Origin of the sequence: Aggregatibacter segnis (genome assembly GCF_003130075.1) — a bacterium.
Classification (GTDB): Bacteria; Pseudomonadota; Gammaproteobacteria; order Enterobacterales; family Pasteurellaceae; genus Aggregatibacter; species Aggregatibacter segnis_A.
Genome location: NZ_NRCW01000001.1, coordinates 115,344 through 230,686 on the forward strand (window position 1 = coordinate 115,344; position 115,343 = coordinate 230,686).

A 115,343-nucleotide genomic window follows, 5' to 3' on the forward strand; every position below is an offset into this window, starting at 1 on the left:
TTTACTCCTTTTATGTTAAAAATCTTTTATATTCTAACTAAAATAAGGCATAAATCGAGCATTTTTAGAATGTTATTGACTATCAACGACATTTGAATTTTTTATCTTTTTTCTTTAATCGAAATGAGATTTATTTATAATAGAAATCATTGCTATTTTATTTAGGAGAAATCAGATGGCTAAAGAAGAAGTCGGTCATAATTTTTTGGCACGTTTAGGTAAAACCCGTTTGCGCCCGGGCGGGCGTAAAGCCACCGATTGGTTGATTGCAAGCGGTGATTTTAATAAAGATAAAAAAGTACTGGAAGTGGCCTGTAATATGTGTACCACCGCCATTGGATTGGCGAAGCAATATGGTTGCCGGATTGAAGGTGTTGATTTAGATGAAAACGCCTTGGAAAAAGCCAAGGCCAATATTGCAGCGAATAACTTGCAGGACAAAATTCATGTGCAACGCGCCAATGCCATGAAATTGCCTTTTGAAGATAATACCTTTGATATTGTGATTAATGAGGCCATGCTTACCATGCTGCCTGTTGAGGCCAAAATGAAAGCCGTTGCTGAATATTTTCGCGTATTGAAACCGGGTGGCTTTTTGCTGACTCATGATGTGATGTTAGTGGGGGATGATCATAAAACCATTTTGGAAAATATGCGTAATGCCATCAATGTGACGGTAACACCATTAACCAAAGACGGTTGGAAACAGGTGTTTTTAGACAGTGGTTTTCGTAATATTGAAACCTTTTCCGGTGAGATGACACTGTTGTCGCCAAAAGGCATGATTTATGACGAAGGTGTGTTAGGCACACTAAAAATCATTAAAAATGCTCTAAAAGCAGAAAATCGTGAGCAGTTTAAGCGAATGTTTAGCACCTTTAATGACCCAGAACGTAAATTACATTTTATTGCGGTTTGTAGTCAGAAATAACCGATTTTCTTATGATTAGCCTCCCAAACTGGAGGCTAATTTTTTTACAACAATTCGATTTTGCCCGAATCGATCTTAAAAGTGCGGTGCTTTTTCGGTTGCATTTCGTTGAGCTGATTTTGTGTAATGGCGGTGACAAAAACTTGTGAGCCACTGTTTTGTAGGCGCTCGGCGAGAAGACTGCGTTTAGTTTGATCCAACTCGGAGGCAAAGTCATCAATAAGGAAAATACAATGGCGTTGTTTTTGTTGCATCAAATGTTCACCTTGAGCCAAACGCAAGGCGCACATTAATAATTTCAGCTGACCACGCGATAAAATATCTTCCACCGGTAATCCATTGGCTTTAAAACGAAAATCGGCTTTTTGCGGACCGGAAACCGTATAGCCTAATGCACGATCTCGCTCGAAACTACGCTCTAGCAATTCTGCGTAGTTTTGTTCTTTTTCCCAGCCTTGATGAAAACTCACGCCAATGTCGAGTTCAGGCAGAAATAAACGGCAGGTTTGTTCAATTTCCGGTTGCAAGGCTTGTGCATATTCAGATCTTAGCTGGCTTACCTGCTCAGCAAGTTTGACTAATTCCACATCCCAAATTTTCATTTGTTGATAACTGGAAACTTGCTGTAAGGCGGCATTTCGTTGTTTGAGTAAACGGCTTAAACTCGCCCACAGATTATAAAAACTTACGTGATGATGAAATAAGCCCCAATCCAGAAAGGCGCGGCGATAGCTTGGGCCACCGTTGAGCAAATTTAAACCTTCCGGCGTGATGATTTGCATAGGGAGCAGGTGTGCGAGGTCGGAAATTTTATTGCCGTCTTCGCCATTGATTTTCACGAGCGTGTTGCCTTGGCGTAGTTTTTGTAGGCCTACAGACCATTGGTGTTGCTGTTCTTGAATTTGTCCGAAGAGGGTAAAGTGCGGTTGATCGTAGGAAATAATCCGATTACTGACCGCACTTTTAAAAGAGCGCCCGTGACCTAAATAGAAAATGGCTTCCAATAAGCTGGTTTTGCCACTGCCGTTGTTGCCAACCAAAAAGTTAAAGCCGTGATCTAATTCCAGATCCACGGCTTGTAAATTACGAAAATTTTCAACGGTTAAACGTGAAATCGCCATACATTATAAGCGCATAGGCATAATCACATATTCTGCGCTGGCGTCTTCACAATCTTCAATTAAGCAGCTGGAAGAAGCATCGGTTAAGCGCATACGCACTTGATTGCATTTCAACGCATTCAGCACGTCAAGAATATAGCTGACGTTAAAGCCCACTTCCATTTCTTCGCCACTGTAAGAGACATCGATAATTTCTTCTGCCACCTCTTGTTCCGGGTTGGTTGCGGTGATTTTTAGTTGGTTTTCACTGAGTTGTAAACGTACGCTACGGAAACGTTCGTTAGATAAAATTGCAGCGCGTACAAAGGCTTGTTTTAAGGTTTCCCAACTGGCTTCAACGATGCGGGTTGCATTGCGTGGCAACACACGACGATAATCAGGGAAACGACCATCAATAAGTTTTGATGTAAATGTGATGTTATTTAATTGAATACGTAGGTTATTTGTGCCGATTTGCAAACGCGCCGGTTGCTCGCTTGGCTCCAACAAACGTGCCAGTTCTAATACACCTTTACGCGGTAAAATCACTGAATGAGTCTGTAAATCTTGTTCTAATGGAATAGTACAAACCGCTAAACGGTGGCCATCGGTTGCAACGGTGCGCAATAAATTACCTTCCGTTTCAAATTTCATACCATTTAAGAAATAGCGCGCGTCTTGATTTGCCATGGAAAATTGAGTGGCTTCAATTAAACGGCGTAGTGTCGCTTGCTCAAGGGTGAAATCTACTTCTGATTGCCAATCTGTGAGGTTCGGATAATCTTCCGCCGGCAAGGTGGATAAATTAAATTTACTGCGATCGGAGCGTACAATGGCGCGATCTTCTTCAAATGTGACGGTAATTTCCGCATTTTCCGGCAAACTACGGCAAATATCTAAGAATTTCTTTGCCGGAATTGTGAATTTGCCGTCTTGTTCCGCATGAAGCAATGGCGTTTGGGTTGAAAGTTCGACTTCTAAATCCGTACCGGTAATGCTTAATTGATTATTCTCAATTTGCAATAAGACGTTATTTAACACCGGAATATTCGGACGGCTATTTAATACGCCACACACTTGTTGCAACGGTTTTAATAAATTTTCTCGGGAAATAATAAATTGCATCTGGTGACTCCTATACGGATAAAGTTCGGATTAAGTTAGCCCAATCTTCTTGAATATTCGGATCGGTGTCGCGGAAACTTGCAATTGTGCGACAGGCGTGTAAAACAGTGGTGTGATCGCGGTCACCGAAGGATTTGCCAATTTCCGGTAGGCTGCGGTTGGTTAATTCTTTTGCCAGCGCCATTGCCACTTGGCGTGGGCGAGCCACTGAGCGAGAGCGATTTTTGGATTTTAAATCGGATACTTTAATGCGGTAATATTCAGCAACTACTTTCTGAATATTGTCTACGGTTACCAGTTTATCTTGTAACGCCAACATGTCTTTTAAGGTTTCACGCACAAAATCAATGGTGATCGGTTCGCCCTTAAATTCCTGCATGGCTTTCACTCGGTTTAAGGCGCCTTCTAGTTCACGTACATTGGTGCGTAATTTTTGCCCGATAAAAAACGCTACATCGTGGGGTAAATCCACGTTATTTTCTTCCGCTTTTTTCATTAAAATAGCGACACGGGTTTCAAGATCTGGCGGTTCAATGGCTGTCGTGAGCCCCCAACCAAAGCGCGATTTTAGACGTTCTTCAATTTTTTCAATTTCACGTGGATAGCGGTCGGAAGTGAGAATAATTTGGCGTCCACGTTCAAATAAGGTATTGAAAATATGGAAAAATTCTTCTTGGGTTTTTTCTTTGTCGCTGAAAAATTGAATATCATCCACTAACAAGGCATCTAAAGAGCGGTAGAATTTTTTAAACTCTTCCATTTTGTTATCGCGAATATAAGTCACAACCTGTTGAACGAAGCGCTCAGAATGAATATACACCACGCGCGCCTCCGGATTGTTGGCAATAATACCGTTGCCGATAGCATGCAATAAATGGGTTTTACCTAAGCCTGTACCGCCATATAAAAAGAGCGGATTAGCGGTTTGTTCGCCGGGATTATCTGCGACCTTTTGCGCCACTGCGCGCGCCAGTTGGTTGGATTTCCCCTCAACAAAATTTTCGAAAACTAATTTGGTATTTAGGTTGGAATGGTAAGGTGTTTTATTCGGGCTTTTTTCTTCCGAAAAACCGACCGCACTTTGTTTTTTCGTAGGTTTCTCTACTTTTGGTGCGGTGGGTTTAATACCTTCAATAACCGATACGCTAAGGTTGGGATTCGCACTGGTTTGGCGAGCAATATCAGTAATTAAAGGAAGATAGTTATCAATTACCCATTTTTGCACAAAAGCATTTGATGCATAAAGTAAGATACCGCTTGTGCTAACTTCAGCTTGCAACGGATAGAGCCAGATTTTGAAATCGTCCGTAGGAATTTTATCTTGTAGTTGCAACAGGCAATTTTGCCACAGAGAATTCGGCTGGTGTTCCACGTTAATATATCCCTTGTTAATTGGTTTATGGTTTTCCTTCGATTACCTTGCCAACCTTTTATCTTATTGTTTTATATAGGTATTACTTATTGGGTGGCCGAATTTTCGGCAATAAAGTGCGGTTGGAAAGGTGATTATTTTACAATAACAGAGGAAAAAGATCTGCTATCTGGCTCTAAAAAAAGCAAAAAAGGTTGCTTGCCATTTTTAGCCAAAACCGTATAATCGCCTCGCTTTTAAATGCTGTGAGTGATGGAAAAATGAACGAGTTAACGTGTTTTTTCCCTAATCTCATTTGACGAACGCTGAATTTATGATTACAATTCCGTTCCTTATTTTTTGATAATCTTTGTTTATTTAAACGTTTCCCAGCGTTTAAAGTAGAAACAGTTACTGAAACTATTTGACTTAGGTACATTATAATGAAACGCACATTTCAACCTTCTGTATTAAAACGTAGCCGTACTCACGGTTTCCGTGCTCGTATGGCAACTAAAAATGGCCGTCAAGTTTTAGCTCGTCGTCGTGCTAAAGGTCGTAAAAGTTTATCTGCCTAATCGCATATTAATGTGGTTAAGCTAAACTTTCCTAGGGAGTTACGTTTGTTAACTCCCGAACATTTTAAATACGTCTTCCAACAGCCGTCCCGCGCCAGTTCACCTGAAATCACTGTTCTTGCCCGTAAAAATCACCTTGAGCATCCTCGCTTAGGTTTAACTGTGGCCAAAAAACACCTCAAACGAGCCCATGATCGTAATCGTATTAAACGGTTATGTCGTGAATCTTTTCGTTTAGCACAGCATAGCTTACCGAATTATGATTTTGTTGTTGTAGCAAAACAGGGAATCGGCCGTTTAGACAACCGCACTTTATGGCAAACCCTGGATAAATTATGGCAAAGACACATTCGTTTGGCGCAAAAGTCCTTATCGGATTAATTCGTTTTTATCAGATTGTTATCAGCCCATTAATTGGTCCCCGTTGTCGTTTCACACCAACTTGTTCTTGCTACGGGATTGATGCGGTAAAAACGCATGGGGTGGTAAAAGGTGGTTGGCTTACGCTTAAACGTATATTAAAATGTCATCCTTTAAACGCGGGTGGATACGATCCCGTTCCACCCAAGATCAATAATAACAAAACAGAGAATAAATAATGGATTCAAGACGCGGCCTGTTGGTCATTGCACTACTTTTTATGTCTTTTATTGTTTATCAGCAATGGCAACTTGATTATCACACGCCAAAACCTGTGGCAACTGAGCAAACCGTGACATCCACTTCGGATGTGCCGGCTTCTTCTACTGGGAGCAATACAGTCATCGCAACGGATACCCAAGTAAAAGGTAAAGTGATTACATTAGAAAATGATGTATTCCGTTTGAAAATTAATACCTTAGGTGGGGATGTTATTAGTTCTGAATTGTTGAAATATGATGCTGAACTAGATTCCAACATGCCATTTGTATTGTTACAAAATACACCGGAACACGTTTATATCGCTCAAAGCGGTTTAATCGGTAAAGATGGTATTGATACGAAAGCAGGTCGTGCTGATTATCAAGTTGAGGGTGAAAACTTCAAATTAGCCGATGGTCAAAATGAATTAATTGTTCCTTTGGTTTATCAAAAAGAGGGCGTGACTTATCGTAAAATTTTTGTATTGAAACGCGGTGAATATGACATTGCGGTCAATTATGAAATTAATAACCAAAGTGATAAAACGATTGAAGTTGAGCCTTATGGTCAGTTAAGACATACTTTAGTTGATAGCTCCGGTAATGTGGCGATGCCAACTTATACCGGTGGTGCTTATTCTTCTTCTGAAACTAATTATAAAAAATACAGTTTCAGTGACATGGAAAATGCCAATTTATCAGTGAATACCAAAGCCGGTTGGGTTGCGGTGTTACAACATTATTTCGTTTCTGCTTGGATTCCTAACCAAGATGCCGATAATCAACTTTATACTTTGACAGATAAAGCCAACAACATCGGCTCAATTGGGTATCGCGGTCCGGTTGTTGCGATTCAACCGAATACAACCGAGAAATTAACCAGCAAATTATGGACCGGTCCAAAATTACAAAATGAAATGGGACAAGTTGCAGATCATTTAGATCTCACTGTGGACTACGGTTGGGCGTGGTTTATTGCAAAACCATTATTCTGGTTGCTGACATTCATTCAACAATTAGTTCACAACTGGGGTGTGGCGATCATCTGTGTTACCTTAGTGGTTAAAGCGATTTTATATCCGCTCACAAAAGCACAATATACCTCAATGGCTAAAATGCGTATGTTGCAACCAAAATTGCAAGAAATGCGTGAACGTTTCGGTGAAGATCGTCAGCGTATGAGCCAAGAAATGATGAAACTATATAAAGACGAGAAAGTAAATCCATTAGGTGGTTGTTTACCGCTCTTGTTACAAATGCCGATTTTCATTGCCTTGTACTGGACGTTTATGGAAGCCGTTGAATTACGTCACGCACCGTTCTTTGGTTGGATTCAAGACTTGTCTGCGCAAGATCCGTATTACATCCTACCGATCTTAATGGGCGCCTCCATGTTCTTGTTGCAAAAAATGTCTCCGACACCGGTTGCCGATCCGATGCAGCAAAAAATCATGAACTTCATGCCGTTAATCTTCATGGTGTTCTTCCTTTGGTTCCCGGCAGGTTTGGTGCTTTACTGGTTGGTATCTAACTTGATCACGATTATCCAACAACAACTGATTTATCGTGGTTTAGAGAAAAAAGGGTTACATACCCGTCATAAAAAATAGTGAAATCTAGAGAATTAAAAGGCACGCATTGTGCCTTTTATTTTAGTTAAAAAATGCACGAAAAAATGACCGCACTTTTGCGTCATAAAGTGCGGTTACAAAACGCAACGCTTTTTGACTGTTGGTTCTGTCAACGACCCAATTAGGGGAAACAAGCGACCTTGTGAAGAAAAAATTAAACGTTTTGAGAGCAGACTTATGAAAGAAACAATCGTAGCTCAAGCCACTGCGCCAGGGCGTGGCGGTATTGGCATTTTACGTGTATCAGGTCCGAAGGCCACTGATGTGGCACAAGCGGTATTAGGAAAATGCCCCAAACCACGTATGGCAGATTATTTGCCCTTTAAAGATGCTGATGGCACCGTGTTAGATCAAGGGATTGCATTGTATTTTAAAGGGCCAAATTCCTTTACCGGCGAAGACGTGCTTGAACTTCAGGGGCACGGCGGACAGGTCGTATTAGATTTATTGCTAAAGCGTATTTTACTTATTGATGGCATTCGACTCGCACGTCCGGGCGAGTTTTCTGAGCAGGCATTTTTGAACGATAAATTGGATTTAGCCCAAGCGGAAGCGATTGCCGATTTAATTGATGCCAGCTCCGAACAGGCTGCACGTTCAGCCCTAAAATCGTTGCAAGGCGAGTTTTCCAATAAAGTGAATCAGCTTGTGGATTCTGTCATTTATTTGCGTACTTATGTCGAGGCGGCGATTGATTTTCCGGATGAAGAAATCGATTTTCTTGCCGATGGCAAAATTGAAGGACATTTGAATGGCATTATTGCGCAGTTGGAGCAGGTGCGTGCCGAAGCTAAACAAGGTTCTATTTTGCGTGAAGGGATGAAAGTGGTCATTGCAGGCCGTCCGAATGCAGGTAAGTCCAGTTTGTTGAATGCCCTTGCCGGACGTGAAGCAGCCATTGTCACAGACATTGCTGGGACTACGCGGGATGTGTTGCGCGAGCATATCCACTTAGATGGCATGCCATTACATATTATTGATACCGCAGGCTTACGTGATGCGACAGATGAGGTGGAGCGCATTGGTATTTCTCGTGCGTGGAATGAAATTGAACAGGCGGATCGTATTTTATTGATGTTAGACAGCAGTGATAGCGAGCAAGATTTAGCTAAAGTGCGGTCGGAATTTCTGGCAAAATTACCGAACAATATTCCGGTTACCATTATTCGCAACAAAGCGGATTTAACCGGTGAAACGGAACGCTTATATGAGCAAGACGGTTATACGGTCGTCAATTTGTCCGCCAAAACTCAGCAAGGCGTGGATTTATTGCGTGAGCATTTAAAACAAGCGATGGGGTATCAAACAGGTATCGAAGGGGGCTTCTTAGCTCGCCGTCGCCACTTGGAAGCCTTAGAACAGGCAGCACAACATTTACAGACGGGACACATTCAATTAACCCAATTCCATGCCGGTGAATTGTTGGCGGAAGAGTTGCGTATGGTGCAAGATGCTTTAAGTGAAATTACCGGCCAGTTTACCTCTGATGATTTGCTCACGAATATTTTTAGTTCGTTTTGTATCGGGAAATAGAGACAAAGTGCGGTCGGTTTTGACTGCATTTTTCAGGTATAAAAATACCGATGGTTTTCCATCGGTATTTTTGTTTATGTTGACTAGAGTAAGAGCGCAGAGCCCCATTTGATAATATCGAAGAAGAATTTATTTTGGTTAGTTGCCACGCCATCAGCTGATTTTGTGGTGCCATCAGGATTTTTCTGAACTTCGATCATGCCATTTTTATATTGACCTTTTACCACTTCTAAATCATCGGCTGCATTTTTTCTTAACAGCTCACATTGTGCTTTATCCATCTCTTCCACTTTATCCTGTCTAAATTTCTTATATTGATAAGTAGCGTAATTCATGGATTTTTCATCGTCTTGAATAATTTTTACATACTTCTCGCCAATGACGTTTTCTAATGGGTAGAAGAAAATATATTGTGAATGAATGTAAGCATCTTCTTTTGGAAAGTGCTGTTGCAAAATGCGGGTTAAATTTGGATAGATACATTGTTCCGCTTGTTTGCTGGCAAATACCCAACGTTGTGCATTATCGTCGGATAACAAATAATCTGCGCCGGCATATTCGCCGGGAATTGGATCCTGCTTGGTGCCAAATAATGAGCAACCGGTTAGGAATAAAATGACACCCGAAAAAATAAATTTCTTTAACATGGTTAAACCTTTATAGCTTGATACATTACAAAAAAACGCTGCGTATTCTAGCAATAAGCGTGTCATTTAGAAATGATTTGTTTAGTGGATACTAAAAAGTGCGGTGGATTTTCAGCATAAATTATGTTGGATGATCCACCCCACTTTTATAAGAGGAAAAACTATCGGCAAATCACCTGTTCAATCATACGACCTTTTTCAGCAGCGTTAGCGTTAGGCAATTTATCGCCATTTTGTTTGATGGAGTCGGTGTATTTTTCCACAAAGGCATTGTCTTCACTGATGACACCCGCAGAGTATTCATCAATACTAAACGTACCTTTTGCAAACATCCCGTTGAGTTGATACGTGAGGTAATTATCAACAGAGGAGGTGTTTTTCTCTAGATCATAATAATTGCTAGACATGTTAAAATGCACGCCTTGTTGTGTTTTCAAATCCTGACAAATACCGTTCTTCGTTGTAAAAACAGCATGGCTTAAACGTCCTTGACCAAATTCATAATATTCAAATTTTTTAGCATTGGCTAATTTCTTCAGATCGTGTTCGTTACTTGGATTCATTGATTTTCCATTGTGTAAATACATCACCGGAATCAGCCTGTTGCCACTGAATTCTTGTTGATAAATTTCACCAAGAATTTTACTTCCTCGCCGTGCTTTTAAGACGGGCTTTTTCATATCGCTATCGGATGCGCCGGCAATTTTCTCAAAAGAAATCGATTTGATTTGACTGTCTAAATCAACGTAGTGACGTTCATGTACATCGGTAGAAATATCTTCAAACGCATTCCAGCCATCGCTATTTTTTCCTGGGGTATTGGCGTGAGCGCAAGCGATTAATGTCATAATCGAGCAGGCGAGCGTACTGAATTTTAAGATTTTCATTTTTCTCCTAAAATTTGATTATTGATAATCAAAAAAACCGCACTCTTTTAAAAGTGCGGTCATTTTTACAGGTGTTTTTTTATTCGTTAAACGAATCTTTCAAACGTTCATCAGCGCGACGGGCTTCGCCTTTGTGTTGTAATTTATTAAGCTGTTTCTCAAGTTTTTCTTCAACGTCGTTGATAGCTTTATACATATCTTCTGCCTCAGCGCTGGCAATGAGGTTGCCAAATGGGGTGCCGATAGAGGCATCAACGGAAAAGCCTTTAGGCGTTTTGTTTAAAATAAAGTGAGGATTGATCAGTTGGGTATGCCATTTATTCAGTTTGACAAGTCGTTCTTCAACGTGAGCACGGATTGCAGGGGTGATATCCATTTGTTTACTGGTAATATTTAATGTCATAGCATTTACCTCTTATGTGAATGGGGTCTGAGACCCAGTTGAAATCCTTAGTTACAACATAGTAACCTTGCTTTTAATTTTCAAGCGCTTTTTAGGTTGTTTAAAAAGAAAAGTTTAAAAATATGATCCAGGTCTGAAAATTGGGAAAAGATGCTTTTTTTGCGGAGATAAGTTGCTATGATGGGCAAGTTAAAGAAAGCGGATATTATATTTAATATCCGCTTTCTTTTTTATTATTGGGTCATTTCGTCTTGGTCAAACTGATTGGCATTGAGGCGTGAAAAATAGTCTTTCGTTTCTTCAATAACCACTTTGCGCAAGCCGATTAAGGCAACTAAGTTTGGAATCGCCATTAAGCCGTTGACGATATCCGCTAAAATCCAAATGAGATTTAAATGAATAAATGCGCCACAGCCGACTAATGCGATAAATGCGATACGGTAGAGTTTAATACCTCGGATGCCCACCAAATAAACAAAGCAACGTTCACCGTAATAGCACCAGCCAAGAATGGTCGTAAAGGCGAAAAACAGGAGTCCAATGGTGACAATCGTTGCACCAATAGAAGAGCCTAAACCTTGAGAGAATGCATAGTTGGTCACGACAGCACCTTCCATGCCTGGTGTTTGCCACGCGCCGGTTAGGACTAAAACAATACCCGTCATAGTACAGACGATAATCGTATCTAAGAATGTACCTGTCATGGAAATCAGACCTTGGCGTACCGGCTCTTTAGTTTGTGCGGCAGCCGCAGCAATCGGAGCACTCCCTAAACCGGATTCATTGGAGAAAATCCCGCGAGCTACACCGGATTGGATGGCTTTCATCACGGTAAAACCTAATGCACCGCCCAATGCGGCTTCCGGATTGAATGCACTGTGAATGATTAACTGAAGTGCGGTCGGAATTTTGTCTAAATTTAACAGAATGATAATGATGGATGTCGCAACATAAAAGACTGCCATAAATGGCACGATGTAGGATGACACCAACGCGATACGTTTTACTCCACCAAGAATAATTAAGCCTACTAACAGGGTGATGATAGCCGCGGTGATACTGACGGGAATGCTAAAAGTATCTTGCATCGCATGGGTGATGGCGTTGACTTGCGGGAACGTGCCGATACCAAAGAATGCGACGAGTACGCCAAATAGGGCAAAGAGTTTTGCTAACCACCCCAAACCAAGGCCGCGTTCGATGTAATACATCGGACCGCCCGCCATAAAACCGTTTTTGTCGCGTACACGATATTTAACGGCTAACAAACATTCTGCGTATTTGGTCGCCATGCCAAGTAATGCGACTAACCACATCCAGAAGATGGCACCAGGGCCGCCCGCTTGTACTGCTGTTGCAACGCCCACAATGTTTCCTGTGCCGATGGTGGCGGCAAGCGCGGTACACAGGGCGGCAAAAGAAGAAACATCCCCTTTTTGTTGTAAACCCGAATCGCGTTTAAACAAATAGCGCAAGGCGCGAGGCAATTGAACGATTTGAATAAAGCCTAAGCGAAGGGTTAAATATAATCCGGTACCGGATAATAAAATGAGTAGAGGCGGACCCCATATAAAGGAGTCTATTGCAGATAAAATATTTTCGAATGTCATTGATGGTTCCTCGTAAATAACCTGATTACAAGGAGGCGGAAAGAATTTTACGGATAGATAAAATAGGAAATAACTCAATAAATTGAGTATGTTATATTCACCGAAATCTTCTGCCCCTGTCCTTTTGCCTGAGCGTTTGAAAAGCGGTGAATATTCCGCTTCTTTGCGCCTTCGGCGTCCATGAGTACTTTCAAGTCAAACTTGAAAAGTACCTTGGATCTCTCCAAGGGTTCGTCCAGTAACAGTCCCTGCCATCGCGCCTGAAAGATTTTACCTCGTCGGCGTGGGGTCAATTCCCCGCTCTCCAGCTACCTTCGTCCGAACAATTTATGCTTGCACATAAAGTGCGATAAATTCTAGCAATATAATTTTAAGATCTCAATCATGCCGTTGGCTGCATTGCCATTTTTTTGCAATATAACTGCAGGTGGGCACCAATTTGAGCTGATTTTCTCGAATAAACGTGATTAAGGCTTGATATAACTTGTCGGCTACACCTTGCCCACGTAATGTTTCCGACACATAAGTGTGATTGGCATTGATGGTGTGGTCGTCAATGAAAAAATAAGTGAGTTTGGCAACAGGTTGTTGTTTTTCGTCTAACACAAAAAAGCTACCTTGCTCGGCATTTTGCTCGTGCTGAATTTTCATGAGTGGTTTACCCAGTCATTGTCTTCATTTAATAGGCCGTTAGCCGCAAAATCGGCGGTTTCGCATGGAATCGCCTTTTCTTCTGCCGCCCATTCTCCTAAATCAATAAGCTGGCAGCGCTTGCTACAAAAAGGGCGGTAAGGGCTTTGTTCCGACCATTCAACCTGTTTATGGCAAATAGGGCAAGGAACAGTAAAGATATCATTGCTCATCGAATTTCTCCGCGAGTTGTAAATAAAGGTGGTGCAAGTCTAGCACTTTTTGTTTGAGTTGAGGCAGACTGGCAATAAGGTCTTCGTTATTATTAATGACATCATCGGCATATTTTAAACGTTCTTGGCGGCTCACCTGAGATTGCATAATGCGTTTAATCTGCTCAACTTGATTGTTATCCCGTTGGCAGGCACGTTCTACTTGGGTGTGCTCTAACACATCAACGACTAAGATTCGCTGACAAAGTGCGGTCAAATTATTCTCAATTAATAATGGCACCATGAAAATGCAATAAGGCGCCTGTTGTGCGGCGAGTTGTCGCAACATTTCATGACGGATGGCGGGGTGCAATAATTGATTCAGCCACTGTTTCTGCGTTTCATTGGCAAAGATCTTTTCTCGCAGGGCGGCACGATTGAGCGCGCCGTCTTCAAGTAAAATCTCCGGTCCGAAATGGGTCGCAATTTCTGCCAATAATGGTGAATTTTTTTCTACCACTTGGCGAGCAACGAGATCGGCATCAACGATCGGTACGCCAAGCTCTGCAAATAATTCGGCAATGGTACTTTTGCCGCTACCGATCCCACCTGTGAGCCCAACCACATATGTCATGTTATGTCCTTTGTATAATCAACAGTGGCGCGATCATACGTTCATGTGTTCAATTAAGCAATAAACAGACGAGCCCGGAAAGAGAGAGAAATGGACCGAATGGTACTACGTTGAGTGTACGATTTCGATATTTGGCGTAGATCGCGTAGGTTAAGCCGAAAAGGCAGGCGAGGAATAAAAAGACGGGGAGTTGCTGTGCCGGCAGAAAAGCCCCTAACCCGAGAGCCAGCCAGTAGTCGCCTCGTCCTAACGCTTCTTGTCGGTAGTACCCTTTGGCAGCATGATAGATAGCATAAAAAACGCCTCCAAAGAGGACCGCACTTTGTAGGCTTTGTTCAAGGGATAATGCTCCGATTTGCCAATATGCTGCTCCTAAGCCGAGGGCAAGTAAGGCTTGGCACAATGTGGGCGAGATCAGGCGATAGTGCCAATCCACCAAAGAAATTGCGCTCAAAATGGTGATATAAAGCGCAAGGCAAAGTCCCTTTGATGGCTCGTCATTGGTGGCATAGCAAAGTAAAAAGAACAGTGCGAACAGCATGCCGTAAATCAGTGCGGAAGCTTGTTTTTGGAGTGGCTTGAGAACGGATTTTCCCGGCATAAAGTGCGGTGGATTTTCCGGGTAAATTTCAATGTATGCGATGTAAACCTCATGACTTAATTTGCGGGCAAAGTGCACTACATAATTATGTACCAACCCGCCACAGACAACACCAGCAAGCAGAAAGAATAGCCACATCATTGTACTAGCGAACCCATGTTGAAAATCGGTAGGTACATGCCGAGCATAATTAAACCGATAAGTCCGCCGATAATCACCATTAATAAAGGCTCCAGCATTTGTGACAGGAGATCAATTTGATGATCTAGCTGTTGTTGATGATCGTTGGCGATAAATTGCAGCATCTTGGGCAATTCTCCACTTTGTTCTCCTACTTGTAGCATTTGTTGGGCTGCAGGGGGAAAAATTTGTCCGCTCACGCTGGCGGAAAACGGATAGCCTTGTTGAATCCAATGGAGTGCTGATTGTACTTCCGTCATTAATATTAAATCGCCTTGTAATTGAGGTTTGGTTTGCCAACTTTGTTGTTTCGGCAGGAAAGATTGAAGTGCCTGATTTAGTGGAATACCAGCCTGTAACATCAAAAATAAACTGCGGCTGAAGCTCACCAAACGGGAAAGCCGAACGATATGATTAAGTAGCGGAATGTTGTTGAACAAACGTGTTTTTTGTCGATGAAGCCAGGGCGAATGTTTCAGCTGAAAGCGAATGAGTATGACGATGAGTACAACAACGATGAGTAGAGCCAACCAATAATTTTGTAACCCTTGGGAGAGCGTAAGCAGAAGTTGTGTAAAGGTGGGGAGTTGTGCGCTGTTGTTGTCATACATCGCCGCAAATTGTGGCACGATGAATAACAATAGCAGGACGGTCAATGTTAATGAAATACCCAGTACCAACACAGGGTAAAGCAAGATCTTTTGCATTTTACGCTGAAACGCCAGTGCTTGTTGTTTATGTTGGGCTATTTCATGACAAACCGCAGCAAGTTTGCCGGTCATTTCACCTACTTGAATAAGTTGGCGTTCTTGATAGGTGAGGTATAACCCTTGCTGTTCTAAGGCTTGAGAAAAGGCTAAACCCCTTTCAATGTCTCGTAATAAGAGACGGAGCCATTGATTCAGTGCGATATTGGTGCAGTTTTGCAACAGAATTTGCAGACTATGTTTTAAGGGGACCGCGGCTTGTAATAATGTCGCGAGCTGTGAAAGTAAGGCACAGATCTCGGCATTTTTCGGTTTATTGCTCAGTTGCCAGTTTTGTTGCAATGTAATGCTTTGCAAACCTCGCGCCATTAACTGCTGCCGTGCCTTTGCTTCGCTTTCTGCTACGATGAGTCCTTTTTGTTTTTGTTGTAACCGATTGATGGCTCGCCAGCGAAACAGTTTTAATTTAGTCATATGTTTGTCCTAAAACCCGTTGAATTTCAGCCAAATCAGTTATGCCGTTTTTGATTTTTTCTAAGGCGCTTTGGCGTAAATCATCGAAATCCATTTCATAGCCTTGCGGATGGTGTAGTTGAGGTTGTAGGAATTGATATACCCCGACACGCCCTTTGTAACCTTGATGACAGTCGCAAAAATGGTTGGGATTTCCACCGCACTTTTGGCAACGTTTACGCACCAATCGTTGCGCGATGACAAGTAACAAGCTGCTGTCGATTTCATGGCGCTGAATACCCAACTGTTGCAAGCGGGAAATGGCGGAAGGAGCATCATTGGTGTGTAAGGTAGAAAGGACTAAGTGTCCTGTTTGTGCGGCGCGTAGTGCCATGGCGGCACTTTCTTCATCACGAATTTCACCTAGCATAATGATGTCGGGATCTTGGCGTAAGAAGGTACGAAGGAGACGGCTGAAATCCAAGCCAATAGGATTATTTACTTGAGTTTGAATAATACCTGGCAACTGAATTTCAATGGGATCCTCTGCCGTCATAATGTGTTTTTCCGGTGTATTTAAATACTGTAATGCTGTATACAAAGAAATACTTTTACCGCTACCGGTCGGGCCGGTTACTAAAATCAACCCTTGGGGTTGGCTTAATGCATGACGGAAAAGTTGTTGCTGTGATTCAGTCATGCCCAATTCACTGAATTCCAACTGAACGGGCCGATTTTGCTGTAAACGCAACACGGCTTTTTCGCCAAATTGGGTCGCAAGGGTTGAGAGACGAAAATCTAAAATATCGGAAAAGGTGGTTTTAAACTGAAAGCGGCCGTCTTGCGGTAAACGTGTCTCGCTAATATCCAATTTCGCCAATAATTTCAGACGGGAAATTAAGCGGTTTGCCAAAGAACGCGAGATTTGTTCTTGTACTTGCAATACGCCATCAATACGAAAACGCACTTGCAATCCCTCGGTTTGCGGTTCCAAATGAATATCGGATGCTTTTTTCTGTGTAGCGTTTTCAAAAATCTGATTGAGTTGTTGAATGATCGGCTCATCAATTTGCTGGGTATCAGGCTGTTCTTGTAGTTCAGTTGAATAAAAGAGCGGTTGATTTTCCTCGACTTTTTCAGGTTTTGTTAAGTCCTGTAGTGCGCTTTTGAGTACATGGCTAGGCAATAACACAGGCTCAATGTGCTTTCCACTGAGAAAGGAAAAGGTTTCACAAGCGGCAAGATTGGTTAATGAATCCAATCCTAGCCACAGAGTTTGGGCGTCTTCTTTTAACGGTAATGCTAAATAACGTAAGAGGACGGTTTGTTGCTGCTGATTTTTAAGCCAGAGCTCAGGCGTAATACTAAATTCATCGCCCTGTTGATTGACGACCGAATAATGCCGTTCCATCGGATGTTGCATCTCCTTTACCGCCCTATTGGATTAGCACTTAAGAGCAAAAGCCAGCAGGGAAAATCTCTGCATTATTACCGCAGGAAGCCGTCCAGCTTACCCCCGTGGCAGCGGTGCCGGAGGCACTGAGGGTGTAGCTAATATTTTCGAGACTGCTTTTTCCGGTTACAGTGATAGCGCCACTTTTCACTTTGGTGGATTTTACGTATTTTTGTTTTGTGGCATCGGTAACGTCTGCTTGAATGCCGTTTTGTCCTCCGCTGCAGTTATCGGTTTTGCCGGTGTTGTAAATACATAGTTCCACTTCGGCACGAAGCGGCGCAGAAGCCTGTAACAACTCGGAAATAGCCGCTTTTTTGGTGTAATTTTGATAAGATGGCACCGCGACAGTGGCGAGAATCGCGACGATCGCAATCACAATCATTAATTCGATTAATGTAAAACCTTTTTTAACGGATTTCAGAGAGATAAAAACGGATTGAATTTTCATAAAAAATACCTTGTTCAATGAAAAATAATAAGGTTGATTTGAAGCGGAGGTATTTTGACTTAGTGGAAAAATAGCGTGAAATGACACCGCACTTTTCTGGGATCTTGATCGCAAAATAAAAATCTTATGATGGAAAAACAGTTACACATTAAAGACGGATGGTTGGTCAATGAAAGACGGGTATTGTCTCCACATTTTGATCAACGTCCTGAGCCACAGGATATTTCCTTGTTGATTATTCATTATATCAGTTTGCCACCGGAGAGATTTGGTGGCGGTTATATTGATGCTTTTTTTCAAGGAAAATTAGACCCGCAGGCACATCCTTATTTTAAAGAAATTAGCGCATTGCGAGTGTCTGCACATTGTTTGATTGAACGCACAGGACGGATTACCCAATATGTCAATTTCACTGATCGTGCTTGGCATGCAGGTTTATCTTGTTTCGAGGGACGGGAAAAATGTAATGATTTTGCCATTGGTATTGAATTGGAAGGCAGTAATGAACAGCCGTTTACTGATGCACAATATTCGGCATTACAAGCACTTACACAGGAAATTATGCGGACATATCCGCATATTACCAAAGAGCGTATTGTGGGCCATTGCGATGTGTCACCGGGGCGGAAAATCGACCCGGGACAATATTTTGATTGGCAGCGGTATTTACAGAACATTTAAATTGAACAATAAATAGACAGCATAAGGCGGCATTTTTCATTAACAGGAAAATGCCGTTTCTTTTTTATTATTGCATTGAAAAATAAGGATAAATTTTCTTTTGATTATTTGTTAAATTGAAATTTTTCAGGTTATTTCTAGTTATTCCGTGGTTGAAACACAATTTTATCCACAGAAATACTGAATAACTCACAAGAGGATGAAAAACCGTAAAGCACGAGATAGAAAAAAGAAAACATGCGCATTTGTTCGGCATAACTTGTTGAAAAAATCGCAAAAAACGGATGAGGTATAAATCGGTGAAAATTTATGAGAAAAATTTAAACAAGTGCGCGAGAAACAGGGAAAGAATTGGGGAGGTAGAAAAAGAAATGACAGATTATTTCCTGTTTTTAGCTCACTATTCACAGGGTTATCCACATTATCAAAAAATCCGCTCAAGGATAACATAAAAATTCGACGTATTTTGGGACCGCACTTTATAACTTTTTAATCTACAGCATAACCTTTATTTCTTTTTCAATATCCAGAATTCTACGTAATATTGATGACCAATTCGTCACCCGTTTTATTTATAGGAGTTTTATATGTCACAATTTCCCATTCATACCATCGAAACCGCACCGGAAGCCGCAAAAGAAGCGTTAAAAGCTGTGCAAAATGTCAACGGATTTATTCCAAATTTAATCGGTGTTCTTGCGAATGCACCGACAGCGCTAGAAACCTACCGTACGGTGGGCGGAATTAATGGACGAAATAGTTTAACCGCCGCAGAACGAGAAGTGGTTCAAATTACGGCAGCGGTGGTCAATGGTTGCGGTTTCTGTGTGGCTGGACATACTAAAATTGCCCTAAAGCTATTGAAACTTGAAGAGCCACTGGTTAACCAAATTCGTTCGATAGCACGTATCGAACAAGATGCTAAATTGGATGCTCTTGCCCGTTTTACGCTGACGGTCATCTTGCAAAAAGCAAAACTGACCCAAGCGCAACAACAAGCCTTTTATAATGCAGGTTACACAAAGGAAAATGCTATTGATGTGGTGTTGGGGGTAAGCCTGGCAACGTTATGTAACTACGTAAATAATCTTGCGGACACACCGATTAACCCGGAACTTCAGCCTTTCGCTTAATTTCCTTTTTATATGTATTTAGGCAGCCTTGTGGGCTGCCTTTTTTGTACATCACTTTTGTTATAACTGATGGTTTTTAAATATAGTCACTAATTCTTTTCTTTTTAAAATTCCCTTTGTTAGATTTTAAGTATTAGCAACGTATTAATAAACAAGGAGAAAAATATGCAACAGCGTGATCTTTATCCCCATGAAATCTTGCAAGATGTCATCGACAAAAGTTATGCAAAATCACTTGGCAGCGTAAAGACCTTGGCTATTCTTAGCTTTTTAGGGGGCGGTTATGTGAGTTTCGGTTATATGGCATATTTAAAAGTCGTCAGTGGCATACCGGCGGAATGGGCGGGCTTGGCAACCTTATTGGGGGCCGCTGTCTTTCCTATTTGCTTAATTTGTATTCTTATCGGAGGCGGCGAATTGGCCACAGGGAATATGATGATGATGGCTTTGGGGCGATTGAGCAAACAGGTAAGCTTTAAGAAATTATTACGTAACTGGATAATTGTGAGTTTAGGTAACCTTGCCGGCGCATTATTTATGGCGTTTTTTCTTGGACATTATGTGGGGTTAGCTGAAGGTGCGGCAGCGAGTAAAACCATTGCTATTGCAGAAGCGAAAGTGAATATGGATTTCTTGCGTGCTTTTGTTTCAGCGATTGCGTGTAACTGGATGGTGTGTATGGGGATTTGGTTTTATTTTGGTGCAAAGCAAACATCTGGACGTATTCTTGCCATGTGGTTCCCCGTGATGATTTTTGTGTTGATTGGGCTACAGCATTTTGTGGCAAATATGTTTATTATTCCGGCAGGGATTTTTGCCGGAGCAAATGTGACGTGGGGAGAGTTTTTCTTCAATATGGTTCCCGTCTTCTTGGGTAATGTGACAGGTGGGGCGGCATTTGTTGGGGCCTCTTATCTTTACGCCTATCGTCATTTGCTCAACGAGGATTATCAGATTTAGCGTTTCAAAGTGCGGTGGCGTTTTTCTGCGTTTTGAATGAAAAAGAGGGAATCATGTCGATTCCCTATTTGGCTCTTGAATGTGATTGAGTGAAATTTATTTAATTAACTCAACCGGCACTTTTACCACGAGTTTTTTGATTTTGGCGGATTGACCATTCACGTTACAACAAGGTTTATGCGGTTCATAAGGATAGAACACGGCAAACATATTTGGCACTAATGTAATCGTGCTTTTGTTGTCGATTTCTTGGGTAAGTTGGTAGTCATCATCTTCGTGGTAAGCTTCGTATTTATTTAAGTCAGGGTAGGTTGCGCCGACTTCAATATTTTCTGCTCCGCGGATAAGTACTTGAACGTCCAAATATTTATGGTGCAATTCTGCTTTTTTGCTCGCAGCTTCAGCCAGTTCAGGTTCCATCACGTTCATATAAATTTGGTCAGTGATGTCATGACGACCAACCTCTAATTTTTCTAAGTCTAAACCTTTTAAATACTCACAGGTTTCGGCAATGACTTTCGGTAAGCCGATTTTAAAATCGGCGCGGGTTAAATCTCCAATTAACATGGTTCCTCCTTTTTTGTTTTAAAAACTGGAGTGATTTTATCATTAACCTTATTTTTCAGGTAGTCATAAATCGTAATTGCGTAAAAAAGTTACCCATCAAGGCAAAAGCCCTGTATAATGCCCGCGTTTTATTTTCTGAATTAGCGTGCGGCTAACAAAAGTGATTTTCCGCGTGGTAGTCAAGAAAAGTGCGGTCGGTTTTAAGATTATTTTTGCTAGTCGCAAATTGGAAAATAAAACATTGTGAATATTTATTTAAGAAGGAAAACATTGTGGATCCAATTGTTAAGCAGTTTAAATACGGTCAACATACCGTAACTTTAGAAACCGGCGCTATTGCACGTCAAGCAACCTCAGCCGTCATGGCAAGCATGGACGATACAACCGTATTCGTTGCCGTAGTTGCCAAAAAAGATGTGAAAGAAGGGCAGGATTTCTTCCCATTAACCGTTAACTATCAAGAGCGTACTTATGCCGCCGGTCGTATTCCGGGCGGTTTCTTCAAACGCGAGGGTCGTCCATCTGAAGGTGAAACCTTAATTGCCCGTTTAATCGACCGTCCGATTCGTCCGTTATTCCCAGAAGGTTTCTTTAATGAAATCCAAGTGGTTGCGACGGTTGTTTCTGTAAACCCACAAATCAGCCCGGATTTAGTGGCAATGATCGGTGCGTCTGCTGCGTTGTCTTTATCCGGTGTGCCATTTAATGGCCCAATCGGTGCGGCGCGTGTTGGTTTCATCAACGATCAATTCGTATTAAACCCAACCATTAACGAACAAAAACAAAGCCGTTTGGATTTAGTGGTTGCAGGTACTGACAAAGCCGTATTAATGGTGGAATCCGAAGCGGATATTTTAACCGAAGAACAAATGTTGGCGGCGGTGGTTTATGGCCATCAGCAACAACAAGTGGTGATTGAAGCCATTAAAGAATTGGTTGCAGAAGCCGGTAAACCACGTTGGGATTGGGTTGCACCTGAACCAAACACTGATTTAATCAATAAAGTGAAAGCGTTAGCTGAAGCACGTTTAGGCGATGCGTATCGTATCACTGAAAAACAAGCGCGTTATGAGCAAATCGATGCGATTAAAGCTGACGTTGTTGCACAAATTACTGCTGAAGATGAAGAAGTCAGCGAAGGGAAAATTATTGATATTTTCACCGCACTTGAAAGCCAAATCGTGCGTGGACGTATTATCGCAGGTGAACCGCGTATTGATGGTCGTACCGTTGATACTGTGCGCGCATTAGATATTTGCACTGGTGTATTACCGCGTACCCATGGTTCTGCAATCTTTACCCGTGGTGAAACTCAAGCGTTGGCTGTTGCTACTTTAGGGACTGAACGCGATGCGCAAATCATTGATGAATTAACTGGTGAGCGTCAAGATCACTTCTTGTTCCACTATAACTTCCCTCCGTATTCTGTGGGTGAAACCGGTATGATCGGTTCACCAAAACGTCGTGAAATCGGTCACGGTCGTTTGGCGAAACGCGGTGTGGCAGCAGTGATGCCAACCTTAGCAGAATTCCCGTATGTGGTACGTGTGGTATCTGAAATCACCGAATCCAACGGTTCTTCTTCTATGGCTTCCGTGTGTGGTGCTTCTCTTGCGTTAATGGATGCCGGTGTGCCGATTAAAGCGGCGGTTGCAGGTATCGCAATGGGCTTAGTGAAAGAAGATGATAAATTTGTCGTGCTTTCCGATATTCTTGGTGATGAAGACCACTTAGGTGATATGGACTTTAAAGTGGCTGGTACCCGTCAAGGTGTGACCGCGCTTCAAATGGACATCAAAATCGAAGGTATCACCGCTGAAATCATGCAAATTGCATTAAACCAAGCGAAAAGTGCACGTATGCATATTCTTGGTGTCATGGAGCAAGCCATTCCGGCGCCGCGTGCAGATATTTCTGATTTCGCACCGCGTATCTACACCATGAAAATTGATCCGAAGAAAATCAAAGATGTGATCGGGAAAGGCGGTGCGGTAATTCGTGCATTGACCGAAGAAACCGGTACTTCCATTGATATTGATGATGACGGTACAGTAAAAATCGCTGCGGTTGATAAGAATGCCGTACAAGATGTGATGGCACGTATCGAAGACATCACGGCTGAAGTAGAAGCGGGTGCCATTTACAAAGGTAAAGTGACTCGTTTAGCCGATTTCGGTGCATTCGTTTCTATCGTAGGTAATAAAGAAGGCTTAGTTCACATTTCTCAAATTGCTGAAGAACGTGTGGAAAAAGTCAGTGATTATCTACAAGTAGGACAAGAAGTGATGGTTAAAGTGGTAGAAATCGATCGTCAAGGTCGTATCCGTTTAACCATGAAAGAACTTGCGCCTAAACAAGACGCTGTTCAAGAATCCTTTGATGACGTTATTGAACAGGAATAATTAAATTTAGGATTAATGTTACGGGACGGAATGCCCCGTAACATTTCTTTTTCAATAAGCAATTCCTCTGCTTTAAGGCTTACAAAGAAATGACACAACGCAACGGGTTGTTTAATTTCGCGGTGTTTTTACCCATTTTATTTTTTACTTTTTTATTGTCGGGCTGTGTTGGCTTGAACAATAGTTTTGTGTCTAAAAATAAAGTGGTGCTAGCCGATCAAAATCCAAGCCAGCATTTTGAACAGGAAGTAATGATTGTTCGGATTAGTCAGGTGTTGCTCGTTGGAAAAATGAGTAATGAAGAACGTGCTTCTCTCCATTTTGAACGGGGAGTGCTTTACGATAGTTTGGGGCTTTGGGCTTTAGCGCGTTATGACTTTACTCAAGCTCTTGCATTGCAACCTAAAATGGCGGCAGTGTATAACTATCTAGGGCTTTATTTATTACTTGATGAAGACTATGACGGCGCATTAGAGGCCTTTAATACGGTTTTCAGCCTCGATCCTGACTATGAATATACCTTCCTTAATCGAGCATTAGACTTCTATTATGTAGGACGGTATAACCTCGCCGAGCAGGATTTCTTGGCATTTTATCAACGCAATAAATCAGATCCTTACCGTGTTTTATGGCTCTATTTGAATGAATTAAAATTTAAACCGGCCGAGGCACAAAAAAATCTGGCTCAACGTGCTGTTGGGCTTTCTCAGGATTATTGGGGTACCTACATTGTCCAATATTATTTGGGCAAATTGTCAGTTCAGGATCTACAGGCTAAAGCGCAGCAGTTTGCAACAAAAACCGCTACGCAATACGCAGAAGTTCTGACTGAAACCTACTTTTATCTAGCAAAACAAAAACTCAATATGGGACAGATTGATGAGGCAGAAACCTTATTCAAACTGGCTGTTGCAAATCAGGTGTATAACTTTGTGGAGTATCGTTTTGCGGTGTTTGAGCTATCGAAATTAGGACAACAGACTCAAGCAGAATAACGGTGAGCATAGCTCAACCGGCGATGCGTTGTAAGACGCAAAACGACACATTGTGATTAACCTGAAAGCGTCTATTGAGCTTTCTTTTTATACATTCGAGTATTTTTAATGACTGAAACTAAAATGACTTTCAAGGATTTAGGCTTGCCTGAATTCATCCTTAATGCTGTTTCCGATCTTGGTTTTGAAACACCTTCTCCAATTCAACAAATTTGCATACCGCACTTATTAGAAGGCCGTGATGTACTGGGCATGGCACAAACCGGTAGTGGGAAAACAGCAGCTTTCTCTTTGCCAATTTTGGCGCAAATCGATCCAACTGAAAAACACCCGCAATTATTAGTGATGGCACCGACCCGTGAATTAGCTATTCAAGTTGCAGATGCATGTGAGCAATTCGTGAAATATGCCAAAGGTATTAATATTGTGACTTTATATGGTGGCCAACGTTATGACATCCAATTACGTGCGTTAAAACAAGGGGCGCAAGTTGTGGTGGGGACACCGGGACGTATTTTGGACCACCTACGTCGTGGCACCTTAAGCCTTGCTGAACTTAAAGCGATCGTGTTAGACGAAGCGGATGAAATGTTGCGCATGGGCTTTATTGATGATGTGGAAACCGTGATGGCCGAATTACCTGAACATCATCAAACCGCACTTTTCTCTGCCACCATGCCGGAGCCGATTCGCCGAATCACCAAACGCTTTATGAAAGATCCGCAAGAAGTCAAAATTAAAGCGACCCAACAAAGTGCGCCGGATATTGCGCAAAGTTGTTGGTATGTTCATGGCTTCCGTAAAAATGATGCCTTGTTACGTTTCTTGGAAGTGGAAAATTTTGATGCGGCGATTATTTTCACCCGTACCAAAACCGGCACGTTAGACGTAACGGAATTATTAGAAAAACACGGTTTCCGTGCGGCGGCATTAAATGGAGATATGACACAGCAATTACGTGAACAAACCTTAGATCGTTTGCGTAGTGGCAGCTTAGATATCGTTGTGGCGACAGACGTCGCGGCACGTGGTATTGATATTGAGCGTATCAGTCTTGTGGTGAATTATGATATTCCACTTGATGCTGAATCTTATGTACACCGTATCGGTCGTACCGGCCGTGCAGGACGTTCCGGTCGTGCGTTATTGTTCGTTGAACCGCGCGAACGTCGTTTGTTGCGTAATGTTGAACACCTTATCAAGAAAAATATTGAAGAGGTGGAATTGCCGAATCATGAAGTTTTACAAGCCTGCCGTCGTAAGAAATTCAAAGATAAAATTACCACGCAGTTGGAACATCATGATTTAGAGCTTTATCGTGAATTGTTGGAAGATATGTTTACTGCCGATCAATCTCAAGAAGATATTGCTGCCGCTATGATGATGTTGTTGCAAGGTAAACAAAAACTGATTCTTCCACCGGATCCGGTGGTGGATAAAAAAGCACGTCGTGATCGTAATGAGCGTGGTGAGCGTCGTGAGAATCCTCGTTCAGCAGAACGCCGTGGTGAACGTAAAGGCTATGGCAATCCACAACCAATGGATTTATATCGTATTGAAGTGGGCCGCGGAGATGGCGTGGAAGTTCGCCATATTGTTGGTGCTATTGCGAATGAAGGCGATATTAATAGTCGCTATATCGGTCACATCAAGTTGTATGATGATTATTCCACCATTGAATTGCCACAAGGTATGCCGAAAGAATTGTTACAACAATTTGCGAAAACGCGTGTGTTGAATAAACAAATGCGTATGTCCTTTATCGGCGAAGCCAAAGGCGAGCGTAGCGGTGATAATTTTGGCGGAAAACGCCGTGGCAGTCGTTTTGAAGACAAAGGTTTCAAAGGCGATCGTAAATTTAAAGAAAAATCTCACCGCACTTTTAAAGAGAAACGTGAGTTTAGAAAATAAAAAGGAAGACCGCACGTAAAGTGCGGTCGTTTTTTGAGATAAATTGACGGCTTATCATGTGATAGGCCGTTTTTCTTATTCTTCTAAAATGACTTTGCCGATATAGCCAAGGTTGCGATGTTGTTGTGCATAGTCAATGCCATAGCCCACCACGAATTCATCAGGGATGGTGAAGCCAACCCAGTCTACTGGTACATTCACTTCACGACGAGATGGTTTGTCCAACAAAGTACAAATTGTCAACGAGGCGGGATCGCGTAAATTGAGAACTTCACGCACTTTTTCTAGGGTGTAGCCTGTGTCAATAATATCTTCTACGATCAGCACGTCTCTATCGCGAATGTCGCTTTCAATATCTTTTGTAATGCGAACATCGTGGTTAGTTGTCATGCCGCTACCGTAGCTTGATGTGGTCATAAATTCGATTTCCACTGGCAAATGCAATTCGCGTACTAAATCCGCCATAAACATAAAGGAACCACGCAACAAGCCTATTACCACAAGGCGATTAACTTTCTTTTGTTGATAGAATGCGGTGATTTCTTTGCCGAGTTCAGCAATACGGGAACGAACTTCTTGTTCGGAAATAAGAATATCGACGTGGTGTTTTTTCATTTCAAGGTTACCTTTGGCAGATGATGAGGGCGCTATTCTAACAAAAAAAAGACTGAAGTTTAAACTTCAGTCTTTTTAAGTACCCTAACGAATTTACTTTCTACTCTACCTGTTTGGCGTGCTATGCAGACTTCCAATAACAACCATTCATCTTCATTGCAATACTTAACAGATGCGGCTTATGTTAGCAGAGTTTTTATTGTTGTCAATAAGAATTATTCTCATTTATTTTAATTACCGGAAATTTTCATTTTTTCTAATAAAACGGAACCTATCTGAATATTGGAGCGATGTTCAATATCATCAGCCACGGCAACAATATTACGTAACATGTCCGGTAATTGTCCTGCGATAGTAATTTCTGCAACCGGATATTGAATTTCACCGTTTTCTACCCAAAAACCGGCTGCACCTCGTGAATAATCACCGGTAACTAGATTCACGCCTTGTCCCATCACTTCTGTTACGAGTAAACCGCGATTCATTTGGCGTAAAAGTGCGGTCAGTTTTCCGGATGAATTTGGTTTGACCAGCCAATTGTGAATACCGCCGGCGTGTCCTGTGCTTTGCATGCCGAGCTTGCGTCCACTGTAACTGGTGAGCAAATAGGTTTGTAAAATCCCGTTGCGAATAATCTCCATGTCCTGCGTTCTAACCCCTTCACTATCAAATGGGGTTGACGCTAATTGACGGAGCAAGTGAGGTCTTTCAGTGATCTCAAACCAATCAGGCAATACTTGTTTTCCTAAGTGATCCAATAAAAAGCTGGCTTTGCGGTATAAACTCCCTCCACTGATGGCGGCGGCTAAATGGCTGATTAAGCCGGTTGCGACATCGTTTAAGAAAATGACGGGTGTCTCTTGTGTGTCAAGTTTTTGCGGTTGTAAGCGTGCAATGGCTTTTTGCGCTGCATTTTCACCGACCCAATTTGGTTGGGCTAATTGATTAATATCACGAGCCACCGTGTATTCATAATCCCGTTCTAACTGGTCTTGATGTTCGGCAATGACCGAGCAAGAAAGCGAATAGCGGCTGGATAAATAGCTTTGTAATATGCCGTGGCTGTTGCCATAAACGCGCACACCGGTATGGGCGTTGAAAGAAGCACCTTCACTGTTGACGATGCGTTCATCGTGTTCTAAGGCTGCTTTTTCGGTATCCAAAGCAAGTTGCACCGCTTTATCAACGTCAATTTCAGCAGCGTGATACAAATCCAAATCCGGCGCATCAAATGCCATCAATTCTTTATCGGCTAATCCTGCACAATCATCCGGTGAAGTGTATTTGGCAATAGCAAGAGCCGCTTCTACGGTATTTTTGATGGCTTCCGGTGTTAAATCGGAGGTGGAAGCATTGCCTTTTTGCTGTCCTACATAGACGGAAATACCTAGTGCGCCATCGTTGTTAAATTCAACGTTTTCAATTTCCTGTAAACGGGTGGAGACGGAGAGTCCGCCGGATTTAGTTACCCCCACTTCGGCCGTTGCGCCTGCTTTTTGTGCAATTTCAATGGCAAGGCTAACAGCATCGCGCAGTTGTTGTTCTTGTTGACGCAAAAGTGCGGTGGTATTTTCAGATGTTTTTTGTGGCATTGTGCTTTTCTCAATAATGAAATTTCGCCAATTTTAGCGTATTTTTCTTTTTAAGGCGAACCACGGATTCTGTGCTAAAATGCACCGCACTTTTAAGTAGAACGATGGAAAAGAAGATGGCAAAACGTAAAAAAGAAGATTTTGACTGGCAGGACGAAGAGCAAGAAGAAATTATTTGGGTCAGCAAAAGTGAAATTAAACGGGATGCGGAAGCATTAAAAAAACTGGGTGAAAAACTGGTTGAGCTGACAAAGGCAAAATTAGATAAAATTCCTTTGGAAGATGCTTTATTGGAAGCGGTAAATTTAGCGCAACGTCTGCAAAAAGAAGCACGTCGCCGCCAACTGCAATATATCGGTAAATTATTGCGCGGGATGGATGTGGAACCGATTCAGGCTGCGTTGGAGAAATTGGAGAACAAACATCAGCAACAGCAAGCGATGTTGCACAAATTGGAATTATTGCGTGATGAATTGGTGGCAAAAGGCGACGATGCGTTAACGGATTTTCTAACGGATTATCCGCAGGCAGACCGACAACATCTGCGAAATTTGATTCGTACCGCGAGTAAAGAAAAAGAACAAAATAAACCGGCAAAAGCTTACCGTGAAATTTTCCAGTATTTGAAGGAAATTGTGTTGGAAGATTAACCTGATGTGAAATAATTCAGCCCCTTAATAAGCGATTTATTAAGGGGCTGTTTTTTATGGACGAATTAATTTAGCCAGAAGAAGTAACCGAAGGTCGCGATAACAAAGATACACACGATATTCAAAAGAATACCGGCTTTTACCATTTCACTTTGTTTCACTTCACCTGTACCGAACACAATGGCATTCGGCGGTGTTGCCACCGGCAACATGAAGGCACAGGAAGCACCTAAACCGATGATTAAGGCTAAACCGATTTCCGGCATACCAAGAGATTGTGCGATAGAAATGAAAATCGGCACTAACAACGCCGCACTGGCGGTATTGGAGGTGAATTCCGTTAAGAAAATAATGAACGCAGCAACCAATAAACCGATGAGATAGAAGTGACCACCTTCAATCAGGAATACGATACCGTCAGCCAAGATTTTGCTTGCACCGGAATTTTTTAATACCGCACTTAAGGTTAAGCCGCCGCCGAAGAGCATTAATACGCCCCAATCGGTGTTATCTTGAATTTGTTTCCAGTTTGTTACACCGGCAACACAAAGGATAACGGCGGCAGATAAAGCAATAACGCTATCGAAACTGGCAATTTTACCTTCTAATCCTAATGCGCCTGCAAGAATCGGGTTGATTTGGCTACTGAAAACCCAGCTCAATGCAATAAAGACGAAGATGGCTAAGGTGATCCAACGTTGTTTATTCATTGGAATGGCTTCAAATTGTTGGTCAAAACGAATATTGAGTTTTGGTTTGAAGACAATATAAAGTGTGCCGATCATGATTGGCATTAAGATAATCATGATAGGCAAGCCATACCACAACCAATCAGCGAAGGTGAGGTGTAATTGCGTTGCAACGATGTTGTTTGGCGGGCTTCCCACTAAGGTTCCCATACCGCCGATACTGGCGCTATACGCAATCCCTAAGAGTACAAACACATAGGTGTTATGTTCTGAATTTCGATCTAAACGGCTGAGCACGCCCATGGCAAGGGGTAACATCATGGCTGCGGTCGCTGTGTTACTTACCCACATGGACAAAAATGCAGTAACGGAGAATAAATACATGATCGCGACAAATAAATTGCCTTTCGCCAAAGCCATAATTTTGTTGGCGATCATTTTATCTAACTGTTGAATATGAAGCGCTGTCGCTAAAGCAAAGCCCCCGAAGAATAAGAAAATATTCGGATCAGCAAAGGTGGCCAGCGCAGTACTTGTTTTCACTAATCCCAAGAAAATGGCGAGAAGTGGAACAATTAATGCAGTGATGGTGACGTGTAAGGCTTCTGTTAACCATAAAATGGCCACTAAAGCTAATAATGCCAACCCACTATTGGCGTTTTTATCAAAAGGTAGTGTATTGAGTAAGACAAAAAATAGAACGACGGCAAAGATAAAGATAATTGCACTCCTATAATTCTTACTTTGATTTTGAGTTGTGTCTTTCATAATTTTAATTCCTGTCAATAAAATCAAAGATCAACATATTGCCAAAATAGGCAATATGCTAAGGAAACTAACACTTTGTTAACAAAAAGCAATTAGTTTTTTATGGATTTGTGACATCGCGCAAAAAAAGTGCGGTGAAAATTTTCTATATTTTCATCGCACTTTTAGAATAATAATGACGCAGCTAGGATTAGTCTTGCTCGAAATCTGCGAGGTCTAAGGCTTCTTGTGACAGAATAATGCCGGTGAGATCTGCATAAACAAAGTCTTCCGGGAAGAAGGTTACGCCACCAAAGTTGACCGGAACATCGGTTTCGCCGTGGTTGTTTTCATCTGCGCCTACCGGAATTGGGGCTAAAGCATGGATGCCGATATCGATATTTTCCAGCTGCTGGATTTGACGAACTGCACCATACACGATGATGCCTTCCCAATGGTTGTCTGCCGCTAATTGTGCGAGTTCCGCATCAATTAATGCACGACGTACTGCACCGCCGCCATCAACGACTAATACGCGTCCTTCACCGTTTTCTTCTAAAATTTCAGCTATTAATCCGTTATTTTCAAAGCATTTTACGGTGGTGACTTTGCCATAAAAAGAACTCAGCCCGCCGAAACTTGAGAAAACAGGTTCGACAACATCGACTTGATCGAGATAAATATCGCAAAGTTCAGAAGTATCAATGTACATAAAAGACCCTATTTTTTAAGATGAATACTGCGAGCTAGTATAGTCCGTTTCAGCCTAGAAGCAAGCCAAAACTAAATAGCCCATTGATAAGTAATGCAATCAGCGACATTTGCGCCAGCATCGGGCGCAAGGCTACCGGCTCTTTATGAGAGAAAACAAAATAAGCATGTTTGAACAAGAGCGGATAAGTGAGCAAAAAGACGAAACTCAACGGATTACGCAAATTCATGAGGGCAAACAAGAGATAAAACAACGCTGCTATGGAAAGCAGCAAGCAATGATAAACCCGCCCATTATGTGGCCCTACGCGCACGGCAAGGGTGTTTTTACCTGCTTTGCGATCTTGTTCAATATCACGCAAGTTATTGATATTTAAAACCGCTGTCGCAAGTAATCCGCTGGCAACGGCAGGAAGTAAAATAACGGCAGAGAAATCATGTACTTGAAGATAATAGGTGCCGCCGATGCCCAATAGCCCAAAGAAAATTAACACGGAAATATCGCCTAAGCCCAAATAGCCGTAAGGCTTGCTGCCCACGGTGTAGGTGATAGCTGCCACAATGGCCAATACGCCGAGCATGGAAAACGCAATTAAATCACTGACATTTTGGTAAGCAATACCGATTAAGAGAGCACCACAAAGGAAACTCAAGGCGATCATCACATAAAGCCCTTTTTTCAGTTGTGCTGCAGAAATGGCGCCTTGCTGAATACCGCGTAATGGCCCGATACGTTCTGCCGTGTCGGAGCCTTTTTGATGATCACCGTAATCATTGGCGAAGTTGGAGAGAATTTGCAGAAATAACGTGGTGAGTAAACATAACACCGTGATTCCCCAATGGAAACTGCCCGCCCAATAGGCAAGCGCGGAACCGGTTAAAATGGTTGCCAAGGCTAACGGCAGGGTTTTTGGACGCGCTGTTTCAATCCACATTTTTATTGTATTTTTTGTCATAATGTCTACTCGAATAACGAAGAATAAGGCGATTTTTTACCGCACTTTTAGCTAAAATAGGCGCCATTTTACAAGGTTATTTTGCAGATTTTAACTGTTTTAAGGAAAATATGTCCGATTCTCTCACATTGCAGCCCGTGGCTGTGATTCACACGCCTTACAAAGAAAAATTTTCCGTCCCGCGTCAACCTAATTTAGTGCAGGACGGCACAGGCATTGTCGAATTGTTGCCGCCCTATAACCAAGCGGAAACCGTCCGCGGTTTAGAACAATTCAGCCACCTTTGGCTGATTTTTCAATTTGATCAAATCCCGCAAGGCAAATGGCATCCTACCGTGCGCCCGCCACGTTTAGGCGGCAATCAACGGGTTGGCGTGTTTGCCTCGCGTTCTACGCATCGCCCAAATCCTCTTGGTTTATCCAAAGTGGAATTGCGCCACGTAGAATGTAAAAACGGCAAGGTGTTGTTACATCTCGGTGCCGTAGATTTAGTGGACGGCACACCGATTCTCGACATCAAACCTTATCTTGCCTACGCGGACAGTGAACCTAACGCAATTTCAGGTTTCGCTCAAAGCGAGCCCAAACCGTTGCTACGCGTGGAATTTACCGAGGAGGCGGAAAGTGCGGTCAAAAAACACAGCAAAAACCGACCGCACTTACAACGTTTTATTACCGAGGTGATCCAACAAGATCCCCGTCCTGCCTACCAACAAGGCAAAGCCACCGACCGCCTTTACGGCATTTCGTTGTATGACTTGAATGTGAAATGGCGGATTAAAGCGGAGCGTGTGGATGTGGCGGAAATCGTGCAAATTGAAACCTTAGTAAATCATCAGAAAGATTAATCTGCGGACTTTTTGAAGTGTATTTCTGATGAGAAAATATTTTAAATTCTCACCGCACTTTTCACGCTTTCTTATTCACTCAACCCTGCCAAAATCGAGCATTCCGGGCAGTCGTTGCCTTGGCAGCTGTCGTGCCAACGTTGGAGTTCAGATACCATTTTTTGTAGTGCATGAATTTGTGCATTGAGGGTTTCGATATGTTGTGCCGTAAGTTGTTTTACTTCACGGCTGTTGCGATTCGGGTTGTCTTGTAATTGAAGTAATTGGGCGATTTGTTGCAGGGAAAAGCCCACGTCTCGTGAGTGGCGGATAAAACGCAAACGGGCGAGATCGCTTTCTTCATAGTAGCGATAGCCTGAAAGGGTGCGTGCGTTGGTGTTGAGTAAACCGAGTTTTTCGTAATCACGGATTTGTTTAGCAGATAAGCCGGTGAGTTTGGCTGCTTGACTGATATTCATAAAAAGTGTTTGACCTTAACCTAATGTTAAGGTTTATAGTAATCTCACCGACAAAAATCGGCAAGGTTTAACTTAATGATTAAAGGAGCAAATGATGCAAAACGTAACATTAAAAATTGATGGCATGACCTGTGGTGGTTGTGTGAAAAGCGTGACTCGCGTATTGAGTGAATTAGATGGTGTCGCACAAGCTGACGTCAGTTTGGAAAAAGCGCAAGCGGTTGTGAGTTTTGATGAAAATAAAGTGCAACCGGCAGCCTTGGTGGAAGCCGTGGAAGATGCCGGGTTTGATGCGGCAGTAGCGTAATTTTTCTACTTGTTAAGGTGGCATGAAAACACAGCTTTGTTTGATAGCGTAAAAATAAGTTGAAAACCCACCGCACTTTTCTGTGAAAGGAAATAAAAAGAGGATGTGATGCAAAAAGTCTCCATTCAAATTGGCGGTATGACGTGCCAGTCGTGCGCCAGTCGGATTGAAAAGGTATTGAATAAAAAGGATTTTGTGCAGCAGGCGGGCGTGAATTTCGCCAGTGAAGAAGCGCAGATTACTTTTGATGAAAAGCAAACTTCTGTTGAACAGCTGATCCAAATTATTCAAAAGACCGGTTTTACGGCACAGCTCAAGCAAGAACAGGCAGAGTTGCCGCAAGAGCAAAACATCTCGTGGCGGTTGATTTTATTGTGGCTAATTAACGTGCCGTTTTTAATCGGTATGCTCGGCATGATGCTGGGGCGGCATGATTGGATGTTGCCACCGATGTGGCAAATGGTGTTAGCCACGATTGTGCAATTCGGTTTGGCGATTCCCTTTTATAAAAGTGCTTGGGGCAGTATTAAAGGTGGCTTAGCAAATATGGATGTATTGGTCAGCCTTGGCACGCTCACCATTTATGCTTATTCCATTTTTATGCTGTTTTATCTGCCACATATGAGCCACGATCATGGCTCGGCAAATATTTATTTTGAGGCGTCCGTCATGGTGTTGGGCTTTGTGAGTTTGGGAAAATTCTTAGAAGATCGCACCAAAAAGCACAGCCTAAATAGCCTTGGTTTATTGTTACAGCTGACGCCAAAACAAGTACGCGTGCAACGTAACGGCGAATGGCAAACCGTGCCGTTAAATCAAATTCAAGTGGGCGAACTGTTACGTGCCAACCAAGGTGAGCGGATTGCAGCGGATGGCATGGTGGAAGAGGGCACAGGCTGGTGTGATGAGAGCCATTTAACCGGCGAATCCGTGCCGGAAATGAAGACAACGACCAGTCATGTGTTGGCGGGGGCGATGGTGACGGATGGCAGTTTGGTTTATCGCTCGCAACAGCTTGGTAGCCAAACGTTGCTCGGCGATATGATGAATGCCCTTTCTGAGGCGCAAGGCAGCAAAGCGCCCATCGCCCGTTTTGCCGACAAAGTGGCGGCAGTGTTTGTGCCAACGGTAATAGGCATTGCCTTGCTGACGTTTTTACTCACTTGGTGGCTTCAACAAGATGTGGTCACGGCTTTAATCCACGGCGTTGCTGTGTTAGTGATTGCCTGCCCTTGTGCGTTGGGTTTGGCGACGCCGGCGGCGATCATGGTGGGCATGGGCAAAGCAGTGAAACAGGGCATTTGGTTCAAAGATGCTGCCGCTATGGAAGAATCCGCCCATGTGAACGCGGTGGTGTTGGATAAAACCGGCACGCTCACAGAAGGCAAGCCGCAAGTGGTCGCTTTTTGGCAGGCGCAAAGTGCGGTCTATTCTGAAGATGAAATTTATGCGTTGGCGGCCGCCATTGAACAGAGCGCGACGCATCCGCTGGCAAAAGCCCTTGTGCAAGCCGCGATGGCAAAAAATGTGGCGTTGCCTGCGGTGCAACATATTCAGGCCGATGTGGGGCAGGGGATTCAAGGCGAGATTGAACATATCGGCACGGTGAAAGTGGGGAAACCTGCCTATTGCGGTTTGACCTTACCGACCAACCTTGATCCGGTGTGGCAGATCGCCAGTATTGTGGCAGTTGCCGTAAACAATGAGCCCGTTGCCGCGTTTGCCTTAGCAGACGCCTTAAAACCGGACAGTCAAAAGGCGATCCAGCGTTTGCAGGCACATAATATCAATGTGTATATCATGAGTGGCGATAATCCTAACGTAGTGCAATACATTGCTGACCAGCTTGGGATTCAACATGCGCAGGGCAATATGTCGCCACGCGATAAAGCAAGTGCGGTCAAACTTCTCCAAGAAAATGGTAACGTGGTCGCCATGGTGGGGGATGGGGTGAATGACGCGCCAGCATTGGCTGCGGCGAATGTGAGCTTTGCCATGCACGATGGCGCGGATGTGGCGCAACACAGTGCGTCGGCAACCCTGATGCAGCATTCTGTCAATCAGTTGGTGGATGCCTTACTGATTTCCCGTGCGACGCTAAAAAACATTAAACAAAATTTATTTTTTGCGTTTATTTATAACGTGTTGGGCATTCCGTTAGCTGCATTGGGGTTGCTCAGCCCGGTAGTTGCCGGCGCGGCGATGGCGATGAGTTCGATTTCTGTGTTAAGCAATGCGTTACGCTTGAAAAAGGCGAAAATCACATAGGCAAGTCATATTCAACTTGAGGAACTTCGGGCATAATAAGCGACATTTTGTGATGCAATAAGAAGAATAACATGTTGAATAAAATCGATTTATGGCTGATGAATCATCAGCCTAATCCGCAGTTGAAAGGAATCAAACGTTTTTGGGTCGAGTTCTGGTTTTTCGGTTTGAAAGAAGCCCGAGCCTGTCTATTTGCCGGTGTGTTTTTTATTGCCATGTTCCTCATGCCGAAAAATGGTATTGCCGGCATTCCCCGCTACGATTTATTGTTAATTTTTCCTTTAGCGGTGCAATATCTGATGTTTTATTTCAAGCTGGAAACATTAGATGAAATCAAATCCATCACCCTGTTTCACCTCGTGGGTTTTGCTTTGGAATTGTTCAAAACCTCCTCTTCCATTCAATCTTGGGCGTATCCTGATTTTGCTTACACGAAAATCTTCGGCGTGCCTTTGTTCACAGGATTTATGTATGCCGCGGTAGGCAGTTATATCATTCAGGCGTGGCGTTTGTTTAGTTTGCAAATTCGCAGTCATCCGCCCTATGTTTTATCGACACTAACCGCGGTTCTCATTTATCTAAATTTTTTTACCCATCATTACATTGGTGATTATCGGTGGTATTTGGCTGCGTTCGCATTGGGGCTTTACGCCCGCACTGCAGTATATTTCACGCCTTATGATAAACCTCGCCGCATGCCCTTGTTACTGTCTTTTATGTTGATTGGTTTCTTTATTTGGTTAGCGGAGAATCTCGGCACGCTGATTGGCATTTGGCGCTATCCAAATCAAATCGGTGCCTGGTCTTTGGTGCACGTGAGCAAGTGGAGCGCTTGGGCGTTATTGGTCGTCATGACATTTACCATCGTGGCAAATCTCAAACATATTAAGCAAACGATTCGGGTGTCGCGGGATTAGGAAAGAAAAAAGTGCGGTCAAAAAATACAATGAATTTTGACCGCACTTTTTTATTCGTTGGAATAAATCAATTCCGGAGATTGGTTGTCGTTGATGACGCTTTCGTTGACCACCACTTTTTCTAATCCTTCTAAAGAAGGCAAGTCGTACATGGTGTCGAGCAAGACGCCTTCGATGATGGAGCGTAAGCCGCGGGCGCCGGTTTTGCGGGCAAGGGCTTTTTTCGCCATGGCGATTAAGGCTTCTTTAGTGAATTCTAGTTTCACGTTTTCTAAGCCAAATAGCGCTTGATATTGTTTACATAAGGCATTTTTCGGTTCGGTCAGAATACGCACAAGGGCTTCTTCGTCTAATTCGCTTAACGGTGCAACTACCGGTAAACGTCCGATAAATTCTGGGATTAAGCCGTATTTCATTAAATCGTCCGGCTCCACCTGTTTGAACAAGTCTGTCAACGTGGCTTTGTCTTTTTCGCTCTTGATTTCAGCGCCGAAACCAATCGCAGTGGCCACGCTGGTGCGTTTTTCAATGACTTTATCTAAGCCGGCAAAAGCACCGCCGCAAATAAACAGAATTTTCGATGTATCGATGCGCAACATTTCTTGTTGTGGGTGCTTGCGTCCGCCTTGTGGTGGAATGGAAGCAACCGTGCCTTCAATCAGTTTTAACAAGGCTTGTTGTACCCCTTCGCCGGAAACGTCACGGGTGATGGATGGATTCTCCGATTTGCGGGTGATTTTGTCGATTTCGTCGATATAGATAATGCCTTGTTCCGCACGTTCGATGTCGTAATCGCAGTTTTGCAGTAATTTTTGTAACACGTTTTCCACGTCTTCGCCCACGTAACCGGCTTCTGTCAAGGTGGTGGCATCTGCCATGGCGAAAGGCACGTTTAACATACGTGCCATGGTTTCCGCTAAGAGGGTTTTACCGCTACCGGTCGGGCCGATAAGTAAAATATTACTTTTACCCAATTCCACATCATTGGTTTGATGTTTGGTGCGTAGGCGTTTGTAGTGGTTATACACCGCCACTGCCAACACTTTTTTCGCGTAATCTTGGCCGATAACATAATCGTCTAAATGGGCGCGGATTTTGTGCGGTGTGGGTAATTCCTGCTCTTTTATTTCTTCTGCGTCTTCGCTTTCGGCTTCTTCGCCATGCTCTTCGTTGAGCAACATATCGTGACACAATTCGATACATTCATTACAAATGTAACCGGAGGTGCCGGCGATAAGTTTATTGACTTCGTCTTGTTCTTTGCCACAGAAAGAACAATGTAATTCTTTATCTTTTGCCATGTTTATCTCTTAACGTTTGGTAAACACTTCATCGATCAAGCCGTAGTTTTTGGCTTCTTCGGCAGACATAAAGTTGTCGCGGTCAGTGTCTTTTTCGATGGTTTCAATGGGTTGTCCGGTGTGGAATGCTAGTCGTTCGTTTAACGTGCCCTTAATTTTTAAAATCTCTTGGGCATGAATTTGAATATCCGATGCTTGTCCGCGGAAACCGCCTAACGGTTGGTGGATCATCACGCGAGCATGTGGCAAGGCACCACGTTTGCCCGGTGCGCCGCCGGCTAATAAAAAGGCACCCATGGAACAGGCTTGTCCAACGCACAAGGTGCGCACATTGGGCTTGATGAATTGCATGGTATCGTAAATTGCCATGCCGGCAGTGACGGAACCGCCCGGTGAGTTGATATATAAATTGATGTCTTTATCGGGGTCTTCTGATTCTAGGAAAAGCAATTGTGCCACAATAAGATTGGCCATGTTGTCTTCCACTTCACCGCTTAGGAAAATCACGCGATCTTTCAGTAAGCGGGAATAAATGTCATAGGCGCGTTCGCCGCGGGAAGTTTGGTCAACGACCATAGGAATTACACTCATATGTTCCTCAATTTAGTCAGGATAGGGTGAAAAGTGCGGTCAGAAAAAACGGAGTTTTTTGATATTGGACGAACCAACAGCGCCGCAAGAACAAAATTCTTTCATAAAAAACGGCGGTTATTCTACCTGAAAAATTGGGTTTGCTGAATGGCTATTCCGGCAAAAATAAAAATGCGATCATTCATCTGTAAAAATGACCGCACTTTTAGTCGTTGGAACCTGTTATTACGGTTCTTGTTTTGCCGGATCCTCTTTTAACGACTGATAGTCCACCAAGGCTCGCCAGTTAAAGACTTTGATCGGCTGCGGTTTCGGATTGAAAAAATCTTCCTGGCTTAAATGACTTTCTTTAATGCCTAACCATTGGGCAAAGCCGTGAATAAAATTAAAAGCACTTTGCGGGTTTTTAACAAGGGTTCTTTTGGTGTCGTCACTGGAAAAACGAACAAAAGGCACCGCATAACTTTGTTTATATTCCTTATTATTTAGCATAGACAGATTTTTGCCTGCGCCTAAATGCGCCAAGCCATGATCCGAGAAATAAATGACGGAATAGCTTTGGCCTTGGTCTTTGAGAATTTGATTCACCTCAGACAATAAACTGTCCGTTTGTTTTAACGTATCTAAATAACACGACATTTCTCGGCTAATTAAATGGAATTTGGGTTCTTCGCCATTTAAATGGGCGCAAAAGGTCGGATGCGAGCCAATTAAATGTAAAACGATTAATTTGGTTTGATCTTTATCTTTCGCCAAAAGTTGTTTCAACGGCGCTAATAACGCCGTATCGGCAATATTGTCCGAATCATACCCGCCTTTTTTGGTAAAGAACGATTCATCTGCTTGAATGCCGATACGCGATGCCATGGTGTCCCATTCGCCGACTTTGCCTTGGTTGGACAACCAGTAAGTTTTGTAATGGGCAAGTTTGGCAAGCGAGATAATGTTATCGGTGTAAACCGTTTCTTCATTGTTATTAATGGAACGATACAGCGTGCGTTGCAACGACGGTTGCGTATTTGGGCCGGCAGCCACATATAAATTGAAAATCAAGCCGTTCACTTGTTCCAAAAATGGCGTGGTTTTTTGTGGGTAGCCGTATAAGGATGTGTAATCCCGTCGCATACTTTCGCCGATTACTAAGACATAGTTTTGATATTTTGGCTCCACGGAAAGGATTTGCCATTCCGGTGTTTTGGTTAAGGCATCATTTAATAATGCCCGTTGCGTTAAATAGGTGTTATTCACTTTGATGGCGTTAGACATAAAGCTGACCGGATAAAAGTTTGAGGCTTTAAAAAATTCGGAGAGCTTGAATTCTTTTTCGGGATTCGTATTTTCCACTTCTTTTGCAATGGGCGTATAAAGTGAAAAGGCAACAAGACCAAGGTAAACGGCAGCATAGATTTTCTTCGGAGATTTATTTGAGGTTTTATGTCTTTGAACCAATAAGATAACGATAAATAAAAGAAGATAGAAAAAAGTAAAAATATAAATAGAAAGCGGAATCGCTTTAAAAAAACCGATGGTTTCACTGAAATTGGTTTCATAAACCGAGGCAATTACCCCAATCGACACCGGGCCATATAATAAGCCGGAAGGAAGATAGCCGAGAGAGAGGGCGAAAATAAAAAGAAAGCCAATCAAAAATAAGATCTTGCTGTGTTTCCGTAAGGTGAAAAGCAGCGAACCTAATGCAAAAATACTCACCAGATTAGTCAGATAATTGTCCAAAATCCCCAAGGCAATGTGGGAAAGAAAGGAAAATATCAATAATAACAACGCAAAAGTGATGTCATTATTGATGAAATGGTGTTTTTTGAATTGACTCATTTTAGGTACCACGGGTGTTTTTCATGTACTTTTCTAAGGGCGGAAATTTTAGATCCTTTATTCCCCAAAATGAAGTATTTTCGTTTCAATACATTAAGTTATAACCATTCCTTATGGGGGATGCGATTTTTTTATTTGCATTTAAGGGGATTAATTTTAATAATGTGGCGATTTTTGAAAAGGTATTGATGCAGTAAGGCTCGAGAGAATTGGGCGTTACGCAAATAAAGGAAATTTTATGAATATTCAGCAGGTTATAAAAGAAAATTGCTTGGAACTGTTGTTCCAGCAAGGATCATTTGGTCTTGAAAAAGAAAGCCAACGTGTGCACGCAGATGGGGCAGTTGTGGTGACTGAACACCCAAAATGCTTCGGTAATCGTTCTTATCACCCTTATATCCAAACGGATTTTGCGGAAAGTCAGCTTGAATTAATCACCCCTCCCAATAAAAAAATTGAAGATACATTGCGTTGGTTATCCGCCATTCACGAAGTGGTGTTGCGCTCTTTGCCGGAAGATGAATATGTTTTTCCATTGAGCATGCCGGCCGAGTTACCACCGGAAGAGCACATTAAAGTCGCCCAACTGGACAATCCGGTCGATGTGGCGTACCGCGAGCATTTGGTGAAATCTTACGGTAAAAGCAAGCAAATGGTGAGTGGTATTCACTACAACTTCCAGCTTGAGCCGGCGTTCATTCAACAGCTGTTTGCACGACAAAATGACTACCAAAGTGCGGTGGATTTTCAGAACGATTTATATTTGAAAATTGCCCGTAATTTCTTGCGTTATCAATGGATTCTCGTTTATTTGTTCGCGGCGACCCCGACGGTTGATGCCAATTATTTCCGTCATGGCACGCCGTTAAAAGCGGGGCAGTATGTGCGTAGTTTGCGTTCCAGCCGGTATGGTTATGTAAATGACCCAAGTGTCAAAGTGTCTTATGACAGCTTGAACGATTATGTGATAACTTTGGAACACGCGGTGAGTAGCGGACAGCTTATTGCCGAAAAAGAATTTTATTCCAACGTGCGTTTGCGTGGTGCGAAACAGGCGCGTGAATTGCTACAAAACGGCATTCAATATTTGGAATTCCGTCTGTTCGACCTAAACCCGTTTGAGGCTTATGGTATCGCATTAAATGATGCCAAATTTGTGCATTATTTTATTTTGCTAATGGCGTGGCTAGATGAGGAATCCTTAGCAAGTGCGGTGGAATTAGGCAAAGAAAAATTAGCCCAAGTGGCATGGGAAAATCCGCTGTCGGCAACGGCTTTCCAAGCAGAAGGCGAACATGTTTTACAGCAATTATTGGCGATGTTGGCGGAAATTCACGCCGACGCAGAGATGGCCGAGATCGTCAAAGAGAAACTGGCGCAGTTTGCTGATCCAAGCCAAACGCTTGGTGCACGCTTAGTCAATGCCATCGAAGCCCATGGGGGGTATCAAAAACTGGGCGCGGAACTGGCGATTCGTTACAAAAAACAAGCCTTTGAACGTTTTTATGCGTTGTCGGCTTTCGACAACATGGAGCTTTCCACCCAAGCCTTGATGTTTGATGCCATTCAAAAAGGCTTAAAAATGGAGATTTTAGACGAGCGCGATCAGTTCTTAAGTCTGCAATTCGGCGACCACTTGGAATATGTGAAAAACGGCAACATGACCTCCCATGACAGCTACATTTCGCCGCTCATCATGGAAAATAAAGTGGTGACCAAAAAAGTCTTAGCAAAAGCCGGCTTTAACGTGCCGCAAAGCGTGGAATTTACCAGTGTGGAACAAGCCGTGGCCAATTATGCTTTATTCGCAGGGCGTGCTGTGGTGATTAAACCGAAATCCACTAATTACGGTTTAGGCATCAGTATTTTCCAACAGGGCGTGCATGATCCTGAGGATTTTGCCAAAGCCATTGAAATTGCTTTCCGTGAAGACAAAGAAGTGATGGTAGAAGATTACCTCACCGGCACGGAATACCGTTTCTTTGTGCTAGGTGATGAAACCCTTGCCGTGTTGTTGCGCGTGCCGGCAAATGTGATTGGCGATGGCGTGCATACGGTGGCGGAATTAGTGGCACAGAAAAATGATCATCCGTTGCGCGGTGATGGCAGTCGTACACCATTGAAGAAAATAGCGTTGGGCGACATCGAACAGTTACAGTTAAAAGAGCAGGGCTTAACCGTGGACAGCGTGCCGGCGAAAGATCAGCTGGTGCAGTTGCGTGCCAATTCCAACATCAGCACCGGTGGCGATTCCATTGATATGACCGACCAAATGCACCCAAGCTACAAAGCTTTGGCGGTTGGCATCACCAAAGCCATGGGCGCTGCTGTGTGTGGCGTGGATTTAATCATTCCCGATTTAACCAAACCGGCTGAGCCAAGCCTGCAATCTTGGGGCGTGATTGAAGCCAATTTCAACCCGATGATGATGATGCACATCTTCCCGTACGCAGGACAATCCCGTCGGGTGACGCAAAATGTGCTGAACATGCTCTTCCCGGAACTGAAATAATGTTCCCATAGCGCAAAAGGCGAACGTGAAGGTTCGCCTTTTTGTTTACCTTAAGTGCGGTTAGTTTTACAACCGTTTTTTGCCACAGCCACATTCGATACTTGCGATCATGGCAAAAGACACACGTTTCAATGCAATTTATGCTATATTGTTCCTCACTTTTTGTGCATTTATTGAGACTGAATTTTGACCGAACAAGTTACTCAAACCTTTACCTTGGAACCGCAAGATAACGAGCGTTTACGTTCGTTGTGTGGCGCAGGGGACGAACACCTTTCTTTAATCGAAAAATATTTCAATCTTTCCATTGCTCGTCGAGGTTTTACCTTTACATTGCAACCGCAAGAGGAAAATCCATCGGCAGATGTTCAGCACATCGTGCAAAGTGCGGTGGATTTAATTCGCGATTTATATGCGCAAACCGCGCCGGTGCGTGGGCAGATAAAAGAGTTAGATTTGGAAGATGTGCACATCGCGTTGGTGGAAAGCCGTATTTTAGAACAAGATACCGAACCAACCCCTTCTGAAAGCAAGGTGTACAGTACAACGATTAAAACCAAACGGGGCTTAATTAAGCCGCGCGGGCCAAATCAAATTCAGTATTTGCACAATATTTTGCGTTATGACATCAGTTTTGGTATTGGGCCTGCCGGCACGGGCAAAACCTTTTTAGCGGTGGCTGCTGCAGTAGAAGCCTTAGAACGGCAGGAAATTCGTCGTATCTTGTTGACCCGCCCTGCGGTGGAAGCCGGTGAAAAACTGGGTTTCCTGCCGGGCGATTTAGGACAAAAGATCGAGCCGTATTTGCGACCGCTCTATGATGCATTATTTGAAATGCTAGGTTTTGAGCGAGTACAAAAACTCATGGAGCGCAATGTCATTGAGATTGCGCCGTTGGCATATATGCGTGGGCGAACTTTAAACGACAGTTTTATTATTTTGGATGAAAGTCAAAACACCACCGTGGAACAAATGAAAATGTTTTTGACCCGTATTGGCTTTAATTCGAAAGCGGTGATTACCGGCGACATTACCCAAATCGACTTGCCTCGTTCGCAAAAATCCGGTTTGCGACATGCCATTGAAGTGTTGTCCGGCGTGGAAGAATTAAGTTTTAATTACTTCGACAGCAAAGACATAGTGCGCCATCCGGTGGTGGCGAAAGTGGTGCAAGCGTATGACGCTTGGGATGCGAAGGAAGAAATTCGTCGTCGCGAATTGGCGGAGCAACGTAAAGCAGAACGTGAAGAAAAAGCCGAGCGCGAAGAATAAACTGAGAGAGAAGAAAAAGTGCGGTCAGAAATGACAACGAATTTAGGAGAGCAACATGGGTAAGATGATCATTGATTTACAAATCGCTTGTGAACAAGAAACCGGTTTGCCAACAGCAGAACAAATCGAACAATGGGCGACAGCCGCAGTACAACCGCAGAGTGATGAAGTGGAAATGACGGTGCGCATTGTGGATGAAGCGGAAAGCCATGAATTAAATTTGAATTATCGTGGCAAAGATCGTCCGACCAATGTGTTGTCTTTCCCTTTTGAATGCCCTGATGAAGTGGAACTGCCGTTACTCGGCGATTTGGTGATTTGCCGCCAAGTGGTAGAGCGTGAAGCGCAGGAACAAGAAAAACCTCTCATGGCGCATTGGGCGCACATGGTAGTACATGGCAGCTTGCATTTGCTTGGTTATGATCATATTGAAGATAATGAAGCGGAAGAAATGGAAAGTCTGGAAACCCAAATCATGACGGGGCTGGGCTTTGCGGATCCGTATTTGAGCGAGAAATGAGCCGAGAACTCCTCATTTTAGTGGGCGAGGATGACTTCCTTGCCCACCAATTAAATCACAACCTTTCACTTAAAAGTGCGGTCTGGATTGGCGATGTTTTGCCGCACTTTGCCACCCAATCCTATTTTCCTTTTAGCAAAACGAAAAATCTGCTCGGCAGTGAATTTCCTGCCATCATTTATGACGCACGACAAGGCATTCACTTGGATGCCCTCGCCATGGCGGCGGGCACGTTGCAGGACGGTGGTCTGCTATTATTATTGTTGTTGAATCATTGGGCAGATTTAGCTAACCAACCCGACAGCGACAGCCTGCGTTGGTCGGGCGAAAAACACGCCATAAACACACCGAACTTTATCGCCTTTTTGCAGGAAAAAATCGCAAAATACAATTTTCCTGTTTATCAAAGCATGCCCTTAACGCTTGCCTTGCCGATACCTCAAAAAGACCGTTCAACCCATTGTCAGCCAACCTTAGAACAAGCCCGTTTATTGCAACAAATGGCAGAAGCTGAGGAAGCGATTTTAATCGTGACGGCAAAACGTGGGCGCGGAAAATCGGCGTTGGCGGGCCTCTTTGCCAAACAGCAACAGGCACAAAACCAGCCAGTGATTCTCACCGCACCGAATAAAAGTGCGGTCAATATTTTCAATGAATTTGCCGGGGCGGAAATCACCTTTATGCCGCCTGATGAACTCAGCCAAAACCTCAGCGATGAGCCACAGCAATTTGCCACCCATTGGTTGTTTGTGGACGAAGCGGCGATGATTCCGCTAGACATCTTATTTCGTCTAACTAAGGCTTTTAAACGGGTTGTGTTGACGACCACCATTCACAGCTACGAAGGCACGGGCAGAGGCTTCTTATTAAAATTCATGGCGAAAACCGACCGCACTTTGCGTCATTTTGAACTGTTTACGCCGTTACGTTGGCAGGCGGATGACAAACTGGAAGCGTTTATTGACGACCTGTTGCTGTGCAATTGCGAAGATCGTCTGCCACAACCGCCTTATGATGGGGGGCTTGCGGAGCAGATCCAAATTTCTCATTGTGAACGGATTCCTCATGATCAAATTGAATCCGTTTACGGCTTGCTGACCTTGGCGCATTATCGAACCTCGCCTTTGGATTTACGCCGTTTATTGGATGCACCACAGCAGCAATTTTACCTTGCTCAAGCACAGGATTCCTTGCTTGGTTGCGTATGGGCGGTGCCGGAAGGCGGGATGGAGGACAACACGTTAATTCGCCAAATTCGACGTGGCGAACGTCGCCCGCGTGGCAATTTGGTGGCGCAAATGTTGTGTTTCCAAGCCGGGTTGGAAGAGGCGTGTGAATTGTGCTCTCTGCGCATTTCCCGTATTGCCGTGCAACCCAAATGGCAACAACAGGGGATTGGACAACGTTTAATTGCGCAGATGAAACAACAGATAAAACAACAGAATGTGGTGGATTTTCTTTCCGTCAGTTTTGGTTACACGCCGGAACTGCTCGCATTCTGGCAAAAGTGCGGTTTTGTTTTGGTGCATTTTAGCGAAAGCAAAGAAGCCAGCAGCGGCTGTTATTCTGTGGTGGCGTTGTGCCCCTTGAGTGAGGAAGGGCGAGCATTCGTGCAACAGACGGAAAAACAATTTCAACGCAATTTGCCCCTTTCTTTACATCCGTTGGCAACACAGTTTGCTCGAACAGAAATAGATTGGATGCTGGATAGCACGGATTGGCGATCGTTAAACGATTTTGCTGATTTTTTCCTGCCGTTATCTTCTGTCTTGCCGTCGATTCGGCGTTTAATCAAATCGGCAGGCGAATTGCCTTTCCCGTTGTTAGTGGATTATTGCAAACAGCCGGAAAAAAGACCGAATAAAAAAACGTGGTTAGAAAATTGTCGTTTGGAAGTGAGGAAATGGTTGCAAAAAAATGCCGTCCTTTTATGATAACAATCTCTTAACAATTTAAAATAAAGCTAAAAAAAATAAGGAAACAAAAATGAGCGAAGAAGGCAAAAAAAGTTGGGTGAAACGCGCGTGGGAAGCCTATTCTGATTTCTGTAAAGAAGCGGGTATTGAGCAAGGCACTTGCCGTGGCTGCGTGCCGGTGGTGAAGTTTGACGAAGATGCCGAACCGAAAGACAAAAAAGAACAGAAAGAGGAAAGCGCTCGCTAAGATTAGTATGCCTAGGGGATGAATTCCCCTAAGTATGACACTGTTTTTTTATACAGACTTTTATTGGAAATCCCCCTTGTTTGAGCTAAACTAGCGACAATTTTTTTAATATATTGTCGTTTTATGCAAACTCCATTTTTTCACATCGAAATTCCAACCCAAGCACAAGATCATAAAATTTTAGCCAATATTTTGCCCGGCGCGGATAGCCTTGCCGTGAGTGAAATTGCGGCGCAGTTTAACGGGCTAACCGTCGTGGTGACGAACGACACTCGAAGTGCGGTGCGTTTAGAAAAAGAATTAGCGCAACTGAGCTCACTTAACGTCACTTTTTTCCCTGATTGGGAAACCTTGCCTTACGACGGTTTTTCGCCTCATCAAGATATTATTTCTGCCCGCCTGAGTGCTTTATTTCATTTACAGCAACGCAAGCGAGGCATTTTCATTTTGCCGATTGCCACCTTAATGCAACGCGTTTGTCCGCCCTCTTATTTACAACATCGAGTATTACTGATTAACAAAGGCGACCGTTTTGTCATTGAAACACTTCGTTTGCAATTGGAAAAATCGGGTTATCGCGCGGTGGAGCAAGTGTTGGAGCATGGCGAATATGCGGTGCGCGGTGCCTTATTGGATCTTTTCCCGATGGGAAGTGCGGTGCCTTTTCGCTTAGATTTTTTTGATGATGAAATTGATTCCATTCGCACTTTTGATGTGGATACTCAACGCACGTTGCAGGAAATCGATCAAATCAATTTGTTGCCGGCACATGAATTTCCAACGGATAGCCAAGGCATTGAATTTTTCCGTAGCCAATTTCGCGCGGCGTTTGGTGAAATTCGACGGGATCCGGAACATATTTACCAACAAATCACCAAAGGCACGTTGGCGGCAGGGATTGAATATTGGCAGCCCTTGTTCTTTGAAGAAATGGCGACCTTATTTGATTATTTCCCGGCGAATACGCTGTTTATTACCGGCGAGCAAAATCAAACGCAGGGTGAGCGTTTTTATGCGGATGCAGAACAGCGTTTTGAGAGCCGCCGTGTCGATCCGATGCGTCCGTTATTGTCGCCAGATAAACTTTGGCTGCGTATTGATGACGTAAATCATCACTTAAAACACTATCCTGCGATTGCGTTAAAAACGGAAAAAGTGCGGTCGTCCGCACGGCAGAAAAATTTGGCCATTACGCCCTTACCGCCACTGACCATTCAATCGCAACAAAAAGAACCGTTACATCAGTTACGCCAATTTATTGAGCATTTTAAAGGCAATATTTTATTTATTGTGGAAACGGAAGGGCGTCGTGAAACCTTGTTAAGCCTGCTTGCACCGCTAAAACTGAAACCAAAACAGATTCATACGTTGCCACAAGCGACGGAAGAAAAATTAGCTTTAATGGTTAGCCCGTTGGAGCATGGTTTTATTATTGAGCAGGATGTGCCGCTTGCCATTATTTGTGAAGCGGAATTGCTTGGCGAACGTGTACAGCAACGGCAACGGGATAAATCCCGCACGGTGAACCCTGATACCTTGATTCGTAACCTTGCCGAATTGCAAATCGGTCAGCCTGTTGTGCATTTGGATCATGGCGTGGGGCGCTATGGCGGTTTAGTGAGTTTAGAAAACGGCGGCATTAAAGCAGAATATTTATTGTTCAATTATGCTAACGACTCGAAATTGTATGTGCCGGTGGCATCGTTACATTTAATCAGCCGTTATGTGGGCGGTGCCGATGAAACCGCGCCGTTGCACAAGTTAGGCTCCGAAGCCTGGGGCAAAGCGCGCAGTAAAGCGGCGGAGAAAATTCGTGATGTGGCAGCAGAGTTATTGGATGTGTATGCGCAACGTGAAGCCCAAAAAGGCTTTGCCTTTCAATATGATCGTGAGGAATTCCAACAATTCACTGCTACATTCCCATTTGAAGAAACCCATGACCAACTCATGGCAATTAATGCCGTGATTTCCGACATGACTCAACCGAAAGCCATGGATCGCCTTGTGTGTGGCGATGTGGGTTTTGGTAAAACGGAAGTGGCGATGCGTGCCGCCTTTTTAGCGGTGATGAACCACAAACAGGTTGCCGTGTTGGTGCCGACCACCTTGTTGGCGCAACAACATTTCGATAATTTCAAAGACCGCTTCGCCAATTTGCCGGTGAACGTGGAAATGTTATCTCGCTTTAAAACGGCGAAAGAGCAGAAACAGGTGATTCAGGATTTAGCCGATGGCAAAGTGGATATTCTGATTGGCACCCATAAAATCATTCAAGGCGACGTGCAATTCCATGATCTGGGTTTATTGATTATTGATGAAGAGCACCGTTTTGGCGTGCGCCAAAAAGAAAAAATGAAACAACTGCGCGCCAATATTGACATTCTCACCCTGACCGCAACACCGATTCCGCGTACGTTAAACATGGCGATGAATGGCATTCGCGATCTTTCCATTATTTCTACGCCACCGGCACGCCGTTTAACCATTAAAACATTTGTGCGTCAAACGGATGAGTTGGTGATTCGTGAAGCCATTTTGCGTGAAATTTTGCGTGGTGGGCAGGTGTATTATTTGCATAACGATGTAGCGAGCATTGAAAATACAGCAGAAAAACTGACCGTACTTGTACCGGAAGCGCGCGTGATTGTGGGACATGGGCAAATGCGCGAACGTGAGTTGGAACGCGTGATGTCAGATTTTTATCATCAACGTTATAACGTGCTGGTGTGTTCTACGATTATTGAAACCGGTATCGATGTGCCGACGGCCAATACCATTATTATCGAGCGTGCCGATAATTTTGGTTTGGCACAGTTGCACCAGTTGCGCGGACGGGTTGGGCGTTCTCACCATCAAGCCTATGCGTATTTGCTCACACCGCCACCGAAACTAATGACGAAGGATGCGCAAAAACGCTTGGAAGCCTTAGAAAGCCTAGACAACCTCGGTGCCGGCTTTATTTTGGCCACGCATGATTTGGAAATTCGCGGCGCAGGGGAATTGCTAGGCAACGAGCAGAGCGGACAAATTGAAAGCATCGGTTTTTCTCTTTACATGGAATTATTGGAACGTGCGGTGAAAGCCTTAAAAGAAGGCCGCGAGCCGTCATTGGACGAACTGACGCAACAACAAACTGAGATTGATTTGCGGATGCCGTCGCTATTGCCGGAAGATTATTTGGGCGATGTGAATATGCGTTTGTCTTTCTATAAACGCATTGCCGGTGCGGAAAATACCGAAGCATTGGATGAATTAAAAGTGGAGCTTATCGACCGTTTCGGTACATTGCCACAAGCTACACGGAATCTGTTGCAAATTGCGCAATTACGACTGGATTTGAAACCGCTCAATGTCATTCGCTTGGATGCGAATGCGCAGGGCGGATTCATCGAATTTGCACCGAACGCCGATTTAGACCCGATGATCTTTTTACAGCTAATCCAACGCAATCCGGCGGTTTATCGTTTTGACGGCCCACATAAATTCCGCTTTACCAAAGATTTAACGGACTACAAAGTGCGGTTAGAGTTTGTGACGGATTTGGTCAAAGAATTAATTAAGAAAGAAAGGGGATAAGTTTATCTCGATGAGTTCTTATCATTGGCAAAGCGAAGGTTGAGTTTTGCCAATTTAAGAAGTAAATCTAACGCGAGATAAATGCTAAGTAAAAGACATGTAAAAAGGCGCTAAGTTTTCACTTAGCGCCTTTTCTGAATATGGCGGAGGAATAGGGATTCGAACCCTAGGAGGGCGTAAACCCTCGCCGGTTTTCAAGACCGGTGCCTTCAACCACTCGACCATTCCTCCGTGTTTTGAGCGAGGTGAATAATACGGACTTTGCTATATCAAGTCAAGCAGTTAAATAAAAGATTCTATTTAACTGCTTTATTTTCAAACGACTAGTTTTCAGACTCGGCTTTTGTTGGTTCCGCATAAACATGGCTAATTGCCGTATGATGTCCTGCAGCGCCTTTACCGTAGAAATAATAGCGGGATTCTTGCCATTCTTGCACCGGATATGTTGTGATTGGCTCATCCGAGGCTTTCGCTAATGTCGCTTCCGCTTTAGTGTGAGCTACCGCAGAGAAGGTTCCAACACGTCCATTGAACACATAAGTGCGGTCAATTTCGGCCATAAATTTCACATCATGCTCAGCTTTCGGTTCAAGCTGTTCTGCGATTGCCGCAGTTGGTTCTGACGTCACGTTATTGTTTAAACGTTCTAAGGACGCCTGAATTTTTTTCTCAACAGACTCATTTGCCGGTTGGGTAATAAACTCAGTTAACGGCTGAACTTCATTTTTTGCTTTCTCAACGATCATATCTAATGCTGGAACCGTAATGCTTTTCTCGGTTTCTGCAGTTGATTGATTTTGTTGTTCAAGCAATTCATCAACAGATAAGAACGGTGTTTCTTTTGGTTGATTGACTTGTGTCATATCGATCCAAACTTTACCGCTGGCTAATTCAGGAGAAGCGACCGCAGCAAATAACGGCATTGGTGATTTTTCCTGTTGGTTGCGACGACGTTGATTATTCACGCGTAAATGGCGTGGTAAACGACGTTGACGGGAATTATCACGACTGCGCTCAGTTTCGTTTGGCATTTCAGCCACTTCTGCTGACGTAACAGTTTCTTCGGCATCGCGCACAACATGTGTATTTTCAGCAAAGGAAATGTTTTCTGTTTGAGAAACCGGAAGCTCATTTGTTTCATCATAAAGGCGGACTTTTTTGCGTAAGTCGCGACGTTGACGACGTTGTGCAGGTTCAGCCTTTTCTTCGGTAACCGGGGTAGAAGATTCAGGTTTAATGATTTCTTCAATCACCTCAGGTTTACGATTACGTTTAGCGTTGCGATCTTGATGACGATTTCTAACCTCAGATTTATCTGCACTTTGTTCTTCAACAACGTTTTCCACGTTTTCGTTGCGAACACGACGGTTGTTACGGCGATCTTGATTGCGACGATTACGGTTATTACCGTTTCTGTTATTCGAACGAGATTTTTTATTTTTCTCTTCCTGTTTTGGCTCAGAAACAAATAAACCTTTTAACGCGGCGAATAAACGGCTTAACAAAGATGCTGCTTTCGGCGCTTTACGTTCAACCGGCTCCGGTGCTGGCATTGTAATGGCCAAAGAAACTGCCGCACTTTCCACCGCCGGTGTTTCTGCCGGTGTTGCTTCAATATTACGAGAAACCAACGATTCCTCTGCAGCAAAGGTTTCGTCTTGATCTTGATGTAATTTTGCCAAATTGTAGCTTAACTCATTCACTTCTTCGCCATCACGAACACGGAATACACTGAAGTTCGGTGTTTCCATGGCTTCGTTTGGTACCACGATAATATCGACATCATGGCGTTTTTCGATGCTATGAATAGCTTTACGTTTTTCGTTTAATAAGTAAGAAGCAATTTGTACCGGAACGATGGTGTGAACCTGTTTGGTATTTTCTTTTAACGCTTCTTCTTCCAATAAACGCAAGATAGAAAGTGAAAGTGATTCATTATCACGGATTTTACCGGTGCCTTGGCAACGCGGGCAGACGTGATGAGAGGATTCACCTAATGACGGACTCAAACGTTGGCGTGACATTTCCAGCAAACCAAAGCGGGAAATGCGGCTAATTTGAATACGTGCGCGATCTTGTCGCACCGCATCGCGAATGCGGTTTTCCACTTCACGCTGATGGCGCACCGGCGTCATATCGATAAAGTCGATCACGATTAAACCGCCCAAGTCGCGTAAACGAAGTTGACGTGCAATTTCATCCGCCGCTTCAAGGTTGGTATTTAACGCGGTTTCTTCAATATCGCCGCCACGGGTAGAACGTGCGGAGTTAATATCAATGGCTGTCAACGCTTCAGTGGCGTCAATGACGATAGAGCCACCGGAAGGTAAACGCACTTCACGTTGGAAAGCGGATTCAATTTGGGATTCGATTTGATAATGACTGAACAGCGGTACTTCGCCTTGATACAATTTCACTCGATTAATGAAATCCGGGCGCACTAATTTGATGTGTGCTTTCGCTTTTTCATAGACTTTCGGGCTATCAATCAGAATTTCGCCGATATCACGACGCAAATAGTCGCGAATCGCACGCACGATAACATCACTTTCTTGGTGAATTAAGAACGGCGCAGGGCGGCTTTCTGAGGCTTGTTTGATCGCCTCCCAATGGTGCAATAGCACTTTTAAGTCCCATTGCAATTCTTCCGGCGATTTACCTACACCGGCGGTACGCACGATTAAACCGACACCTTCAGGCACATCCAAAGAACTCAAGGCATCTTTTAATTCCAAACGCTCATCACCCTCAATGCGACGAGAAATGCCACCCGCACGCGGGTTGTTTGGCATGATCACCAAATAACTTCCGGCTAAGGAAACAAAGGTTGTCAACGCAGCACCTTTATTGCCGCGCTCTTCTTTGTTCACTTGAACAATAACTTCTTGTCCTTCAGAAATAATATCGCGAATATTCGGACGACCTTGATAGACATAATCTGCAGGGAAATATTCACGTGCAATTTCTTTTAACGGTAAAAAACCGTGACGTTCTGCGCCATAATCCACAAAAGCAGCTTCTAAACTCGGTTCAACGCGAGTGATTTTCCCTTTGTAAATATTGGCTTTTTTTTGTTCGTGTCCTGGGCTTTCAATGTCCAGGTCAAATAAGCGTTGTCCATCGACTAACGCAACGCGCAACTCTTCTTTTTGAGTTGCGTTGATTAACATTCTTTTCATTCGTTTTCTCTTTTATCGAAAGGGGTTATCCCCTAAAAATACGTCATCAAAAATGACCGCACTTTGCTTAGTCGCCGACCTCGTGTCTGTCGCAGAATGTCCGTCTTCCCGACTGTCATCTGCTGGGTGCATTGGCAACCTTATTCACACTCATATCATCTTGATATGTGAATAAAAACAAAACCGGTTAAAAAATGGTTTGCAAGCCGTCGCTCATATTGATGGTTAAAAATCATTGTAATAACAATGTCTTATGCCGGATGCTGCATTGTATTCTATCAATGATAACGTGTTTATTTTAAAGCCTTTTTTATGACTCAAAAAGGCGCATTATTATCGCTTGAATGGGGATTTTTAGCAAGGCGTTTCAGCCTTTTGTGACGATTCTTTGCAACATTCAAACTCGCCGTGCAATATGCTATGATGCACGCCAATTTTTCTGTAAAAGATCGTAATAAACACAAGATGAATGAAAAAGTAGTTAACTCGAACGTGCAATTTCTCACCATAAGCGATGATGAAGCCGGTCAGCGATTGGATAATTTTCTCCTCGCGCGCTTAAAAGGGGTGCCTAAAAGCCTGATTTATCGCATTGTGCGTAAAGGAGAAGTGAGAGTGAATAAAGGCAGAAGCAAGCCGGAATATAAATTGCAAGCTGATGATGTGGTGCGAATTCCACCGGTACGTGTGGCAGAAAAAGCACAGGAAGCCGTTTCTCATAAACTCACTAAAGTCGCTCAATTAGAACAACACATTATTTTTGAAGACAATTACTTATTGGTGCTTAATAAGCCTTCCGGTATTGCCGTACATGGGGGAAGCGGGCTTGATTTTGGCGTGATTGAGGCACTACGCGCACTCCGCCCTGAAGCCCGTTTCTTGGAATTAGTTCATCGTTTGGATCGCGATACTTCGGGGATTTTATTGGTAGCGAAAAAGCGTTCTGCTTTACGTCATTTACATGAACAGTTGCGTGAAAAAACGATCCAAAAGGATTATTTGGCGCTAGTGCGCGGTCAGTGGCAATCACACTGTAAAGTGGTGCAAGCACCGCTGTTGAAAAATGAGCTGTCGAGCGGCGAGCGTATTGTAAAAGTCAGTGAGCAAGGTAAACCGTCGGAAACCCGCTTTTCTGTAGAAGAGCGTTATGTTAGTGCCACCTTGGTTAAAGCGTCACCGGTCACGGGGCGAACCCATCAAATCCGCGTGCATACGCAATATGCCGGACATCCTATTGCTTTAGATAGTAAATATGGCGACAAAGTATTCGATCAACAAATAGCGGAATTGGGCTTGAATCGTTTATTCTTGCATGCGTATTCTATTCGTTTTGAACATCCGCACAGTGGTGAAACGTTGCGTTTGACAGCGCAGTTGGATGATAAAATGAAAGGGATCTTAAAACGGTTGCGTGAAATGAAGTAAAGTGCGGTAGATTTTCCGTGTATTTTGAGAATACTGAAAAAAACGACCGCACTTTAAACGGCAGAAAACAAAAACGCCAAGCAAAAGCTTGGTGTTTTTATGTTTAAATTAAATATTTTGATTGATAAATGCAGCCAATTGATTTTTTGGTAATGCACCTACTTGAGTGGCAACCGGTTTACCGTCTTTAAATAAAAGTAATGTTGGGATACTGCGCACACTGAATTGCATTGGGGTCGCTTGGTTGTCATCAATATTGATTTTCACAATTTTCACTTTACCATCAAATTCGGCTGCCAAATCGTCAAGGATTGGGGCAATCATTTTGCAAGGGCCACACCATGGTGCCCAGAAATCTAATAATACCGGCACGTCTGAATTTAATACGTCTGCAACGAAAGTCGCATCGCTGGAATGTAATACTTCACTCATATTCTTTCCTTAATTTGTTAATGTCTTGTTATTTAAAACTTGCGCATAATAACATAGCGCATAGGGAATAACATGTATTAGTTTAATCGTTAAAAGCTAAGAAGGCAAAACTACATTGTCGCAAGGCTTGCCTTTACCGATGGTGTAAATATTCGATAAGGTGACGTCAGCAATACTGGTGAGTGCTTCTTCTGTTAAAAACGCTTGGTGTCCGGTCAGCAATACGTTGTGACAGGAGGATAAACGACGGAAAACATCGTCTTGAATCACTTCGTTTGATTTATCTTCAAAGAATAAATCCCGTTCATTTTCATAAACATCCATGCCTAAAGCGCCGATTTTACGTTGTTTTAACGCATCAATAGCTGCTTGCGTATCAATGAGCGTGCCACGGCTAGTATTGATGATCATCACGCCGTCTTTCATTTTGGCAAAGGCATCACGGTTGAGTAAATGGTAGTTTTCCGGTGTCGCCGGACAGTGTAATGTAATCACATGAGCGCGATGATAAAGTTCATCCAAGGTGACATATTCCGCGCCTAACTCTTCTGCTAGGGGATTTTTAAACGGATCGTAGGCTAAAATTTGCATGCCAAAACCTTTGAGAATGCGAATCACGGCAAGGCCGATTTTCCCTGTGCCGACTACGCCGACGGTTCGGCCATGCATGTTAAAACCAATCAAACCTTCCAGAGAAAAGTTGGCTTCACGAGTGCGCTGGTAAGCACGATGGATGCGGCGATTTAATGTCATCATTAAACCGACAGTATGTTCTGCCACGGCTTCCGGGGAATAGGCCGGCACGCGAACGACAGTTAAACCAAGTCCTTGAGCAGCTTTTAAGTCTACGTTGTTAAACCCGGCGCAACGTAAGGCAATAATTTTTACCCCAAGTGCGGCGAGTTTTTCCAACACTTTTCGGCTGCCGTCATCATTCACGAAAATACATACGGCTTCGCAGTGTTCCGCCATTTTGGCTGTGCGTTCACTGAGCATAAAATCGTAAAATTCCAACTCTAAACCATACTTAGCGTTAATTAACTCTAAATATTTTCGGTCGTAACTTTTCGTACTATATACTGCAACTTTCATTTTGCCCTCCCAATACGTTAAGTTTATTTAAATTGTGCGAATGCCTGTGCTAAATCTGCTTTGATATCTTCTATATTTTCTAAGCCAACGGAAAAACGTAAAAGATCATTGGTGATCCCACGTGCAATGCGTTCGGCTTCTGGAATGTCCATGTGTGTTTGGGTCGCCGGATAGGTGATGAAACTTTCTGTGCCACCAAGGCTTTCGGCAAAGGTGATGAGTTTAATTGCTTTTAAGAACGTATTTACCCAAGCTTCATTTTGCAAGCGGAAAGACAACATACCACCTTTGTTTGGGTACAACACATCTTTTACTTGTGGCTGTTGACGTAAAAACTCAGCAACGGCGGTCGCATTTTCTTGATGACGTTGCATACGAAGAGCCAAGGTTTTCATGCCACGAATGGTTAACCAAGCGTCAAATGGCGATAACACAGGGCCGGCACCGTTCTGAATATAAAACAGTCGATCGCAAAGTTCTTTTCCTTTGGCTACGATTAAACCGACTAAAACATCATTGTGTCCGGCAAGGTATTTTGTGCCGCTGTGAACCACAATATCCGCACCATGTTCCATCGGGCGGAACAGCACCGGCGTTAAAAATGTATTATCAACAATAAGCAGTAAATTATGGCGTTTCGCAATTTGTGCAATCGCATCTACATCGCATTCTTCCATCAGTGGGTTGGACGGTGTTTCAATAAAAATCGCTTTCGTATTCGGGGTAATTGCGGCTTCAATATCTTGCACAGAAGCGGTGTTCACATAAACCGGTTTAACACCATGGGTGTTTTTATAACAAAAATCCAATAAGCGATAAGTGCCGCCATAGACATCACTGGAAACAATCCATTCATCCGGTGCGGTAAATAACGACATCAATAATTGAATAGCCGCCATGCCGGAAGAGCAGGCAAATCCGCGTTCACCTTTTTCTAACTGAGCGATGGTTTCTTCGAGTACGGCACGCGTTGGATTTTTGGTTCGGGTATAGTCAAATCCCGTGCTTTCACCAATGCCATGATGGCCGTAGGCGGTAGAAAGAAAAATCGGGGTGGAAACAGCGCCTGTACGTTCGTCAGTGCGATTTCCTGCTTGGGCTAATAAGGTATCAATTGCATATTTTTGTGTCATAAATTCTCCGAGAAAATAAAAAAATTTTGCACCGCACTTTAAGAAAAAATGGATTTCATTTTGGCATAAAGCATTGTGTGTTGAAAGGGGATTTTTCTAACCGTTTGATTGAACAAATGAAAATTTTTGTTTATTGAATTTAAATCTTTTGCAGTTTTTTTCAACAAACACACTTATTTTTTTAATTGTTTGTTGACAGCGGGTCATAAGTCAGTAAAATGCACCGCACTAACAGCAGATGCGGGAATAGCTCAGTTGGTAGAGCACGACCTTGCCAAGGTCGGGGTCGCGAGTTCGAGCCTCGTTTCCCGCTCCAAACTAACGGCGTGTTAGCAAAGCGGTTATGCACTGGATTGCAAATCCATGTAGCTCGGTTCGACTCCGGGACACGCCTCCATAACCATCCAACGCAGTTAGTGAATCACTCAGCCCGAGTGGTGGAATCGGTAGACACAAGGGATTTAAAATCCCTCGCCTTTCGAGGCGTGCCAGTTCAAGTCTGGCCTCGGGCACCATTTTATGGTAGAGAAAATAACAGTAAGAAACAGTCGCGAGAGCGGCTTTTTTTGTGCCTGAAATTTGTTACCGTTCTAATTGTTGTAAAAAAATTCCTAAAAAAAGACCGCACTTTAAGTTTTTATTGATACTTAAAAGTGCGGTCTGTTTTTTTAAATATTTTTATTCAAATAATGCCTTATGTAGCAAGCGAACAATGTCATCGGCTTTATCGCTATCTGCCAACAAGCAAATATTGTTAGTGCTGGCGCCGTAACTGATCATGCGGATATTGTACGCATCCAACGTTTCAAAAATACGTTTGGCGACACCAGAGGCTGTGTGGAGTTCATTGCCGATTAAGGCGACCAAAGATAAGCCGGTATCCACTTTCACTGTGCAGAATTGGCTTAATTCGTCGATTAATTCTTGAGAGAGTAAGCCGGTGCCAGAAGAGGCTGAACCCGTTTTATCCAAGGTTAAGGCAACGCTAACTTCAGATGTTGTAATGGTGTCTACGGAGATTTTGTGTTTAGCTAAAATCGTGAAAATATTCGCTAAAAAACCTTGTGCATACAGCATATTTAAGCTGGAGAGTGTGAGCAAGGTTTGGTCACGACGTAAGGCGATCGCACGGAATGTCGGGCGAGGTTGCGGATTGCGGGTCACCCAAGTACCGCCGTCTTGTGGCGCTTTACTGGAACCGACATAGACCGGGATATTGCTACGCACGGCAGGGAGTAAGGTTGCCGGGTGCAACACTTTCGCACCGAAGGTTGCCATTTCGGCAGCTTCGGAAAAACTCATGGTATCAATGCGTTGTGCGTTTGACACGATGCGAGGATCGGTGGTGTAAATGCCGGCAACATCGGTCCAAATTAACACATCTTGCGCATTGAGCACTTCAGCGAGTAAAGCAGCAGAGTAGTCGCTACCGCCACGCCCTAAGGTGGTCGTTTTACCTTGCTCATCACGACCGATAAAACCTTGGGTAATGACTAATTCTCCACGCTCGATTAAGGGCTTCAATAGGTTATCGCAGTTTTGGCGCGTTTGTTCATCGTTTGGTGCGGCCTTGCCGAAATGGCTGTTGGTGGCAACAATAGTACGCACATCCAACCAAGTGGCTTCAATTTGTAATTCGCGCAACACTTCTACAAAAATCAAGGAAGACATCATTTCACCGTGGCTGATTAGTTCATCGGTTAATGCCAAGGAGGTGGCTAAATTAGCGGCTTCCGCTAATGAGGTGATATTGGCTAATAAGGCCTCTATTTTTGGACGTACGCGACTGTCGTCTTTTAATTCTGTCAAAATGTTTTCTTGAATTTGACGCACTTCATTCAGCAATTTATTGCGTTCCGGTTCTTCACAACCGTTTGCTAAGGCGACCAATAAGTTGGTGATACCGGCGGAAGCAGATAGGACAACAACGCGAGTATTAGGATCGGCAATCACGATGTTGGCACAAGATTGCATGGCAGGGTAGTTGGCGACGCTGGTGCCACCGAATTTAGCGACTGAAAGATGAGACATAAAAAAACTCCGATAAATAAGTATGATTTGTGTGTTTACTCTACAAATACTGATTTACCGGAGTTTTGTCAAACAATTAATTTTGATTTTTAAATAATATCTAAAAAATTCCTATATTTTTAAGAGCGGATCGAATAATCGCCTACGCACACCCATTTATAGGTGGTGAGTGCCTCTAATCCCATTGGGCCGCGAGCGTGTAATTTTTGTGTGCTTACCGCCACTTCGGCCCCTAAACCAAATTGTCCGCCGTCAGTAAAGCGGGTACTTGCATTAACATAAACCGCTGCCGAATCCACTTGTGCGATAAATTGCTGGGCCTGCTTTTGCGAAGAGGTCAAAATACTGTCGGAGTGTTGACTGCCATATTGACGAATATGGGCGACGGCTTGTGTTAAATCTTCGACGACAACCACATTTAAATCCAATGACAGCCATTCTTGTTTCAGTTCGGCTTCCACTAATGGCACTACATTGGCACCGGCTTTTTGCAACAAGAAAAGTGCGGTCGGATCTGCGTGTAATTTTACGTCTTTCTCTTTCAACGTTTCTGCCAGTTTAGGTAAAAAGTCATTTGCAATGCTGCGTTGTACCAACAGCGTTTCCAAGGTGTTACAGGTGCTTGGGCGTTGTGTTTTTGCATTGAAAATTACCGGCAACGCTTTTTCCAAGTCGGCCGTTTCTTCAATGAACATATGGCAAACGCCGATACCGCCGACAATCACCGGAATGGTTGAATGTTCTTTTGCTAATTGATGCAATGCTGCACCACCACGAGGGATGATCATGTCGACATATTGGTCTAATTTCAGTAATTCCATGACCAGCGCACGATCGGGATCAGTAATGGCTTGAACCGCCGCTTTAGGTAAGCCGGCACGCACTAAGGCGGTTTGCACCACGTCCACCAAGATTTTATTAGAATATTGTGTTTCTTTGCCACCGCGTAGAATGACGGCGTTGCCGGTTTTTAAGCAGAGACTTGCCACATCAATTGTTACATTCGGACGCGCTTCGTAGATCGTGCCGATAACTCCTAAAGGCACGCGAACACGTTCAATTTTGACACCACTATCTAACACACCACCGTCAATAAGTTGCCCAACGGGATCCGCCAAAGAAATCACATGGCGCACGTCATTAGCGATGCCCTGTAAACGCTCAGGCGTTAACAATAAACGATCAATAATGGCGTCGGATAAACTGTTTTGTTTAGCGGCTTCAATGTCCTGTGCATTGGCGGCTAAGATACGAGCTTGTTCTTGTTCTAATTGCTCGGCGATAAACGCTAAGGCTTGATTTTTTTCGCGTTGGGAAAGTTGGGAAAGTACAAAGGCTGCCTCTTTCGCCTGTTTTCCCATTTCAATTAAATTGACGGACATCTTTTCTCCTATTTCGTTTTTTTCGGTAATTTGTCGTCTTTATGATGCGTTGAAATATCTTGTTCCTGATAATCGAAAATCGGCAGGCCCCATTCAAAGTAAATTGCCAGTAAGCGGGTAATAAAGCCGACAATCAAGGTAATGATAATGACGATGTTTTGATCTACCTGTAGATGTTGTAGACCGATGTAAATAGCTGTCGCCAATAATGCCACGCTGGCGTATAACTCTTTCTGGAACACGAGTGGAATACGATTACACAATAAATCACGCAATACCCCGCCGAATGCGCCGGTAATAATGGCGGCAATTACGGCAATTGTCGTGCCGTGCCCCATGTCCAAAGCGATTTGGGCACCAATAATGGAAAACACGATAAGCCCGACAGCATCCAGCACTAAGAAAATGGTGTGAAAATAACGCATGAAATGGCGAATAAAAGGTGCGATAAATACCGTTAATACTGCGGCAGAGGCCACGATAATAAAATACTCAGGATGTTTTACCCACCCAAGCGGATAATGCCCCAAGAGCACATCGCGCACAGAGCCCCCACCGATAGCGGTCATGCTGGCAATAATAACGACGCCGAAAATATCCATTTTCTCTCGACCTGCGGCAAGGGCACCGGTAATGGCTTCCGCGGTGATACCAATGATATAGAGAATGCTGAGCAGCATAAGGTTCCTTAAAGTGCGGTGAATTTTTGCGTTATTTTAGAGAGAGAAAGGGCAAAATACCATATTTTAGATCATAACTTTATTTTGCCTTGTGAGAATTGAAAAAACGTTGTGTTTTTCAACCGCACTTTTGCTCTAGCTTTTGACCGTTTTAGGGAATTCTTGCATAATGCACGGCAATTTTTGTCTTTGTTTATCACAAGGAAATCGTATGTCCGAAGAACAACCTAAATTTTTAACCGCACTTTCATCTTTTTTCCCCATTTTCTTGTTACTCGTTATTGATCTTTTTGCCTTTTGGTTGCAGCCGCAGCCCAATGTGATGTCGCATTTGGCGCTTGGTGTATTAACGGCACAGCTGATTTGTCTGATTGCTTTTATTAAAGGCGAAATTTGTAACGGCCAACGTTCCCGTTTAGGGCGGGTAAACCTTTATTTTGGGCTGTTTTGGGTGGTGTGGCTGTTGTTCAGTTTAGGGACAAGCTATCACAATGTATTCATAGACTTAGTTTGTCTTTGTGGTTTGGCAATGACTATCATCACATGGAAGCAACCGTTTGAGGTTAAATTACGTCATCTCTTATTAAAAATAGCCGGTTTCATCGGTATGCTGGGTGTTATTGGCTATGGCTTGATGCTGGTTGGCGAAGTAAACCTGATTCAATTTAACCCCGTGGCGCAAATCCTGTTAGGGATTATTTTGGCGAATTTAGCTTTAGTGATTTCTCGCAATCGTCTGAAAGGATTTATTACGTTGTTGATGTTGGTGGCGATTGCCTTTCTGGCACTGAATGCGCTGTTTGTATTAGCGAATTTATTCATTCTTTCTCAACAAAGTGCGGTGGTTTTTACCAACGAATTTGCTTTGTTGCTTTATCTTTTGTTGCATTTAGTGATGGCGGCGATTTTGGCAGTGCATGTTTTCAAAAAATGGGCGTTGTCTTATAACAGTCTTCTTATTCTCTTACTCATGACAGCCAGTTTGCCGTTGTGGGCAAATTTTGCGTATTTGATGTAATGCGTTATTTAGGTAAGAAAAAACCTCCTCAATATTGAGGAGGTTTTTTTATGAACGTTTCTTTAAATGGAATGCTTTATTTTCTGACCGCACTTAATGGATTACTCTTTAAAATCACGCATTAATTGTTCGGCTTTTTTCACCATTTCTCTGGAACCGATGAAAAGCGGAACGCGTTGGTGTAACGCAGTCGGTTGAATATCCAAAATGCGATTATAACCGTCACTTGCCACGCCGCCGGCTTGTTCTGCCAAGAATGCCATTGGGTTGCCTTCATAGAGTAAACGCAATTTGCCGTTCGGGTAGTTTGTTGCGCTTGGATAAATATAGATGCCGCCTTTAAGCATGTTGCGGTGGAAGTCGGACACCAAAGAACCAATATAACGAGAAGTATAAGGACGTTGGGTTTCTTTATCTTCTTCTTGGCAATATTTCAGGTATTTTTTCACGCCCACCGGGAATTTGAGGTATTGCCCTTCGTTAATGGAATAGATTTTACCGGTTTTTGGAATTTGAATGTTTTCATGAGAGAGGCAGAACACACCGAGTGATGGGTCGTAAGTAAAGCCGTTTACACCATTTCCCGTGGTATAAACCAACATAGTGGAGGAGCCATACACGATATAACCTGCTGCCACTTGGCGATTGCCCGGTTGCATGAAGTCTTCTAAGGTGACCGGTGTGCCGACAGGGGAAACGCGGCGATAAATAGAGAAGATCGTGCCTACTGCGACGTTCACATCAATATTGGAGGAACCGTCCAGAGGGTCGGTTAAAATGACGTATTTCGCGTTGCGACCACGCTCTGTATCAAAGGCAATAAAATTTTCCTCTTCTTCGGAAGCAAAACCGGCGACTTCTTCGCGGCTCATAAGGGCTTGTTTCATCGTGTTGTGAGCGAACAAGTCTAATTTCATTTGCGCTTCGCCTTGCACATTTTCTACACCGGAATTACCGATAATGTTATTAGTTAAGCCGGCTTTGTTGATATCGCGGTGAATCACTTTTGCCACTAAGCGAATGGAGGACAAAATGCCACTTAATTCCCCTTTAGCATTTGGGTATTCTGCTTGTTTTTCTACAATAAATTCGCCTAACGTTTTCATACTTTTTCCTTATTTGATGAATAAATTTACTCAAATCGTAACTTGCCTTATTATAACATCCTCGTTTTCAGATGATTAAAAAGATTCCTATTTCTGTGATTCACAACACATTTTTCGCCTTTACATCAGAAATTGGAATGAATAAGGACTCCAAATGACAACCAAACATGTTCATATTTTAGGTATTTGCGGCACGTTTATGGGCGGTATTGCCATGATCGCCAAACAAATGGGCTATCACGTCACCGGTTCTGATACTAACGTTTACCCGCCGATGAGTACGTTCCTTGCGGAAAACAACATTGAAATCATACCGCACTTTGACCCAAGCCAACTGCAACCGGCGCCGGATATGGTGATTGTGGGCAATGCGATGAAACGCGGCAATCCTTGTATTGAATATATGTTGGCAAACAACCTGCCTTATACCTCAGGGCCACAGTGGTTGCATGATCATTTATTACGTGATCGCTGGGTTCTGGCGGTATCAGGAACCCATGGAAAAACCACCACTACCGGGATGCTGACGTGGATCTTGGAACAAAACGATTTGCAACCGGGCTTTTTAATCGGTGGCATTGCAGGCAATTTCGGGATTTCTGCTCGTTTAGGTAAGAGCCCGTATTTCGTCATTGAAGCGGATGAATATGACACTGCATTTTTTGATAAACGTTCTAAATTTGTGCATTACAATCCGCGCACATTGATTATTAATAATATTGGTTTTGATCACGCGGATATTTTTGATGATTTGAAAGCTATTCAACGTCAGTTCCATCACATGATTCGTACCATTCCAAACAATGGGCGAATTTTGTCTTTTGCAAATGAAGAAAGCGTGCAACAAACCTTGGCAATGGGTTGTTGGTCTGAATGCCAATATGTAGGTAAAGATCAAGAATGGTATGCGGAACGCATTAAACACGATTGCACTGAATTTGCCGTGTTCCATAACGGTGAAAAAGTGGCAGAGGTACATTGGAATATTGTAGGCGAGCACAATATGCGAAACGGTTTGATGGCGATTGCGGCGGCGCATCATGCGGGCGTCAGTATTGAAAATGCCTGTGCGGCGCTGGGGACATTTATTAACGCAAAACGCCGTTTGGAAGTGAAGGGCAATGTTCAGGGCGTGACGGTTTACGATGATTTCGCCCATCATCCAACAGAAATACAAGCTACATTGACCGCACTTCGCGATAAAGTCGGACCACATGAGCGTATTTTCGCTGTGTTAGAGCCACGTTCTAACACCATGAAAATGGGCGTACATAAAGAGGACATCGCGCCGGCATTAGAAAAAGCGGATACGGTATTTTTATTCCAACCGGACACCATTCCATGGAAAGTGGCGGACATTGCCGCGCATTTAACTCAGCCGGCGTATGACAGCGATAATTTGGATGATTTTGTTCATCTCATTGTTGCTGAAGCCAAACCGACGGATCATATTTTGGTGATGTCGAACGGCAGCTTTGGTGGCATTCATCAGAAACTGTTAGACGCATTACAAAAGAAATCGGTCTAAGCGATAAGAAAAAAGGCATTCGTAAAAACGAATGCCTTTCTTTTAGAATTTGGTTGCGGGGGCCGGATTTGAACCGACGACCTTCGGGTTATGAGCCCGACGAGCTACCAAGCTGCTCCACCCCGCGTTAGAGGGCGCTAACTATACCTGTTTGAAAATGAATTGCAAGTTTAAACATAAAAATAATGTGTGTTTGTTATAAAAATAGCCGGTATGTTGTTTTTTTAAACATGAAATCTCTTTTCCGTCGGGCTAAATGTGAAAAAATATGTCGAAAATCTACCGCACTTTATTGTTATCGCTCACCCGAGGCGCATATTCATTCAGCATAAATTGGTGTAAAATTCGCCCCTCATTTATTTTGTTTATTTTCATTTAGGATTTTGTATGCGCCTTAATCAAACTCTTTGGTCTACATTTTTAACATTATCCGCCATTGTACTTTTGGCTTCTTGTTCCTCCAATGGCGGCAAAACGTCGCGTAATTCGGGTGCATCCGATGTTGATCCACAAAAATTTGGGGCGGTTTATCAGGGCAGAAGCTATCAGCAAGCGATTTTGGCGCCGGTAAATCAAGTGGAGAACAAAAGTGCGGTCATAAACCAAGGCGATTTTTTAGCGCAGTTATCCAATATTCATAGTTATTCCGGCAAATTAAGCAGTAACTTTGCACCAATTTACGACAAGGTTACCGCCTGGGTACTCGCCGGGGCAAACGTTAACGAATTGAATAATTTTGGGATTCATTCGCAAGTGATGAAAGGCTTTGACGGCTATCAAAACGTGTTAATGACGGGCTATTATTCCCCTGTGATTCATGCTCGCCGCACACAGCAAGGCAAATATAACCAACCGATTTATGCGCTTCCGACACAAAAACGTTTTTCCCGCGCTGAAATTTATGCCGGCGCATTGAAAGGCAAAGGATTAGAACTGGCGTATAGTGATTCTATGATTGATAACTTCTTGCTTGGCGTGCAGGGCAGTGGTTACGTCGATTTTGGTGAAGGCAATTTGAATTATTTTGCGTATGCCGGTCAAAATGGTTACCCGTACGCCGCCGTGGGGCGCTTGTTGGTAGAAGACGGTGAGATTCCGAAAGAAAAAATGTCTATTCAGGCGATTCGTGATTGGGCGAATGCAAATCCGTCACGAGTTCAAGGTTTACTCGAGCGTAATCCGTCTTATGTCTTCTTTAAAAATGATCCGCACGGCAAAGTGAAAGGCGCGGCAGGTGTGCCGTTAGTGCCAATGGCTTCGGTGGCTTCTGACCGTGGTGTGATTCCGTTGGGTAGTGTCTTGTTGGTCGAAGTGCCGCAAATTGACAATGAGGGCAACTGGACGGGAGAACATAAACTGCATTTGATGGTGGCATTAGATGTGGGCGGTGCGGTGAACGGACACCATTTCGATTTATATCGTGGGATCGGTGATCAGGCGGGGCATATTGCCGGCTTGTCAAAACATTATGGTCGCGTTTGGGTGTTGCGCTAATGGCACGCGTGGATAATTACGAACAACGTTTTGGCGGTATCGGTCGTTTATATGGTACCGAGGCTTTAGCCCGTTTACGCCAAGCACATATTTGTGTTATTGGTATCGGTGGCGTGGGCTCTTGGGCGGTGGAAGCGCTTGCTCGCTCAGGCGTGGGAAAAATCACGATGATTGATATGGATGATATTTGTGTGACGAATATTAACCGCCAAATTCATGCCTTGACGGGCAATATCGGTCAGCTCAAAACAGAGGTCATGCAACAACGAGTAAAATTGATCAATCCCGAATGCGATGTCAATGTGATTGATGATTTTATTTCTGCGGAGAATTTATCCCAATATCTTCATGCAGGCTACGATTATGTCATTGATGCTATTGATAATGTCAAAACAAAAGCGGCGTTAATTGCCTACTGTAAACGCCATAAAATCAGAGTTATCACCGTGGGGGGCGCCGGTGGGCAAACAGATCCCAGTCAAATTCAAATTGCCGATTTAAGCCGCACCATTCAAGATCCACTGCTGGCAAAAGTGCGGTCGGTTTTACGCAAGGATTATCATTTCACGCAAAATCCAAAACGTAAATTTTCTATCGAGGCGGTCTTTTCTACCCAACCACTGATTTTTCCTCAAATGGGGGAAAACTGCTCTGCGTCTGCCACCATGAATTGCGCCAATGGGTTTGGTGCTGCGACGATGATTACGGCGACGTTTGGATTTTTCGCAGTTTCCCGTGTTATTGATAAGTTATTACAGAAAAAGGATTGACTTATTTTTTTTTATAAAAAAAGATAGTCATCTAAATAAAAAAAGAGTAACCTAGCTGCGTTTTGTTCAACTTACCTATCTCATCATAGAAGGAAATACAATGACTCAATTAGTACAAGGTTTGAAAAAAACGGCGATTGCCGCAGCGATTCTTTCTTTCTCTGCAGTGGCTTCCGCTACGATTGTCACTTCCATTAAACCCCTTGGTTTTATTGCTAGCGCGATTGCAAATGGGGTAACAGATGTGGATGTATTAGTGCCGACAGGCGCTTCTCCACACGATTACAATTTGAAACCCTCCGATGCACAAAAATTAAAATCTGCTGAAATGGTGGTTTGGATTGGCGAAGACGTAGATCTATTTTTGGATAAATCTATTGATGATCTAGATTATAAAAAAGTCTTAACCATTAAAGACATTGCCGCGATTGAACCTTTCCTCATGAAAGGCGAACATCACCATCATCACGGTGAAGGCGATGCCCATGAACACGGCCATGAAGGTCATCATCATGCGCACGAAGGGCATGACCACAAACATGCACACGGCGATCACGATCATAAACACGAGCACGCTGAACATGATCACAAACACGAACATGCGCATGCCGAACATAAACACGACCATGCACATGAAGGACATGAACATCATCATGACGATGATGCTTCGATTAACTGGCACGTATGGTATTCACCGGATATCAGTAAAGTTGTGGCACAACGTATTGCCGCGAAACTGGTAAAACAATATCCGGAGAAAAAAGCACTGATTGAAAAAAACGTCGCGGAATTTGACCGCACTTTGGCTGAAACCAGTGTGAAAATTAAAGCGCAATTAGAAAACGTAAAAGACAAAGGCTTCTATGTCTTCCACGATGCTTATGGCTATTTCAATCAAGCCTATGGTTTAAATCAAACCGGTTATTTCACCATTAATCCGTTGGTGGCGCCGGGCGCAAAAACCTTAGCCAAAATCAAAGAAGAAATTGCTGAACACAAAGTCAGTTGCTTATTTGCTGAACCGCAGTTCACGCCAAAAGTGATTGAAAGTTTAAGCAAAGCGACACAGGTAAAAGTCGGACGCCTTGACCCGATGGGCGATAGCGTCAAAGCGGAAGGCAACCCTTATGCGGCTTTCTTGCAGTTTACCGCAGACAGCTATAGCCAATGCTTAGCGAAATAAACAGAACAATAAAAGGCATGTGTTAAACATGCTTTTTTGTTTTTATGGCTATTGAATAAAATAGTCCCCTGATTCAAAATAGGGGCGCTATTGTTTTTAGCGATTTATCAAACCCAAAGGAGAATTTCATGAAAAAAACATTAAAAATGACCGCACTTGCCGTGGTTTCTGCGTTTGTATTAGCCGGTTGTACTCATAATGCGACACAAGGTGATGCGCAATTACAACAACAAGCAGTGTTAGGCATTAACTGGATGCAAGAATCCGGTGAATACAATGCGTTGGCGTATCAAGCTTTTAATACGGCGAAAGTTGCATTTGATCACGCTAAAGTGAAAAAAGGCAAGAAAAAAGCGGTTGTAGTGGATTTGGATGAAACCATGATCGATAACAGCCCATATGCAGGTTGGCAAATTCAAAACAACAAACCATTTGATGGCAAAGATTGGACTCGCTGGGTTGATGCGAGAGAATCAGGCGCTATTGCCGGTGCGGTAGAATTTAATAATTACGTCAATTCACACAAAGGCAAAATGTTCTATGTGTCTAATCGTAAAGACAAAAATGAAAAAGCCGGCACCATTGATGACATGAAACGTTTAGGTTTTACGGGTGTTGATGAATCTTCTCTTTACCTCAAAAAAGATAAATCTGCCAAATCCGCTCGTTTTGCTGAAATCGAAAGCCAAGGCTATGACATCGTGCTTTATGTCGGTGATAACTTAGATGATTTCGGTGATGCAACACATGGTAAATTAAATGCAGATCGTCGTGATTTTGTGGCGAAAAACCAAGCGAAATTCGGTAAAACTTACATTGTGTTACCTAACCCGAACTACGGTGGCTGGGAAGGCGGTTTAGCCAAAGATTATTTCAAAGGTGATTCCCAAAGCAAAGTGAAAGCGCGTTTAGATGCTATTAAAGCATGGAGCGGTAAATAATTTCCTTGCGAAAAAACGCCGATAAAAATCACCGCACTTGAAGTAAACCTCAAGTGCGGTTTTTTTATTGTTTCATTTGATATAGAAAAAAACAGTTAATTTTTATTCATCATTAATGATTAATGATTGGCGTTTTTAGCTGCTTGGAGTGTTTGCAAAAATGTCTCATTTTCCATAAAACCGGTAATGCGCTGGGCTGCGATTTCTTTGCCTTCGGCATTAAAGAAAATCAATGTCGGCAAACCCGTTACCGATAACTGTTTCATTAAAGTGCGGTTATTTTCGCTGTTATTCGTCATATCGATTCTTAACAATAAAACGTCTTTTAACGCAGCCTGCACCTTTGAATCGGCAAAGGTTTTATGATCAAACTCTTTGCAGGCAATACACCAATCTGCATAGAGATCCAGCATTGCCATGGATTTAGGATTTTGTGCTAACACTTGTTGAAGTTCGTCGTAGCTGTGCACTTGTTGAAATTCAAGTGAATTTTGAACTGCACTTTGGGTTTCTGCCGATTGTGTATGATTCTGCCATAGCCATGTTTGTAACGGCTGAGCGAGTGCTATGGCTGCGATGAGGGATACAATGCGGAAGAATAATCCGATGCCGTAGGTACGCATTTGCATGGCTAGCCAGACAAAGAAACTTACGCCGAGTAGTGCCCACAAACGCGGTTCCCAGACGGCAGGAAGAATACGGGAAAGTAAAAACACCGGTAACGCTAACATGACAAAACCAAATGCGGTTTTTACGTTTTCCATCCAAGCGCCTGATTTTGGTAGAATTTTGTTGCCGAATACGGTAATCAAAATGAGTGGTAAACCCATGCCGAGGGCTAATAAATACAAGGTTAACGCACCAATCACAAAATCCCCTGATTGTGCCACATACAGCAATGCACCGGAAAGTGGAGCGGAAGTGCAAGGGGATGCCACTAAACCGGCGATTGCGCCCATGGCAAATACACCGAAAAAGGCACCGCTCTTTTGTTGTTGACTCAGCTGAGTCAGCTTGGTTTGTAACGACGAGGGCAGTTGTAAAGTAAAGACACCGAACATTGAAAGCGCCAGCAAGGTGAAAACAAGTGACAATCCAATTAAAACATAAGGGCTTTGTAACGCCACTTGGAACGGTAAACCGATGAGTACAACCAATAAACCCAATAAAGTATAAGTTAATGCCATGCCTTGCACATACACGAAACTTAACGCCACGGCTCGCCATGTATTACTCTGTTCTGTTCGACTACCGATTACAATGGCCGATAACAAAGGAAGCATTGGGAGTACGCAAGGCGTAAAGGCTAAACCGATACCAAGCACAAAAAACCACAACATGGCATACTTGCTCTGAAATAGGCTGTCAGCAAGTTGATTTTGTTGTGATGATAAAACATCTGAATTTCCTGCCGCACTTTGTAATTCATCCGTTTTCAGTTGCGCGGTCATAGCCACTTGTGGAATTTCACCGAGTATAAATTGTTTGATTTCTGGCGGATAGCAAAAGCCTTGGGTGCAACCTTGGTAGGTAACGTCTAAAAGATCTTGTGGAGCCTTATTCGCTAAAGGCAACTTAAGGGCGAGTTGGCGCTTGAAAATATTTACTGTGCCGAAATAAGGATCTTGATATTGTTCCGCAGTGCTTAAAAATTGCGGTTGAACATCAATTGGCTGGCCGTTAAGCGAAAATTCCAGTTTGTCTTGGTAAAGATAGTAATTGTCGATAATTTGCCAATTTAACAAAATCGTTTCATCTTGCTGTTCTGCATGAAGCTGAAATGCTTGATCCACCGGTAAAAATTTCGGTTTATTATTGAAGAGATCTGCTGCTTGTAGGCTCAATGTTGTGAGTAAACAGAACGCGAGAAGAAGATATTTTTTCATAAGATACAGTGATGATTTTCCATAAAATGGGGCACATTCTAGCACTACAGAAAACAAATTGCTGTAAAATATCTCGCCTTATGGTCGCGTTTTTTGTGAAATAAATTCACAGTGAGCCGACTTTATACGAAGTCATATTATTGAGGGAATAAAATGAATATCACCGTTTATTGTGGTGCGGCATTGGGAAATGTGCCGGCATATCAGCAGGCAACAATTGAGTTAGGTAAATGGCTTGCACAACATCATCATCGATTGATTTATGGTGGTGGCAAAGTAGGACTCATGGGACTGTTGGCAGATACCGTATTATCTCATGGTGGGGAAGTGATAGGCGTGATTCCGGCATTTTTACGAGAAAGGGAAGTCGCGCACAGTGGTTGTACAGAAATTATCGTGGTCAATTCTATGGCGGAACGGAAAGCAAAGATGTTGGCATTTGCTGATGCTTGTATTGCGTTGCCTGGTGGACCGGGAACACTAGAAGAAATCTGTGAAGTGTATTCTTGGTCGCGTATTGGGCAAAATCCTCATCCTTGTATTTTATTTAACCAAGACGGTTTTTATGAACCGCTCAGAAACATGTATCAAAGCATGGTAAGTGAGGGATTCTTGAGTCAAACACATTTTGACAAATTGTTATTCAGTACAGATCTTCTTGAAATAGAACAGTTTATTAAATCCTATCAAGCACCTGAAATAAGAACTTATTAGGTTTTTATTAAAGTGCGGTCGAAAATAACATTGTTTTTTATAAAAATTAATTAGGCATCTTGGGTGCTTTTCTAAGTTGTTTTTGCTTATGTAAAGCTTGATTCAACACTTTTTTTCTACTATCTTATTTTTCTAATTAAAATAAGTTTGCTTGGACAGCGTTTTTTGTGTAACATGGCGCGCATTGTTATTTTTCATCAAGAAATAAGGTTGTGTAAAATGAAAAAAGGGATTCATCCGGAAAATTATCGTACCGTTCTTTTTTATGATTCCAATGCTAAGCAAGGCTTTTTGATTCGCTCTTGTGCCAGAACCACAAACACCATGAAGTGGGAAGATGGCAAAGAATATCCGGTATTTATGTGTGATACGTCCTCGGCATCACATCCATTTTATACCGGTAAAGTTAGACAAGTTGCCAATGAAGGGCGTGCAAGCGATTTTGCTAATCGTTATGGCAAGTTCGGCATTTTCAAATCGAAATAAGGAATGTTTATGCAAGTTTTATCTTCATTAAAAACAGCAAAAACTCGCCATCCTGGTTGTAAAGTCGTGCGTCGTCATGGCGTCGTATATGTGATTTGTAAAGAAAACCCGCGTTTTAAAGCGCGTCAAGGTGGTAAGAAAAAACGTTGATTTCTCTCCTACTTTAGCTTTGTGTGTAACTTTAGCGAGTCCTTCAATAACGTTGTTTATTGAAGGATTTTTTATTTGTCGAATCCTGTTGATTTTATGATATAGATCATAAAATCAAATGCGAATAAATTCTCATTTAATCGTTTTTGTTGTTACAATAATGTTGCAATTATAAAATTCAGGCTATGTGTTGTCGAATAACTGAATACCGAAGTAATAACTAAGAAAATGAAGGATTTGCTAATGCAAACACCACAAATTTTAATTGTTGAAGATGAAACGATTACCAGAAATACATTAAAAAGCATTTTTGAAGCCGAAGGATATGATGTTTTTGAAGCGGCTGACGGTTCCCAAATGCACCGAATTCTAGAAACAGAAGACATTAATTTGGTCATTATGGATATTAATTTGCCAGGGAAAAATGGTTTAATGCTTGCCCGCGAATTGCGTGAGAATGCAGACATCGCGCTGATGTTTTTAACCGGTCGGGATAATGAAGTGGATAAAATTCTCGGCTTGGAAATTGGGGCCGATGATTACATTACTAAACCGTTTAATCCACGTGAATTAACGATTCGTGCACGTAATTTATTACAGCGTACAATGCAGGAAAATCAGCGTGCTCATCAAATCGAACAATATAAATTTAATGGTTGGACATTAGATTTAAATAGTCGTACTTTGGTTACGCCGGAAGGCGAAGAGCGTAAGCTACCGCGCAGTGAATTTCGTGCCATGTTGCATTTCTGCGAAAATCCGGGAAAAATTCAAACCCGTGAAGAATTATTGAAAAAAATGACAGGACGCGAACTTAAGCCTCAAGATCGCACGGTGGACGTCACGATTCGCCGTATTCGAAAACATTTTGAAGATCATCCGGATACACCGGAAATCATCACGACTATTCACGGAGAAGGTTATCGCTTCTGTGGAGAGTTAGAATAAAGGGAATCAGCGCATTGGGCGCTGATTTTTTTATCCCCAAAGAAAAAAGTGCGGTGGTTTTTTGGCCATTTTTACGTAAAGGAAATGACCGGGTACATTTCACTCCTTAATAGTATTAAAAATCAACAAGTTGCTCTTATTGCCAAGCGGGAGACAAATTATCCTTATTGTGTACTTTTGCTATCTTTGTGTGGATTCGGTAGAATGTGCGCCAATTTATGTTTAATTTCCAATAATATATGACCAAGAAAAAAGTAAAATCCGGTTCTAATACGATCGCGTTAAATAAGCGCGCGAGACACGATTATTTTATTGAAGATGAAATTGAGGCTGGTCTTGAATTGCAAGGCTGGGAAGTGAAATCTATGCGCGCCGGCAAAGCAAATTTAAGTGATAGTTATGTTATTTTTAAAAATGGTGAAGCTTTTTTATTTGGTGCGAGTATTCAACCCTTAAGCGTAGCATCAACCCATGTGGTGTGTGACCCAACTCGAACCCGTAAATTATTGCTGAAACAACGTGAATTGGATTCTTTATTTGGCAAAGCAAATCGTGATGGATTTACGTTAATTGCCCTTTCTCTATATTGGAAAGGTGCGTGGGCAAAAGTCAAAATTGGTTTAGCGAAGGGTAAGAAACAACAGGATAAGCGAGAAGATATTAAAGAACGTGAGTGGAAAGTAGCAAAAGAACGAATCATGAAAAATGCGCGAAAAGGCTAGTTTTCTCTGCGGTAATTTATAAAAAAGTACGGTCAAAAAACACGTAGATTTTTGACCGCACTTTTTATATCAGATTAAGGTTTGTAGATAATTTCTACGCCTTCCTCATCTTCTTCTGACCAGTCATCCCAGTCATCATCTTCATCATCAAAATCAGCATTTTCTAATTGCTCTTGATGGTAATCTTCCCATTTGAATTTCACCTCTTCATTTTCTACCGGCGTTTCTTCCGTTTCACGTGGATGCGCTTCTAGGAAATCCATGATGTCGCGACACAGTTGAGGAACATTTTTGCCAGCCGCAGCAGAGATCAAATAATAATCTTCTTCCCAGCCTAAGCGTTTAGCAATTTCTTCTGCACGTTCATGAGCTTCTTCGTCGCTCATCGTATCGATTTTGTTAAACACCAGCCAACGTGGTTTATCCGCTAAGGATTCACTGTATTGGAAGAGTTCAGATTCGATAATTGCTACGTTATCTGCAGGATCAGAATCGTCAATCGGGTTGATATCCACTAAGTGAATTAATACGCGACAACGTTCTAAGTGTTTCAAGAAACGAATACCTAATCCGGCACCTTCTGATGCCCCCTCAATTAACCCGGGAATATCCGCGATAACGAAACTGCGATTGTCATCTACTTTCACCACGCCAAGGCTTGGCACTAAGGTGGTAAACGGATAGTCAGCGACTTTCGGTTTAGCTGCAGAAACCGCACGGATAAAAGTAGATTTGCCGGCATTCGGCAGACCGAGCATACCGACATCGGCGAGCAACATTAATTCTAATAGTAAATCGCGTTTTTCTCCCGGTGTCCCCATGGTTTTTTGACGTGGCGCACGGTTAATGGAGGATTTGAAACGAGTATTACCTAATCCATGATAACCACCTTTGGCAACTAATAATCGCATGCCATTTTTGGTTAAATCACCGATAATTTCTTGAGTGTCGTTATCAATAGCGCGCGTTCCCACCGGTACACGTAAAGTAATGTCTTTGCCTCGATGTCCGGTACAGTTTGCACTACGTCCGTTTTCACCGCGTTCGGCGGCAAAGCGTTTTTCAAAACGGTAATCGATAAGCGTGTTGAGGTTTTCGTCAGCGATTAAATAAACGTCACCACCGTCACCACCATCGCCCCCATCCGGACCGCCTTTGGGAATATATTTTTCACGACGGAAACTGGCACAACCGTTGCCCCCGTCACCGGCTTCGACACGAATCAAAGCTTCATCAATAAATTTCATTCAACTTCTCCAAAATACTGAAAATTACTACCGCACTTTTGGGCGAGCAGAGAATAACTTGTGCCCGATGGCGGATAAAATTGCCCCGCATACTACAATAAACGCACCGATATAGCTAATAGTATTTAGTTCAGGGGCGGCAAAATCTGTTGGGTCGATATAGTGGGCAAGGTGCGCAAATAAAATAGTAAACAACGGAACCAAGGTAATGACCACACTGACTTTTGACACTTCCCAACGATTTAATGCTTCAGCATAAGCACCATAACCAAATAGCGTATTTAAACAACAGTAAATTAAGCAACCAAGGCTGATAGGCGTTAAGCCTTGTACTTGTGAAAATTTAGCAAAGGGCGTAAAGACAAGGGTGCAACCAAAATAGATCATCAGCAAAATTTGTTGTGAGCTGAATTTTCTTAGCATGAGTTTTTGTGCCATGCCGTAAGCAACCCATATTAAAGATGCGCTAATACTGAGAAAAACGCCGGTGGAGTAGGCATTTAGTCCGCTGAAGATTGCTAAGCGATCATTAAAAAAGAAGCCTAAGCCGATGGTTAATAAGACCAAACCGATTTTTTGGTGTAACCCTAATTTTTCTTTAAAAATCACAACACCGCAAATGAGCATACCAAAAGAGGATAAATGGATAAAAATTTGTGCAATGGAAGGTTCAATGTAATTGAGTGAGCTATTAAATAAGAAAAAGTTACCGGCTAATCCTAGTACGCCAATCATAACTAAACTGCTGTAGTAACCCAGTTTTGATGTGTTGGGCAATGCTTTTTTGTAGCCAAGGAGTAAAAATAAAACAATACTGGCAACAATAAAGCGATACCAAACAATGGTTTCCACATTCATGGCTGAAACCACTTGCTTTAACGCAATAGGCAAAGAGCCCCATGCCATTGCGGTAATGAGGGCAAAAAGAAAACCTAACATGGGTTGTTGTTTCATGATTTTACCTACAAAAAAGCCCTGCATGAGCAGGGCGTTTTATTCTGTTTTATAAAATTATTCAGTAACAATACTTACGTATTTACGGCTTTTCTCGCCTTTTACTTCAAATTTTACTTTACCATCGGCTGTCGCGAATAAGGTGTGGTCACGTCCCATTCCAACGTTGTTGCCCGCGTGGAATTTAGTACCACGTTGACGAACGATGATGCTACCTGCTAATACAGATTCACCACCGAAACGTTTAACACCAAGACGTTTAGCTTCAGAATCACGACCGTTACGAGTTGAACCACCAGCTTTTTTAGTTGCCATCTACTTGATCTCCTCTGAAATTATGCTTGAATCCCAGTGATTTTCACTTCTGTGAACCACTGACGATGACCTTGTTGTTTACGGCTGTGTTTGCGACGACGGAATTTAACGATTTTAATTTTATCGCCACGACCTTGCGCTACAACTTCAGCCACTACTTTTGCACCAGCAACTACTGGGGCACCGATTTTAACATCTTCACCATTAACGACCATCAACACTGAATCGAATTCAACTGTTGCGCCAGTTGCAAGTTCAAGTTTTTCTAAACGAACGACTTGACCTTCGCTTACTCGGTGTTGTTTACCGCCACTTTGGAAAACTGCGTACATAAATACTCCGCTATAATTGTGCTCTAATGTTGTTTCATTTCGCACATAAAATTCATATAAATAGGGCGCAAATTCTACGTAAAAATTTAGGGGATAGCAAGAACTTATTTACGATAAAATAAAAAAATTGGCAATTTAGGTAGTTTAATTTCAGAAAGGGGGAAAAATCGGGTAGAATCAACCGCACTTTCGTTTTGAATTTCATCTACTTCCCCTAATTTTAAGTGGCTTAATTATAGAAATGAATACAACAAACTTAATGGATATGAATGCAATCCAGGCGTTAAGCCAAGCGGATATGCAAAAAGTGAACGAATCGATTTTAGCCCAACTTAACTCAGATGTGGTGCTGATTAATCAATTAGGATTCTACATTGTGCAAGGCGGTGGCAAACGCATTCGTCCCTTAATTGCTGTGTTGGCGGCAAGAGCTTTAGGTTTTGAAGGACAAAAAGCCATTACCTGTGCCACCTTTGTGGAATTTATTCATACAGCGTCTTTGCTGCACGATGATGTTGTGGATGAATCAGATATGCGTCGTGGGCGTGCTACGGCAAATGCAGAATTTGGTAATGCCGCAAGCGTGTTGGTGGGGGATTTTATTTATACCCGCGCCTTCCAATTGGTTGCTCAGCTGGAATCCTTAAAAATTTTGCGCATTATGGCGGATGCCACTAATGTGTTGGCAGAAGGCGAAGTACAACAGCTAATGAACGTTAATGATCCGCAAACCAGTGAAGAGAATTACATGCGGGTGATTTACAGCAAAACCGCCCGTTTATTTGAAGTGGCAGCACAGGCAGCGGCAATTATTGCTGGCGGCAGTGAGGCGCAGGAACAGGCGCTGCAAAGTTATGGACGTTATCTCGGCACGGCATTCCAGTTAGTGGATGATGTGTTAGATTACAGCGCTAATGCTAAGGCCTTAGGGAAAAATGTGGGCGATGATTTAGCCGAAGGCAAACCGACCCTTCCTTTATTACATGCGATGCACCACGGCAATGCACAACAAGCCGCGTTAATTCGCGAAGCCATCGAACAAGGTGGGAAACGTGAGGCCATTGATGAGGTGTTAGCTATTATGGCAGAACATAAATCTCTTGATTACGCAATGGATCGTGCTAAACAAGAAGCGCAAAAAGCCGTTGATGCAATTCAAGTTTTGCCGGAAAGCGAATATAAACAAGCGTTGATTTCTTTGGCATATTTATCTGTAGATAGAAACTATTAAGATGACAGAACAACAATCTCAAAGTGCGGTCGGTTTTCAACATAAAACACGCAAACAAAAAACGCGTAAAGATCCGAATGCACCATTTATTCGTGAAAAATTGGAATTGCCCGAAGGACACAATAAACTTCTTTTGCATTCCTGTTGTGCGCCTTGCTCGGGTGAGGTGATGGAAGCCATTTTGGCATCCGATATTGAATTTACGATTTATTTCTACAACCCGAACATTCATCCGTTAAAAGAATATTTAATTCGCAAAGAAGAAAATATTCGTTTTGCGCAAAAATTTGGTATTCCGTTTATTGATGCCGACTATGATCGTCAAGAATGGTTTGATCGTGCCAAAGGCATGGAATGGGAGCCGGAACGCGGCATTCGTTGCACCATGTGTTTTGATATGCGTTTTGAAAAAGCCGCTGAATATGCTCATGAGCACGGTTTCCCGGTATTCACCAGTTGCCTTGGTATTTCCCGCTGGAAAGACATGGAGCAAATTAACGGTTGTGGTCATCGCGCGGCAGAAAAATATGACGATGTGATCTATTGGGATTATAACTGGCGTAAAGAAGGTGGCTCACAACGGATGATTGAAATCAGTAAACGCGAGCGTTTTTATCAGCAAGAATATTGCGGTTGCGTTTATTCTTTGCGTGATAGTAATAAATGGCGCGAACAAACCGGTCGTCAAAAAATTGAAATCGGTAAACTTTATTACTCACCGAATCAGTAAGTCATTCCATGTATTGATGAATGGCAGATAAATTTCAGGCGAAGCTTGCTTTTCTAGGGTGTTTTATCTGCCTTTTCTTTTTTCCCCTTCTTTATCCATTTTTATGCACGTTAGGGCGCACTGTTCCTACCTCCAACAGGTAAAAATCTCCGAAAAATCTGCTTTTTTACTAGCGATGAAAAGCGCAACTCGGTAGAATAACCAGTCAATTTTCATGAACCATTAGAGTAAATTTTAGCCAGTATGACGCAAAAACTACATATTAAAACTTGGGGCTGTCAGATGAACGAGTACGATTCATCTAAGATGGCGGATTTGTTACACAGCACACACGGTTTGGAACTTACCGAGGTGCCGGAAGAAGCGGATGTTTTATTGTTAAATACCTGTTCCATTCGTGAAAAAGCACAGGAAAAAGTCTTCCATCAATTAGGTCGTTGGAAAGAATTAAAGAAAAATAACCCGAATTTATTGATTGGTGTAGGCGGTTGTGTGGCATCGCAGGAAGGCGAACACATTCGCACCCGCGCGCCTTATGTGGATATTATTTTCGGGCCGCAAACATTGCATCGCTTACCTGAAATGATTAACCAAATCCGTGGCGGAAAAAGCTCTGTCGTAGATATTAGTTTCCCGGAAATTGAAAAATTTGACTGTCTGCCGGAGCCTCGTGCAGAGGGACCAACCGCATTCGTTTCCATTATGGAAGGCTGTAATAAATATTGTACTTATTGTGTGGTGCCTTATACCCGTGGTGAGGAAGTAAGCCGTCCGGTAGATGATATTTTATTTGAAATTGCGCAGTTAGCCGCCCAGGGCGTACGTGAAGTGAATTTGCTTGGTCAAAACGTGAATGCTTATCGTGGCCCGACGTTTGACGGTGAAATTTGTACTTTTGCAGAATTATTACGTTTAGTGGCAGCCATTGACGGCATTGACCGTTTGCGTTTTACGACGAGCCATCCGATTGAATTCACTGACGACATTATCGATGTGTATCGTGACACGCCGGAACTTGTGAGTTTCCTTCATTTGCCGGTGCAATCCGGTTCAGACCGCGTTTTAACCATGATGAAACGCGGGCATACAGCGCTTGAATACAAATCCATTATTCGCAAACTAAAAGTGGTACGTCCGAATATTCAAATCAGTTCTGACTTCATTGTGGGTTTCCCGGGGGAAACCAATGAAGATTTCGAGCAGACCATGAATTTGATCGCTCAAGTGAATTTCGACATGAGTTTCAGCTTTATTTATTCTGCCCGTCCTGGCACACCAGCGGCAGATTACCCAGATGATGTGACTGAAGACGAGAAAAAACAACGTTTGTATTTGTTGCAACAACGCATCAACAATCAAGCGGCTCAATTCAGTCGCGCGATGTTAGGTACGGAGCAACGCGTGTTGGTAGAAGGCCCATCGAAGAAAGATATTATGGAATTAACCGGTCGTACGGAAACCAACCGTATTGTGAATTTCCAAGGTACGCCGGAAATGATCGGGAAATTTGTCGATATTAAAATCACCGATGTATTCACGAACTCCCTACGTGGTGAAGTGGTACGCACCGAAGACCAAATGGGCTTGCGTGTGTTGCAATCGCCACAAATGGTAATTAACCGCACCCGTAAAGAAGATGAACTGGGAGTAGGCCGTTACACCGGCTAATTTATCTGATCTGAATGAAAAAACCTCGCGATGTTTGCGAGGTTTTTTATTTCGACTATTTCTGCTTTTCGAGGAAGATTAAATATTCCTCTAACATTTCGATGGCTTCCAAACAACGAGCGCGACGTTGTTCTAGTTGTTCCAGTTTTAATCGGTTAAATGGAAGTTCCTCTCTCTGCGCTTCACTTAAACTGTCTTGCTCATGCTGAATTTTCTCATTAAAAGACGCTAAATATTCATAATATTTTGCCAATCGTTCGCGCGGTGGCAAACTGTGTACGGGATGCTGACGTTTATTTTGCGGTTTATTTTCTTCTTTATCTTTAACCGGAAAGAGCTGCGCATTTTGTTGTTGACGCGTTAAGGCATCCGAAAGTGCGGTGCATTGTGCGGATAGTTTTTGCGTATAAAACTGCCAGGCTCCAATGTTATTGCTTTCAACCTGTTCAAGCTGCACGAAGGTGAGTTCTATTTGCTCAAAATAAAATGCCGTTTTTTGCCAATTTTCCGTAAACAGATTGGGTGAAAATTTGGCATAAACAATCTCTTCTTTTTGCGAGGCATAACGTGCAAAGAAATGCTGAAGGCTTTGTTTTAAGCGTTGTGTGGAAATGTTGTTCATAGACATAAAAAAGCAAAAGTGCGGTGGAAAATTTATTTGTTTTTCCGACCGCACTTTAAGTTTAGAGAGTCATTGCTGCAAGCCAACCGAAGGCTAACAACGGAATGTTATAGTGAATGAACGTTGGCACAACAGAATCCCAAATGTGGTCGTGTTTACCGTCCATATTCAAACCGGATGTTGGCCCTAAGGTTGAGTCAGACGCTGGTGAGCCCGCATCACCTAATGCCGCCGCAACGCCGACGATAGACACTGTGGCAAGTGGTGAGAAGCCGAAAGACAAACAAAGCGGTACATAAATTGAGGTGATGATTGGCACGGTAGAGAAGGAAGAACCGATCCCCATGGTGATCAACAAGCCGACGAATAACATTAAGAACGCTGCAAGTCCTTTACTTTGTAACCCTTGCCCTAAGGTTTGCACTAAGTCAGTTACACCGGTAGTTGTGTTAATCACATTGGCGAAACCGGAGGCAGCGATCATCACGAAACCGATCATGGCCATTAAGCGTAAGCCTTGTTGGAAAATATCGTTACTTTCTTTTAGCTTAAAGATGCCGAACACAGCGAAAATGACTAAACCGACTAAACCACCGATGATCGTAGAGCTTGTGACTAATTGTGTGGTGAAGGTTGCTACAATCGCGACAAGGCTTGCGGTGATTTGTTTTGGTGTAATGTTAGCAATGTGTTGCTCAATGTCTTGTGTTGTTGGTTCTGCTGTGGTGACGGCATATTCACGGGGTTTGCGATAAGTGATAAATACGGCAGTCAATAAACCTAAAATCATCCCGGTTACCGGAATCATCATAGCGAGGGAGACTTCACCTACCGTTGTTTGTAACCCTAATGAGGCACCAACATTATTAATATTTTTAACTAAAATGCTTTCGATAAAGATTTTACCGAAACCCACCGGTAATAACATATAGGTGGCGGTTAAACCGAAAGTGAGGACGCAAGCTACGGCGCGACGGTCAATTTTCAACTTGTTGAACACGGCAAGTAGCGGTGGAACAACAATTGGAATAAACGCAATGTGTACCGGCAACAAGTTTTGTGAGGAAATCGAGAACAACACCAAAATCCCCAATAACGCATATTTGAACATGGCAATCCCATTGGCAGAGGGGGTTTTGTTCATGCGGGTAATGACTTTATAGGCGAGCAAATCAGTGATGCCTGATTTGGAAATGGCAATGGCAAATGCACCAAGCATGGCGTAGTTCATTGCCACTTCAGCACCGCCGCCGAGGCCGCCGGTAAAGGCTTCAATAGTTTTTGTTAGGCCTAAATCACCGATTAAACCTGCTGTGAGGGCAGAAATAACCAAGGCAACGACCACGTTAATTCGCAGCAAGCTGAGAATCAGCAAGACCGCGATGGAAATAACAACTGGATTGGTTAGCATTTTTTTGTCCTTATGAGTTAAGTTATTGATAATTTACTAGAGAAATAAAATTTGTCTAATAAAATCATCGGCTAATTTCAGAGGAATTTATTTTTACGTAAAAAAAAACAAACCCCTCGAAAGTCAACTTCCGAGGGGTTTTAAAGGATAACGTTTTATTCGTGCCTGCTCAGAAGTCATCTTCCAAGCACACCAAATACCTGAAAGATCATTCAGTTACGTGGTGATGATGGTGACGACGAATAAAGCGCATTTGGGAATCTCCTATGTGAATTGCTTTCTAAACTACTGGAAAATATTTTTTATCGCAAGTGTTTTTTCAAAAAAATGTAAAGTGCGGTCAATATTTTTGATGTTTTTTAATTTTCCGCTATGACATGCGGAAATCCGCCCAAGTGTTTTAAATGATTTACCATATAACAAAACAGTTCTGCTGTGCGTTCCGTATCATATAGCGCAGAATGGGCTTGTTGGCTGTCAAAAGCAATTTTGGCCGCTTGGCAGGCTTTAACTAATACCGTTTGTCCGAACATAAAACCGCTTAATGTGGCGGTATCAAAAGTGGAAAACGGATGAAATGGGTTGCGCTTGGCGTTCATACGTTGCGCCGCTGCCATCACAAATCCATGATCGAATGACGCATTATGCGCGACGATGATTGAACGTTGGCAGTCAGCATCTTTTTGTGCCTTACGTACCATTTTAAACATCTCGCTAATAGCGATATTTTCACTCACGGCTCCACGTAATGGGTTGTCGATGTCGATACCGTTAAATTTGATGGACTCAGGATCGATATTGGCGCCTTCAAAGGGTTGAATGTGAAAATGACATTTTTGGTCCTGCACTAAGTTGCCGGCGTCGTCCATTTTTAGGGTAATGGCTGCCAGTTCTAATAGCGCATCGGTTTTGGCGTTTAAGCCGGCGGTTTCCACATCGATTACCACCGGTAAATAACCGCGAAATCGTTGTTTTAGTAAGTTGTAATTAATTGTTTCTTGGGCTTCAGACATAGCTCATCCTAAAAATAAAACGTGGATTATCGTTTATAATCCACGTTAAAAAACACTTGAATTTTTTACCGCACTTTAGAGGGCAACTTAGTTGCCTAAGCCGGCTTGTGCGCTTTGATTTTCGATGAATTCAATTTTGTAACCGTCCGGATCTTCCACGAAAGCAATCACGGTTTTACCACCTTTTACCGGGCCCGGTTCGCGCGTAACATTGCCGCCCGCCTTGCGCACCGCTTCACAGGTCGTATAAATATCATCTACACCAATAGCGATATGACCGTAAGCATTACCTAAATCATATTTCCCTACGCCCCAGTTATAGGTTAATTCCAATACGGACGCTTTGTCTTCATCATCGTAACCTAAAAATGCCAAAGAATATTGGTATTCCGGATTTTCACTGGTACGCAATAAACGCATGCCCAATACATCTTGATAAAACTGAATAGAACGTTGTAAGTCGCCGACGCGTAACATGGTATGTAAAATTCGCATGATATTCTCCATCAAATAAATAAAATTGTGCTAATTATGCCACAGAATCATGGCGTTTTCTTTGGAAAATAAAAAGGATTAAGCTCAGTTGAACTTAATCCTTCAAAAGAAATTTAAAAAACGCAGTAAAATCCCACCGCACTTTTCAGGTTTAGAACGTGTAGTTTACACTTAAACGAACGTCACGGCCCGGCTCAGGCAAGGTGGATACGCCTGCGCGTTGGCTGTGGCTACGATAGTATTTGTTGAATGCATTGTTTAACGCAAGGTTGACATTTACGCTTTCAACCGGTTTCCATGTGATATAGAAATCGTTGACGCCATAGCCCGGACGTTTTGTGGTGGTTGAGCCGCCGCCACGATTGCTGGTTGTGGAATCGTAGCTGGTATGTTGTACAAAACGGCCTTTCCAACCGATTTCAACGTCAGGTTGTTCGAAGTGGTAAGACACACCGGTGGTCCAAGTACGACCGATCGGAATGGCGGTTACAGTGCTATCCACTGTTCTGCCGTTTAATTCCGGTTTACTGTAAGCCACGCCTGCACGCAAGGTTAAGCCTTCGTATTTATAGGCTGCACCTAATTCATAACCATGATTTCTTAATTTGCCTGCATTTTGGATTTCATAATAACCCGGTCTGATTTGCGTAAAGGCGTGCGTATCTTGGATCGTTTGCCAGAAATAACTTCCGTTCAAAGAAAGGCTGTCGGCTAATTTATAGTTGAAGCCTACTTCCGCGTTGCGCGATCTTTCCGGTTTAATGTTATTGGCAATGGAATACACTGCAGGTTTTCCTCGAGTCGATCCTGAAGAAAGCATAACTTCAAAGAAACGAGGACTTCGGGTAGCGTAGTTTAAGCTGGTATTTAAACTTAAATCATTGGTCACTTCATAAATTAAACCGACACTTGGGTTTAGGTTTCCTTTACTGGATTTTGAACCGTCCATTGCATGGAAATTGAAGTGGTCATAACGCAAGCCGGTCGTTAATGTAAACGCCCCTAAGCCCCAAATGCCCTCGGCATAAACACCCACTTCACGTTTCTTTTGGGTCTTCATTTGGACGCCGTTTTGAACGGTGAGTGAGTTAGGCTTACCTTCTTGATCGCGGTAATTGATACCGTATTTGATTAAGTGAGACTCACCGATTGGAGAATCCAGGTTTAAGTTTGCACCATTGGCAATTAAACGGGTTCTGGAACGTTCACTTGGCTCTTCACGGCTAATTACACTACGCCATACATTAGCCTTAGCATTGCTGATAAAGCCCATGTTTTTACCGGTCCATTCAATCTTGCTAGTATCGTTTGTGGTGATGCGATAGCGAGGGGCGTTATTTGCCGTATTCGGAATTTTGTTACCATCACGATCTAAAACATACCAAGTATTCCCTTCTTGGCTTAATTTATAGCCTTTTGCACTCTGTTCCCTTGTTAGCGTCGGTGGATTGCCGTTTTGCGCACTGGCGGTTAACCAATCTTGCGAAAAGTCAAACTCTTCACGAAGTGCGCGAACGCCGTAATGACGCTCTTGACGGTGGCTTAATTCGATACGTTGATCTTCAGTAATATCAACCCCAACTTTGGCGAGTAAACCACGTTGATGTAATGAACTGTTTTGAACTTTTGTACCACCTTCCAAATTACGGAAATTATGACCGCCTTTATAGTCGCTTTCATTTACCCAATTACCGGAAAGTAATACATCCATCGCTTGGGCGCGTGAATAAACGGTTGCGCCTTTGCTCCAGCCTTTGTTTGAGCTGACGCCGGCATTTAGTTTAAAACCAATGTCTTGACCGTCTTTCAGGAGATCTTTTGCACTCACGGTTTCTGCCACGATAGCACCGCTGGTTGCACCAATGCCGGCACTGGCTGACCCCGTCCCTTTTTGTACGCTCACTTTCTTGAATAGTGCCGGGTCAAACATGAAACGGCCTTGGTGGTGGAAAAGTTGGGCGTCGGTATAAGCATCATCCACTTTCACATCCACTTGATCTTGCCCCATCCCGCGAATGGTAAACCATTGTGATGTGCCGCGACCGCCACCGAAGTTAATCGCCGGTTCGTCTTTTAATAAACCTTTTAATTCGGTTTCCGTGCTGCGATTAATCGATTCAGTTGTAATCACATTGGTTTTACTTTTGGCACCGGTATTTTCAGACACCACGTTAATGATCTCTAAATTTTCTGCATAAACTGCAGTGGTAACTAATATTGCGAGGGGAAGCAATGAAAAATGTTTGCGCATAAATGCTCCTTTAAAGGTTGATCAAAGGTGAAATTTACAGCGTGGCAATTTAACGTATTTGCTTAATTCATGCAAATGATAATTATTATTAATTATTAAATTATTTCTAATGGTATTTTATGGATAAAAATGTATGTGTTTTTTGTTAAAAGAGACGGAAACTGTAAGCACTATTGATATGAGGAAAGAATGAACATGAGAAGGAAAATCCCGCAAAATCTCACCGCACTTTTGCTTTTTCTCCTAAAAATTGACTAAAATTCCTTAACTTTTCACCGCGGATTGCAAGGAAACGAAAATATGAATCGAACAGGGTTATTCAACTTATCTTGGGAACGTTATCTTAATTTATTGTTTCTCTTGTTAACGGTCGGTTTTCTTACTAGCGGCGTTGTCACATTCATTGCCGCGAACTGGGATTATCTTTCCGATTTAACGAAGATTTATGGATTGCAAACGTTGTTCGTTTTTTCTGTGATTATAGGCGGTTATTTTTTTATGCGCGAAAGTCGTCAATTAGCAGCGGAGAAATTAAAACTTGTTTCGGTTGCGTTCTTCTTTGGTACTGCCGTGCTGATTGGCGCTACCTTGGCACTCGTTGGGCAAACATATCAAACGGGCGCGAATACATGGGAATTGTTTGCCATTTGGTCGGTGTGCCAAATTCCATGGTTGCTTTTGTTGCCTAATGTTGCTTCCGCTTTATTGCTGATTGTCACAGCAAATTTAGCTTTGTATTTACTTCAGATCGATAATTATGACTATGCTGCTGTTTATGGCGTATTTCTCAACGCTATTGGCTTGGTATTCAGTGAAGTTTTTACACGACAATTACATGACGAACGTTGGCGAATCTTACCCAAAATCTTGCTTGGTTTTGTGATCATACATCTCTTCGGCATTCGTTTTATGGCCTATGACACGATGTTTGATACTGATTTTGGTTGGTTTTCGGTGCTAAATTTCTTGATCGTGAGTGTGCCTTCTGCCGCATTATTTTATTTTTATAAGCAATATCGTTTTGATTTCACCAATTTAATTGCAAGTGCATTGGGGATAATTGTTGCCTTTAGCATGTTGCTCTTTTCTCATATCAATTCTGCGGATGCCGTTTTTTCGAGTGGTTTGTTGATTTTTGTGCTGACGATCTTGGCAATGAAATATCTGTACAAGCTTTATCAAGCACGTTATCCGCAACATAAGAAAATGCCTTGGGCATTATCCGTTCTATTTATTTTTGCCATTCTCATCGGTATGGTCACCGCCATTATTTGGGCGGCGTTTATTCTTGATATATCTGACCCGTTGCTCTCTGTACTTGCTTTGGCGATCGCAATGTTGCTTACCGCACTGGGATTACATCGTGCTTATCCGCAAGCAAGTAATGAAATGTCGCTAGTGGTTGGTATTTGTTTTTTGATGGGATATGGTTTACTTGGTGGTTATTTATGGTTTGATCATTTGGAGAGTGAGTCTAGCGAAACAACGCAGATTTTTGTACCGTTGTTGTTTTCCTGTGTGGTCGGTGCTTTTTATTTCGTCCGTAAAGAAGTTTGGCTACAAACCTTAACGGTAGTAAGTATCTTAAGCATGTGGCACCTCAGTTACGTGGAGGACATTGCATCCGGTTCTTTGTCTTTGACTTATCTTTCTATGTTGTGCTGTATTTGTGTTTTTGTAGGGCAGTTCTTATGGATGATAAAACACCAGCAGAGCGAGGCAGTAACACCGCTTGCTTGGGGGCTTTTATTTTTTAGTCTCAGCTCTTGGATGTATTCCGCGTCCCAAGCATTCTTTCCTTGGATTCATCATTTCAGCGAGGTCGCCGACGAGTTACCGTCCATTGATACGTTCTCAGACTTGTTTAATGTCATTACCTATGGTGCTTTTTCACGAGCGACATTGACATTTTCATGGTGGGTGCCGTTTTTTGTTTGTCTTACACCTTTCTGTGTTTATTGGGTTATCAGCTTCTTTTTTAAATCTGCGCTGGCGGAAAAGTGGTTTATTGCCATTGTTTTCACGCTCTTTACGATTAGTTTTGTGGCTCAACCGTCTATTTTATTTTTTATTGCCCTGTGGTTGATTGCCTATGTTTCGGCAAGCCGATCTTTATTTTTTATCGCTTTATTGGCGCTCATTACAAATTTAGCGCTTTATTATTACATGCTCTTTATCCCATTGCTTTATAAGTCGTTTTTACTCTTATGCTTTGGCGCATTGTTTTCTTGTGTGGCATTTTATTTGCATTGGAAATATAAAGTGACGACACAAAGTGCGGTGGATTTTTCTGGTGTTTCTAAAAGAAAACCGTTGATAGCACTGCTTATCGCGTTACTGATGTTATCGCCATTAAATTATAAGGTATGGCAATTTGAAAACGTGTTAGCGAGCGGTAAGCCGATCGTGCTAAAAATTGCGCCGATGGATCCGCGTTCGTTAATGCAAGGGGATTATATGTCCTTGAATTACGCCATTTTGCAGGATATTGCAGCGCAACTTAATGATGAGCCCGACCAACTAAATGACGAGCAAATCCGTGAAAAGGATATTTGGCAGACAACGAGCAAACGACAACCTAAACGGGTTTATGCCTTAATTCATCAAAATGAGCAGGGCATTGCTACCTTATGTCGCGTGGAAAAAACTAAACCGACGGATTTCACGGGGTGCGAACCAAACCTGTATTTACCGATTAATAACACTGGCTGGTCGCCGGCATTGCCAAGCCAAGAATATTTCTTTGCAGAAGGAAAAGGGCAATATTATGCGCAGGCAGAGTACGCCGAATATCGTTTTAAAGACGGCATTTTATTGCTTGCTCGTTTGTTGGATCAGAGTTTAAAACCTTTATAAAAACGAGAATAAGGTTGTCGATAGATAAGAAAAAAGTGCGGTGGATTTTTAAAACGTTTTACGTCCACCGCACTTTTTTTATTTTGAGCTTGCGCTTATTTCATCGCAATCATAGAACCGAAGTTAAAGCATTGGAACCAAAGCTCCACATGAGAAAAACCGACATTTTTTAACCGTGCTTTATGGGTTTCAATGCTGTCTGTGCGCATCACATTTTCAAGTGCGGTGCGTTTTTGGCTCACTTCTAATTCGCTATAACCGTTGGCGCGTTTAAATTGATGGTGGAGATCAATCAGCAATTCATTGGTTTGTTCATCCTCAAAGCGGAATTTCTCTGACAGCACCAATACGCCGTTTGGATTTAATCCTTGATGAATTTTTTCCAACAACGCCACGCGATCTTGTGGTGGCAGAAATTGCAGGGTGAAATTCAAAATCACCATCGATGCGTTTTTGATCTCAATGTGGCGAATGTCGTCACAGAGAATCTCAACCGGAATATCACTGTGGTAGGCGGCAATGTGTTGGCGACAACGTTCCACCATCGGTTGGGAATTGTCCACCCCGATAATTTTTACATTGGGTTGGTTGATATGACGACGAGCGGAAAGGGTCGCCGCCCCACGGGAACAACCTAAATCATAAACGTTGCTGTTTGCCGTCACAAAACGCTCGGCAAGCATACCGATGGCAGTGATGATGTTGGAATAACCCGGTACAGAGCGTTGGATCATGTCGGGAAACACTTCCGCGACGCTTTCGTCAAAGGTAAAATCGCCCAATTTTTCAATAGGCGCAGAGAATAGGGTGTCTTTCATGTTTTTGCGATGCAATGATTTGAAATAAAAAGTGCGGTTATTTTAGAGAAAGTTTTTAACTGAGCAAATAAATTTCGCTTTCCAATTCAAAAGCCCAGGCAATTTCCGTATAATCGCACGGTTAATTTCTCTTTAATGATCCAGAATATAATAAGGAATAAAAAATGATGCGTTCACATTATTGCGGTGCGTTAAACCGCGCAAATATCGGTCAGGAAGTAACATTAAGCGGTTGGGTTCATCGCCGCCGCGATTTAGGTGGGTTGATCTTTATTGATATGCGCGATCGTGATGGCATCGTGCAAGTGTGTTTCGGCCCGAAATACCAAGAGGCGTTGACCGCGGCTGCTGGTTTGCGTAACGAATTTTGTATTCAAATCAAAGGTGAAGTGATTGCTCGCCCGGATAACCAAATCAATAAAAACATGGCGACCGGTGAAGTGGAAGTATTGGCAAAAGCATTGAAAATTTACAACACTTCCGATGTGTTGCCGTTAGACTTCAACCAAAACAACACGGAAGAACAACGTTTAAAATACCGTTATTTGGATTTACGCCGTCCGGAAATGGCACAACGTTTGAAAACACGTGCGAAAATCACCAGTTTTGTACGTCGTTTCATGGATGACAATGGTTTCTTAGATATTGAAACGCCAATGCTAACCAAAGCAACACCGGAAGGCGCGCGTGACTATTTAGTGCCGAGCCGTGTACATAAAGGCAAATTCTATGCCTTGCCACAATCACCACAGCTTTTTAAACAGCTTTTAATGATGTCCGGTTTTGACCGTTATTATCAAATCGTGAAATGTTTCCGTGATGAAGATTTGCGTGCGGATCGTCAACCGGAATTTACCCAAATCGATGTGGAAACCTCTTTCCTGACAGCGCCTGAAGTGCGTGAGATTATGGAACGCATGGTGCACGGTTTATGGCAAAATATCATTGGTGTGGATTTAGGCAAATTCCCGGTGATGACTTGGCATGAAGCGATGAATCGCTTTGGTTCCGATAAGCCGGATTTGCGTAACCCGCTTGAACTAGTCGATGTTGCAGACCTCGTTAAAGAGGTGGATTTCAAAGTGTTCCAAGGACCGGCCAATGATCCAAATGGTCGTGTGGCTGTCATTCGTGTACCAAATGGCAGCGAAATTACACGTAAACAAATTGATGAATACACCCAATTTGTTGGGATCTACGGTGCGAAAGGTTTGGCTTGGGCGAAAGTGAATGATATCAATGCGGGCCTTGAAGGCGTTCAAAGCCCGATTGCGAAATTCTTAAATGAAGACGTATGGAAAGCGTTAGCAGAACGCGTGAAAGCACAAAATGGTGATATCTTGTTCTTCGGTGCAGATAAATGGCAAACCACCACTGATGCCATGGGCGCATTGCGTTTGAAACTGGGTCGCGATCTCGGCTTAACCCGTTTAGACGAATGGCAACCGCTTTGGGTCATTGATTTCCCTATGTTCGAACGTGATGATGAAGGCAATTTGGCGGCAATGCACCACCCATTCACATCGCCGCGTGATTTCACACCGGAACAATTGGAAGCGGATCCGACAAGTGCGGTCGCTAATGCTTACGATATGGTCATTAACGGCTACGAAGTCGGCGGCGGTTCTGTGCGTATTTTCGATCCGAAAATGCAACAAACTGTATTCCGTATTCTTGGCATTAACGAACAAGAACAACGCGAAAAATTTGGTTTCTTGTTGGATGCATTGAAATTCGGTACACCGCCACACGCAGGTTTGGCATTCGGTTTAGACCGTTTAACCATGCTTTTAACCGGCACTGAAAATATTCGTGATGTCATCGCCTTCCCGAAAACCACGGCAGCGGCGTGCTTAATGACCGAAGCGCCAAGTTTTGCGAATCCGCAGGCATTAGGTGAGTTGAGCATTCAGGTTGTAAAAGCTGAGTAATGTTGAAATTTAAATAATAAAGTGCGGTCAATTTTGACCGCATTTTTTATGGAGAGTAAATGAAGCAACCTACATCATTAAAAGTAATTGCAGGGATTAATATCCTTGCTTCAGTGATTGGATTTTTGTTAGTTTTCTATACCTTATGGGATGGGTGGCGAACTTTAGGATATGTAGTTCCTGGAGTTATCCCCTATTTGATTTTTGCATTTGTAGTTTCTTTCCTTGTATTTTTATCTTCTATTGTTATGCTTGAAGGTAAATCATGGGGAAGAACACTCTATATAGTGATAGGATGTTTGTCTGTTGTCAGTGATTTTATCGATGGCGGATATGCAGATAAAGATGCAATTAGAAGTCTAATTACATTATGTATTTGGGGATTTTTCCTATATCGTCCAATTATTAATGAATATTTCAAGTCTTCAAAAATAGAAAACGTTCAAAATAATTAGTTTCATTATTCTTATGGTGCGGTCAAAAACTCAACGGATTTTGACCGCGATTTCTTTTTTAGATAAAAAATTTTATCTACTAAAATAAATTGCTTTTTTGGTGTGATAACTTGCATTACTTTTTGGTTTTGAAGTTATTAACTAAAATTTTCAATAAATCAAAATTTTATTCTTTTATTTCTCTCTGGATAGAATTTTATTTTCTTTACTGGGTTGTGAAATTCTATTATAAATGAGTCCTTTCCCGCATTTATGGTCAATTTATAAGAGAGAATTTTATGAGTGAAGTTTCAAATTCAGTAGAAAAATCCACGTGGGCGACTAAATTCGCTGCGTTAGGTCCGGGCATCGTTATGGCATCGGCTGCCGTTGGTGGTTCGCATATTATCGCTTCCACCCAAGCGGGTGCGATTTATGGCTGGGAGTTAGTGAGCATTGTGATTCTCGCTAATTTATTTAAATACCCGTTTTTCCGTTTCGGCGTGCAATATACCTTAGATACCGGCAATACCTTGTTGGAAGGTTATCGCCAAAAAGGGCAATTCTATTTGTGGTTGTTCCTTGCGTTAAACATCTTTGCTACGGTCATTAATACGGCAGCGGTGGGCTTATTAACCGCCGCGATCTTAACGTTTATCATCCCTATTCCGTTGCCAATGCCGGTGTTGAGTTCATTGGTAATTGTCGTGATTACCGGCATTTTATTGTTAGGGAAATACCGCTTATTAGACAGCTTATCGAAAATCATCATGATCGCGTTAACCGTGACAACAGTCAGTGCCGTGGTGATTGCGTTTATGCGTAATGGCATGCAAGGTGTTGCACCGGCAGATTTCATTGCGCCTTCCCCGTGGGAATTAAGCAAATTGGCATTTTTGGTGGCATTAATGGGTTGGATGCCGGCGCCGATTGAAATTTCTGCGATTAACTCCATGTGGGTGGTGGCAAAACGTCGCTTGACCAAAGTGTCTTATCAAGACGGTTTGTTTGACTTCAACGTTGGTTACATCGGTACGGCGATTTTAGCGGTCGTGTTCTTGGCGCTTGGTGCGTTGGTACAATTCGGCTCACCTGAAACCGTGGAAATGGTGGGCGGTAAATATATCGCGCAATTAATCAATATGTATGCCAGCACCATCGGTGAATGGGCGCGTTTATTGATTGCCGTGATTGCCTTCATGTGTATGTTTGGCACAACTATCACCGTTATCGACGGTTATTCCCGTACCAACGTCGAATCCTTGCGTTTATTACTTGGTAAACGCGAAAGCACAGTAAGAACCTTGAATATTGCCATGGTGCTTGCCGCTGCCTCCGGTTTGGCGATTATTTTCTACTTTAATAACGCCGTTGGCCCGATGTTGAAATTCGCGATGATTGCGTCCTTTGTTTCTGCGCCGGTCTTTGCATGGTTGAACTTGTCCTTAACCATGAAAGCGAAACACAGCGTGAAAGGCGGATTATTGTGGTTGTCCTTTATCGGCTTATTCTATTTAACCGCGTTTGCCGCACTCTTTATTGCACAGCAAGCCGGCTGGTTAGGCTAAAAATTTCTCTAAAAACGACCGCACTTTAAGGGTTTCTTTAAAGTGCGGTTCTTGTTTACGTTATTTTGCGTGAAAATACATGGCGAACTTTTTATTTGCGTGGATATCCATTTGAAATACAAAAACAACCAATCTGTCCTTGTTGTCATTTATGCCAAAGAGAGCGGCAGAGTACTCATGCTACAACGGCGAGACGATGCGGATTTCTGGCAATCTGTAACCGGTTCCCTCGAGGAAAATGAAATACCGTATGACGCGGCAGTGCGTGAAGTTTGGGAAGAAGTGCGGTTAAAAACGCCGTCAAAAAGCACCGCACTTTGGGATTGTCATGAAAGCGTAACGTTTGAAATTTTTCCGCATTTCCGCTATAAATACGCACCGAATGTTACCCACTGCCGAGAGCACTGGTTTTTGTTGGCAGTGGAGCAGGAATTTACCCCTGAATTAACCGAACATCTCGCTTTTCAATGGGTTTCGCCGGCACAAGCGATTCAAATGACGAAATCCCCTAATAACGCGGAAGCGATAAGAAAATATTTATTTAATTTGACAAAATAGAAGGAAAACAACATGGCAGGCCATAGTAAGTGGGCAAATATTAAACACCGTAAAGCGGCACAAGATGCGCAACGTGGCAAAATCTTTACTAAATTAATTCGTGAATTGGTAACCGCTGCAAAAATTGGTGGCGGCGATGTGGGATCGAACCCACGTTTACGTGCGGCAGTGGATAAAGCGCTCAGCAACAACATGACCCGTGATACCATTAACCGTGCTATTGAGCGTGGTGTTGGTGGTGGCGATGACACCAATATGGAAACCAAAATCTATGAAGGTTACGGCCCGGGTGGCACGGCTGTCATGGTGGAATGTTTAAGCGATAACGCCAACCGTACCATTTCCCAAGTTCGTCCAAGTTTTACCAAATGTGGCGGTAACTTAGGCACGGAAGGCTCAGTTGGTTATTTGTTCAGTAAAAAAGGATTGATTTTAGTTCTCCAAGCGGATGAAGATGCACTAATGGAAGCGGCAATCGAAGCGGGTGCAGATGATGTTCAACCACAAGATGACGGTTCTTTCGAAATTTATACCGCTTGGGAAGAATTAGGTGCTGTGCGTGACGGTATTGAAGCCGCCGGTTTTAAAATTGAAAGCGCTGAAGTGACAATGATTCCATCAACAACCGTAGATTTGGATGCGGAAAATGCACCGAAACTATTGCGTTTAATTGATATGTTGGAAGACTGTGATGACGTACAAAACGTTTATCACAACGGTGAAATCAGCGATGAAGTCGCTGCAATGCTATAAGGAGCATTTATGAAATTTGTTAAAGTATTATCCGCGGTTGCAACGGTTGCTATTTTGAGCGCTTGCTCTCATGCAACGGCAAAAATGGAGCAAAAAACAGCTGGTGCCATGGCGAGTATTACGGATAAAACAGTAGTGTATTCTTGCAACAAGAAAACCGTGACTGCCGTGTATCAATTTGAAGGTCAAGAACCGACAGGTGCAATGGTGATGGTCGGCAATAAAGTGATCGCTAAAGACTTTGCTCGTGATGCCGCTCAAAAAGATTTTACCGCATTTACTTCCGGCAACTATGTGTGGAATGTTGACAGCGGTTTAACCTTGGATAAATTTGATTCTGTCGTACCGGTAAATCTTTTACAAAAAGGCAAAAAATCCGACAAGATTATTGTGAAAAACTGTGATGTGAACGCGAAAGCGACCGCAAAAGCAAATCAATAAACTTTCACTTCAAATAAAAACGGCTAGGTCTTCTAGCCGTTTGTTTTATACCTGATTATGACAATTATTTTAGGCATTGACCCCGGTTCTCGCGTGACCGGTTATGGCGTTATCCGACAAACCGGTCGACAATTGGAATACCTTGGCAGTGGTGCCATTCGCACTCAAGTAGATGAGTTGCCAACCCGTTTAAAACGTATTTATGCCGGTGTGACGGAAATCATCACGCAATTTCAACCGGATATGTTTGCGATTGAACAAGTGTTTATGGCGAAAAATGCGGATTCAGCCCTTAAACTAGGGCAGGCACGTGGCACGGCGATTGTTGCGGCAGTGAATCATGATTTGCCGGTGTTTGAATATGCCGCCCGTTTAGTCAAACAAACCGTGGTCGGTATTGGTTCGGCGGATAAGGTTCAGGTACAAGAGATGGTCACCCGAATTCTTAAACTTTCCGATAAGCCACAAGCTGATGCGGCGGATGCTTTAGCGATCGCCATTACGCATGCCCATTCCATACAGCACTCTTTCCATGTGGCAGATGCCGCGGGTCAAAATGAAACGCAGGAAAAATTGACCGCACTTTTACGCACTCGATATAGTCGAGGCCGTTTCCGTTTAAAAATTTAACTGGATATTTATCCAGTTTTATTTTATGCTACGCACAATTTTTTACAGTTAACGAGAATTGCTATGATTGGTCATCTCACCGGTATTTTAATGGAAAAACAGCCGCCGGAAATTTTGTTGGATGTGCAGGGGGTCGGCTATGAATTGTTGTTGCCGATGACAAGTTTTTATCATCTTCCGGAAGTTGGCAAACAAACTAGCTTATTTACCCATTTGGTCGTGCGTGAAGATGCTCATTTACTCTTTGGATTTGCACAAAAAACAGACCGCACTTTATTTCGTGAATTGATTAAAACCAATGGCGTAGGTCCTAAATTGGCGTTGGCAATTTTATCTGCTATGTCGGTGGATGAGTTTGCTTATGCCATTGAACGTGAAGAGCTGTCAAAATTAGTGAAGATTCCCGGTGTTGGTAAAAAAACCGCAGAAAGACTCTTAGTTGAACTCAAAGGCAAATTTAAAGGCGCAAAAAATAACGACTTCTTTATGCAAGCGGATCATTTGCCAAGTTTTAGCATGGAAACCGTCTCAATCGCTGAGCCTTCTAATGAGGCTGTTGCCGCATTGATCGCCTTGGGTTATAAGCCACTTGATGCGGAGAAAATGGTGAAAAAAGTCTCTAAACCGGCGCTTTCCAGTGAACAGTTAATTCGTGAAGCTTTAAAAGCCGCGTTGTAATTTGAGATAGACAAGATGATTGAAGCAGACAGAATTATCAGTGCTACGGCAAAATTAGACGAAGATGTTATTGATCGTGCCATTCGTCCAAAATTGCTGGCGGATTATGTGGGACAACCACAAGTTTGTGAACAAATGGAAATTTTCATTAAAGCGGCACAATTACGTCAGGATGCGTTAGATCATTTGTTGATTTTTGGCCCGCCAGGATTAGGAAAAACCACACTGGCTAATATTGTCGCCAACGAGATGGGGGTAAATATTCGCACGACGTCCGGTCCGGTTTTGGAAAAGGCGGGTGATTTAGCCGCAATGCTGACAAATCTTGAACCTCATGATGTGTTGTTTATTGATGAAATTCATCGCCTTTCACCGGCCATTGAAGAAGTATTGTATCCGGCAATGGAAGATTATCAGTTGGATATCATGATTGGTGAAGGCCCGGCTGCCCGTTCCATTAAATTGGATTTACCGCCTTTTACGCTTATCGGTGCTACAACTCGAGCCGGTTCTTTAACCTCGCCATTGCGGGATCGTTTTGGGATTGTGCAACGCTTGGAATTTTATTCCGTGCTGGATTTAACGTCCATTGTGTCAAGAAGTGCGGTCTGTTTGCAGCTTAAAATTGATGATTCGGCAGCCTATGAGATTGCTCGCCGTTCTCGCGGAACGCCGCGGATTGCGAATCGCTTATTACGTCGAGTACGAGATTATGCTGATGTGCGTAATAACGGCGTGATTACCGAAGCCATTGCGAAAGCGGCGCTGTCTATGTTGGATATTGACGATGCCGGTTTTGATTATTTGGACAGGAAGTTGCTGACGGCTGTTTTAGAGCGTTTTGATGGTGGTCCGGTGGGATTAGACAATTTAGCGGCAGCCATTGGCGAGGAACGGGATACCATTGAAGATGTGTTGGAGCCTTATTTAATTCAGCAGGGATTCTTACAACGAACACCGCGAGGAAGAATAGCAACCTCAACAACTTATCGCCATTTTGGCATTGAAAAACTTTCCCGAGAAGACTAAAAAATAAAAGGCTTATTGATTTTCAATAAGCCTTTTATTTTTATCTTGTGATTATTGTTGCTGTTGTTTCATGCTGTTGAGTTTCGCTAATGCCACATCGCAACTTTTGATCTGTGTCGCCAATTCCATTTCAAGAATTTGCTGTTTGCTTTGATTGAGTTTGCTGCGAATCTTGTTTACTTGAGTATGTGTGCCGGGTTGTTTTTCTGCTTCAGCAATCAGGTTTTCAGTTTCATTGAATAAATCCTTGCATTGCTGTGGCATTTCTGATGATTTCTTTGCGCTATTTTCAGCGGCATTTACTACATTTGAAAAACTCATCACGGTGGTAACCATGCAAAGTGCGGTCAAAATTCGTGTTGTTTTTGTTGCCATTTGAAATACCCTTGAACCATTCAAGTAAAAAGTAATATGAATAAACTGGCAGGGAAACTATCAAAATGTTGGTTAAAAGTCCAGAATTTCTTTCTAAATTTGTGATCTGGCGAATTTTGATTTGATAAATGTTGCAACTTTGTTTAGAAAACATATAATTTGACGCAGATCAATTTTGCTTGAAATGCTTATTTTTAGTTATTGTTGATTTAGTTCGAAAAATGTGAGCTAGGCAACATTTCTACTATTCTTTATCCCTATGTTTAGTAGTAGAATATGCCACTCATTTGGGTTATCTGTGTAATAATCGACTTAAACAACTGCAACTAGCGGTCATTATAAAGATAATCTTACATGAAAAATTCAAAAGATATTTTGAGTTTGTGGGGTGATTACGAAGTAATCATAGAATTTAAAAACTTGTAGCTTTTACAAGGAGCCGAGATGTTAGACGTTGTTGAACTCTCAAGATTACAGTTTGCTTTAACCGCGCTGTATCACTTCATTTTTGTACCGCTGACACTTGGATTGTCTTTCGTGCTTGTCATCATGGAAACAATCTATGTCGCAACGGGTAAAGAAGTATATAAAGATATGACAAAATTTTGGGGTAAGTTATTTGGTATTAACTTTGCCCTAGGCGTAACGACCGGTATCATTATGGAATTCCAATTTGGTACAAACTGGTCTTACTATTCTCACTATGTGGGTGATATTTTTGGTGCGCCATTGGCGATCGAAGCATTACTTGCATTTTTCTTAGAATCCACCTTTGTTGGTCTATTTTTCTTCGGTTGGGATCGCTTAACGAAGGGAAAACACTTATTAGCAACCTATTGTGTGGCGTTCGGTTCAAATCTTTCTGCCATGTGGATTTTGGTTGCAAACGGTTGGATGCAATCTCCTGCAGGTTCTGAATTTAATTTTGAAACCGTGCGTATGGAAATGACGAGCTTCTTGGATTTATGGTTAAATCCGGTAGCACAAAGTAAATTCTTACACACGTTAACGGCAGGTTATTCAACTGGTGCAATGTTTGTATTAGGAATCAGTGCATTCTATTTATTAAAAGGTCGTGATATTGGTTTCGCTAAACGTTCATTCTCTGTGGCGGCAACTTTTGGTTTTATCGCTGCATCAGCGGTATTAATTATGGGTGATGAATCAGGTTACGACATCGGTAAAGCACAACCTGTGAAATTAGCTGCAATGGAAGCTGAGTTTGAAACTCATCCTGCACCGGCGCCATTCCATCCAGTTGCGATTCCAAATACTGCAGAAATGAAAAATGATTTTGCGGTTGAAATCCCATATTTAGGTGGTTTAATTGCAACGCGTTCTTTAGACACTGAAATTGTTGGTTTGAAAGAGATTCAAGAGAAAAATGAAGGTCGTGTTCGTAACGGTATGGTTGCTTACGATTTATTCACACAATTAAAAGCAGAGAAAAAATCAGCAGGTCACGTAAATCCAGAAACTAAAGCAAAATTTGATGAAGTAAAAGGCGATTTAGGTTTTGGTTTATTATTAAAACGTTACACAGATAAAGTTGTTGATGCAACAGATGAACAAATTAAACAAGCGGCTCGTGATACTATTCCAAACGTAGGTCCTAACTTCTGGGCATTCCGTGGTATGTTAGCGGCAGGTGGCTTAATTATTTTATTGACCTTCGGTGCATTTGTTCAGAATTTACGTAATAAAGTCACTTCTTCTCGCTTATTACTTAAAGCATTGCTTTGGGGTATCCCATTGCCAATCTTAGCGATTGAATTTGGTTGGTTCTTAGCTGAATTTGGTCGTCAACCATGGGCGATTTATGAAGTATTACCGGTGGGTGTGTCTGCCTCTAACTTGAGTGTAGGTGACTTATGGTTCTCTATCGGTTTAATTTGTGTACTTTACTTCTTCTTCATCATTGCGGAAATGTATTTGATGTTTAAATATGCACGTTTAGGTCCAAGTGCATTGAAAACCGGCAAATACTATTTTGAGCAATCATCTAAATAAGCAGGAGATGGATTATGCTTGATTATGAAATTCTACGTATTATTTGGTGGGTGCTAGTTGTTGTATTGCTTATCGGTTTCTCTGTAACAGATGGATTCGATATGGGCGTGACCGCACTTTTACCCGTAGCAGGTAAGAAAGAAGTAGAAAGACGTATTATGATTAACTCTATTGCTCCACACTGGGATGGTAACCAAGTTTGGTTATTAACTGCTGGTGGTGCAATCTTCGCGGCATGGCCGATTGTTTATTCTGTAGCGTTTTCAGGCTTCTATATTGCCTTATTCCTTGTGTTAGCTGCGTTATTCTTCCGTCCAATTGGTTTTGAATATCGTGCGAAAATTGATAACCCAACATGGCGTGCTGTGTGGGATTGGGGCTTGTTTGCGGGTGGTTTTGTACCTGCATTAGTATTCGGTGTAGCATTTGGTAATTTATTACAAGGTGTACCATTTGAATTAAATGAGCTTTCACAAGTGACTTACACGGGTTCTTTCTTTGAATTATTAAACCCATTCGCATTACTTTGCGGTGTATTGAGCCTTGCGATGTTAGTAACGCATGGTGCAAACTGGTTACAAATGAAAACGACATCAGTACTGCGTGAGCGCGCAAGAGCGATTACTCAGGTTGGCGCATTAGTAACATTGATTACCTTTGTTCTTGCGGGCGTGTGGCTTTCTTTCAAAGAAGGTTATGTTGTTACTAGCGTGTTAGATCACTTTGCGCCATCTTCACCTGCAGTAGGTAAAGAGGTGGCTGTTGAAGTTGGTGCATGGTTTAAGAACTTCAATGAGACTCCTGCTTTGTGGGCATTCCCAGCATTGGCTGTTGTGGGGGCATTATTGAATGTGATTGCATCTAAAGCAAATCGTTGTGGTTTTGCCTTCTTCTTCTCTGTATTAACAATGGCTGGTGTGATTATTACTGCGGCAGTATCAATGTTCCCATTTGTAATGCCTTCAAGTACTCACCCTGCACAAAGCTTGTTAATGTGGGATGCGACTTCAAGTGAATTAACATTAACCTTAATGTTCTACCTTGCATTAGTATTCGTCAGCATCTCATTGCTTTACACTATTTGGTCATACTACAAAATGTTTGGTCGTTTGGATGAAAGCTTTGTTGAAGAGAACAAAAACTCATTATACTAGGGAGAATAATATGTTATATGCAATTTGGGTCGTAGGCGTTTTATTCGCTGTAGGCGTGAGTGCAAAGATTACAATGAACAAAGAACGTTCAGGTAAATTTGACGAGTAATTGAATGATTAATTCATTGTATCAATTAGTAAATAAGGGTTCATTACGAACCCTTTCATTTATTTTAGCGCTGACTTTAACAGCGTTTTTCTTTTTTAACATTAACCAATTTTCAACGCAATTAAGAGCGGTTGAATTTTATTATGTTTTTATTTTGATCTGGAGCGTTGGGATTTTATGGATTCATGGTTTGGGCTTTGAGATCAGAGCAACGCTATGGCGTCTGATTTTCATGCCATGGATTGGTTATCTCGCAGCAGTCATAAGTTTGTTGCATAATCTATTAACTTAAAATCAACGAGTTAATTTTTTAAGAAGTGCAATTTCAAGCTTGCTAATCATTTTGCAGCGCTCTAAAATAACCGACCTCCTGCTTTCTAAATTTCATTAAATGGGGAAGAAAAGTTGGAACAGAACGTTTTTCATTATTCTGCTCGTGTTTATTACGAAGATACAGATGCAGGTGGTGTGGTTTATCATGCACGCTATTTACATTTTTTTGAGCGGGCAAGGACAGAATATTTAAGAACATTTAATTTTTCCCAAAAAGAATTGTTAGCAGAAAATAAAGGAGCTTTTGTCGTTAAATCAATGAATATTGATTACTGTTTCCCGGCAAAATTAGATGACTTGCTACATGTAGAAACGCTTGTCACAGAAATAAAAGGCGCGTCAATTATTTTCTCTCAAATTATTAAACGGAATGAATTAACGTTATGTCGGGCTACTGTAAAGGTAGCCTATGTTGATCTTGGTAAAATGAAACCGGTGGCAATTCCATCGCAAATCAAGGCAACACTAGTCAATTAACTATTAGTGAGTTGTTTTCGGAGTATCCAATGACCTCAGAATTAAACTTTTTAGATCTCTTTTTAAAAGCCAGTATTGTGGTTCAATTAGTAATTCTCATTTTAGTGAGTTTTTCTATTATTTCTTGGGCGATTATTATTCAACGTAGCCGAGTATTAACGAAGGCATTAAAAGAATCTATGGCATTTGAAGACCGTTTTTGGTCTGGTGAAGATTTAAATAAATTATATGAAGGGTTATCTAATCGTCGTGATGGTTTAACCGGTAGCGAACAGATTTTTTATGTTGGTTTTAAAGAGTTTACTCGTTTAAAACAAGCAAACCCAGATGCACCGGAAGCGATCATTAAAGGTAGTACCCGTGCCATGAATTTATCTATGAACCGCGAAATTGAAGATATTGAAACTCGTGTTCCGTTCTTGGCAACTGTAGCATCCATTAGTCCATATATTGGTCTTTTTGGTACAGTTTGGGGAATCATGCATGCTTTCATGTCCTTGAGTGGAGCAAAACAAGCTACATTACAAATGGTTGCGCCGGGGATTGCGGAAGCGCTAATTGCGACAGCAATCGGCTTATTTGCGGCAATTCCGGCAGTAATGGCTTATAACCGTTTAAGTTTACGCGTGAATAAACTTGAACAAAATTATGGTAATTTTATTGATGAATTTACGACAATCTTGCATCGCCAGGTTTTCGGTAAAAATCACCATAGTTAATTAATCATATTTTCAGCCGCACTTATGTTAAAAGTGCGGTCACTATTTTAGATGTTTTTTCGATTATAAGTTTAGAAGGTTGATATGTCTTATCGTCGTCAGCGCCGCGATATCAAATCTGAAATCAATATTGTTCCGTTTTTGGACGTGCTTTTAGTATTGGTTTTGATTTTTATGGCTACTGCGCCAATCATTAGCCAGAGCGTAGAGGTTGAATTGCCGGATGCCGTGCAAAGCCAAAACGTGTCTGCAGAAGACAGAACGCCGGTTATTTTAGAAGTTTCCGGTGTTGGTCAATATGCGATTTCAATTGGAGGAAATCGTACGGAAAATTTAACTGAAGATATGGTTACCCAGTTATCTAAACAAGAGTTTGATAAAGATAACAATACAATGTTCTTAGTTGGTGGCGCGAAAGACGTACCTTATGAAGAAGTGATTAAAGCACTTAATTTGCTTCATCTCGCCGGAATTAAGTCAGTTGGGTTAATGACAAATCCAATTTAATGAGATAGGTAACCATTGTGCAGAAAAAGCGACAAAAAGGTGATGTTGATGCAGTTGTGATTTCGGTCATAATGCACTTGATTTTGTTTGGTTTGCTTATCCTCAGTTCTTTGTACCACAATATTGACATTATGGGTGGTGGTGAAGGCGATGATGGCGAAGTGATTGGTGCTGTGATGGTGGATACAGGTTCTGCGGCTCAGGAGTGGGGGCGAATTCAGCAGCAGAAAAAAGGTCAAGCTGACAAACAAAAGAAACAAGAATTAGAAGATAAAAAGCAAGAAGAACAGCAACGTCAACAAGAACTAGAAAAGAAAAAAGAGCAAGAAAAACAAAAACAACTTGCTGAGCAAAAGAAACAGCAAGAGGAAAAAGCCCGTTTAGAGGCATTAGAGAAACAAAAAGAAGCAGAAGAAGCAAAAGCCAAACAAGCCGCAGAAGCCGCTAAATTGAAAGCTGATGCGGAAGCTAAGCGCTTAGCCGCTGCAGCTAAACAAGCGGAAGAAGAGGCGAAAGCAAAAGCCGCAGCAGTAGAAAAAGCAAAACAAGAAGCTAAAGCGAAAGCAGAGGCTGAAGCGAAGGCAAAAGCGGATGCCGAAGCTAAAGCAAAAGCTGAAGCGGAGGCTAAAGCCAAGGCTAAGGCAGAAGCAGATGCTAAAGCGAAAGCCGAGGCGAAAGCGAAAGCTGATGCCAAGGCAAAAGCAGACGCAGCGAAGCGTAAGGCTGATCAAAATGCATTAGATGATTTCTTTAATGGCGGTGATCTTGGTGGCGGAAGTGCAATCAAAGGTGGAAATGCGAATAAGCAAGGTAGTCAAGGTGCTGGAGCATCAATGGGGGCTGGTGATGGCGGTAAAACAGGTTCTGCATATGCGGGCGTTGTTTACTCTTCGATAAAACCTTATTTCCGTGGAGATACACGCTTTATAGGTAAAGTTTGCGATATTAAGATGGAAATTGCCAGTGATGGAACTATTTTATCGTATGAGAAAAAATCCGGGCCTAATGATTTGTGTGCAGCTGCATTAAATGCGATTGAGCAAGCTAAAAAAATGCGTAGAGCACCTACTCCGGAAGAGTATGAAATGTTTAAGAGCTTTACTCTTGGGTTTGACCCAAGAAAAGTGCGGTAATTTTTCACCGCACTTTGAACAATAGGAGAAAAAATGAAAAGAGTTATTCGAGTATTTAGCTTATTTATTATGCTATTAGGATTGACTTCACTAGCTCGTGCAGAGGTTCGCATCGTTATTGATGAGGTTATGGATTCTGCGCGACCTATTGCTGTTGTTCCGTTTAAGTGGAATGGTCCAGGCAGTGCGCCGGCAGATATTGCAGATATCATTGCATCAGACTTACGTAATAGTGGAAAATTTAATCCACTTTCTGTCAGTAAAATGCCTCAGCTGCCGACTACAGCTGCAGAAGTTAACCCTAGTGCATGGTCTGCATTGGGTATTGAGGCAGTAATTGTTGGACAAGTAACTCCATCTAATGGTGGTTTTGATATTGCTTACCAATTAGTTGATACCATGGGAAGTGCAGGTTCGATTTTGTCTCAAAACCAATATACGGTGACTCAAAAATGGGTTCGTTACGGGGCGCATACTGTGAGTGATGAAACCTTTGAAAAACTAACAGGGATTCGTGGCGCATTTCGGACTCGTATTGCTTATGTCGTGCAAAAAAATGGCGGATCACAACCTTATGAGGTCCGCGTAGCCGACTATGATGGTTTTAACCAATTTATTATTAATAAGAGCTCTCAGCCTTTTATGTCTCCGGCATGGTCTCCGGATGGCAAAAAATTAGCGTATGTTTCTTTTGAAAATAAAAAAGCGCAAATTATTCTGCAAGATCTTGGTTCAATGGCACGTAAAGTGATAGCTTCATTCCCAGGACACAACGGAGCTCCGGCCTTCTCGCCAGATGGCTCAAGATTAGCATTTGCCTCTTCAAAAGACGGCGTATTGAATATTTATGTAACAAATTTGGGTAGTGGACAGGTTTCTCAGTTAACCAGTGGCTCAGGTAATAACACCGAACCTTCTTGGTCGCCTGATGGGCAGTCAATCGTGTTCACATCCGATAGAGGCGGCTCTCCGCAAGTTTATCGCATGAGTGCATCCGGTGGTGGAGTATCTCTTGTTGGTGGACGTGGTAGTGGTCAAATCAGCTCAGATGGTAGTACGTTAGTAATGATCGATGGAAGTAATAACATTGTGAAACAAGATTTGGTTTCAGGTGGTTCTGAGGTACTAAGTTCAACTTTCTTAGATGAAAGTCCGAGTATTTCACCAAATGGTATTATGATTATTTATAGCTCTACCCAAGGCTTGGGAAAGGTGCTACAATTAGTGTCCACAGACGGACGCTTTAAGGCACGTTTACCAGGGAATGATGGACAAGTTAAATTTCCAGCTTGGTCACCATACTTAACTAAATAAACAAGGAGAAATCAATGAATAAATTTACTAAAGCATTGTTAGTTGCTGGTTCAGTAGCTGTATTAGCTGCTTGTGGATCATCAAAAAATGAAAGCGCAAACGGCCAAACTTTTGGTGGTTACTCTGTTCAAGACTTACAACAACGCTACAACACTGTATATTTCGGTTTCGACAAATACAATGTTGAAGGTGAATATGCTCAAATCTTAGATGCTCACGCTGCATACTTAAATGCAACTCCAGCAACTAATGTACGTATTGAAGGTAATACTGACGAACGCGGTACTCCAGAATACAACATGGCATTAGGTGAACGTCGTGCTCACGCAGTACAAAGTTTCTTAACTGCTAAAGGTGTACAAGCAGGTCAAATCTCTACCGTTTCTTACGGTGAAGAGAAACCAGCAGTATTAGGTCATGACGAAGCAGCTTATGCGAAAAACCGTCGCGCTGTGTTAGCATACTAATTTTTTGCTATTTCAAATAAAAAGCCGGGTTAATGCCCGGTTTTTTATTTTTTACTGTAGTGTACGATTCTGCTTTTTAGTCAGAATTACACATATTTGATTGCTTTTATTTTGATGCATATTCAAGCGAATAAATAAAAAAACAAAATTTTTTATTGATTCTTGAAATAAAATCAGTATTATAAGCCCTCGTCGTTGGGTCGTTAGCTCAGTCGGTAGAGCAGCGGACTTTTAATCCGTTGGTCGAAGGTTCGAATCCTTCACGACCCACCAATTTAAAGCTGTATTTCCCAAACATGGGTCGTTAGCTTAGTCTGGTAGAGCAGTGGACTCTTAATCCATTGGTCATAGGTTCGAATCCTATACGACCCACCATTGAAACTCTTTATGCATCATATAAATTTATAATTCTGAATTAATGTTCAGATACGACATCTTTTTTATTTATGTCGTAAATGTGACATAGTTTTTTGTCCCCTTGTTAATTTTTCTCCAAATTAATTTTACTTTGCGATCTTGCTCGCAAAATTCTTCTTCCTGCATGTTTTAGTCCTGGTTATTCCCTTAAAGTGCGGTCAAAAAAAGGAACGTTTATGCAAAAGGGATTTACTTTGTTGGAAATGTTAATCGCACTTTTCATTCTTAGTTTATTGTTGATGCTTGCTTTGCCTACATGGCAGCAATCTTCACAGCAGAATATCTTACAAAAAGAGCAACAAAAACTTTATGCGTTTTTACGTCAAATTCAGGCACGCGTAGAAAATTCTTCTGATATCTGGTTTCTCATGGCAAGTCGCGATTTGTCAGGAAAACGTTGGTGTTTAACTGCGCAGATTAAAAATCATCATCTATGTGATTGTTTGGCCCCCCAAGGTTGTCCTCCTCATGTTTCTGCACATTTTTATTATCCTGCTTTCTCGGACACCATGTTGATTAGCAAGCGTTATTATCCTCTGGAACTCACGCGGTTAAGTGGCATTCGTAACACCGCGTCCACAGCCTGTTTTGTGTTGCAAGCCAATCATCAACGAACCCTCTTTTCGTTTTTTAATGTGGGCAGTTTGAAATTAAAAGATAACCAATCCTTAAGTGCTTGTGTAAATGATGAAGAATAGAATGAGGTTAAAACAAAAATGCCTTTCAGGGCAAAGTTTAGTGAGTTTAATGCTTTCGGTGTCGCTTTCTTCGTTTTTACTTTTAGTGATTTTGCAGTTTTATAGCCAACACCAACAACAAAATCGGGAAATGCTTTTGCGTTTGCAGTTACAAACGGAGCTACAACGTGTGATTCAACTCATCGGAAAAGATTTGGCGCGAGCCGGTTTTCGTGCGGCGAGCGATAAGTTAACAAAAGATAATCTGTCCTTATTTGAACAACAGAGTGAGCCCTCTGCAATGACTATCGCTCAAATGAACGCGGAGAAAAGTAACAGTTGTGTCGTCTTTTTCTATGATCTTGATGCTAACGGCTGTGTAGGCGGGCAATATAAAGGCGATTCTTGTCTTGTGAATGAGCGAAATATGACTAAGGAAATTGAACGGGAATTATTTGGTTACCGACTTCATCAAAAAATGCTAGAAACTCGCTTAACCTATAAAAGTGCGGTCAAACAAAATTGTAGTTTTGAAGATTGCCAACGTTATACCCAACAATCTGCCTGTAATCACGGTGGCTGGGTGGATTTGTTAGATGAAAAAGAATATGAAATTTCTCATTTAACTTTTACTTGGTTAGCGGAACAAAAAGGCATTGAAGTGCGTTTAATTGGCAATTTAAAGCAGCATAAGAAAATAAGTTACGAAACCGCCATCGTTGTGCCCTTATTAAACCGAGAAGAATCATGATAACGCCTCAACGCGGCATAATGACTATTACCTTATTGATCTTACTCAGCGGATTTTTACTTCTTACCATGCTGTTTAATGATGATTTACTTCGTTTGTATTCATCTATTGCCGCTCAGCGACATCTGTATGTGGAACAGCAGTTACCTCTGCAACAACTCAGTTTTAATGAGAAAAAGTCGCGCTGCGAACAGCTTTCCACACAAGAAAACGGTGATACCTTTCTCTTAACATTTCGACTGGAGAACAATTCATTCACCGATGGCTTAAGCCATTATGCGTGGTGTCAACGGGATAAGTTATTTCAAAAACAGCCGGTGCGAAACCTGTATGAAAAATTGTTTGAGCAATTTATTTCCGAAGAGGGGCTTGCACTTTTTCGTCAACAATTACAGTCTCCACCGCTAATTTTAAGCAAGTCGTCGCCTGCGGCATTATATTGGTTCACGGCGAATGAAACCGAATGGGAGATTGATAAAAACGTGAATGCGGTGATTGTCGCCGAAGGCGATTTACACATTCGAGGGCAGGGTAAAATTAGTGGTTCGATCATTACCAAAGGGCGATTGACGTTAGATGAAAATATTAAAGTGACTTATTCTAAAAGTACGGTTACTCAGATCGTGCAACAATACAGTCGTTGGCGATTAGCAGAGAAGAGTTGGTATGATTTTGTCGTTCCCAAAAATTAATCAGAAAGGCATGAGCTTGGTGTCCTTGTTGGTGACTTTATCTGTATTTAGCGGGCTTTTCCTCACGTTTAACCAATGGGGAAATTTACAACGTAAAAGTGCGGTGGAAATTTATCAACGTTTTCAAGCTATTCAAATTGTTGAGAATCAACATCAACGGCGTTTTCTTGGGTTGCCTTGTGAATCCGTGCTACAGAATCAAATTCGTTTTCATGTTATGTGCACGCAAAATCAGGTTACGGTGAAATATCCTCGCGGTGAAATTAGTTTATAATAGCGCAAGTTATGTTTGAGCTTATTTCCGGAGGCGGCGTGTTTACTGTTTATCATTCGAATCAACTTGAGGTGCAAAAGGACATTCTCGTTGAATTAATTCAACGTCAACCGCTGAGCAATCCATTACAGCCGGAAACTGTGCTGGTGCAAAGTCCGGGCATGGCACAATGGCTACAGTTACAAATCGCAGAGCAAAAAGGCATTGCAGCAAATTTTGCGTTTCCAATGCCCGCCAGTTTTATTTGGCAGCTTTATGCAGAAAATTTGCTCGATGTGGCGCAAAGCAATCAATTTAATAAAAATGCCATGATGTGGCGTTTGATGCGCTTAATTCCTCAATATTTAGAGCAAGAGGCTTTCCATCCTTTACGCCATTATCTGGCGCACTCTGTTCAATCGGAGCAATTTAAACTCTACCAACTTGCCGGAAAGATCGCGGATTTATTCGACCAATATTTGGTTTACCGCCCGGACTGGATTGCCGCTTGGGAAGCGCACCAAGAGGCAGATATTCATCATCAAATTGAAGCTCAATCAAATTTCAATAATGATCGTTTATCGGCACAGATTGAACAAAATATCGCCTGGCAGGCTAGTTTGTGGCGGGCTTTGGTACAGGCAGTAAAAATCGAAACAGGATTGGATTTAGTGCAACACCGAGCGCATTTACACCAGTTGCTGTTAGAAAAACTCCGTAAAAATCGACCGCTCTTTCTGCCTGAACGCCTTTTTATTTTCGGTATTCCGGCGTTGCCAAAAGCCTATTTAGAAATTTTTCAAGCCATTAGCCAATATTGTGATGTGCATTTGTTCTTCAATAATCCTTGCGAGGAATATTGGGGTGACATTGTGGATCCGACATTTGTCGAAAAATTAGCACTACGCACTCGTACCGATTATTTCAATCAAGCTAATAAACCGTTGTTATCCGCAGAACAAAGAGCGCAGGTAGAGCAGCAATGGGAAGTGACTTACGCACAAGAAAAATTGCAAGTCGGTAATCCCTTGTTGGCTTCATGGGGAAAATTAGGACGCGATTTTTCTTATTTATTAACGCAGTTAGAACCGAATGAGATTTCTGCCTATGCGGAGATTGAACCGAAGAATTTATTGAGTCAAATTCAGCATCAGATTTTGCATCTTATGCCGAGTGGCAGCGAGCCGTTAAACTATCAGGAAAATGACCGCACTTTAACCTTACATGCTTGCCACAGCACGATGCGGGAAGTGGAAGTCTTGCAGGATTATCTGCTGCATTTATTACAAGAAAATCCACATTTGACCCCAAAAGACATCATCGTGATGGTGGCGGATATTGATAAATACACGCCTTATATTCGCGCGGTTTTCGGGCAACATGCTACGCCGCAAACTGCCATTCCATTTTCTATTTCGGATAACAAATTATCGGAAAATGATGTGGTTATTGCCGGTTTCCTTTCTTTATTGCATCTCAAAGAAAGTCTTTTCAGTGCAGAAGATGTGTTAGCGCTGTTAGATGTGCCGGCAATACGTCAACGCTTTAATATTGAATTGCAGGATTTGGCGCAAATTCGAGATTGGGTGAAAAATGCCGGCGTGCGTTTTGGTTTAGAGAAACAAAGTGAAGAACCTCATGGTGAGGTGCAAAGCAACTATAATTCCTGGCAAGCCGGTTTGGAACGTATGTTGTTGGGGTATGCCTTACGGGAAGAAAATGGTATTTGGCAAGACAGCCTTGGATTGGACAACAGTTTCGGCTTAAAAGGTCAGCTGGCAGGGCAACTGGCTGAGTTTATCACCGCATTATCAGATTGGTTCAAAACGTTGCAACAACCCTATTCTGTGGCGCAATGGCAACAACATTTGTTGACCTTAACGGATCGTTTCTTTGCCGCAACAACGGAAACCGAAGAAACCTTATTTTATATTAAAGACGTGATTCAGCAATTTGCAGAACAGTTACAGGACGCGCATTTTGATGAACTCTTGACCGTTGATGTTGTGGCAGATGTCATGAGTGGTGCGTTAGAAGAAAACCCGAATCATTACCGTTTTTTAGCCGGCAAAGTGAATTTCTGCACGTTGCTGCCGATGCGTTCTATTCCATTTAAAGTGGTCTGCCTGCTCGGTATGAATGACGGTGAATACCCACGTCAACAGCCGCCAAATAGTTTTGACTTAATGCAGTATCACCGTATTAAAGGCGATCGTGCGCGCCGTGATGATGATCGTTACTTGTTCCTTGAGGCTTTGTTATCTGCGCAGGAATATTTGTATATCAGCTACATCGGTCGTTCTATTTCAGATAATCAAGAACGTGAGCCCTCCGTATTGGTGAGCCAGTTGTTGGATTACATCGTGGAAAATCTTCCTGATGAAGGTAAGGATTGGCGGGCATTACTGGTGCAACAACACGGCATGACGGCATTTAGTCGAAAAAACTTTGAAAAAAATGACCGCACTTTTAGTCAATCTTTTGCGCAACAATGGTTGCCTTTGGTGAATTCGCAGTCCAATCAGGCATTGTCGGATTTCATTCAACCGACAATAGCGCAGGATGGTTTCGAGCAAGAAACGGAGATTGAATTTTCTCGTTTGGTGGCGTTTGTGAAAAATCCGGTGAAATTTTTCTTTGAGCGTCGCCTCGGTGTGAATTTTTCCGAGCAGGAAGAAAGTATCGCCGACAGTGAAAATTTCGTTTTGAATAATGGCTTAGAAAAATACCTGATTCATGCAGACTTGGTCGATGTCGATGAACACCAAATCGACGCGTTTTTTGATCATTTGAAGGTGAAAGGTGTATTGCCAAGAGGCGAATTTGCGACACTCTACGCCAATAAATTATTGGATGAAGTGGCGGAATTTAAACACTATATTGCCGATTATGTGGAACAAACGCCACAAAACCGTTTTGTACAAATGACCTTGCCGACGGCATTCGGTAACATCACCTTATCAGGCAATATCTCCCACTTATATGGCGACCCGTTACAGCGTGTGACTTGGCGCATGGCAACCATCAAAGATAAAGATCGTATTGAAGCTTGGTTATATCATTTATTGTTGTGCGCAACGCAGCCGCAGCCGACGGAATCTCTTTTCCAAGGCAAGGACAAACGCGAGATTTTTCAGGTGGTGTCTCAACAGGATGCCCTTGCGCAACTGAAAATTTATGTAGAAAGCTATTTAGCCGGGCTGTCGCAATTGCAGCTGATTCCAACACTGGGCATTGAGGCATATCTAAAACAGATTGCTAACGAAGAGGCGGTTGATGGTGAGAAGTGCTTTGCTCAGTTAACAAAAATTGCCGAAGGGGATGATTATTCCCGTGGCGATTTATATTGGCAACGTGTGCTGGTACAAACGCAGGAATTAGACTTGGCGTGGATAAATCAGCAGGTGAAGGCGTGGTTTGTACCGATGTTGCAAGCAATTAAGAGGGAAAAATAACCTTATAAATAGGCTGCCATGACCACGGCATTTTCCCGTTTGCCATCTGCTGTCGGGTAATAGTTTTTGCGGATATCCACTTGATTAAAGCCCAGCGAATCATAAAGCGCTTGGGCTTTTTTATTGGATTCACGTACTTCCAGCCACAAGGTCAAAATCCCTTTTTGTCTGAGTTGGGTGATGAGTTCCGTTAGTAACTGTCGTCCGAGTCCCAAACCTTGTTTGTGCGGATCGATAGCAATATTAAACAGGGTGGCTTCATCTAATACTGTCTGACAAATAGCAAATCCATAAATCTGATGTCCTTCGACGATCTTTAAATTGAGATAACGCTCGCCTTGGTTATTTTTCAGCGTACCTAAACTCCAAGGTACGGCGTGAGCCGCCTGCTCAATAGCATAAAGTGCGTCAAAGTCTTGTTCTTCAATCAACGAAATGGTTATCACGACAGATCCTTGTTATTCGGCATTGATGGAAGGGGATTGTTGAATGGTTTGCCAAAATTGACGTTTTGCCTGCGGATTTTGTTTAAATTCCTCAAGATCACCTGACTGCCACACATTTAACGGTTGTGGGAGAGATAAAGTGCGGTCATTTTTCGAGGTGTTTTGAGAAAGCAACCAATAACTGACTTTATGGTTAACTTGCAAATAAGCAAGCTGTTCAAAGGTGATATTTAATACTTGCTCGCTATCCAGTGTCAGGCTGCGTAACACATCCTGCACAACAGGTTGTTGCAATAGATTTTGCTGACTGATGATAATCAAACGAATATGCTCGGCGACAGTGATATTCATTGCGCCTTTCAACGCTTCCGGGCGCACTAACTGCCATTGGCTAATGCCCATTTGTTGCAGTAATACATCTCGACGGGAGTAAGGTTGGCGCGTTTCTTGCATATCTAAAATCAATTCAATCCAGTATAATGGGCGCCCATTTTAACCAATAAGGCAGAGGATTAATAGCGTGATTTGTGCAGAAAGCGAAGTGTTGGAACGGCATTTAGATTTTTTAACAGGGAAGTCGTTATTGCTTACGGGAGCCGTGAACGATGAATTTCTTTCCGATTTACGACGCCAAGGTTTTAACGCCCGCGCTTGGAGTTGGTATTTTGATTACGCCAACCGAGAAAATCAAAAGCAACAAAGTGCGGTGGATTTTTCCCTCGAATTTCAACGCCAAGCCGATTTGATCCTGTTTTATTGGACGAAGAACAAGCAGGAATGCCATTTTCAATTAATGCAAATGCTTGCCAAAAGCCCGGTGGGACAAGAAATTCTCATTGTCGGCGAAAATCGAAGCGGCGTACGTTCTGCAGAAAAT

The 115,343-nt window shown here is 42.6% G+C and carries 109 protein-coding genes, 7 tRNA genes, 1 riboswitch and 1 other annotated feature (1 of these 118 only partly in view); of the genes, 68 read left to right on the forward strand and 48 right to left on the reverse strand.

The window, feature by feature from the left end:
• The first annotated feature begins 175 nt into the window (after window positions 1-175).
• Window positions 176-931, forward strand: coding sequence for a class I SAM-dependent methyltransferase (locus tag DK415_RS00610; protein ID WP_109431990.1), 756 nt, complete (start codon window positions 176-178; stop codon window positions 929-931).
• A gap of 44 nt (window positions 932-975) precedes the next feature.
• On the opposite strand, the gene recF is transcribed toward DK415_RS00610, so the two are convergent.
• The 3 genes from recF to dnaA are packed head-to-tail and all read right to left on the reverse strand — an operon-like array spanning window position 976 to window position 4,528.
• On the reverse strand, window positions 976-2,052 hold the full coding sequence (gene recF, locus DK415_RS00615) for a DNA replication/repair protein RecF (protein WP_109431991.1): 1,077 nt from the start codon (window positions 2,050-2,052) through the stop codon (window positions 976-978).
• A gap of 3 nt (window positions 2,053-2,055) precedes the next feature.
• On the reverse strand, window positions 2,056-3,156 hold the full coding sequence (gene dnaN, locus DK415_RS00620; RefSeq protein ID WP_109431992.1) for a DNA polymerase III subunit beta: 1,101 nt from the start codon (window positions 3,154-3,156) through the stop codon (window positions 2,056-2,058).
• Between the two features lie 10 nt (window positions 3,157-3,166).
• Complete coding sequence (gene dnaA, locus DK415_RS00625; protein ID WP_109431993.1) at window positions 3,167-4,528, reverse strand: chromosomal replication initiator protein DnaA; 1,362 nt, start codon at window positions 4,526-4,528, stop codon at window positions 3,167-3,169.
• A gap of 422 nt (window positions 4,529-4,950) precedes the next feature.
• Between dnaA and rpmH the strand changes: the two genes are divergently transcribed.
• From rpmH to mnmE, 5 genes are all read left to right on the forward strand, one after another.
• Complete coding sequence (gene rpmH / locus DK415_RS00640; RefSeq protein ID WP_005539760.1) at window positions 4,951-5,085, forward strand: 50S ribosomal protein L34; 135 nt, start codon at window positions 4,951-4,953, stop codon at window positions 5,083-5,085.
• A gap of 12 nt (window positions 5,086-5,097) precedes the next feature.
• On the forward strand, window positions 5,098-5,466 hold the full coding sequence (gene rnpA, locus DK415_RS00645) for a ribonuclease P protein component (protein WP_109431995.1): 369 nt from the start codon (window positions 5,098-5,100) through the stop codon (window positions 5,464-5,466).
• A complete protein-coding gene (gene yidD / locus DK415_RS00650; protein ID WP_109431996.1) occupies window positions 5,421-5,684 on the forward strand; it encodes a membrane protein insertion efficiency factor YidD in 264 nt (87 codons plus the stop codon). The genes rnpA and yidD overlap by 46 nt, the downstream gene beginning before the upstream one ends.
• Entirely contained in the window at window positions 5,684-7,315 is a 1,632-nt protein-coding gene (gene yidC / locus DK415_RS00655) for a membrane protein insertase YidC (protein WP_048749384.1), read from the forward strand. The genes yidD and yidC overlap by 1 nt, the downstream gene beginning before the upstream one ends.
• A gap of 198 nt (window positions 7,316-7,513) precedes the next feature.
• Window positions 7,514-8,869 (forward strand): tRNA uridine-5-carboxymethylaminomethyl(34) synthesis GTPase MnmE, encoded by a 1,356-nt coding sequence (mnmE, locus tag DK415_RS00665; protein WP_109431998.1) that lies wholly within the window; start codon window positions 7,514-7,516, stop codon window positions 8,867-8,869.
• Window positions 8,870-8,952: 83 nt separating this feature from the next.
• On the opposite strand, the gene DK415_RS00670 is transcribed toward mnmE, so the two are convergent.
• From DK415_RS00670 to DK415_RS00720, 11 genes are all read right to left on the reverse strand, one after another.
• Window positions 8,953-9,516 carry a DUF5358 domain-containing protein gene (locus tag DK415_RS00670; RefSeq protein ID WP_109431999.1) on the reverse strand — a complete coding sequence of 188 codons (564 nt, stop codon included), beginning with the start codon at window positions 9,514-9,516 and terminating at the stop codon, window positions 8,953-8,955.
• A gap of 161 nt (window positions 9,517-9,677) precedes the next feature.
• Window positions 9,678-10,403, reverse strand: coding sequence for a DUF8095 domain-containing protein (locus tag DK415_RS00675; protein ID WP_109432000.1), 726 nt, complete (start codon window positions 10,401-10,403; stop codon window positions 9,678-9,680).
• A 79-nt stretch (window positions 10,404-10,482) separates the two neighbouring features.
• Window positions 10,483-10,806, reverse strand: a complete 324-nt coding sequence (gene raiA, locus DK415_RS00680) for a ribosome-associated translation inhibitor RaiA (protein ID WP_006719151.1) — start codon at window positions 10,804-10,806, stop codon at window positions 10,483-10,485.
• A gap of 233 nt (window positions 10,807-11,039) precedes the next feature.
• Window positions 11,040-12,416, reverse strand: coding sequence for an alanine/glycine:cation symporter family protein (locus DK415_RS00685; protein WP_109432001.1), 1,377 nt, complete (start codon window positions 12,414-12,416; stop codon window positions 11,040-11,042).
• Window positions 12,417-12,522: 106 nt separating this feature from the next.
• Window positions 12,523-12,653, reverse strand: a riboswitch (glycine riboswitch).
• A gap of 141 nt (window positions 12,654-12,794) precedes the next feature.
• Complete coding sequence (locus DK415_RS00690; RefSeq protein ID WP_109432002.1) at window positions 12,795-13,067, reverse strand: GNAT family N-acetyltransferase; 273 nt, start codon at window positions 13,065-13,067, stop codon at window positions 12,795-12,797.
• Window positions 13,064-13,279, reverse strand: a complete 216-nt coding sequence (gene yacG, locus DK415_RS00695) for a DNA gyrase inhibitor YacG (protein WP_109432003.1) — start codon at window positions 13,277-13,279, stop codon at window positions 13,064-13,066. Before yacG ends, DK415_RS00690 begins: the two co-directional genes overlap by 4 nt.
• Window positions 13,269-13,892 (reverse strand): dephospho-CoA kinase, encoded by a 624-nt coding sequence (gene coaE, locus DK415_RS00700; protein WP_109432004.1) that lies wholly within the window; start codon window positions 13,890-13,892, stop codon window positions 13,269-13,271. Before coaE ends, yacG begins: the two co-directional genes overlap by 11 nt.
• A gap of 49 nt (window positions 13,893-13,941) precedes the next feature.
• Complete coding sequence (locus DK415_RS00705; RefSeq protein WP_109432005.1) at window positions 13,942-14,634, reverse strand: prepilin peptidase; 693 nt, start codon at window positions 14,632-14,634, stop codon at window positions 13,942-13,944.
• Complete coding sequence (locus tag DK415_RS00710; RefSeq protein ID WP_109432006.1) at window positions 14,631-15,854, reverse strand: type II secretion system F family protein; 1,224 nt, start codon at window positions 15,852-15,854, stop codon at window positions 14,631-14,633. Before DK415_RS00710 ends, DK415_RS00705 begins: the two co-directional genes overlap by 4 nt.
• Window positions 15,847-17,256, reverse strand: coding sequence for a GspE/PulE family protein (locus tag DK415_RS00715; protein ID WP_109432007.1), 1,410 nt, complete (start codon window positions 17,254-17,256; stop codon window positions 15,847-15,849). Before DK415_RS00715 ends, DK415_RS00710 begins: the two co-directional genes overlap by 8 nt.
• A 28-nt stretch (window positions 17,257-17,284) precedes the next feature.
• Complete coding sequence (locus DK415_RS00720; RefSeq protein WP_109432008.1) at window positions 17,285-17,737, reverse strand: pilin; 453 nt, start codon at window positions 17,735-17,737, stop codon at window positions 17,285-17,287.
• A gap of 126 nt (window positions 17,738-17,863) precedes the next feature.
• Between DK415_RS00720 and ampD the strand changes: the two genes are divergently transcribed.
• The 3 genes from ampD to DK415_RS00735 all read left to right on the forward strand — a co-directional run bounded on the left by ampD (window position 17,864) and on the right by DK415_RS00735 (window position 20,511).
• Complete coding sequence (gene ampD / locus DK415_RS00725; RefSeq protein WP_109432009.1) at window positions 17,864-18,418, forward strand: 1,6-anhydro-N-acetylmuramyl-L-alanine amidase AmpD; 555 nt, start codon at window positions 17,864-17,866, stop codon at window positions 18,416-18,418.
• A gap of 587 nt (window positions 18,419-19,005) precedes the next feature.
• Window positions 19,006-19,551, forward strand: coding sequence for a carboxymuconolactone decarboxylase family protein (locus DK415_RS00730; protein WP_109432010.1), 546 nt, complete (start codon window positions 19,006-19,008; stop codon window positions 19,549-19,551).
• A gap of 165 nt (window positions 19,552-19,716) precedes the next feature.
• Complete coding sequence (locus DK415_RS00735) at window positions 19,717-20,511, forward strand: formate/nitrite transporter family protein (RefSeq protein WP_109432011.1); 795 nt, start codon at window positions 19,717-19,719, stop codon at window positions 20,509-20,511.
• Window positions 20,512-20,607: 96 nt separating this feature from the next.
• Here the strand turns inward: DK415_RS00735 and nanQ are convergent, their stop codons facing one another.
• Window positions 20,608-21,078, reverse strand: coding sequence for an N-acetylneuraminate anomerase (gene nanQ, locus DK415_RS00740; protein WP_109432012.1), 471 nt, complete (start codon window positions 21,076-21,078; stop codon window positions 20,608-20,610).
• A gap of 272 nt (window positions 21,079-21,350) precedes the next feature.
• On the opposite strand from nanQ, the gene pnp reads away from it, so the two are divergent.
• The 3 genes from pnp (at window position 21,351) to DK415_RS00755 (ending at window position 26,386) form a co-directional block, all read left to right on the forward strand.
• Window positions 21,351-23,480, forward strand: coding sequence for a polyribonucleotide nucleotidyltransferase (pnp, locus tag DK415_RS00745; RefSeq protein WP_109432013.1), 2,130 nt, complete (start codon window positions 21,351-21,353; stop codon window positions 23,478-23,480).
• 89 nt (window positions 23,481-23,569) lie between these two features.
• Window positions 23,570-24,475: a lipoprotein NlpI gene (nlpI, locus tag DK415_RS00750; RefSeq protein WP_006719129.1), complete on the forward strand. Its 906-nt coding sequence runs from the start codon at window positions 23,570-23,572 to the stop codon at window positions 24,473-24,475.
• A 108-nt stretch (window positions 24,476-24,583) separates the two neighbouring features.
• Window positions 24,584-26,386, forward strand: a complete 1,803-nt coding sequence (locus DK415_RS00755; protein ID WP_109432014.1) for a DEAD/DEAH box helicase — start codon at window positions 24,584-24,586, stop codon at window positions 26,384-26,386.
• Window positions 26,387-26,461: 75 nt separating this feature from the next.
• Here DK415_RS00755 and hpt read toward each other — a convergent pair whose 3' ends face one another.
• Both hpt and pmbA read right to left on the reverse strand, forming a co-directional pair.
• Complete coding sequence (gene hpt, locus DK415_RS00760; RefSeq protein WP_109432015.1) at window positions 26,462-27,001, reverse strand: hypoxanthine phosphoribosyltransferase; 540 nt, start codon at window positions 26,999-27,001, stop codon at window positions 26,462-26,464.
• Between the two features lie 230 nt (window positions 27,002-27,231).
• On the reverse strand, window positions 27,232-28,593 hold the full coding sequence (pmbA, locus tag DK415_RS00765; protein WP_109432016.1) for a metalloprotease PmbA: 1,362 nt from the start codon (window positions 28,591-28,593) through the stop codon (window positions 27,232-27,234).
• 116 nt (window positions 28,594-28,709) lie between these two features.
• Between pmbA and yjgA the strand changes: the two genes are divergently transcribed.
• Window positions 28,710-29,243, forward strand: coding sequence for a ribosome biogenesis factor YjgA (yjgA, locus tag DK415_RS00770; protein WP_109432017.1), 534 nt, complete (start codon window positions 28,710-28,712; stop codon window positions 29,241-29,243).
• 65 nt (window positions 29,244-29,308) lie between these two features.
• Here yjgA and DK415_RS00775 read toward each other — a convergent pair whose 3' ends face one another.
• The 3 genes from DK415_RS00775 to DK415_RS00785 all read right to left on the reverse strand — a co-directional run bounded on the left by DK415_RS00775 (window position 29,309) and on the right by DK415_RS00785 (window position 32,346).
• Window positions 29,309-30,700 carry a DASS family sodium-coupled anion symporter gene (locus DK415_RS00775; protein ID WP_109432018.1) on the reverse strand — a complete coding sequence of 464 codons (1,392 nt, stop codon included), beginning with the start codon at window positions 30,698-30,700 and terminating at the stop codon, window positions 29,309-29,311.
• A 190-nt stretch (window positions 30,701-30,890) separates the two neighbouring features.
• On the reverse strand, window positions 30,891-31,391 hold the full coding sequence (rraA, locus tag DK415_RS00780; RefSeq protein ID WP_109128135.1) for a ribonuclease E activity regulator RraA: 501 nt from the start codon (window positions 31,389-31,391) through the stop codon (window positions 30,891-30,893).
• Window positions 31,392-31,440: 49 nt separating this feature from the next.
• Window positions 31,441-32,346, reverse strand: a complete 906-nt coding sequence (locus tag DK415_RS00785) for a 1,4-dihydroxy-2-naphthoate polyprenyltransferase (RefSeq protein WP_109432019.1) — start codon at window positions 32,344-32,346, stop codon at window positions 31,441-31,443.
• A gap of 110 nt (window positions 32,347-32,456) precedes the next feature.
• On the opposite strand from DK415_RS00785, the gene tsaA reads away from it, so the two are divergent.
• Window positions 32,457-33,194, forward strand: coding sequence for a tRNA (N6-threonylcarbamoyladenosine(37)-N6)-methyltransferase TrmO (gene tsaA, locus DK415_RS00790; protein ID WP_109432020.1), 738 nt, complete (start codon window positions 32,457-32,459; stop codon window positions 33,192-33,194).
• A gap of 71 nt (window positions 33,195-33,265) precedes the next feature.
• Here tsaA and DK415_RS00795 read toward each other — a convergent pair whose 3' ends face one another.
• Window positions 33,266-33,652: a MerR family transcriptional regulator gene (locus DK415_RS00795; protein ID WP_109432021.1), complete on the reverse strand. Its 387-nt coding sequence runs from the start codon at window positions 33,650-33,652 to the stop codon at window positions 33,266-33,268.
• Between the two features lie 94 nt (window positions 33,653-33,746).
• On the opposite strand from DK415_RS00795, the gene DK415_RS00800 reads away from it, so the two are divergent.
• The 3 genes from DK415_RS00800 to DK415_RS00810 all read left to right on the forward strand — a co-directional run bounded on the left by DK415_RS00800 (window position 33,747) and on the right by DK415_RS00810 (window position 37,144).
• Window positions 33,747-33,959, forward strand: coding sequence for a heavy-metal-associated domain-containing protein (locus tag DK415_RS00800; protein WP_109432022.1), 213 nt, complete (start codon window positions 33,747-33,749; stop codon window positions 33,957-33,959).
• 108 nt (window positions 33,960-34,067) lie between these two features.
• Window positions 34,068-36,227 carry a heavy metal translocating P-type ATPase gene (locus tag DK415_RS00805; RefSeq protein ID WP_109432023.1) on the forward strand — a complete coding sequence of 720 codons (2,160 nt, stop codon included), beginning with the start codon at window positions 34,068-34,070 and terminating at the stop codon, window positions 36,225-36,227.
• A 71-nt stretch (window positions 36,228-36,298) separates the two neighbouring features.
• Window positions 36,299-37,144 (forward strand): DUF817 domain-containing protein, encoded by an 846-nt coding sequence (locus DK415_RS00810; protein WP_109432024.1) that lies wholly within the window; start codon window positions 36,299-36,301, stop codon window positions 37,142-37,144.
• A gap of 50 nt (window positions 37,145-37,194) precedes the next feature.
• Here the strand turns inward: DK415_RS00810 and clpX are convergent, their stop codons facing one another.
• The 3 genes from clpX to DK415_RS00825 all read right to left on the reverse strand — a co-directional run bounded on the left by clpX (window position 37,195) and on the right by DK415_RS00825 (window position 40,869).
• Complete coding sequence (gene clpX / locus DK415_RS00815; protein ID WP_109432025.1) at window positions 37,195-38,445, reverse strand: ATP-dependent protease ATP-binding subunit ClpX; 1,251 nt, start codon at window positions 38,443-38,445, stop codon at window positions 37,195-37,197.
• A gap of 9 nt (window positions 38,446-38,454) precedes the next feature.
• The gene (clpP, locus tag DK415_RS00820) at window positions 38,455-39,036 is read right to left on the reverse strand and encodes an ATP-dependent Clp endopeptidase proteolytic subunit ClpP (RefSeq protein ID WP_109432026.1); all 582 of its coding nucleotides are present in this window, start codon (window positions 39,034-39,036) and stop codon (window positions 38,455-38,457) included.
• Window positions 39,037-39,261: 225 nt separating this feature from the next.
• Window positions 39,262-40,869 carry a phosphoethanolamine transferase gene (locus DK415_RS00825; protein WP_109432027.1) on the reverse strand — a complete coding sequence of 536 codons (1,608 nt, stop codon included), beginning with the start codon at window positions 40,867-40,869 and terminating at the stop codon, window positions 39,262-39,264.
• A gap of 238 nt (window positions 40,870-41,107) precedes the next feature.
• On the opposite strand from DK415_RS00825, the gene gshAB reads away from it, so the two are divergent.
• From gshAB to mfd, 6 genes are all read left to right on the forward strand, one after another.
• Window positions 41,108-43,381 (forward strand): bifunctional glutamate--cysteine ligase GshA/glutathione synthetase GshB, encoded by a 2,274-nt coding sequence (gene gshAB, locus DK415_RS00830; protein ID WP_109432028.1) that lies wholly within the window; start codon window positions 41,108-41,110, stop codon window positions 43,379-43,381.
• Between the two features lie 186 nt (window positions 43,382-43,567).
• On the forward strand, window positions 43,568-44,653 hold the full coding sequence (locus DK415_RS00835; protein ID WP_109432029.1) for a PhoH family protein: 1,086 nt from the start codon (window positions 43,568-43,570) through the stop codon (window positions 44,651-44,653).
• Window positions 44,654-44,708: 55 nt separating this feature from the next.
• Window positions 44,709-45,173, forward strand: a complete 465-nt coding sequence (gene ybeY / locus DK415_RS00840) for an rRNA maturation RNase YbeY (protein ID WP_109432030.1) — start codon at window positions 44,709-44,711, stop codon at window positions 45,171-45,173.
• Window positions 45,170-47,107: a tRNA(Met) cytidine acetyltransferase TmcA gene (locus tag DK415_RS00845; protein WP_109432031.1), complete on the forward strand. Its 1,938-nt coding sequence runs from the start codon at window positions 45,170-45,172 to the stop codon at window positions 47,105-47,107. Before ybeY ends, DK415_RS00845 begins: the two co-directional genes overlap by 4 nt.
• 52 nt (window positions 47,108-47,159) lie before the next feature.
• Window positions 47,160-47,336 carry a DUF5363 domain-containing protein gene (locus DK415_RS09445; RefSeq protein WP_160309761.1) on the forward strand — a complete coding sequence of 59 codons (177 nt, stop codon included), beginning with the start codon at window positions 47,160-47,162 and terminating at the stop codon, window positions 47,334-47,336.
• A gap of 123 nt (window positions 47,337-47,459) precedes the next feature.
• Complete coding sequence (gene mfd, locus DK415_RS00850) at window positions 47,460-50,912, forward strand: transcription-repair coupling factor (protein ID WP_109432032.1); 3,453 nt, start codon at window positions 47,460-47,462, stop codon at window positions 50,910-50,912.
• A 141-nt stretch (window positions 50,913-51,053) separates the two neighbouring features.
• Here the strand turns inward: mfd and DK415_RS00855 are convergent.
• Window positions 51,054-51,143 (reverse strand) — tRNA-Ser (locus DK415_RS00855).
• Window positions 51,144-51,235: 92 nt separating this feature from the next.
• Window positions 51,236-54,091: a ribonuclease E gene (rne, locus tag DK415_RS00860; RefSeq protein ID WP_109432033.1), complete on the reverse strand. Its 2,856-nt coding sequence runs from the start codon at window positions 54,089-54,091 to the stop codon at window positions 51,236-51,238.
• Window positions 54,092-54,556: 465 nt separating this feature from the next.
• Between rne and rluC the strand changes: the two genes are divergently transcribed.
• A complete protein-coding gene (gene rluC / locus DK415_RS00865; protein ID WP_109432217.1) occupies window positions 54,557-55,516 on the forward strand; it encodes a 23S rRNA pseudouridine(955/2504/2580) synthase RluC in 960 nt (319 codons plus the stop codon).
• Between the two features lie 108 nt (window positions 55,517-55,624).
• Here the strand turns inward: rluC and trxA are convergent, their stop codons facing one another.
• The 3 genes from trxA to DK415_RS00880 all read right to left on the reverse strand — a co-directional run bounded on the left by trxA (window position 55,625) and on the right by DK415_RS00880 (window position 58,173).
• Complete coding sequence (trxA, locus tag DK415_RS00870; protein WP_109432034.1) at window positions 55,625-55,948, reverse strand: thioredoxin; 324 nt, start codon at window positions 55,946-55,948, stop codon at window positions 55,625-55,627.
• 96 nt (window positions 55,949-56,044) lie between these two features.
• Window positions 56,045-57,040 carry a 2-hydroxyacid dehydrogenase gene (locus tag DK415_RS00875; protein WP_109432035.1) on the reverse strand — a complete coding sequence of 332 codons (996 nt, stop codon included), beginning with the start codon at window positions 57,038-57,040 and terminating at the stop codon, window positions 56,045-56,047.
• A 23-nt stretch (window positions 57,041-57,063) separates the two neighbouring features.
• Window positions 57,064-58,173 carry a methionine biosynthesis PLP-dependent protein gene (locus DK415_RS00880; RefSeq protein ID WP_109432036.1) on the reverse strand — a complete coding sequence of 370 codons (1,110 nt, stop codon included), beginning with the start codon at window positions 58,171-58,173 and terminating at the stop codon, window positions 57,064-57,066.
• Between the two features lie 240 nt (window positions 58,174-58,413).
• On the opposite strand from DK415_RS00880, the gene DK415_RS00885 reads away from it, so the two are divergent.
• The 3 genes from DK415_RS00885 (at window position 58,414) to DK415_RS00895 (ending at window position 58,688) form a co-directional block, all read left to right on the forward strand.
• Window positions 58,414-58,489, forward strand: a tRNA-Gly gene (locus tag DK415_RS00885).
• Between the two features lie 7 nt (window positions 58,490-58,496).
• Window positions 58,497-58,570 (forward strand) — tRNA-Cys (locus tag DK415_RS00890).
• A 31-nt stretch (window positions 58,571-58,601) separates the two neighbouring features.
• Window positions 58,602-58,688, forward strand: a tRNA-Leu gene (locus DK415_RS00895).
• A gap of 163 nt (window positions 58,689-58,851) precedes the next feature.
• On the opposite strand, the gene lysC is transcribed toward DK415_RS00895, so the two are convergent.
• The 3 genes from lysC to DK415_RS00910 form a co-directional block, all read right to left on the reverse strand.
• On the reverse strand, window positions 58,852-60,204 hold the full coding sequence (gene lysC / locus DK415_RS00900; protein ID WP_109432037.1) for a lysine-sensitive aspartokinase 3: 1,353 nt from the start codon (window positions 60,202-60,204) through the stop codon (window positions 58,852-58,854).
• A 119-nt stretch (window positions 60,205-60,323) separates the two neighbouring features.
• Window positions 60,324-61,586: a glutamate-5-semialdehyde dehydrogenase gene (proA, locus tag DK415_RS00905; RefSeq protein ID WP_109432038.1), complete on the reverse strand. Its 1,263-nt coding sequence runs from the start codon at window positions 61,584-61,586 to the stop codon at window positions 60,324-60,326.
• A gap of 8 nt (window positions 61,587-61,594) precedes the next feature.
• The gene (locus DK415_RS00910) at window positions 61,595-62,266 is read right to left on the reverse strand and encodes a trimeric intracellular cation channel family protein (protein WP_109432039.1); all 672 of its coding nucleotides are present in this window, start codon (window positions 62,264-62,266) and stop codon (window positions 61,595-61,597) included.
• A gap of 211 nt (window positions 62,267-62,477) precedes the next feature.
• Here DK415_RS00910 and DK415_RS00915 point away from each other — a divergent pair, with 211 nt between their 5' ends.
• On the forward strand, window positions 62,478-63,284 hold the full coding sequence (locus DK415_RS00915; protein WP_109432040.1) for a hypothetical protein: 807 nt from the start codon (window positions 62,478-62,480) through the stop codon (window positions 63,282-63,284).
• Between the two features lie 101 nt (window positions 63,285-63,385).
• On the opposite strand, the gene fbp is transcribed toward DK415_RS00915, so the two are convergent.
• Window positions 63,386-64,390 (reverse strand): class 1 fructose-bisphosphatase, encoded by a 1,005-nt coding sequence (gene fbp, locus DK415_RS00920; RefSeq protein ID WP_109128117.1) that lies wholly within the window; start codon window positions 64,388-64,390, stop codon window positions 63,386-63,388.
• Between the two features lie 154 nt (window positions 64,391-64,544).
• Between fbp and mpl the strand changes: the two genes are divergently transcribed.
• A complete protein-coding gene (gene mpl / locus DK415_RS00925; RefSeq protein ID WP_109432041.1) occupies window positions 64,545-65,918 on the forward strand; it encodes a UDP-N-acetylmuramate:L-alanyl-gamma-D-glutamyl-meso-diaminopimelate ligase in 1,374 nt (457 codons plus the stop codon).
• Between the two features lie 50 nt (window positions 65,919-65,968).
• On the opposite strand, the gene DK415_RS00930 is transcribed toward mpl, so the two are convergent.
• Window positions 65,969-66,045, reverse strand: a tRNA-Met gene (locus tag DK415_RS00930).
• 260 nt (window positions 66,046-66,305) lie between these two features.
• On the opposite strand from DK415_RS00930, the gene mltA reads away from it, so the two are divergent.
• From mltA to DK415_RS00950, 4 genes are all read left to right on the forward strand, one after another.
• The gene (gene mltA / locus DK415_RS00935; RefSeq protein ID WP_109432042.1) at window positions 66,306-67,412 is read left to right on the forward strand and encodes a murein transglycosylase A; all 1,107 of its coding nucleotides are present in this window, start codon (window positions 66,306-66,308) and stop codon (window positions 67,410-67,412) included.
• Window positions 67,412-68,182 carry a tRNA cyclic N6-threonylcarbamoyladenosine(37) synthase TcdA gene (gene tcdA / locus DK415_RS00940; RefSeq protein WP_162540446.1) on the forward strand — a complete coding sequence of 257 codons (771 nt, stop codon included), beginning with the start codon at window positions 67,412-67,414 and terminating at the stop codon, window positions 68,180-68,182. Before mltA ends, tcdA begins: the two co-directional genes overlap by 1 nt.
• A 100-nt stretch (window positions 68,183-68,282) precedes the next feature.
• Window positions 68,283-69,365: a zinc ABC transporter substrate-binding protein ZnuA gene (znuA, locus tag DK415_RS00945; RefSeq protein ID WP_109432044.1), complete on the forward strand. Its 1,083-nt coding sequence runs from the start codon at window positions 68,283-68,285 to the stop codon at window positions 69,363-69,365.
• 128 nt (window positions 69,366-69,493) lie between these two features.
• Window positions 69,494-70,306: a 5'-nucleotidase, lipoprotein e(P4) family gene (locus tag DK415_RS00950; RefSeq protein ID WP_109432045.1), complete on the forward strand. Its 813-nt coding sequence runs from the start codon at window positions 69,494-69,496 to the stop codon at window positions 70,304-70,306.
• A gap of 119 nt (window positions 70,307-70,425) precedes the next feature.
• Here DK415_RS00950 and DK415_RS00955 read toward each other — a convergent pair whose 3' ends face one another.
• On the reverse strand, window positions 70,426-72,192 hold the full coding sequence (locus DK415_RS00955) for a protein-disulfide reductase DsbD (RefSeq protein WP_109432046.1): 1,767 nt from the start codon (window positions 72,190-72,192) through the stop codon (window positions 70,426-70,428).
• Window positions 72,193-72,345: 153 nt separating this feature from the next.
• Between DK415_RS00955 and DK415_RS00960 the strand changes: the two genes are divergently transcribed.
• The 5 genes from DK415_RS00960 to smpB all read left to right on the forward strand — a co-directional run bounded on the left by DK415_RS00960 (window position 72,346) and on the right by smpB (window position 75,212).
• Entirely contained in the window at window positions 72,346-72,906 is a 561-nt protein-coding gene (locus DK415_RS00960) for an LOG family protein (protein WP_109432047.1), read from the forward strand.
• A 219-nt stretch (window positions 72,907-73,125) separates the two neighbouring features.
• A complete protein-coding gene (locus DK415_RS00965; RefSeq protein WP_032997949.1) occupies window positions 73,126-73,392 on the forward strand; it encodes a type B 50S ribosomal protein L31 in 267 nt (88 codons plus the stop codon).
• 9 nt (window positions 73,393-73,401) lie between these two features.
• Complete coding sequence (gene ykgO / locus DK415_RS00970) at window positions 73,402-73,542, forward strand: type B 50S ribosomal protein L36 (RefSeq protein WP_006719061.1); 141 nt, start codon at window positions 73,402-73,404, stop codon at window positions 73,540-73,542.
• Window positions 73,543-73,785: 243 nt separating this feature from the next.
• Window positions 73,786-74,490: a two-component system response regulator ArcA gene (arcA, locus tag DK415_RS00975; RefSeq protein ID WP_032997947.1), complete on the forward strand. Its 705-nt coding sequence runs from the start codon at window positions 73,786-73,788 to the stop codon at window positions 74,488-74,490.
• A 239-nt stretch (window positions 74,491-74,729) separates the two neighbouring features.
• Entirely contained in the window at window positions 74,730-75,212 is a 483-nt protein-coding gene (smpB, locus tag DK415_RS00980) for an SsrA-binding protein SmpB (protein WP_109432048.1), read from the forward strand.
• Between the two features lie 74 nt (window positions 75,213-75,286).
• Here the strand turns inward: smpB and cgtA are convergent, their stop codons facing one another.
• The 4 genes from cgtA to rplU are packed head-to-tail and all read right to left on the reverse strand — an operon-like array spanning window position 75,287 to window position 78,060.
• Window positions 75,287-76,459, reverse strand: coding sequence for an Obg family GTPase CgtA (gene cgtA / locus DK415_RS00985; protein WP_048749015.1), 1,173 nt, complete (start codon window positions 76,457-76,459; stop codon window positions 75,287-75,289).
• A gap of 27 nt (window positions 76,460-76,486) precedes the next feature.
• On the reverse strand, window positions 76,487-77,413 hold the full coding sequence (locus DK415_RS00990; protein WP_109432049.1) for a DMT family transporter: 927 nt from the start codon (window positions 77,411-77,413) through the stop codon (window positions 76,487-76,489).
• Between the two features lie 57 nt (window positions 77,414-77,470).
• A complete protein-coding gene (gene rpmA / locus DK415_RS00995) occupies window positions 77,471-77,728 on the reverse strand; it encodes a 50S ribosomal protein L27 (RefSeq protein WP_005539872.1) in 258 nt (85 codons plus the stop codon).
• Between the two features lie 20 nt (window positions 77,729-77,748).
• Window positions 77,749-78,060 carry a 50S ribosomal protein L21 gene (rplU, locus tag DK415_RS01000; RefSeq protein ID WP_006719042.1) on the reverse strand — a complete coding sequence of 104 codons (312 nt, stop codon included), beginning with the start codon at window positions 78,058-78,060 and terminating at the stop codon, window positions 77,749-77,751.
• Between the two features lie 259 nt (window positions 78,061-78,319).
• Here rplU and ispB point away from each other — a divergent pair, with 259 nt between their 5' ends.
• The 3 genes from ispB (at window position 78,320) to miaB (ending at window position 81,689) form a co-directional block, all read left to right on the forward strand.
• Window positions 78,320-79,291 carry an octaprenyl diphosphate synthase gene (ispB, locus tag DK415_RS01005; protein ID WP_162540449.1) on the forward strand — a complete coding sequence of 324 codons (972 nt, stop codon included), beginning with the start codon at window positions 78,320-78,322 and terminating at the stop codon, window positions 79,289-79,291.
• Between the two features lies 1 nt (window position 79,292).
• Window positions 79,293-80,021, forward strand: a complete 729-nt coding sequence (locus DK415_RS01010; RefSeq protein WP_109432051.1) for an epoxyqueuosine reductase QueH — start codon at window positions 79,293-79,295, stop codon at window positions 80,019-80,021.
• A 243-nt stretch (window positions 80,022-80,264) separates the two neighbouring features.
• The gene (miaB, locus tag DK415_RS01015; RefSeq protein ID WP_109432052.1) at window positions 80,265-81,689 is read left to right on the forward strand and encodes a tRNA (N6-isopentenyl adenosine(37)-C2)-methylthiotransferase MiaB; all 1,425 of its coding nucleotides are present in this window, start codon (window positions 80,265-80,267) and stop codon (window positions 81,687-81,689) included.
• A gap of 55 nt (window positions 81,690-81,744) precedes the next feature.
• On the opposite strand, the gene priC is transcribed toward miaB, so the two are convergent.
• From priC to DK415_RS01040, 5 genes are all read right to left on the reverse strand, one after another.
• Window positions 81,745-82,311 (reverse strand): primosomal replication protein PriC, encoded by a 567-nt coding sequence (priC, locus tag DK415_RS01020; RefSeq protein WP_109432218.1) that lies wholly within the window; start codon window positions 82,309-82,311, stop codon window positions 81,745-81,747.
• Between the two features lie 61 nt (window positions 82,312-82,372).
• Window positions 82,373-83,722 carry a Na+/H+ antiporter family protein gene (locus tag DK415_RS01025; RefSeq protein ID WP_109432053.1) on the reverse strand — a complete coding sequence of 450 codons (1,350 nt, stop codon included), beginning with the start codon at window positions 83,720-83,722 and terminating at the stop codon, window positions 82,373-82,375.
• Between the two features lie 104 nt (window positions 83,723-83,826).
• Window positions 83,827-83,955, reverse strand: a sequence feature (His leader region).
• Between the two features lie 126 nt (window positions 83,956-84,081).
• The gene (gene rnt, locus DK415_RS01030; protein ID WP_109432054.1) at window positions 84,082-84,735 is read right to left on the reverse strand and encodes a ribonuclease T; all 654 of its coding nucleotides are present in this window, start codon (window positions 84,733-84,735) and stop codon (window positions 84,082-84,084) included.
• A gap of 87 nt (window positions 84,736-84,822) precedes the next feature.
• Window positions 84,823-85,230, reverse strand: a complete 408-nt coding sequence (gene gloA / locus DK415_RS01035; RefSeq protein WP_109432055.1) for a lactoylglutathione lyase — start codon at window positions 85,228-85,230, stop codon at window positions 84,823-84,825.
• Window positions 85,231-85,381: 151 nt separating this feature from the next.
• Window positions 85,382-87,481: a TonB-dependent receptor domain-containing protein gene (locus tag DK415_RS01040; protein ID WP_109432056.1), complete on the reverse strand. Its 2,100-nt coding sequence runs from the start codon at window positions 87,479-87,481 to the stop codon at window positions 85,382-85,384.
• A 300-nt stretch (window positions 87,482-87,781) separates the two neighbouring features.
• Here DK415_RS01040 and DK415_RS01045 point away from each other — a divergent pair, with 300 nt between their 5' ends.
• Window positions 87,782-90,337, forward strand: coding sequence for a GDYXXLXY domain-containing protein (locus tag DK415_RS01045; protein ID WP_109432057.1), 2,556 nt, complete (start codon window positions 87,782-87,784; stop codon window positions 90,335-90,337).
• 95 nt (window positions 90,338-90,432) lie between these two features.
• Here DK415_RS01045 and cmoA read toward each other — a convergent pair whose 3' ends face one another.
• Window positions 90,433-91,155: a carboxy-S-adenosyl-L-methionine synthase CmoA gene (gene cmoA / locus DK415_RS01050; protein WP_109432058.1), complete on the reverse strand. Its 723-nt coding sequence runs from the start codon at window positions 91,153-91,155 to the stop codon at window positions 90,433-90,435.
• A 164-nt stretch (window positions 91,156-91,319) separates the two neighbouring features.
• Between cmoA and aspS the strand changes: the two genes are divergently transcribed.
• From aspS to ruvB, 9 genes are all read left to right on the forward strand, one after another.
• Entirely contained in the window at window positions 91,320-93,086 is a 1,767-nt protein-coding gene (gene aspS, locus DK415_RS01055) for an aspartate--tRNA ligase (RefSeq protein WP_109432059.1), read from the forward strand.
• Window positions 93,087-93,145: 59 nt separating this feature from the next.
• The gene (locus DK415_RS01060) at window positions 93,146-93,541 is read left to right on the forward strand and encodes a hypothetical protein (RefSeq protein WP_109432060.1); all 396 of its coding nucleotides are present in this window, start codon (window positions 93,146-93,148) and stop codon (window positions 93,539-93,541) included.
• Window positions 93,542-93,819: 278 nt separating this feature from the next.
• Window positions 93,820-95,088 (forward strand): NRAMP family divalent metal transporter, encoded by a 1,269-nt coding sequence (locus DK415_RS01065; RefSeq protein WP_109432061.1) that lies wholly within the window; start codon window positions 93,820-93,822, stop codon window positions 95,086-95,088.
• A 111-nt stretch (window positions 95,089-95,199) separates the two neighbouring features.
• On the forward strand, window positions 95,200-95,646 hold the full coding sequence (gene nudB, locus DK415_RS01070; RefSeq protein ID WP_109432219.1) for a dihydroneopterin triphosphate diphosphatase: 447 nt from the start codon (window positions 95,200-95,202) through the stop codon (window positions 95,644-95,646).
• Between the two features lie 12 nt (window positions 95,647-95,658).
• Window positions 95,659-96,399 carry a YebC/PmpR family DNA-binding transcriptional regulator gene (locus DK415_RS01075; RefSeq protein WP_109432062.1) on the forward strand — a complete coding sequence of 247 codons (741 nt, stop codon included), beginning with the start codon at window positions 95,659-95,661 and terminating at the stop codon, window positions 96,397-96,399.
• Window positions 96,400-96,408: 9 nt separating this feature from the next.
• Window positions 96,409-96,840: a hypothetical protein gene (locus DK415_RS01080; RefSeq protein ID WP_109432063.1), complete on the forward strand. Its 432-nt coding sequence runs from the start codon at window positions 96,409-96,411 to the stop codon at window positions 96,838-96,840.
• 57 nt (window positions 96,841-96,897) lie between these two features.
• A complete protein-coding gene (gene ruvC / locus DK415_RS01085; protein ID WP_109432064.1) occupies window positions 96,898-97,470 on the forward strand; it encodes a crossover junction endodeoxyribonuclease RuvC in 573 nt (190 codons plus the stop codon).
• Window positions 97,471-97,533: 63 nt separating this feature from the next.
• On the forward strand, window positions 97,534-98,148 hold the full coding sequence (ruvA, locus tag DK415_RS01090) for a Holliday junction branch migration protein RuvA (RefSeq protein ID WP_109432065.1): 615 nt from the start codon (window positions 97,534-97,536) through the stop codon (window positions 98,146-98,148).
• Window positions 98,149-98,163: 15 nt separating this feature from the next.
• A complete protein-coding gene (ruvB, locus tag DK415_RS01095; protein WP_109432066.1) occupies window positions 98,164-99,177 on the forward strand; it encodes a Holliday junction branch migration DNA helicase RuvB in 1,014 nt (337 codons plus the stop codon).
• A gap of 51 nt (window positions 99,178-99,228) precedes the next feature.
• Here ruvB and DK415_RS01100 read toward each other — a convergent pair whose 3' ends face one another.
• The gene (locus DK415_RS01100; protein ID WP_420884504.1) at window positions 99,229-99,498 is read right to left on the reverse strand and encodes a DUF5339 domain-containing protein; all 270 of its coding nucleotides are present in this window, start codon (window positions 99,496-99,498) and stop codon (window positions 99,229-99,231) included.
• A 498-nt stretch (window positions 99,499-99,996) separates the two neighbouring features.
• On the opposite strand from DK415_RS01100, the gene DK415_RS01105 reads away from it, so the two are divergent.
• The 16 genes from DK415_RS01105 to recC all read left to right on the forward strand — a co-directional run bounded on the left by DK415_RS01105 (window position 99,997) and on the right by recC (window position 114,020).
• Window positions 99,997-101,562: a cytochrome ubiquinol oxidase subunit I gene (locus tag DK415_RS01105; RefSeq protein WP_109432068.1), complete on the forward strand. Its 1,566-nt coding sequence runs from the start codon at window positions 99,997-99,999 to the stop codon at window positions 101,560-101,562.
• Window positions 101,563-101,576: 14 nt separating this feature from the next.
• Window positions 101,577-102,716 carry a cytochrome d ubiquinol oxidase subunit II gene (gene cydB / locus DK415_RS01110; RefSeq protein ID WP_109432069.1) on the forward strand — a complete coding sequence of 380 codons (1,140 nt, stop codon included), beginning with the start codon at window positions 101,577-101,579 and terminating at the stop codon, window positions 102,714-102,716.
• A gap of 113 nt (window positions 102,717-102,829) precedes the next feature.
• The gene (ybgE, locus tag DK415_RS01115) at window positions 102,830-103,117 is read left to right on the forward strand and encodes a cyd operon protein YbgE (RefSeq protein WP_109432070.1); all 288 of its coding nucleotides are present in this window, start codon (window positions 102,830-102,832) and stop codon (window positions 103,115-103,117) included.
• A 113-nt stretch (window positions 103,118-103,230) separates the two neighbouring features.
• Entirely contained in the window at window positions 103,231-103,635 is a 405-nt protein-coding gene (ybgC, locus tag DK415_RS01120; RefSeq protein WP_109432071.1) for a tol-pal system-associated acyl-CoA thioesterase, read from the forward strand.
• A 29-nt stretch (window positions 103,636-103,664) separates the two neighbouring features.
• A complete protein-coding gene (tolQ, locus tag DK415_RS01125; RefSeq protein WP_006718998.1) occupies window positions 103,665-104,354 on the forward strand; it encodes a protein TolQ in 690 nt (229 codons plus the stop codon).
• 84 nt (window positions 104,355-104,438) lie between these two features.
• Window positions 104,439-104,861, forward strand: coding sequence for a colicin uptake protein TolR (gene tolR / locus DK415_RS01130; RefSeq protein ID WP_006718996.1), 423 nt, complete (start codon window positions 104,439-104,441; stop codon window positions 104,859-104,861).
• A gap of 17 nt (window positions 104,862-104,878) precedes the next feature.
• Entirely contained in the window at window positions 104,879-105,994 is a 1,116-nt protein-coding gene (gene tolA, locus DK415_RS01135) for a cell envelope integrity protein TolA (protein WP_109432072.1), read from the forward strand.
• Window positions 105,995-106,027: 33 nt separating this feature from the next.
• Complete coding sequence (gene tolB, locus DK415_RS01140) at window positions 106,028-107,308, forward strand: Tol-Pal system beta propeller repeat protein TolB (RefSeq protein ID WP_109432073.1); 1,281 nt, start codon at window positions 106,028-106,030, stop codon at window positions 107,306-107,308.
• Between the two features lie 14 nt (window positions 107,309-107,322).
• Entirely contained in the window at window positions 107,323-107,775 is a 453-nt protein-coding gene (gene pal / locus DK415_RS01145; RefSeq protein ID WP_006718991.1) for a peptidoglycan-associated lipoprotein Pal, read from the forward strand.
• A gap of 197 nt (window positions 107,776-107,972) precedes the next feature.
• A tRNA-Lys gene (locus DK415_RS01150) sits at window positions 107,973-108,048 on the forward strand.
• A 25-nt stretch (window positions 108,049-108,073) separates the two neighbouring features.
• Window positions 108,074-108,150 (forward strand) — tRNA-Lys (locus tag DK415_RS01155).
• Between the two features lie 218 nt (window positions 108,151-108,368).
• Window positions 108,369-108,890, forward strand: coding sequence for a type II secretion system protein (locus DK415_RS01160; protein WP_109432074.1), 522 nt, complete (start codon window positions 108,369-108,371; stop codon window positions 108,888-108,890).
• Window positions 108,877-109,620 (forward strand): hypothetical protein, encoded by a 744-nt coding sequence (locus tag DK415_RS01165; protein ID WP_420884501.1) that lies wholly within the window; start codon window positions 108,877-108,879, stop codon window positions 109,618-109,620. Before DK415_RS01160 ends, DK415_RS01165 begins: the two co-directional genes overlap by 14 nt.
• The gene (locus DK415_RS01170) at window positions 109,617-110,312 is read left to right on the forward strand and encodes a DUF2572 family protein (RefSeq protein WP_109432075.1); all 696 of its coding nucleotides are present in this window, start codon (window positions 109,617-109,619) and stop codon (window positions 110,310-110,312) included. The genes DK415_RS01165 and DK415_RS01170 overlap by 4 nt, the downstream gene beginning before the upstream one ends.
• Complete coding sequence (locus tag DK415_RS01175; protein ID WP_109432076.1) at window positions 110,287-110,586, forward strand: DUF5374 domain-containing protein; 300 nt, start codon at window positions 110,287-110,289, stop codon at window positions 110,584-110,586. The genes DK415_RS01170 and DK415_RS01175 overlap by 26 nt, the downstream gene beginning before the upstream one ends.
• An 11-nt stretch (window positions 110,587-110,597) precedes the next feature.
• Complete coding sequence (recC, locus tag DK415_RS01180) at window positions 110,598-114,020, forward strand: exodeoxyribonuclease V subunit gamma (RefSeq protein WP_109432077.1); 3,423 nt, start codon at window positions 110,598-110,600, stop codon at window positions 114,018-114,020.
• 2 nt (window positions 114,021-114,022) lie between these two features.
• Here recC and rimI read toward each other — a convergent pair whose 3' ends face one another.
• Both rimI and DK415_RS01190 read right to left on the reverse strand, forming a co-directional pair.
• Window positions 114,023-114,466: a ribosomal protein S18-alanine N-acetyltransferase gene (gene rimI / locus DK415_RS01185; protein ID WP_109432078.1), complete on the reverse strand. Its 444-nt coding sequence runs from the start codon at window positions 114,464-114,466 to the stop codon at window positions 114,023-114,025.
• 12 nt (window positions 114,467-114,478) lie between these two features.
• Window positions 114,479-114,919: a DNA polymerase III subunit psi gene (locus DK415_RS01190; protein WP_109432079.1), complete on the reverse strand. Its 441-nt coding sequence runs from the start codon at window positions 114,917-114,919 to the stop codon at window positions 114,479-114,481.
• 67 nt (window positions 114,920-114,986) lie between these two features.
• Here DK415_RS01190 and rsmC point away from each other — a divergent pair, with 67 nt between their 5' ends.
• On the forward strand, window positions 114,987-115,343 hold the 5' portion of the coding sequence (rsmC, locus tag DK415_RS01195) for a 16S rRNA (guanine(1207)-N(2))-methyltransferase RsmC (protein ID WP_109432080.1). It continues 648 nt past the right edge of the window; 357 of the gene's 1,005 nt are visible here — the first part of the coding sequence; its start codon is at window positions 114,987-114,989; the stop codon falls past the right edge of the window.

Coding starts and splice junctions, on each gene's coding strand:
- DK415_RS00610 (WP_109431990.1), top strand. CDS start 176: ATGGCTAAAGAAGAAGTCGGTCATAATTTTTTGGCACGTTTAGGTAAA.
- recF (WP_109431991.1), bottom strand. CDS start 2,052: ATGGCGATTTCACGTTTAACCGTTGAAAATTTTCGTAATTTACAAGCC.
- dnaN (WP_109431992.1), bottom strand. CDS start 3,156: ATGCAATTTATTATTTCCCGAGAAAATTTATTAAAACCGTTGCAACAA.
- rpmH (WP_005539760.1), top strand. CDS start 4,951: ATGAAACGCACATTTCAACCTTCTGTATTAAAACGTAGCCGTACTCAC.
- yidD (WP_109431996.1), top strand. CDS start 5,421: ATGGCAAAGACACATTCGTTTGGCGCAAAAGTCCTTATCGGATTAATT.
- yidC (WP_048749384.1), top strand. CDS start 5,684: ATGGATTCAAGACGCGGCCTGTTGGTCATTGCACTACTTTTTATGTCT.
- mnmE (WP_109431998.1), top strand. CDS start 7,514: ATGAAAGAAACAATCGTAGCTCAAGCCACTGCGCCAGGGCGTGGCGGT.
- DK415_RS00670 (WP_109431999.1), bottom strand. CDS start 9,516: ATGTTAAAGAAATTTATTTTTTCGGGTGTCATTTTATTCCTAACCGGT.
- DK415_RS00675 (WP_109432000.1), bottom strand. CDS start 10,403: ATGAAAATCTTAAAATTCAGTACGCTCGCCTGCTCGATTATGACATTA.
- raiA (WP_006719151.1), bottom strand. CDS start 10,806: ATGACATTAAATATTACCAGTAAACAAATGGATATCACCCCTGCAATC.
- DK415_RS00685 (WP_109432001.1), bottom strand. CDS start 12,416: ATGACATTCGAAAATATTTTATCTGCAATAGACTCCTTTATATGGGGT.
- DK415_RS00690 (WP_109432002.1), bottom strand. CDS start 13,067: ATGAAAATTCAGCACGAGCAAAATGCCGAGCAAGGTAGCTTTTTTGTG.
- yacG (WP_109432003.1), bottom strand. CDS start 13,279: ATGAGCAATGATATCTTTACTGTTCCTTGCCCTATTTGCCATAAACAG.
- coaE (WP_109432004.1), bottom strand. CDS start 13,892: ATGACATATGTGGTTGGGCTCACAGGTGGGATCGGTAGCGGCAAAAGT.
- DK415_RS00705 (WP_109432005.1), bottom strand. CDS start 14,634: ATGATGTGGCTATTCTTTCTGCTTGCTGGTGTTGTCTGTGGCGGGTTG.
- DK415_RS00710 (WP_109432006.1), bottom strand. CDS start 15,854: ATGACTAAATTAAAACTGTTTCGCTGGCGAGCCATCAATCGGTTACAA.
- DK415_RS00715 (WP_109432007.1), bottom strand. CDS start 17,256: ATGCAACATCCGATGGAACGGCATTATTCGGTCGTCAATCAACAGGGC.
- DK415_RS00720 (WP_109432008.1), bottom strand. CDS start 17,737: ATGAAAATTCAATCCGTTTTTATCTCTCTGAAATCCGTTAAAAAAGGT.
- ampD (WP_109432009.1), top strand. CDS start 17,864: ATGATGGAAAAACAGTTACACATTAAAGACGGATGGTTGGTCAATGAA.
- DK415_RS00730 (WP_109432010.1), top strand. CDS start 19,006: ATGTCACAATTTCCCATTCATACCATCGAAACCGCACCGGAAGCCGCA.
- DK415_RS00735 (WP_109432011.1), top strand. CDS start 19,717: ATGCAACAGCGTGATCTTTATCCCCATGAAATCTTGCAAGATGTCATC.
- nanQ (WP_109432012.1), bottom strand. CDS start 21,078: ATGTTAATTGGAGATTTAACCCGCGCCGATTTTAAAATCGGCTTACCG.
- nlpI (WP_006719129.1), top strand. CDS start 23,570: ATGACACAACGCAACGGGTTGTTTAATTTCGCGGTGTTTTTACCCATT.
- DK415_RS00755 (WP_109432014.1), top strand. CDS start 24,584: ATGACTGAAACTAAAATGACTTTCAAGGATTTAGGCTTGCCTGAATTC.
- hpt (WP_109432015.1), bottom strand. CDS start 27,001: ATGAAAAAACACCACGTCGATATTCTTATTTCCGAACAAGAAGTTCGT.
- pmbA (WP_109432016.1), bottom strand. CDS start 28,593: ATGCCACAAAAAACATCTGAAAATACCACCGCACTTTTGCGTCAACAA.
- yjgA (WP_109432017.1), top strand. CDS start 28,710: ATGGCAAAACGTAAAAAAGAAGATTTTGACTGGCAGGACGAAGAGCAA.
- DK415_RS00775 (WP_109432018.1), bottom strand. CDS start 30,700: ATGAAAGACACAACTCAAAATCAAAGTAAGAATTATAGGAGTGCAATT.
- rraA (WP_109128135.1), bottom strand. CDS start 31,391: ATGTACATTGATACTTCTGAACTTTGCGATATTTATCTCGATCAAGTC.
- DK415_RS00785 (WP_109432019.1), bottom strand. CDS start 32,346: ATGACAAAAAATACAATAAAAATGTGGATTGAAACAGCGCGTCCAAAA.
- tsaA (WP_109432020.1), top strand. CDS start 32,457: ATGTCCGATTCTCTCACATTGCAGCCCGTGGCTGTGATTCACACGCCT.
- DK415_RS00795 (WP_109432021.1), bottom strand. CDS start 33,652: ATGAATATCAGTCAAGCAGCCAAACTCACCGGCTTATCTGCTAAACAA.
- DK415_RS00800 (WP_109432022.1), top strand. CDS start 33,747: ATGCAAAACGTAACATTAAAAATTGATGGCATGACCTGTGGTGGTTGT.
- DK415_RS00805 (WP_109432023.1), top strand. CDS start 34,068: ATGCAAAAAGTCTCCATTCAAATTGGCGGTATGACGTGCCAGTCGTGC.
- DK415_RS00810 (WP_109432024.1), top strand. CDS start 36,299: ATGTTGAATAAAATCGATTTATGGCTGATGAATCATCAGCCTAATCCG.
- clpX (WP_109432025.1), bottom strand. CDS start 38,445: ATGGCAAAAGATAAAGAATTACATTGTTCTTTCTGTGGCAAAGAACAA.
- clpP (WP_109432026.1), bottom strand. CDS start 39,036: ATGAGTGTAATTCCTATGGTCGTTGACCAAACTTCCCGCGGCGAACGC.
- DK415_RS00825 (WP_109432027.1), bottom strand. CDS start 40,869: ATGAGTCAATTCAAAAAACACCATTTCATCAATAATGACATCACTTTT.
- gshAB (WP_109432028.1), top strand. CDS start 41,108: ATGAATATTCAGCAGGTTATAAAAGAAAATTGCTTGGAACTGTTGTTC.
- ybeY (WP_109432030.1), top strand. CDS start 44,709: ATGGGTAAGATGATCATTGATTTACAAATCGCTTGTGAACAAGAAACC.
- DK415_RS00845 (WP_109432031.1), top strand. CDS start 45,170: ATGAGCCGAGAACTCCTCATTTTAGTGGGCGAGGATGACTTCCTTGCC.
- DK415_RS09445 (WP_160309761.1), top strand. CDS start 47,160: ATGAGCGAAGAAGGCAAAAAAAGTTGGGTGAAACGCGCGTGGGAAGCC.
- mfd (WP_109432032.1), top strand. CDS start 47,460: ATGCAAACTCCATTTTTTCACATCGAAATTCCAACCCAAGCACAAGAT.
- rne (WP_109432033.1), bottom strand. CDS start 54,091: ATGAAAAGAATGTTAATCAACGCAACTCAAAAAGAAGAGTTGCGCGTT.
- rluC (WP_109432217.1), top strand. CDS start 54,557: ATGAATGAAAAAGTAGTTAACTCGAACGTGCAATTTCTCACCATAAGC.
- trxA (WP_109432034.1), bottom strand. CDS start 55,948: ATGAGTGAAGTATTACATTCCAGCGATGCGACTTTCGTTGCAGACGTA.
- DK415_RS00875 (WP_109432035.1), bottom strand. CDS start 57,040: ATGAAAGTTGCAGTATATAGTACGAAAAGTTACGACCGAAAATATTTA.
- DK415_RS00880 (WP_109432036.1), bottom strand. CDS start 58,173: ATGACACAAAAATATGCAATTGATACCTTATTAGCCCAAGCAGGAAAT.
- lysC (WP_109432037.1), bottom strand. CDS start 60,204: ATGTCTCATCTTTCAGTCGCTAAATTCGGTGGCACCAGCGTCGCCAAC.
- proA (WP_109432038.1), bottom strand. CDS start 61,586: ATGTCCGTCAATTTAATTGAAATGGGAAAACAGGCGAAAGAGGCAGCC.
- DK415_RS00910 (WP_109432039.1), bottom strand. CDS start 62,266: ATGCTGCTCAGCATTCTCTATATCATTGGTATCACCGCGGAAGCCATT.
- DK415_RS00915 (WP_109432040.1), top strand. CDS start 62,478: ATGTCCGAAGAACAACCTAAATTTTTAACCGCACTTTCATCTTTTTTC.
- fbp (WP_109128117.1), bottom strand. CDS start 64,390: ATGAAAACGTTAGGCGAATTTATTGTAGAAAAACAAGCAGAATACCCA.
- mpl (WP_109432041.1), top strand. CDS start 64,545: ATGACAACCAAACATGTTCATATTTTAGGTATTTGCGGCACGTTTATG.
- mltA (WP_109432042.1), top strand. CDS start 66,306: ATGCGCCTTAATCAAACTCTTTGGTCTACATTTTTAACATTATCCGCC.
- tcdA (WP_162540446.1), top strand. CDS start 67,412: ATGGCACGCGTGGATAATTACGAACAACGTTTTGGCGGTATCGGTCGT.
- znuA (WP_109432044.1), top strand. CDS start 68,283: ATGACTCAATTAGTACAAGGTTTGAAAAAAACGGCGATTGCCGCAGCG.
- DK415_RS00950 (WP_109432045.1), top strand. CDS start 69,494: ATGAAAAAAACATTAAAAATGACCGCACTTGCCGTGGTTTCTGCGTTT.
- DK415_RS00955 (WP_109432046.1), bottom strand. CDS start 72,192: ATGAAAAAATATCTTCTTCTCGCGTTCTGTTTACTCACAACATTGAGC.
- DK415_RS00960 (WP_109432047.1), top strand. CDS start 72,346: ATGAATATCACCGTTTATTGTGGTGCGGCATTGGGAAATGTGCCGGCA.
- DK415_RS00965 (WP_032997949.1), top strand. CDS start 73,126: ATGAAAAAAGGGATTCATCCGGAAAATTATCGTACCGTTCTTTTTTAT.
- ykgO (WP_006719061.1), top strand. CDS start 73,402: ATGCAAGTTTTATCTTCATTAAAAACAGCAAAAACTCGCCATCCTGGT.
- arcA (WP_032997947.1), top strand. CDS start 73,786: ATGCAAACACCACAAATTTTAATTGTTGAAGATGAAACGATTACCAGA.
- smpB (WP_109432048.1), top strand. CDS start 74,730: ATGACCAAGAAAAAAGTAAAATCCGGTTCTAATACGATCGCGTTAAAT.
- cgtA (WP_048749015.1), bottom strand. CDS start 76,459: ATGAAATTTATTGATGAAGCTTTGATTCGTGTCGAAGCCGGTGACGGG.
- DK415_RS00990 (WP_109432049.1), bottom strand. CDS start 77,413: ATGAAACAACAACCCATGTTAGGTTTTCTTTTTGCCCTCATTACCGCA.
- rpmA (WP_005539872.1), bottom strand. CDS start 77,728: ATGGCAACTAAAAAAGCTGGTGGTTCAACTCGTAACGGTCGTGATTCT.
- rplU (WP_006719042.1), bottom strand. CDS start 78,060: ATGTACGCAGTTTTCCAAAGTGGCGGTAAACAACACCGAGTAAGCGAA.
- ispB (WP_162540449.1), top strand. CDS start 78,320: ATGGATATGAATGCAATCCAGGCGTTAAGCCAAGCGGATATGCAAAAA.
- DK415_RS01010 (WP_109432051.1), top strand. CDS start 79,293: ATGACAGAACAACAATCTCAAAGTGCGGTCGGTTTTCAACATAAAACA.
- miaB (WP_109432052.1), top strand. CDS start 80,265: ATGACGCAAAAACTACATATTAAAACTTGGGGCTGTCAGATGAACGAG.
- priC (WP_109432218.1), bottom strand. CDS start 82,311: ATGAACAACATTTCCACACAACGCTTAAAACAAAGCCTTCAGCATTTC.
- DK415_RS01025 (WP_109432053.1), bottom strand. CDS start 83,722: ATGCTAACCAATCCAGTTGTTATTTCCATCGCGGTCTTGCTGATTCTC.
- rnt (WP_109432054.1), bottom strand. CDS start 84,735: ATGTCTGAAGCCCAAGAAACAATTAATTACAACTTACTAAAACAACGA.
- gloA (WP_109432055.1), bottom strand. CDS start 85,230: ATGCGAATTTTACATACCATGTTACGCGTCGGCGACTTACAACGTTCT.
- DK415_RS01040 (WP_109432056.1), bottom strand. CDS start 87,481: ATGCGCAAACATTTTTCATTGCTTCCCCTCGCAATATTAGTTACCACT.
- DK415_RS01045 (WP_109432057.1), top strand. CDS start 87,782: ATGAATCGAACAGGGTTATTCAACTTATCTTGGGAACGTTATCTTAAT.
- cmoA (WP_109432058.1), bottom strand. CDS start 91,155: ATGAAAGACACCCTATTCTCTGCGCCTATTGAAAAATTGGGCGATTTT.
- aspS (WP_109432059.1), top strand. CDS start 91,320: ATGATGCGTTCACATTATTGCGGTGCGTTAAACCGCGCAAATATCGGT.
- DK415_RS01060 (WP_109432060.1), top strand. CDS start 93,146: ATGAAGCAACCTACATCATTAAAAGTAATTGCAGGGATTAATATCCTT.
- DK415_RS01065 (WP_109432061.1), top strand. CDS start 93,820: ATGAGTGAAGTTTCAAATTCAGTAGAAAAATCCACGTGGGCGACTAAA.
- DK415_RS01075 (WP_109432062.1), top strand. CDS start 95,659: ATGGCAGGCCATAGTAAGTGGGCAAATATTAAACACCGTAAAGCGGCA.
- DK415_RS01080 (WP_109432063.1), top strand. CDS start 96,409: ATGAAATTTGTTAAAGTATTATCCGCGGTTGCAACGGTTGCTATTTTG.
- ruvC (WP_109432064.1), top strand. CDS start 96,898: ATGACAATTATTTTAGGCATTGACCCCGGTTCTCGCGTGACCGGTTAT.
- ruvA (WP_109432065.1), top strand. CDS start 97,534: ATGATTGGTCATCTCACCGGTATTTTAATGGAAAAACAGCCGCCGGAA.
- ruvB (WP_109432066.1), top strand. CDS start 98,164: ATGATTGAAGCAGACAGAATTATCAGTGCTACGGCAAAATTAGACGAA.
- DK415_RS01100 (WP_420884504.1), bottom strand. CDS start 99,498: ATGAGTTTTTCAAATGTAGTAAATGCCGCTGAAAATAGCGCAAAGAAA.
- DK415_RS01105 (WP_109432068.1), top strand. CDS start 99,997: ATGTTAGACGTTGTTGAACTCTCAAGATTACAGTTTGCTTTAACCGCG.
- cydB (WP_109432069.1), top strand. CDS start 101,577: ATGCTTGATTATGAAATTCTACGTATTATTTGGTGGGTGCTAGTTGTT.
- ybgE (WP_109432070.1), top strand. CDS start 102,830: ATGATTAATTCATTGTATCAATTAGTAAATAAGGGTTCATTACGAACC.
- tolQ (WP_006718998.1), top strand. CDS start 103,665: ATGACCTCAGAATTAAACTTTTTAGATCTCTTTTTAAAAGCCAGTATT.
- tolR (WP_006718996.1), top strand. CDS start 104,439: ATGTCTTATCGTCGTCAGCGCCGCGATATCAAATCTGAAATCAATATT.
- tolB (WP_109432073.1), top strand. CDS start 106,028: ATGAAAAGAGTTATTCGAGTATTTAGCTTATTTATTATGCTATTAGGA.
- pal (WP_006718991.1), top strand. CDS start 107,323: ATGAATAAATTTACTAAAGCATTGTTAGTTGCTGGTTCAGTAGCTGTA.
- DK415_RS01160 (WP_109432074.1), top strand. CDS start 108,369: ATGCAAAAGGGATTTACTTTGTTGGAAATGTTAATCGCACTTTTCATT.
- DK415_RS01165 (WP_420884501.1), top strand. CDS start 108,877: ATGATGAAGAATAGAATGAGGTTAAAACAAAAATGCCTTTCAGGGCAA.
- DK415_RS01170 (WP_109432075.1), top strand. CDS start 109,617: ATGATAACGCCTCAACGCGGCATAATGACTATTACCTTATTGATCTTA.
- DK415_RS01175 (WP_109432076.1), top strand. CDS start 110,287: ATGATTTTGTCGTTCCCAAAAATTAATCAGAAAGGCATGAGCTTGGTG.
- recC (WP_109432077.1), top strand. CDS start 110,598: ATGTTTGAGCTTATTTCCGGAGGCGGCGTGTTTACTGTTTATCATTCG.
- DK415_RS01190 (WP_109432079.1), bottom strand. CDS start 114,919: ATGCAAGAAACGCGCCAACCTTACTCCCGTCGAGATGTATTACTGCAA.